The organism is Variovorax terrae, from assembly GCF_022809125.1.
Classification (GTDB): Bacteria; Pseudomonadota; Gammaproteobacteria; order Burkholderiales; family Burkholderiaceae_C; genus Variovorax_A; species Variovorax_A terrae.
In genome coordinates, this window is the sequence record NZ_JALGBI010000002.1 from 690119 (window position 1) to 800695 (window position 110577).

The 110577-nt window shown below is 64.8% G+C and carries 111 protein-coding genes, 3 tRNA genes and 4 pseudogenes (1 of these 118 running past the window's edge); 67 read left to right on the forward strand and 51 right to left on the reverse strand.

The window, feature by feature from the left end:
* Window positions 1-2133 carry the 5' portion of an isoleucine--tRNA ligase gene (gene ileS, locus MMF98_RS18725; RefSeq protein WP_243308421.1) on the reverse strand. The gene continues 702 nt to the left of window position 1, outside the view, so 2133 of the gene's 2835 nt are visible here — the first part of the coding sequence; it begins with the start codon at window positions 2131-2133; the stop codon falls past the left edge of the window.
* A gap of 120 nt (window positions 2134-2253) precedes the next feature.
* Window positions 2254-3363: a bifunctional riboflavin kinase/FAD synthetase gene (locus MMF98_RS18730; protein WP_243308423.1), complete on the reverse strand. Its 1110-nt coding sequence runs from the start codon at window positions 3361-3363 to the stop codon at window positions 2254-2256.
* Window positions 3364-3526: 163 nt separating this feature from the next.
* Between MMF98_RS18730 and MMF98_RS18735 the strand changes: the two genes are divergently transcribed.
* Window positions 3527-4084, forward strand: a complete 558-nt coding sequence (locus MMF98_RS18735; RefSeq protein ID WP_243308424.1) for an HNH endonuclease — start codon at window positions 3527-3529, stop codon at window positions 4082-4084.
* Window positions 4085-4135: 51 nt separating this feature from the next.
* Here MMF98_RS18735 and MMF98_RS18740 read toward each other — a convergent pair whose 3' ends face one another.
* From MMF98_RS18740 to MMF98_RS18755, 4 genes are all read right to left on the reverse strand, one after another.
* Window positions 4136-5515: an alpha/beta fold hydrolase gene (locus MMF98_RS18740; RefSeq protein WP_243308425.1), complete on the reverse strand. Its 1380-nt coding sequence runs from the start codon at window positions 5513-5515 to the stop codon at window positions 4136-4138.
* A gap of 75 nt (window positions 5516-5590) precedes the next feature.
* Window positions 5591-6706: an acyl-CoA dehydrogenase family protein gene (locus tag MMF98_RS18745; protein WP_243308428.1), complete on the reverse strand. Its 1116-nt coding sequence runs from the start codon at window positions 6704-6706 to the stop codon at window positions 5591-5593.
* An 11-nt stretch (window positions 6707-6717) separates the two neighbouring features.
* Window positions 6718-7899, reverse strand: a complete 1182-nt coding sequence (locus tag MMF98_RS18750; protein ID WP_243308431.1) for an acyl-CoA dehydrogenase family protein — start codon at window positions 7897-7899, stop codon at window positions 6718-6720.
* A gap of 43 nt (window positions 7900-7942) precedes the next feature.
* Complete coding sequence (locus tag MMF98_RS18755) at window positions 7943-8662, reverse strand: YceH family protein (protein WP_279343719.1); 720 nt, start codon at window positions 8660-8662, stop codon at window positions 7943-7945.
* Here MMF98_RS18755 and purN point away from each other — a divergent pair.
* Window positions 8652-9233 (forward strand): phosphoribosylglycinamide formyltransferase, encoded by a 582-nt coding sequence (gene purN / locus MMF98_RS18760; RefSeq protein WP_243308433.1) that lies wholly within the window; start codon window positions 8652-8654, stop codon window positions 9231-9233. The two genes, MMF98_RS18755 and purN, sit on opposite strands and share 11 nt — an antisense overlap.
* A 24-nt stretch (window positions 9234-9257) precedes the next feature.
* Here the strand turns inward: purN and MMF98_RS18765 are convergent, their stop codons facing one another.
* A complete protein-coding gene (locus MMF98_RS18765; protein ID WP_243308436.1) occupies window positions 9258-9515 on the reverse strand; it encodes a DUF1653 domain-containing protein in 258 nt (85 codons plus the stop codon).
* Window positions 9516-9564: 49 nt separating this feature from the next.
* Here MMF98_RS18765 and MMF98_RS18770 point away from each other — a divergent pair, with 49 nt between their 5' ends.
* The gene (locus MMF98_RS18770; RefSeq protein ID WP_243308437.1) at window positions 9565-10836 is read left to right on the forward strand and encodes an RsmB/NOP family class I SAM-dependent RNA methyltransferase; all 1272 of its coding nucleotides are present in this window, start codon (window positions 9565-9567) and stop codon (window positions 10834-10836) included.
* 155 nt (window positions 10837-10991) lie between these two features.
* Complete coding sequence (locus MMF98_RS18775) at window positions 10992-12206, forward strand: DesA family fatty acid desaturase (protein ID WP_243308440.1); 1215 nt, start codon at window positions 10992-10994, stop codon at window positions 12204-12206.
* A gap of 27 nt (window positions 12207-12233) precedes the next feature.
* Here the strand turns inward: MMF98_RS18775 and MMF98_RS18780 are convergent, their stop codons facing one another.
* Both MMF98_RS18780 and MMF98_RS18785 read right to left on the reverse strand, forming a co-directional pair.
* Window positions 12234-12557, reverse strand: a complete 324-nt coding sequence (locus MMF98_RS18780; protein WP_243308449.1) for a hypothetical protein — start codon at window positions 12555-12557, stop codon at window positions 12234-12236.
* Window positions 12547-13044 carry a RidA family protein gene (locus MMF98_RS18785; protein WP_243308453.1) on the reverse strand — a complete coding sequence of 166 codons (498 nt, stop codon included), beginning with the start codon at window positions 13042-13044 and terminating at the stop codon, window positions 12547-12549. Before MMF98_RS18785 ends, MMF98_RS18780 begins: the two co-directional genes overlap by 11 nt.
* Before the next feature lie 173 nt (window positions 13045-13217).
* Here MMF98_RS18785 and MMF98_RS18790 point away from each other — a divergent pair, with 173 nt between their 5' ends.
* Window positions 13218-14723: an aminotransferase-like domain-containing protein gene (locus tag MMF98_RS18790; protein ID WP_243308455.1), complete on the forward strand. Its 1506-nt coding sequence runs from the start codon at window positions 13218-13220 to the stop codon at window positions 14721-14723.
* A gap of 46 nt (window positions 14724-14769) precedes the next feature.
* On the opposite strand, the gene rpmG is transcribed toward MMF98_RS18790, so the two are convergent.
* From rpmG to trxB, 3 genes are all read right to left on the reverse strand, one after another.
* Entirely contained in the window at window positions 14770-14937 is a 168-nt protein-coding gene (rpmG, locus tag MMF98_RS18795) for a 50S ribosomal protein L33 (protein WP_243308456.1), read from the reverse strand.
* A gap of 11 nt (window positions 14938-14948) precedes the next feature.
* On the reverse strand, window positions 14949-15182 hold the full coding sequence (rpmB, locus tag MMF98_RS18800; RefSeq protein ID WP_066704677.1) for a 50S ribosomal protein L28: 234 nt from the start codon (window positions 15180-15182) through the stop codon (window positions 14949-14951).
* Window positions 15183-15390: 208 nt separating this feature from the next.
* The gene (trxB, locus tag MMF98_RS18805; RefSeq protein WP_243308457.1) at window positions 15391-16344 is read right to left on the reverse strand and encodes a thioredoxin-disulfide reductase; all 954 of its coding nucleotides are present in this window, start codon (window positions 16342-16344) and stop codon (window positions 15391-15393) included.
* Window positions 16345-16496: 152 nt separating this feature from the next.
* Here trxB and MMF98_RS18810 point away from each other — a divergent pair, with 152 nt between their 5' ends.
* Genes MMF98_RS18810 through lolA form a run of 3 tightly spaced genes read left to right on the forward strand, consistent with a single transcriptional unit; the run spans window position 16497 to window position 20199 of the window.
* Window positions 16497-17171 carry a Crp/Fnr family transcriptional regulator gene (locus MMF98_RS18810; protein WP_243308458.1) on the forward strand — a complete coding sequence of 225 codons (675 nt, stop codon included), beginning with the start codon at window positions 16497-16499 and terminating at the stop codon, window positions 17169-17171.
* 36 nt (window positions 17172-17207) lie between these two features.
* Complete coding sequence (locus tag MMF98_RS18815) at window positions 17208-19541, forward strand: DNA translocase FtsK (protein WP_243308459.1); 2334 nt, start codon at window positions 17208-17210, stop codon at window positions 19539-19541.
* Between the two features lie 25 nt (window positions 19542-19566).
* Window positions 19567-20199, forward strand: coding sequence for an outer membrane lipoprotein periplasmic chaperone LolA (lolA, locus tag MMF98_RS18820; RefSeq protein ID WP_243308703.1), 633 nt, complete (start codon window positions 19567-19569; stop codon window positions 20197-20199).
* A gap of 3 nt (window positions 20200-20202) precedes the next feature.
* On the opposite strand, the gene MMF98_RS18825 is transcribed toward lolA, so the two are convergent.
* Complete coding sequence (locus tag MMF98_RS18825; RefSeq protein ID WP_243308460.1) at window positions 20203-20574, reverse strand: hypothetical protein; 372 nt, start codon at window positions 20572-20574, stop codon at window positions 20203-20205.
* A 49-nt stretch (window positions 20575-20623) separates the two neighbouring features.
* Here MMF98_RS18825 and MMF98_RS18830 point away from each other — a divergent pair, with 49 nt between their 5' ends.
* The 12 genes and pseudogenes from MMF98_RS18830 to MMF98_RS18880 all read left to right on the forward strand — a co-directional run bounded on the left by MMF98_RS18830 (window position 20624) and on the right by MMF98_RS18880 (window position 28679).
* Window positions 20624-21070, forward strand: coding sequence for an AAA family ATPase (locus tag MMF98_RS18830; RefSeq protein WP_341481318.1), 447 nt, complete (start codon window positions 20624-20626; stop codon window positions 21068-21070).
* A complete protein-coding gene (locus MMF98_RS18835) occupies window positions 21063-22376 on the forward strand; it encodes a replication-associated recombination protein A (protein ID WP_243308461.1) in 1314 nt (437 codons plus the stop codon). The genes MMF98_RS18830 and MMF98_RS18835 overlap by 8 nt, the downstream gene beginning before the upstream one ends.
* Window positions 22373-22993 (forward strand): hypothetical protein, encoded by a 621-nt coding sequence (locus MMF98_RS18840; protein WP_243308463.1) that lies wholly within the window; start codon window positions 22373-22375, stop codon window positions 22991-22993. Before MMF98_RS18835 ends, MMF98_RS18840 begins: the two co-directional genes overlap by 4 nt.
* 46 nt (window positions 22994-23039) lie before the next feature.
* Complete coding sequence (locus MMF98_RS18845) at window positions 23040-23822, forward strand: hypothetical protein (protein ID WP_243308465.1); 783 nt, start codon at window positions 23040-23042, stop codon at window positions 23820-23822.
* A 10-nt stretch (window positions 23823-23832) separates the two neighbouring features.
* Window positions 23833-24066: a hypothetical protein gene (locus MMF98_RS18850; RefSeq protein WP_243308467.1), complete on the forward strand. Its 234-nt coding sequence runs from the start codon at window positions 23833-23835 to the stop codon at window positions 24064-24066.
* Between the two features lie 59 nt (window positions 24067-24125).
* Window positions 24126-24374, forward strand: a complete 249-nt coding sequence (locus MMF98_RS18855; RefSeq protein WP_243308469.1) for a hypothetical protein — start codon at window positions 24126-24128, stop codon at window positions 24372-24374.
* A 112-nt stretch (window positions 24375-24486) separates the two neighbouring features.
* Window positions 24487-24767 (forward strand): annotated as a pseudogene (locus tag MMF98_RS18860) (transposase); the annotation flags it as partial.
* A pseudogene (locus tag MMF98_RS23745) lies at window positions 24760-24912 on the forward strand (recombination factor protein RarA); the annotation flags it as partial. The pseudogenes MMF98_RS18860 and MMF98_RS23745, both read left to right, overlap by 8 nt.
* 229 nt (window positions 24913-25141) lie before the next feature.
* Window positions 25142-26071, forward strand: coding sequence for a branched-chain amino acid ABC transporter permease (locus MMF98_RS18865; protein WP_243308704.1), 930 nt, complete (start codon window positions 25142-25144; stop codon window positions 26069-26071).
* 16 nt (window positions 26072-26087) lie between these two features.
* Window positions 26088-27167, forward strand: coding sequence for a branched-chain amino acid ABC transporter permease (locus MMF98_RS18870; protein ID WP_243308471.1), 1080 nt, complete (start codon window positions 26088-26090; stop codon window positions 27165-27167).
* A gap of 10 nt (window positions 27168-27177) precedes the next feature.
* Complete coding sequence (locus tag MMF98_RS18875) at window positions 27178-27948, forward strand: ABC transporter ATP-binding protein (RefSeq protein WP_243308474.1); 771 nt, start codon at window positions 27178-27180, stop codon at window positions 27946-27948.
* A gap of 14 nt (window positions 27949-27962) precedes the next feature.
* On the forward strand, window positions 27963-28679 hold the full coding sequence (locus tag MMF98_RS18880; protein ID WP_243308476.1) for an ABC transporter ATP-binding protein: 717 nt from the start codon (window positions 27963-27965) through the stop codon (window positions 28677-28679).
* A gap of 201 nt (window positions 28680-28880) precedes the next feature.
* Here MMF98_RS18880 and recJ read toward each other — a convergent pair whose 3' ends face one another.
* Window positions 28881-30590 carry a single-stranded-DNA-specific exonuclease RecJ gene (recJ, locus tag MMF98_RS18885; protein WP_243308477.1) on the reverse strand — a complete coding sequence of 570 codons (1710 nt, stop codon included), beginning with the start codon at window positions 30588-30590 and terminating at the stop codon, window positions 28881-28883.
* Entirely contained in the window at window positions 30587-31513 is a 927-nt protein-coding gene (locus tag MMF98_RS18890; protein WP_243308479.1) for a phosphoglycerate mutase, read from the reverse strand. The genes recJ and MMF98_RS18890 overlap by 4 nt, the downstream gene beginning before the upstream one ends.
* A 77-nt stretch (window positions 31514-31590) precedes the next feature.
* Here MMF98_RS18890 and MMF98_RS18895 point away from each other — a divergent pair, with 77 nt between their 5' ends.
* Complete coding sequence (locus MMF98_RS18895; protein WP_243308481.1) at window positions 31591-32847, forward strand: lipoprotein-releasing ABC transporter permease subunit; 1257 nt, start codon at window positions 31591-31593, stop codon at window positions 32845-32847.
* Entirely contained in the window at window positions 32840-33523 is a 684-nt protein-coding gene (gene lolD / locus MMF98_RS18900; protein ID WP_243308482.1) for a lipoprotein-releasing ABC transporter ATP-binding protein LolD, read from the forward strand. Before MMF98_RS18895 ends, lolD begins: the two co-directional genes overlap by 8 nt.
* Window positions 33524-33553: 30 nt before the next feature.
* Here lolD and MMF98_RS18905 read toward each other — a convergent pair whose 3' ends face one another.
* From MMF98_RS18905 to MMF98_RS18915, 3 genes are all read right to left on the reverse strand, one after another.
* Window positions 33554-34621: a ubiquitin family protein gene (locus tag MMF98_RS18905; RefSeq protein WP_243308485.1), complete on the reverse strand. Its 1068-nt coding sequence runs from the start codon at window positions 34619-34621 to the stop codon at window positions 33554-33556.
* Between the two features lie 42 nt (window positions 34622-34663).
* Window positions 34664-35278, reverse strand: a complete 615-nt coding sequence (locus MMF98_RS18910) for an acyl-homoserine-lactone synthase (protein ID WP_243308487.1) — start codon at window positions 35276-35278, stop codon at window positions 34664-34666.
* 85 nt (window positions 35279-35363) lie between these two features.
* The gene (locus MMF98_RS18915) at window positions 35364-35807 is read right to left on the reverse strand and encodes a DUF4902 domain-containing protein (RefSeq protein ID WP_243308489.1); all 444 of its coding nucleotides are present in this window, start codon (window positions 35805-35807) and stop codon (window positions 35364-35366) included.
* 38 nt (window positions 35808-35845) lie between these two features.
* Here MMF98_RS18915 and MMF98_RS18920 point away from each other — a divergent pair, with 38 nt between their 5' ends.
* The gene (locus MMF98_RS18920) at window positions 35846-36571 is read left to right on the forward strand and encodes a LuxR family transcriptional regulator (RefSeq protein ID WP_243308491.1); all 726 of its coding nucleotides are present in this window, start codon (window positions 35846-35848) and stop codon (window positions 36569-36571) included.
* A 157-nt stretch (window positions 36572-36728) separates the two neighbouring features.
* On the opposite strand, the gene MMF98_RS18925 is transcribed toward MMF98_RS18920, so the two are convergent.
* The 5 genes from MMF98_RS18925 to MMF98_RS18945 form a co-directional block, all read right to left on the reverse strand.
* Window positions 36729-37775, reverse strand: coding sequence for a VWA domain-containing protein (locus MMF98_RS18925; RefSeq protein WP_243308493.1), 1047 nt, complete (start codon window positions 37773-37775; stop codon window positions 36729-36731).
* 14 nt (window positions 37776-37789) lie between these two features.
* The gene (locus tag MMF98_RS18930; RefSeq protein WP_243308494.1) at window positions 37790-38809 is read right to left on the reverse strand and encodes a DUF58 domain-containing protein; all 1020 of its coding nucleotides are present in this window, start codon (window positions 38807-38809) and stop codon (window positions 37790-37792) included.
* Between the two features lies 1 nt (window position 38810).
* On the reverse strand, window positions 38811-39815 hold the full coding sequence (locus MMF98_RS18935; protein WP_243308495.1) for an AAA family ATPase: 1005 nt from the start codon (window positions 39813-39815) through the stop codon (window positions 38811-38813).
* Window positions 39816-39840: 25 nt separating this feature from the next.
* On the reverse strand, window positions 39841-40740 hold the full coding sequence (locus MMF98_RS18940) for a S1C family serine protease (protein WP_243308497.1): 900 nt from the start codon (window positions 40738-40740) through the stop codon (window positions 39841-39843).
* A gap of 226 nt (window positions 40741-40966) precedes the next feature.
* Complete coding sequence (locus tag MMF98_RS18945; RefSeq protein ID WP_243308498.1) at window positions 40967-41647, reverse strand: lipo-like protein; 681 nt, start codon at window positions 41645-41647, stop codon at window positions 40967-40969.
* A gap of 251 nt (window positions 41648-41898) precedes the next feature.
* Here MMF98_RS18945 and MMF98_RS18950 point away from each other — a divergent pair, with 251 nt between their 5' ends.
* The 9 genes from MMF98_RS18950 (at window position 41899) to MMF98_RS18990 (ending at window position 51388) form a co-directional block, all read left to right on the forward strand.
* On the forward strand, window positions 41899-42747 hold the full coding sequence (locus tag MMF98_RS18950; protein ID WP_243308706.1) for a TatD family hydrolase: 849 nt from the start codon (window positions 41899-41901) through the stop codon (window positions 42745-42747).
* 184 nt (window positions 42748-42931) lie between these two features.
* The gene (locus tag MMF98_RS18955; RefSeq protein WP_341481320.1) at window positions 42932-43465 is read left to right on the forward strand and encodes a DNA-deoxyinosine glycosylase; all 534 of its coding nucleotides are present in this window, start codon (window positions 42932-42934) and stop codon (window positions 43463-43465) included.
* The gene (locus MMF98_RS18960; protein WP_243308499.1) at window positions 43465-44229 is read left to right on the forward strand and encodes a class I SAM-dependent methyltransferase; all 765 of its coding nucleotides are present in this window, start codon (window positions 43465-43467) and stop codon (window positions 44227-44229) included. Before MMF98_RS18955 ends, MMF98_RS18960 begins: the two co-directional genes overlap by 1 nt.
* On the forward strand, window positions 44226-46016 hold the full coding sequence (gene tfpB / locus MMF98_RS18965; protein WP_243308500.1) for a type IV pilus assembly ATPase TfpB: 1791 nt from the start codon (window positions 44226-44228) through the stop codon (window positions 46014-46016). Before MMF98_RS18960 ends, tfpB begins: the two co-directional genes overlap by 4 nt.
* A gap of 149 nt (window positions 46017-46165) precedes the next feature.
* The gene (locus MMF98_RS18970; RefSeq protein ID WP_243308501.1) at window positions 46166-46654 is read left to right on the forward strand and encodes a tripartite tricarboxylate transporter TctB family protein; all 489 of its coding nucleotides are present in this window, start codon (window positions 46166-46168) and stop codon (window positions 46652-46654) included.
* 13 nt (window positions 46655-46667) lie between these two features.
* The gene (locus MMF98_RS18975) at window positions 46668-48179 is read left to right on the forward strand and encodes a tripartite tricarboxylate transporter permease (RefSeq protein ID WP_243308502.1); all 1512 of its coding nucleotides are present in this window, start codon (window positions 46668-46670) and stop codon (window positions 48177-48179) included.
* Window positions 48180-48345: 166 nt separating this feature from the next.
* A complete protein-coding gene (locus MMF98_RS18980; RefSeq protein WP_243308711.1) occupies window positions 48346-49650 on the forward strand; it encodes a DUF3422 family protein in 1305 nt (434 codons plus the stop codon).
* 12 nt (window positions 49651-49662) lie between these two features.
* Window positions 49663-50619 carry a Bug family tripartite tricarboxylate transporter substrate binding protein gene (locus tag MMF98_RS18985; RefSeq protein WP_243308504.1) on the forward strand — a complete coding sequence of 319 codons (957 nt, stop codon included), beginning with the start codon at window positions 49663-49665 and terminating at the stop codon, window positions 50617-50619.
* A 94-nt stretch (window positions 50620-50713) separates the two neighbouring features.
* The gene (locus MMF98_RS18990; protein WP_243308506.1) at window positions 50714-51388 is read left to right on the forward strand and encodes a histidine phosphatase family protein; all 675 of its coding nucleotides are present in this window, start codon (window positions 50714-50716) and stop codon (window positions 51386-51388) included.
* Here the strand turns inward: MMF98_RS18990 and MMF98_RS18995 are convergent.
* The 6 genes from MMF98_RS18995 to MMF98_RS19020 all read right to left on the reverse strand — a co-directional run bounded on the left by MMF98_RS18995 (window position 51343) and on the right by MMF98_RS19020 (window position 58149).
* Window positions 51343-52689 (reverse strand): tetratricopeptide repeat protein, encoded by a 1347-nt coding sequence (locus tag MMF98_RS18995; protein WP_243308509.1) that lies wholly within the window; start codon window positions 52687-52689, stop codon window positions 51343-51345. The two genes, MMF98_RS18990 and MMF98_RS18995, sit on opposite strands and share 46 nt — an antisense overlap.
* Before the next feature lie 10 nt (window positions 52690-52699).
* A complete protein-coding gene (locus MMF98_RS19000; RefSeq protein ID WP_243308511.1) occupies window positions 52700-54202 on the reverse strand; it encodes an ABC transporter substrate-binding protein in 1503 nt (500 codons plus the stop codon).
* A 112-nt stretch (window positions 54203-54314) separates the two neighbouring features.
* The gene (locus MMF98_RS19005) at window positions 54315-55328 is read right to left on the reverse strand and encodes an ABC transporter ATP-binding protein (RefSeq protein ID WP_243308512.1); all 1014 of its coding nucleotides are present in this window, start codon (window positions 55326-55328) and stop codon (window positions 54315-54317) included.
* A complete protein-coding gene (locus MMF98_RS19010; RefSeq protein WP_243308513.1) occupies window positions 55325-56305 on the reverse strand; it encodes an ABC transporter ATP-binding protein in 981 nt (326 codons plus the stop codon). The genes MMF98_RS19005 and MMF98_RS19010 overlap by 4 nt, the downstream gene beginning before the upstream one ends.
* 2 nt (window positions 56306-56307) lie before the next feature.
* The gene (locus MMF98_RS19015; RefSeq protein ID WP_243308514.1) at window positions 56308-57180 is read right to left on the reverse strand and encodes an ABC transporter permease; all 873 of its coding nucleotides are present in this window, start codon (window positions 57178-57180) and stop codon (window positions 56308-56310) included.
* 18 nt (window positions 57181-57198) lie between these two features.
* The gene (locus tag MMF98_RS19020) at window positions 57199-58149 is read right to left on the reverse strand and encodes an ABC transporter permease (RefSeq protein WP_243308515.1); all 951 of its coding nucleotides are present in this window, start codon (window positions 58147-58149) and stop codon (window positions 57199-57201) included.
* Between the two features lie 212 nt (window positions 58150-58361).
* On the opposite strand from MMF98_RS19020, the gene MMF98_RS19025 reads away from it, so the two are divergent.
* Window positions 58362-58622: a YfhL family 4Fe-4S dicluster ferredoxin gene (locus MMF98_RS19025; RefSeq protein ID WP_243308516.1), complete on the forward strand. Its 261-nt coding sequence runs from the start codon at window positions 58362-58364 to the stop codon at window positions 58620-58622.
* A 17-nt stretch (window positions 58623-58639) separates the two neighbouring features.
* Here the strand turns inward: MMF98_RS19025 and MMF98_RS19030 are convergent, their stop codons facing one another.
* From MMF98_RS19030 to MMF98_RS19065, 8 genes are all read right to left on the reverse strand, one after another.
* Complete coding sequence (locus tag MMF98_RS19030) at window positions 58640-58999, reverse strand: hypothetical protein (protein ID WP_243308517.1); 360 nt, start codon at window positions 58997-58999, stop codon at window positions 58640-58642.
* A 23-nt stretch (window positions 59000-59022) separates the two neighbouring features.
* Window positions 59023-59649: an aminoacyl-tRNA hydrolase gene (gene pth / locus MMF98_RS19035; RefSeq protein WP_243308518.1), complete on the reverse strand. Its 627-nt coding sequence runs from the start codon at window positions 59647-59649 to the stop codon at window positions 59023-59025.
* 76 nt (window positions 59650-59725) lie between these two features.
* Window positions 59726-60367 carry a 50S ribosomal protein L25/general stress protein Ctc gene (locus MMF98_RS19040; RefSeq protein ID WP_243308520.1) on the reverse strand — a complete coding sequence of 214 codons (642 nt, stop codon included), beginning with the start codon at window positions 60365-60367 and terminating at the stop codon, window positions 59726-59728.
* A gap of 91 nt (window positions 60368-60458) precedes the next feature.
* The gene (locus tag MMF98_RS19045) at window positions 60459-61433 is read right to left on the reverse strand and encodes a ribose-phosphate pyrophosphokinase (RefSeq protein ID WP_243308522.1); all 975 of its coding nucleotides are present in this window, start codon (window positions 61431-61433) and stop codon (window positions 60459-60461) included.
* Window positions 61434-61482: 49 nt separating this feature from the next.
* Window positions 61483-61559, reverse strand: a tRNA-Gln gene (locus tag MMF98_RS19050).
* Window positions 61560-61573: 14 nt separating this feature from the next.
* Window positions 61574-62461: a 4-(cytidine 5'-diphospho)-2-C-methyl-D-erythritol kinase gene (gene ispE, locus MMF98_RS19055; RefSeq protein ID WP_243308523.1), complete on the reverse strand. Its 888-nt coding sequence runs from the start codon at window positions 62459-62461 to the stop codon at window positions 61574-61576.
* Window positions 62462-62488: 27 nt separating this feature from the next.
* Window positions 62489-62980 carry an outer membrane lipoprotein LolB gene (locus MMF98_RS19060; protein WP_243308526.1) on the reverse strand — a complete coding sequence of 164 codons (492 nt, stop codon included), beginning with the start codon at window positions 62978-62980 and terminating at the stop codon, window positions 62489-62491.
* Window positions 62977-64734 carry a tetratricopeptide repeat protein gene (locus MMF98_RS19065; protein ID WP_243308528.1) on the reverse strand — a complete coding sequence of 586 codons (1758 nt, stop codon included), beginning with the start codon at window positions 64732-64734 and terminating at the stop codon, window positions 62977-62979. Before MMF98_RS19065 ends, MMF98_RS19060 begins: the two co-directional genes overlap by 4 nt.
* 42 nt (window positions 64735-64776) lie before the next feature.
* Here MMF98_RS19065 and mutM point away from each other — a divergent pair, with 42 nt between their 5' ends.
* The 3 genes from mutM to mutY are packed head-to-tail and all read left to right on the forward strand — an operon-like array spanning window position 64777 to window position 68646.
* Window positions 64777-65592 (forward strand): bifunctional DNA-formamidopyrimidine glycosylase/DNA-(apurinic or apyrimidinic site) lyase, encoded by an 816-nt coding sequence (gene mutM, locus MMF98_RS19070; RefSeq protein ID WP_243308531.1) that lies wholly within the window; start codon window positions 64777-64779, stop codon window positions 65590-65592.
* Between the two features lie 46 nt (window positions 65593-65638).
* The gene (locus tag MMF98_RS19075) at window positions 65639-67609 is read left to right on the forward strand and encodes a dynamin family protein (protein WP_243308533.1); all 1971 of its coding nucleotides are present in this window, start codon (window positions 65639-65641) and stop codon (window positions 67607-67609) included.
* Complete coding sequence (gene mutY, locus MMF98_RS19080) at window positions 67606-68646, forward strand: A/G-specific adenine glycosylase (RefSeq protein WP_243308534.1); 1041 nt, start codon at window positions 67606-67608, stop codon at window positions 68644-68646. The genes MMF98_RS19075 and mutY overlap by 4 nt, the downstream gene beginning before the upstream one ends.
* A gap of 8 nt (window positions 68647-68654) precedes the next feature.
* Here the strand turns inward: mutY and rapZ are convergent, their stop codons facing one another.
* The 4 genes from rapZ to MMF98_RS19100 are packed head-to-tail and all read right to left on the reverse strand — an operon-like array spanning window position 68655 to window position 72338.
* Window positions 68655-69527: an RNase adapter RapZ gene (gene rapZ, locus MMF98_RS19085; RefSeq protein WP_243308536.1), complete on the reverse strand. Its 873-nt coding sequence runs from the start codon at window positions 69525-69527 to the stop codon at window positions 68655-68657.
* The gene (recN, locus tag MMF98_RS19090) at window positions 69514-71163 is read right to left on the reverse strand and encodes a DNA repair protein RecN (protein WP_243308537.1); all 1650 of its coding nucleotides are present in this window, start codon (window positions 71161-71163) and stop codon (window positions 69514-69516) included. Before recN ends, rapZ begins: the two co-directional genes overlap by 14 nt.
* Window positions 71164-71165: 2 nt before the next feature.
* A complete protein-coding gene (locus tag MMF98_RS19095; RefSeq protein ID WP_243308539.1) occupies window positions 71166-72059 on the reverse strand; it encodes an NAD kinase in 894 nt (297 codons plus the stop codon).
* Between the two features lie 15 nt (window positions 72060-72074).
* Complete coding sequence (locus MMF98_RS19100; RefSeq protein ID WP_243308540.1) at window positions 72075-72338, reverse strand: hypothetical protein; 264 nt, start codon at window positions 72336-72338, stop codon at window positions 72075-72077.
* 390 nt (window positions 72339-72728) lie between these two features.
* Between MMF98_RS19100 and MMF98_RS19105 the strand changes: the two genes are divergently transcribed.
* From MMF98_RS19105 to MMF98_RS19145, 9 genes are all read left to right on the forward strand, one after another.
* Window positions 72729-73847 (forward strand): replication initiation factor domain-containing protein, encoded by a 1119-nt coding sequence (locus MMF98_RS19105; protein WP_243308542.1) that lies wholly within the window; start codon window positions 72729-72731, stop codon window positions 73845-73847.
* 21 nt (window positions 73848-73868) lie between these two features.
* Window positions 73869-74183, forward strand: coding sequence for a hypothetical protein (locus MMF98_RS19110; protein WP_243308544.1), 315 nt, complete (start codon window positions 73869-73871; stop codon window positions 74181-74183).
* Between the two features lie 13 nt (window positions 74184-74196).
* A complete protein-coding gene (locus MMF98_RS19115) occupies window positions 74197-74388 on the forward strand; it encodes a hypothetical protein (protein WP_243308545.1) in 192 nt (63 codons plus the stop codon).
* Window positions 74389-74579: 191 nt separating this feature from the next.
* Window positions 74580-74936 (forward strand): eukaryotic translation initiation factor eIF-2-beta/eIF-5 family protein, encoded by a 357-nt coding sequence (locus MMF98_RS19120; protein WP_243308547.1) that lies wholly within the window; start codon window positions 74580-74582, stop codon window positions 74934-74936.
* Window positions 74937-75054: 118 nt separating this feature from the next.
* Window positions 75055-75264, forward strand: a complete 210-nt coding sequence (locus MMF98_RS19125; RefSeq protein WP_243308549.1) for a major capsid protein — start codon at window positions 75055-75057, stop codon at window positions 75262-75264.
* 15 nt (window positions 75265-75279) lie between these two features.
* The gene (locus MMF98_RS19130) at window positions 75280-75468 is read left to right on the forward strand and encodes a hypothetical protein (RefSeq protein WP_243308551.1); all 189 of its coding nucleotides are present in this window, start codon (window positions 75280-75282) and stop codon (window positions 75466-75468) included.
* The gene (locus tag MMF98_RS19135) at window positions 75458-76855 is read left to right on the forward strand and encodes a hypothetical protein (RefSeq protein ID WP_243308552.1); all 1398 of its coding nucleotides are present in this window, start codon (window positions 75458-75460) and stop codon (window positions 76853-76855) included. The genes MMF98_RS19130 and MMF98_RS19135 overlap by 11 nt, the downstream gene beginning before the upstream one ends.
* Complete coding sequence (locus tag MMF98_RS19140; protein ID WP_243308555.1) at window positions 76852-77139, forward strand: DUF2523 domain-containing protein; 288 nt, start codon at window positions 76852-76854, stop codon at window positions 77137-77139. Before MMF98_RS19135 ends, MMF98_RS19140 begins: the two co-directional genes overlap by 4 nt.
* Window positions 77136-78176 carry a zonular occludens toxin domain-containing protein gene (locus tag MMF98_RS19145; RefSeq protein WP_243308557.1) on the forward strand — a complete coding sequence of 347 codons (1041 nt, stop codon included), beginning with the start codon at window positions 77136-77138 and terminating at the stop codon, window positions 78174-78176. The genes MMF98_RS19140 and MMF98_RS19145 overlap by 4 nt, the downstream gene beginning before the upstream one ends.
* A gap of 358 nt (window positions 78177-78534) precedes the next feature.
* Here the strand turns inward: MMF98_RS19145 and MMF98_RS19150 are convergent, their stop codons facing one another.
* A complete protein-coding gene (locus MMF98_RS19150) occupies window positions 78535-78768 on the reverse strand; it encodes a hypothetical protein (protein WP_243308559.1) in 234 nt (77 codons plus the stop codon).
* A 37-nt stretch (window positions 78769-78805) separates the two neighbouring features.
* Window positions 78806-79645 carry a ParB/RepB/Spo0J family partition protein gene (locus MMF98_RS19155; protein WP_243308561.1) on the reverse strand — a complete coding sequence of 280 codons (840 nt, stop codon included), beginning with the start codon at window positions 79643-79645 and terminating at the stop codon, window positions 78806-78808.
* A gap of 553 nt (window positions 79646-80198) precedes the next feature.
* Here MMF98_RS19155 and MMF98_RS19160 point away from each other — a divergent pair.
* From MMF98_RS19160 to greB, 5 genes and pseudogenes are all read left to right on the forward strand, one after another.
* Window positions 80199-80741, forward strand: coding sequence for a recombinase family protein (locus MMF98_RS19160; RefSeq protein WP_423837648.1), 543 nt, complete (start codon window positions 80199-80201; stop codon window positions 80739-80741).
* Window positions 80742-80750: 9 nt separating this feature from the next.
* Complete coding sequence (gene hrcA, locus MMF98_RS19165; RefSeq protein WP_243308564.1) at window positions 80751-81755, forward strand: heat-inducible transcriptional repressor HrcA; 1005 nt, start codon at window positions 80751-80753, stop codon at window positions 81753-81755.
* 623 nt (window positions 81756-82378) lie between these two features.
* Window positions 82379-83182, forward strand: a complete 804-nt coding sequence (locus MMF98_RS19170) for a cyclic nucleotide-binding domain-containing protein (RefSeq protein WP_243308565.1) — start codon at window positions 82379-82381, stop codon at window positions 83180-83182.
* Between the two features lie 44 nt (window positions 83183-83226).
* Window positions 83227-83303: transfer RNA gene (locus MMF98_RS19175), tRNA-Arg, on the forward strand.
* A 235-nt stretch (window positions 83304-83538) separates the two neighbouring features.
* A pseudogene (greB, locus tag MMF98_RS19180) lies at window positions 83539-84098 on the forward strand (transcription elongation factor GreB).
* Between the two features lie 10 nt (window positions 84099-84108).
* On the opposite strand, the gene MMF98_RS19185 reads toward greB, so the two are convergent.
* From MMF98_RS19185 to MMF98_RS19200, 4 genes are all read right to left on the reverse strand, one after another.
* On the reverse strand, window positions 84109-86391 hold the full coding sequence (locus tag MMF98_RS19185) for a RelA/SpoT family protein (RefSeq protein WP_243308566.1): 2283 nt from the start codon (window positions 86389-86391) through the stop codon (window positions 84109-84111).
* Between the two features lie 94 nt (window positions 86392-86485).
* On the reverse strand, window positions 86486-86689 hold the full coding sequence (rpoZ, locus tag MMF98_RS19190) for a DNA-directed RNA polymerase subunit omega (RefSeq protein WP_243308568.1): 204 nt from the start codon (window positions 86687-86689) through the stop codon (window positions 86486-86488).
* Window positions 86690-86703: 14 nt separating this feature from the next.
* Window positions 86704-87324, reverse strand: a complete 621-nt coding sequence (gene gmk / locus MMF98_RS19195) for a guanylate kinase (RefSeq protein WP_243308570.1) — start codon at window positions 87322-87324, stop codon at window positions 86704-86706.
* Window positions 87325-87360: 36 nt separating this feature from the next.
* Window positions 87361-88278, reverse strand: coding sequence for a YicC/YloC family endoribonuclease (locus MMF98_RS19200; RefSeq protein ID WP_243308573.1), 918 nt, complete (start codon window positions 88276-88278; stop codon window positions 87361-87363).
* An 86-nt stretch (window positions 88279-88364) separates the two neighbouring features.
* Between MMF98_RS19200 and MMF98_RS19205 the strand changes: the two genes are divergently transcribed.
* The 6 genes from MMF98_RS19205 (at window position 88365) to MMF98_RS19230 (ending at window position 93083) form a co-directional block, all read left to right on the forward strand.
* Window positions 88365-89372: a serine/threonine protein kinase gene (locus tag MMF98_RS19205; RefSeq protein WP_243308578.1), complete on the forward strand. Its 1008-nt coding sequence runs from the start codon at window positions 88365-88367 to the stop codon at window positions 89370-89372.
* Window positions 89369-90271 (forward strand): PP2C family protein-serine/threonine phosphatase, encoded by a 903-nt coding sequence (locus MMF98_RS19210; protein WP_243308579.1) that lies wholly within the window; start codon window positions 89369-89371, stop codon window positions 90269-90271. Before MMF98_RS19205 ends, MMF98_RS19210 begins: the two co-directional genes overlap by 4 nt.
* Before the next feature lie 48 nt (window positions 90272-90319).
* A complete protein-coding gene (rph, locus tag MMF98_RS19215) occupies window positions 90320-91051 on the forward strand; it encodes a ribonuclease PH (protein ID WP_243308581.1) in 732 nt (243 codons plus the stop codon).
* A 39-nt stretch (window positions 91052-91090) separates the two neighbouring features.
* Window positions 91091-91693 (forward strand): RdgB/HAM1 family non-canonical purine NTP pyrophosphatase, encoded by a 603-nt coding sequence (gene rdgB / locus MMF98_RS19220; protein ID WP_243308583.1) that lies wholly within the window; start codon window positions 91091-91093, stop codon window positions 91691-91693.
* Window positions 91690-92976, forward strand: a complete 1287-nt coding sequence (gene hemW / locus MMF98_RS19225; protein WP_243308585.1) for a radical SAM family heme chaperone HemW — start codon at window positions 91690-91692, stop codon at window positions 92974-92976. Before rdgB ends, hemW begins: the two co-directional genes overlap by 4 nt.
* Before the next feature lie 20 nt (window positions 92977-92996).
* A tRNA-Ser gene (locus MMF98_RS19230) sits at window positions 92997-93083 on the forward strand.
* A 133-nt stretch (window positions 93084-93216) separates the two neighbouring features.
* Here the strand turns inward: MMF98_RS19230 and MMF98_RS19235 are convergent.
* Both MMF98_RS19235 and MMF98_RS19240 read right to left on the reverse strand, forming a co-directional pair.
* Complete coding sequence (locus MMF98_RS19235) at window positions 93217-93621, reverse strand: carboxymuconolactone decarboxylase family protein (protein ID WP_341481321.1); 405 nt, start codon at window positions 93619-93621, stop codon at window positions 93217-93219.
* A gap of 41 nt (window positions 93622-93662) precedes the next feature.
* On the reverse strand, window positions 93663-94415 hold the full coding sequence (locus MMF98_RS19240) for a DNA/RNA non-specific endonuclease (protein ID WP_243308588.1): 753 nt from the start codon (window positions 94413-94415) through the stop codon (window positions 93663-93665).
* 231 nt (window positions 94416-94646) lie between these two features.
* Between MMF98_RS19240 and MMF98_RS19245 the strand changes: the two genes are divergently transcribed.
* From MMF98_RS19245 to MMF98_RS19290, 11 genes and pseudogenes are all read left to right on the forward strand, one after another.
* Entirely contained in the window at window positions 94647-95024 is a 378-nt protein-coding gene (locus MMF98_RS19245; RefSeq protein WP_243308590.1) for a hypothetical protein, read from the forward strand.
* Window positions 95025-95370: 346 nt separating this feature from the next.
* On the forward strand, window positions 95371-96687 hold the full coding sequence (locus MMF98_RS19250; RefSeq protein ID WP_243308592.1) for a GTPase-associated system all-helical protein GASH: 1317 nt from the start codon (window positions 95371-95373) through the stop codon (window positions 96685-96687).
* A 6-nt stretch (window positions 96688-96693) separates the two neighbouring features.
* Window positions 96694-97647: an ATP-binding protein gene (locus MMF98_RS19255; protein WP_243308600.1), complete on the forward strand. Its 954-nt coding sequence runs from the start codon at window positions 96694-96696 to the stop codon at window positions 97645-97647.
* A gap of 3 nt (window positions 97648-97650) precedes the next feature.
* The gene (locus tag MMF98_RS19260; protein ID WP_243308601.1) at window positions 97651-98484 is read left to right on the forward strand and encodes a TRAFAC clade GTPase domain-containing protein; all 834 of its coding nucleotides are present in this window, start codon (window positions 97651-97653) and stop codon (window positions 98482-98484) included.
* A 6-nt stretch (window positions 98485-98490) separates the two neighbouring features.
* A complete protein-coding gene (locus MMF98_RS19265) occupies window positions 98491-100977 on the forward strand; it encodes a GAP1-N1 domain-containing protein (RefSeq protein WP_243308604.1) in 2487 nt (828 codons plus the stop codon).
* A 26-nt stretch (window positions 100978-101003) separates the two neighbouring features.
* Complete coding sequence (locus tag MMF98_RS19270) at window positions 101004-102095, forward strand: caspase family protein (RefSeq protein ID WP_243308606.1); 1092 nt, start codon at window positions 101004-101006, stop codon at window positions 102093-102095.
* A gap of 438 nt (window positions 102096-102533) precedes the next feature.
* Window positions 102534-104006, forward strand: a complete 1473-nt coding sequence (locus tag MMF98_RS19275) for a PIN domain-containing protein (protein WP_243308607.1) — start codon at window positions 102534-102536, stop codon at window positions 104004-104006.
* Window positions 103966-104163: pseudogene (locus tag MMF98_RS23820) on the forward strand (ASCH domain-containing protein); the annotation flags it as partial. The gene MMF98_RS19275 and the pseudogene MMF98_RS23820, both read left to right, overlap by 41 nt.
* A gap of 81 nt (window positions 104164-104244) precedes the next feature.
* The gene (locus MMF98_RS19280) at window positions 104245-104436 is read left to right on the forward strand and encodes a hypothetical protein (RefSeq protein ID WP_243308609.1); all 192 of its coding nucleotides are present in this window, start codon (window positions 104245-104247) and stop codon (window positions 104434-104436) included.
* Window positions 104433-104975 carry an ATP-binding protein gene (locus MMF98_RS19285; RefSeq protein ID WP_243308610.1) on the forward strand — a complete coding sequence of 181 codons (543 nt, stop codon included), beginning with the start codon at window positions 104433-104435 and terminating at the stop codon, window positions 104973-104975. The genes MMF98_RS19280 and MMF98_RS19285 overlap by 4 nt, the downstream gene beginning before the upstream one ends.
* Before the next feature lie 83 nt (window positions 104976-105058).
* Entirely contained in the window at window positions 105059-105340 is a 282-nt protein-coding gene (locus tag MMF98_RS19290) for a hypothetical protein (protein WP_243308611.1), read from the forward strand.
* 577 nt (window positions 105341-105917) lie between these two features.
* Here MMF98_RS19290 and MMF98_RS19295 read toward each other — a convergent pair.
* Both MMF98_RS19295 and MMF98_RS19300 read right to left on the reverse strand, forming a co-directional pair.
* Window positions 105918-108617: an ATP-dependent DNA helicase gene (locus MMF98_RS19295; protein WP_243308613.1), complete on the reverse strand. Its 2700-nt coding sequence runs from the start codon at window positions 108615-108617 to the stop codon at window positions 105918-105920.
* Window positions 108618-109049: 432 nt separating this feature from the next.
* A complete protein-coding gene (locus MMF98_RS19300) occupies window positions 109050-109967 on the reverse strand; it encodes a hypothetical protein (RefSeq protein ID WP_243308615.1) in 918 nt (305 codons plus the stop codon).
* Between the last annotated feature and the right edge of the window lie 610 nt (window positions 109968-110577).

Genomic DNA, 110577 nt, shown 5'->3' on the forward strand with positions numbered 1-110577 from the left:
GCGGTCGATCTCCAGCAATTGGTCGGGCGGCACGGCGTCCGTCGCGATGTCGAAGTCGCTGGTGTTGGCCAGCAGGAAGCGCAGCGTGTTGCGGATGCGGCGGTAGGCATCGACCACGCGCGCGAGGATCTTGTCGTCGCCGGCGATGTCGCCCGAGTAGTCGCTGGCGGCCACCCACAGGCGGATGATCTCGGCGCCCAGCTTCTTGCTGGTTTCCTGCGGGTCCACGCCGTTGCCCAGCGACTTGCTCATCTTGCGGCCCTGGCTGTCCACCGTGAAGCCGTGCGTCAGCAGCGCCTTGTAGGGCGCGCGGCCGTACATCGCGCAGGCGGTCAGCAGCGAGGAGTGGAACCAGCCGCGGTGCTGGTCGTGGCCTTCGAGGTAGAGGTCGGCCTCGGGGCCGCTCTCGTGCCCCGCGCCGCGGTGCGAGCCCTTGAGCACCGTGGTGTGGGTGGTGCCGGAGTCGAACCAGACTTCGAGGATGTCGGTGCTCTTGGTGTAGCGCTGCGCATCCTCGGCGCCGATGACGGCCTCGGGCGCGGTCTTGCTCCAGGCCTCGATGCCGCCCTTCTCGACGATGGCGGCCGCCATGTCGAGGATTTCCGGCGTGCGCGGGTGCAGCTCGCCCGTCTCCTGGTGCAGGAACAGCGGCAGCGGCACGCCCCAGCTGCGCTGGCGGCTGATGCACCAATCGGGCCGGCCGGCGATCATGTCGCGCAGGCGGGCCTTGCCGTTCTCGGGGAAGAAGCCGGTCTGCTCGATCGCGTCCAGCGCGAGCTGGCGCAACGTCTTGGGCGCCTTGTCCTTGGTGAACACGCCCTCGCCCTCGTCCATGCGGATGAACCACTGGGCCGCGGCGCGGTAGATCACCGGCGTCTTGTGGCGCCAGCAGTGCGGGTAGCTGTGGCTGATGGTGGCGGTGGCGAGCAGGCGGTGGGCACCTTTCAGGGTCTCGATGATCTGCGGCACGGCCTTCCAGATGTGGAGGCCGCCGAACAGCGGGAAGTCGGCCGCGTAGGCGCCGTTGGCCTGCACCGGGTTCAGGATGTCGTCGTAGCCGAGGCCATGCGCCACGCAGGAGTTGAAGTCGTCCAGGCCGTAGGCGGGCGAGGAGTGAACGATGCCGGTGCCGTCGTCGGCGGTGGCGTAGTCGGCCAGGTACACCGGCGACAGGCGGCGGTAGCCCGCGTCCACGTCGTACAGCGGGTGCTGGAAGTTCAGGCCGCCGAGCTTCTCGCCCTTCACCGTGGCCAGCACGGTGCCACCCTGCAGGTGGTAGCGCTGCAGGCACGACTCGACCAGCGAGGCCGCCAGGATCAGCAGGCCGCGCTCCGTGTCCACCAGCGCGTAGTCGAGCGTGGGGTTGAGGTTCAGTGCCTGGTTGGCCGGCAGGGTCCAGGCGGTGGTGGTCCAGATGACGGCGAAGGCGTCCTTGGCGAGCGCGGGCAGGCCGAACGCGGCCGCTACCCGGGCGGGTTCGTCGGCCTTGAAGGCCACGTCCACGGTCTGGCTCTTCTTGTCGGCGTACTCGATCTCGAACTCGGCCAGCGAGGAGCCGCAGTCGAAGCACCAGTACACGGGCTTCAGGCCGCGGTAGACGAAGCCGCGCTCCATCACGCGCTTGAAGGCGCGGATCTCGTCGGCCTCGTTGCTGAAGTCCATGGTGCGGTAGGGATGGTCCCAGTCGCCCAGCACGCCCAGGCGCTTGAAGTCGGCCATCTGGATCGCGATCTGCTCGGTGGCGAAGGCGCGGCTCTTGGCCTGCATCTCGTCGCGCGGCAGGTTGCGGCCGTACTTCTTCTCGATCGCGTTCTCGATCGGCAGGCCGTGGCAGTCCCAGCCGGGGATGTAGCCGGCGTCCAGGCCCTTGAGCTGGCGCGCCTTGACGATCATGTCCTTGAGGATCTTGTTGACCGCGTGGCCCATGTGGATCTGGCCGTTGGCATAGGGCGGGCCGTCGTGCAGCACGAACTTGGGCGCGTTGCAGCGCGCGTCGCGCAGCTTCTTGTACAGGCCCTGGTCCTCCCAGTCCTTGACCCAGCCCGGCTCGCGCTTGGGCAGGTCGCCGCGCATCGGGAACGGCGTGTCGGGCAGGTTGAGGGTGGCGCGGTAGTCGGGTTTGGTTTCGGACATGACGGAATCTTCGCTAGGGCTTCGACAGGCTCAGCCCGAACGGGGGAGGTGATCGGTGCGTGAGGTAAGCCGTTCGCCCTGAGCCTGTCCAAGGGCGCGCAGCTGCGGGGCAGGCGGGCTTTAAATTCGGTCGCGCGTGGTCTGGCGACGCGTGGCGGCAAAGTACGCGCGAGCCTCGTCGCAGTCCTGGCGGATGCCCCGGGTCAGGGCATCGAGACTGTCGTACCTCAGTTCGTCGTGCAGTTTGTGCAGCAGTTCCACGCGGATGATTTTACCGTACGCTCCCTCGGCGCCCAGGCTGTCGGGCCATTCGAGGCAGTGCGTCTCCAGCAGCACCCGGCCGCCGTTCACGTCGTCGGGGTCGATCGAGGGGCGGATGCCCAGGTTGGCCACGCCGGGCAGCGGGCGACCCAAGGCCCCCACGCTCCCGGCTTCGCCTGGTTCGCTGCCCCCCAAGGGGGCGCAAGCCGCCTTGGGGCGGCCCGGCGGCGGCTCGGTCAAGCCGTGCACCCGCACCGCGAAGATGCCGCTGGCCGCCGGCTTCCAGTGCGCGAAGCGCAGGTTGAGGGTGCGAAAGCCGTCGCCGCGTCCCGGCCCGGAAGCGCCCAGATCACGCCCGAGCTTGCGCCCGTGCACCACGTGGCCGCTGATGCTGTAGGGCCGCCCGAGCAGCCGCGCGGCATCGTCCATCCGGCCCTGGCCCAGGGCCTCGCGCACGGCTGAGCTGGACACGCGCAGGCCATGCACCTCATAACTGTTCATGCGTGCCACGTCGAAGCCCCTGGCGTTGCCGGCCGCGTCCAGCATGGCGTAGTCGCCCGCGCGCCGGGCGCCGAAGCGGAAGTCGTCGCCCACCAGCACGTACTTCACGCCCAGGCCGCGCACCAGCACGTCGTCGATGAAGGCCTGGGGCGACAGCGACGACAGCTTCGCGTCGAACGGCAGCACCACGCACTGCTCGACGCCGCAGCGCTCGAGCTCGGTGAGCTTGTCGCGCAGCGTGGCGATGCGGGCGGGCGCCAGCTCGGATTTGCGCGCCACCGCGGCGAAATAGTCGCGCGGATGCGGCTCGAAGGTCATCACGGAGCTGGGCACGCCGCGATGCCGCGCCTCGTTGTTCAGCAGCGCCAGCATGGCCTGGTGGCCGCGGTGCACGCCGTCGAAGTTGCCGATGGTCAGGGCACAGGCGGGGGCGATGCCGGGATGGTGGAAGCCTCTGAAAATGCGCATGGCAGGGATCGGTGTTGGTATCTTTTTGATAGCAGAGGAGCGCCCGCAATCAAGCGCTTCAAGACCCTGTGGAACGAAACTGTCATCGAAACAGGGTATATTGTGCTTGAGAGACGTTTGCGTATCCGGTCAGTGGTTTTCCGATTGTTGATGGAGGCGTGTTGTGAAGGTCTTGAAGCTGTCGGCCCAAGGGTTGCCGCAGTCGTGGATTTCGCTTGAACAGGCGGTGCTCCACTACGCGGCGGAAGAGGTGCGCTGGGAAGTCGGCGCCGAGGTGGCCGTGTTCCACGGCGGCCACAACGCCGTCACGGGCGAGCAGTCCGTCATCGCCATCAGCAGCATCATCGGCACCAAGGGCGTGCCCAACATCAATCCGTTCGACCTCAAGCCGGGCCTCACCAACAGCAAGCTGTTCGCGCGCGACCGCAACGTCTGCGCCTACTGCGGCGACCATTTCCTCGAGGACGATCTCACGCGCGAGCACATCATCCCGTTCGCGCAGAACGGCATCGACACCTGGATGAACGTGGTCACGGCCTGCCGCGCCTGCAACCACCGCAAGGGCAACCGCACACCCGAACAGGCGCACATGCCGCTGCTGTACGCACCCTATGTGCCCAGCCTGTGGGAAGACTTCATCCTGCGCAACCGCCGCATCCTGGCGGACCAGATGGAGTTCCTGATGGCGCATCTGCCCAGGACTTCGCGGCTGTTCGCCTGAAGCGGCCGGCCCGGCTCCCCCGGGTTTTCTTGCACCCCTCGGGGGGAGCGCTCAGTAGGTCAGCTCCAGCATCACCAGATGGTTGCCCGCCGCCGGCCAGGTCCGGCCCGTGAGGCGCTCGCCATTGAACTCGGCGGTGATCGCGCGATCCTCGCCTGGCCCGGTCTTGATCTTCGAGCTGGACACGCCGGCGCCCGCGGGCGGCACGCCCGGCGGCGGGGTCTGCCCGTCGAAACTCATGCGGTCGCGGGCCGCGTCGAAATAGCCGCGCGGGCGCGTCAGCGTGACCACCGCCCCGGCACCCTTGTCGGCCTCGGCCAGGCGCTCGGCGCGCAGGTGGATGAGCTTGCTCGAACGCGGGAACGGGCTGCGGTAGATGTGGGTGATGGCGTAGCCCGGCGCGCTGATGACGAACTCGTAGGGCATGCCGGCCTGCGCCGTGAACGGGCCCCAGCGGCCGTCGGCGCCGACCGTCTGGCGGTGCGCCGCGTCGCCGCGGCGCTGGCCGGTGGCGGCATCGGTGGCGTAGACCTCGAGCCGGGCTCCGGCCAGCGGCAGGTTGTTGGCGAAATTGCCCGAGGCCGGGTCGTCGGGCCGCAGGCCCAGCCCGATGATCTTGCCGCCGAGCACGATCGGCGACTCGGGCTGGATGGCGGTGGACGCCGGCTCGCGCCCGGTGAGGAAGCGCCAGGTGGCCTCGAACGCCACCGGTGAGAACGAGGTCTCGCGGTGGTCGATGCGCGGGATCACCACGTTGGTGGCGCCCTTGAGCTCCGGCCCGGCAAAGGTGATGTGGGTGGGCTTGCCCCTGGCGCCGATCCACAGGCCGTCGGGCTGGGCGAACTTGTCGTTGTTGTCGGAGCGGACGGTGAGCCATTTCACACCCGGCGTGACCTCGTCCCCGTTCGGCCCTTTCGGTGCGTTCAGCGCGGTGAGGAAGGGGCCCGTGCCCGAGAACTCGCTGCCCTCGTTGAAGCCCGGGATGGCCCAGACGCCATGGCTGGGCGTGCCGCCGAGGACGGCGTGGCTGACGGTCTTGTCGCCGCCGCCGTTCTGGATGTAGTTGCGGATGGCGTTGCCGCCGCGCGAGTTGCCGATCAGCACGACCTTCTGCGCGCCGCTGGCCTGCAGCACCCGATCCACCTCGGCCTTGAGCAGGGCCATGTGCTCGGCCGTCGAGCTGCGGCCCGGCTGGGGCTTGGCGTCGTCGTCGCGCGAGAGCGGGTAGGGCGGGTCGATGACGTGGAGGCGGTCGCGTGGCCAGCCATTGGACTCGAAGCGCCAGACGGTGGTCTGCCACAAGGCGGCCGTGTCGCCGTTGCCGGGGACGAAGACGATGGGCGGCGCCTCCTGCAGCGTGGGGGCGCCGGCGCAGCCGGCCAGCAACAGGCCGCCGGTGGCGCCCTCCAGAAACAGTCGGCGTGAGATCATCCGGCCTCTCCTTTCAAGTAAAAAAGCCCGCAGGTCCAGGTGCTGCGGGCTTTGGGCGCTACCGAAACGATAGCGTCACGCGAACACGCCCGCCGTGTCCTGCATCCGCTGCGAGACTTCCCCGAGGTGGTGCAGCGTATCACCGAACGTCATTTCCAACTGCGTGAGCTTCTTGAAGTAGTGGCTCACGATGTACTCGTCGGTCACGCCGATGCCGCCATGCAATTGCACCGCCTGCTGGCCGACGAAGCGCATCGAGTTGCCGAGCTGGTACTTGGCGCGGGCCAGCGCGCGGCGGCGCTCGTCGGCCGGGGCGTTGAGCTTGAGGCTGGCGTAGTAGCTCATCGAGCGGGCCAGCTCCAGCTGCATCTTCATGTCGGCCACGCGGTGGCGCAGCGCCTGGAAGCTGGCGATGGTGACACCGAACTGCTTGCGCTGGTTCATGTACTCCACCGTGATGGCCAGCGTCTTGTCGAGCACGCCCACGGCTTCGGCGCAGGCGGCGGCGATGCCGATGTCCACCGCATGCTCCAGCGCCGCGAGGCCGTCGAGCGTGACGAGGCTGGCGGGTGCGTCTTTCAGGCTCAGCTCGGCGGCGCGGCTGCCGTCCTGCGTGCCGTAGCCGCGGGTGGCCACGCCGGCGGCGCCGCGCTCCACCAGGAACAGGGCGATCTTGCCGCCGACGGTGGCCGGCACCAGGAAGGCATCGGCCTGGTCGCCCGCGGGCACTATGCTTTTGATAGCGTTCAATGTCCAGCCCGCCTGGACCTGCGTGGCCTGGGCCTCGCAAACGTCGAGCCGGTAGCGGGCCTTGCGCTCCTGCCAGGCCAGCACCACCAACTTCTCGCCGCCGGCGATGCCGGGCAGCCAGGCCGCCTTCAGCGCCTGCGGCGCATAGCCCGAGAGCACGCCGCCCGCGATCAGCGCCTGGGCCAGCGGCTCGAGCACGATGCCGCGGCCGAGCTCCTCCATCACCACCATGCCCTCGACCGGGCCCATGCCGAGGCCGCCATCGTCCTCGCCGATGTAGAGGCCGGTCAGGCCCAGCTCGGCCAGCTCGCCATAGGCTGCGCGCGAGAAGCCGCCTTCCTTCACGATGCCGCGGCGGCGCTCGAAGCCGTAGCCCTTGTCGACCCATTTGCGCACGGCGTCGCGCAGTTGTTCCTGGTCGTCGGTGAAATCGAAATCCATGTCTTGTCTCCTCAGCCGAGTACGGTTTGAGCCACGATGTTGCGCTGCACTTCGTTGCTGCCGCCGTAGATCGTGGTCTTGCGCATGTTGAAGTAGGTCGAGGCCAGCGGCGCGTTGGCCGTGACGCCGCCGGGGAAGTTGCCCTGCCAGCCGGCTTCCATGGCCTCCTCGATGAAGGGCAGGCTGAACGGGCCGGCGGCCAGCATCATGAGCTCGCTGTAGCGCTGCTGGATCTCGCTGCCGCGGATCTTGAGCAGGCCGGCGATGTCCAGTGAGTTCTTGCCCGATTTCTCGGCCGAGAGCACGCGCAGCACCAGCATCTCGAGCGCCACCACGTCGACCTCGAGCTTGGCGATCTCGTCGCGAAAGCGCGGGTCGTCGTACATCCCTTCGGCCTTGGCGATGCGCTTGAGGCGCTCGAGCTCGCGCTTGGCGCGGTTCACGTCGGCGATGTTGGTGCGCTCATGGCTGAGCAGGTGCTTGGCGTAGGTCCAGCCCTTGTTCTCTTCGCCGATCAGGTTCTCGGCCGGTACCTCGACGTTGTCGAAGAACACCTCGTTGACCTCGCACTCGCCATCCAGCAGTTTGATCGGCCGCACGGTGACGCCGGGCGACTTCATGTCCAGCAGCAGGAAGCTGATGCCGGTCTGCGGCTTGCCCTCGGTGGAGGTGCGCACGAGGTTGAACATCCAGTCGCCGTACTGGCCCAGCGTGGTCCAGGTCTTCTGGCCGTTCACGATGTATTTGTCGCCCTGGCGCTCGGCGCGGGTCTTGACCGAGGCCAGGTCCGAGCCCGAGCCCGGCTCGCTGTAGCCCTGGCTCCACCAGACTTCGCCGCTGGCGATGCCGGGCAAGAAGCGCTTTTGCTGCTCGGCGTTGCCGAAGGCCATGATCACGGGCGCCACCATCACCGGGCCGAAGGGCACCACGCGCGGGGCGCCGGCCAGCGCGCACTCTTCCTCGAACAGGTGCTTTTGCACCGCGTTCCAGCCCGGGCCGCCGAAGGCCGTGGGCCAGGCATGGCCGAGCCAGCCCTTCTTGCCCAGGATCTTGGCCCAGCGCTGCAGGTCGTCGCGCGTCAGGCGCAGGGCGTTGTGCACCTTGTGCGAAATGTCCTGCGGCAGGTTCTCGCGCACCCAGGCGCGGATGTCCTCGCGGAACTTCTGTTCTTCGGGGGTAAAAGCCAAGTCCATGGGATAAGTCTCCAGAGAAGCCCTGTGTTTTAGCACGACCGTACTATTCGGTCTGTCCGGGTTGCGACAGGCCCAGTTCGGCGCACAGTCTTTGCACCGTACCACGCAACTGCGACACCTCGGCCTCGAGCGCGCCCAGGCGCGTCTGCAGGTGCGCCAGCTCGCCGGTGGAGAGCGCCGCCCCATCGCCCGGTGCGCTGCCGCCGGCCGCCGGCGCCGACGCGGCGGCCTCGACGGGCCCGCCCAGCAGATGCGCCCAGCGCTGTTCGCGCGCCCCCGGGGCGCGCGGCAGCTTCACCACCAGCGGGCCGCCCTTGTCTTCCGGGCGGTCCTGCATCTCTTCCAGGAAGCCCTCGACCGAGGAGATGTCGGCAAAGCGGTGCCAGCGTTCGGTGTTGATGCGCAGTTCGCCCGAGGTCTGCGGCCCGCGCAGCATCAGCAGGCCCAGCAGCGCGGCCGACTGCTCCGGCACGCCGGCGACGCGCTGGAAGTTGTGCTCGTAGCGCGTGGCGCGCCCGCCGCTGGATTCGAATACGAGCGCGATGGACTTGAGGGCATCCAGCGCCAACTGGGCCTGCGCCTCGTCGATGCTCATCAGCGGGTCGCGGCTGGTCTTCTGGTTGCAACCGGCGACCACCATGTTGAGCGTCAGCGGGTAGCTGTCGGGCACGGTGCGGGCTTTTTCCATCAGCGTGCCGAGCACGCGCATTTCAACGGGGGAGAGGATTCGCAAGGTGATAATTCCGTGAGGTATGAAGAACATCGTGATTTTGATCTCTGGCGGCGGCTCCAACATGGCGGCCATCGTGCGCGCCGCGCAGCGCGAGGGCTGGCAGGACCGGTTCGGTGCGCGCGTGGCGGCCGTGGTGAGCAACAAGGCCGCCGCCGGCGGGCTGGCCTTCGCGCGCGAGCAGGGCATTGCCGCCGAGGTGGTGGACCACAAGGCTTTCGGCTCGCGCGAGGCATTTGACGAGGCGCTGGCCGCGGTGATCGACCGGCATCAGCCCGCGCTGGTGGTGCTGGCGGGCTTCATGCGCATCCTCACGCCGGGCTTCGTGGCGCGCTACGAGGGCCGGCTGGTCAACATCCATCCCTCGCTGCTGCCGGCCTTCCCGGGCCTGCACACGCACCAGCGCGCCATCGACGCGGGCTGCCGCGTCGCGGGCGTCACGGTGCACCAGGTGACGGCCGAACTCGACCACGGGCCGATCCTGGCGCAGGCCGTGGTGCCCGTGCTGCCCGACGACACGGCCGACACGCTGGCCGCGCGCGTGCTGACCCAGGAGCACGTGATCTATCCGCAGGCGGTGGCCAGTCTGCTTCAAAAACGATAGCAGCCAAGGACCGCCCGACGCGGACTATCGGGTGATTTGATTGGAAATCAGGGTGAAACGCGGCTGCCGCAGGCCATCGACCTCCACGGTTTCAAGAAACATCGCCGCCGGCCGCACCCACAGGCCGCGTTCGCCGTAGAGCGCGCGGTACAGCGTCATCGGCTCCAGCGTCTCGCTGTGGCGCACGGTGCCGATCACTTCGTACATCAGGCCCTTGTAGTGGCGGTACAGGCCTGGCGGGGTGAGCACGAGGGCGGGCAGGGGTTCTTCGGGCAGGGCCATCGGGTGAAGCAGAAGGGTGGAAAGAGAGTGGGGTGGGACAATACGGACCATGCATCCTAAAGCCCTGCTCGACGCCTGTGCCGAACTCGTCAAGCTCACCCTTCCTTTCGAGCACCCGGCCGATGCCGTGGTGTCGCGCTACTTCCGTGAACACCGGGCCCTGGGCCCGCGCGAACGCGCCACGCTGGCCGAAACCGTCTACACCGTGCTGCGCAAGAAGCTGCTGTTCGAGCATTTCGCGCCCTCGGGCAGCGGCCCCCGCGAGCGCCGCCTGGCCATCCTCGGCTTTCACGGCCCGCGCGATTTTCTCAAGAGCGCCCTGAGCGACCAGGAAAGAAACTGGCTCGACCAGTGCGATGCCGTCGTGACGGCCGACCTGCTGGAGCGGCACCGCCACAACCTGCCCGAATGGCTGGTCCAGCCGCTGAAGGAGCAGCTGGGCGCCGAGTTCTGGCCCCTGGTGGACAGCCTGAACCAGGGCGCCGCGCTCGACCTGCGCGTCAATGCCCTGACGGAGAAACGAGCGGACGTCCAGAAGGAGCTGGTCCGTGCCGCCATCAAATCGGTGGCAACCCCGTACTCGCCCTGGGGCCTGCGGCTGGAAGGCAAACCGGCGCTGACCAAGCTCGACGCCTTCGTGCGCGGCGCCATCGAGGTGCAGGACGAGGGCTCGCAGCTGCTGGCCCTGCTGCTGGAGGCCAAGCGCGGCGAGATGGTGGTGGATTTCTGTGCCGGCGCCGGCGGCAAGACGCTGGCCATCGGCGCGGCCATGCGCAACACCGGGCGCCTCTATGCCTTCGACACCTCGGCCCACCGGCTCGACGCGCTCAAGCCGCGGCTGGCGCGCAGCGGGTTGTCCAACGTCCATCCGGCGGCGATCGCGCATGAGCGCGACGAGCGCATCAAGCGGCTGGCCGGCAAGATCGACCGCGTGCTGGTCGATGCGCCCTGTTCGGGCCTCGGCACGCTGCGTCGCAACCCGGACCTGAAATGGCGCCAGTCGCCCCAGTCGGTGCAGGAACTCACGCTCAAGCAGGCCGCCATCCTGCAAAGCGCGGCACGCCTGCTCAAGCCCGGCGGACGTCTCGTGTACGCCACCTGCAGCGTGCTGCCGCAGGAGAACGAAGCCATCGCCCAGGCCTTCACCGAAGCGCATAGAGAGTTCAGCCCACTTCCGGTGGGCGAAATCCTGTCCAATCTGAAAGTGGAGGGCGCCGCCGGCCTGTGCGCTGGCCCGCAAACGGGCGCCGAGTACCTCCGGCTCTGGCCGCACCGCCACGGCACCGACGGTTTTTTCGCCGCAGCCTGGGTGAAAACGTAGAAAAAAGAACTACCAATCCAGCAGGAATTGTGGGAGAAGCCCCCATTCGAGGGCCCCGCAACCTAAAATGCTTGCAAACCATTCGGGCCGGTCCCATCTACGACGGGCGGAATGCCGAATGGCGCTATGACCGATAACGAGAGACTGATTGACCTATGTTGTTACCTGACTGGGCCGTGCTGAACGCGGCCATCGATTGGCTCGGACACGGGCTGTGGAACATCGCCTGGTGGCAGATCGTTCTGTACACGCTCGTCACCACGCACGTCACCATTGCCGCCGTGACGATCTTCCTGCACCGCACGCAGGCCCACCGTGCCATGGACCTAGGGCCCATCCCCTCGCATTTCTTCCGCTTCTGGCTGTGGCTCGGCACCGGCATGGTGACCAAGGAATGGGTGGCCATCCACCGCAAGCACCACGCCAAGTGCGAAACCGAGGAAGACCCGCACAGCCCGCAGACCCGCGGCATCGACACCGTGCTGTGGCGCGGCTCCGAGCTGTACCGCGCCGAGGCCAAGAACCAGGACACCCTGGCCAAGTTCGGCCACGGCACGCCCGACGACTGGATGGAGCGCAACGTCTACACGCGCTACGGCTGGCAGGGCGTGGGCCTGACGCTGATCCTGGACCTGGCGCTGTTCGGCGCCGTCGGCGCGGCCGTGTGGGCCGTGCAGATGCTCTGGATCCCGATCACCGCCGCCGGCATCATCAACGGCATCGGCCACTACTGGGGCTATCGCAACTTCGAGGCACCCGACGCCAGCACCAACATCTCGCCCTGGGGCGTGATCATCGGTGGCGAGGAACTGCACAACAACCACCACACCTACCCGACCTCGGCCAAGTTCTCGGTCAAGAAGTACGAGTTCGACATCGGCTGGGTCTACATCAGCCTGATGCAGAAGATCGGCTGGGCCAAGGTCAAGAAGGTACCGCCCAAGATGCGGCTCGGCGCCATCAAGCCGGTGGCCGACGAGAAGACGCTCGAGGCGCTGATCGCCAATCGCTACGAAGTCATGGCCGGCTACGCGCGCGGCGTGCGCCAGACCTGCAAGCAGGAGCTCGAACTGCTCAAGGCCAAGCAGGGCGACCTGTCGGCGCTCCAGTCCGCCAAGCGCTGGATGCACCGCGACGACGACAAGGTGCCGGCCATGGCGCGCCCGCAACTGGCGCAGGCCCGTGCTGCCCATCCGGTGCTCGACAAGATGGTGACCATGCGCGAAGAGCTGCGCCAGATGTGGCTCAACACCTCGCACTCGCGCGAGCAACTCGCTGCCGACCTGCAGGCCTGGTGCCACCGCGCCGAGGAAAGCGGCATCGCCCAGCTCCAGCAGTTTTCACGGAAGCTGCGCGCCGCCCACTCGTAACAGTCCGGCGGCGGCGTCCAGCGACGCCTAGTACGCGCCCAACAGCCTGCGTCCCCAAAGGAGCAGGCTGTTTTTACGTGCGGCGGGCTGTGCGCTTGGCGCAGAGGCCTGCGGCGTGCCAGTCACCCGGCAGCGCGAGGGCTGCGCGGCTTCGAGCGTCAGCAGGACGGCCTGCTCGGTGCGCCAGCCCTGGCCTGGCAAGAGGTGGTGCGGTCCCGCCCAGGGGCTGTCGCCCGGCAGGCTGGGCGTAGTGGTCAGCCGCAAGGCGCCCGCGGCACAAAAGACTTCGGCGCCTGCCGGCAGGGCCAGCGCGATGTCCTGGCCCGTGTGCAGCCGGTATTCATGCGCCATCGCCGGCTCCCGCGGTGGCGCTGGCCACCAGGTCGATTTCCACCGCGGCGTTTTTCGGCAGCTGGTAGACGCCGACCGAGGTTCGCGTGTGGCTGCCCGCCGGCCCCAGCACCGCGTACAGGACGTCCGACGCGGCATCGGCCACCTCGCTTTGAGCGACAAAGTCTGGCGCAGACTGGACGTACACACCCACACGCAGGATGCGCTCGATCCGGTCCAGGCTGCCGAGCGACTGGCGCAGCAGCGCCAGGGCCCGCAGCACGCTGACCTGGGCGCCCCGTTGTGCCTGCTCCAGCGTGGTTTCGGCGCCCACGCGGCCGGTGGCGATGACGGTGTCGCCCACCCGCGGCAACTGGCCGCTGACGTAGACCGTGCGCTCATGCGCCACCACCGAGACGTAGCGGCCGCCGATCCGGATCTCGCCCTCGAAGCTGTAGCCCAGTTCTGCGGCAATGCGGTTGAACTGTTCCTGACGTGAAGATTGCATGGCAGTGCGCTCCTGAAAAGGTTGATTCCCAGCCTCCAAGATACGCGCAGGTCGCCTGGGCGGACAGGCACAACACAGGGCCATTCCTCGCGCAGCAGGCAGGAAAAATGGCGTCTGTTATGGTTGTTTTTTGACCGTCGTGTATCTGTTTCGATACAGAAAAGGCGTTCATCATGGCCACGCGAATACAGATGCGCTCTCCATTGCCCATGCCGCACACGCCCGAAGCCCCGATCTACCAGCAGTTGGCCGCCCACTACCGCGAGGCCATTGAAAAGAATGCGCTCCGCCTGGGCATGCGCATGCCCTCGGTGCGCGAGCTGATGCGCCGGCATGCCGTGAGCCTGTCCACGGCGCTGCAGACCTTGCGCGTGCTGGAGGAACGCGGCTGGCTTGAAGCCCGCCCGCGCGTCGGCTACTTCGTGCGCAACGCAGGGACTCCGGCGCTCGAGGAGATGTCCGATCCCGACCTGCGGGAGCCATTTCAGGCCGGCGACGGCCACGCCGGCGCGCGCTTCACCGGGATCAATGAACGGATCTCGCTGCTGGTGGAAAGCGGCCGGCGCGCCGACATCCGGGTGGACCTGGGCGGCGCCACCCCCGGCGAGGAACTGTTCGACACCCGGTGGATGAACCGGAGCGCCGCGGCGCTGCTGCGGGAGCAGCCCGGCATCCTGGCCGTGGGCCGCTCCACCGCGGGCACCCACCCCGAGTTCCAGGCGGCCATGGCGCACCGCGCCCTGAAGGCGGGGATGCGGCTGGCACCGCAGGATGTGATGGCCACCTCGGGCAACACCGAGGCGGTGCACCTCGCCCTGGCGGCCGTGGCGCAGCCGGGCGACGTGGTGGCGGTCGAGTCGCCCACCTACTATGGCCTGCTGCAGGGGATCGAGTCGCTGGGCCTGAAGACGCTGGAGATTCCCTGCAGCCAGCACACCGGGATTTCGCTGGAGGCGCTGGACCTGGCCGTGCGCACCGAGCCCCGCCTGCGGGCCGTGGTCGTGGTGCCGGACCTGCAGATGCCCCTGGGCACCCTGATGCCCGACGGCCACAAGGCGGCGCTGGTCAAGTTCTGCGCCCAGCACGGCCTGGCGCTGGTGGAGGACGACTCCTACCGCCTGTTGGTCGAGGCGGCCGAACCGCCGCGGCCGATCAAGGCCTGGGATGTTTCAGGGCATGTGATCTACTGCGAATCGCTCAACAAAACCCTGGCTCCAGGCCTGCGCCAGGGCTGGATGACAGGCGGGCGATGGCATGAGCGGGTGCAGATGCTCAAGTTCGCGCAAAGCCGCAACACGAACACCCTGGGCCAGCTGCTGGCCGCGCGCTGGACCGCGGCGCCGGCCTTCGAGCGGCATCTGCTGCGGCTGCGGCCCCGCCTGCGCAGCCAGCGCGAACGCATGGCCCAGGCGATCGCGCGCTACTTTCCCGCCGGCACGCGGCTGCGCCTGCCGCCGGGCGGGCTGAGCCTGTGGATCCAGTTGCCCGACGGCGTGTCATCGTCGTCGCTGTTCGAGCAGGCGCTGCGCCAGGGCATCCGCATCGCCCCCGGCGCGATGTTCTCCAACACGGCGCGCTATGACGGCTTCCTGCGCCTGAGCTGCGCGCTGGCCTTCACGGACGGCGTCGACGGGGCCCTGCGCACGCTCGGCCAGCTCGCGGGAGCCGGGCGCGCATGAAAAAAGCCGCTCGGTGAGCGGCTTTTTTCGAAGGAATGGCGCCGAATCACTTCAGCTTGATTTCCTTGTATTCCACATGCTTGCGAGCCTTGGGATCGAACTTCATGATCGCCATCTTCTCGGGCATGGTTTTCTTGTTCTTGTCGGTCGTGTAGAAGTGACCGGTGCCGGCCGTGGATTCCAGCTTGATTTTTTCGCGTCCGCCTTTTGCCATGATCGTTCTCCTTAGGCTTGGCCACGTGCACGCAGGTCTGCGAGCACGGAATCGATGCCGTTCTTGTCGATCAGGCGCAGGGCGGCGCTGGAGACGCGCAGGCGCACCCAGCGGTTCTCGCTCTCGACCCAGAAGCGGCGATATTGCAGGTTCGGCAGGAACCGGCGCTTGGTTTTGTTGTTGGCGTGGGACACATTGTTGCCCACCATCGGGCCCTTGCCCGTGACTTCACATACGCGTGCCATGAGGACACTCCGATATTTTCAACAGCCGTCACTCACGTGAGGGCCTCACCTCGCCAGAAGAAAGGGTGGCGGTAACCCTGTATTTGCTGCCGGAAAGCCGGCACAACGGCACCAGCTGGATTCAGCAAAGCCCTACATTATAGCGCGGTCCGGATTTCCGCCCGGTATCCGCCAAAATGCGCGCGCTCAGGCCTGGGGCCGAGTTTTCTCAATCCTGCTGTTCGAGGAAGCGCTGGGCATCGAGCGCGGCCATGCAGCCCGTGCCGGCGCTGGTGATGGCCTGGCGGTAGACATGGTCCTGCACGTCGCCGGCGGCGAACACGCCGGGCACGCTGGTCATGGTCGCGAAACCCTGCAGCCCCGAGCGGGTGACAATGTAGCCATCCTTCATGTCGAGCTGGCCCTGGAAGATCTCGGTGTTGGGCGCATGGCCGATGGCAATGAAGCAGCCCTTGAGTTCGAGGTCCTCGGTGGCGCCGGTCTGGGTGTTCTTCAGGCGCACGCCGGTCACGCCGCTGGCATCGCCCAGCACCTGGTCGAGCGTGTTGAACAGCTTGAGTTCGATCTTGCCGGCCTTGACCTTTTCCATGACCTTGTCGACCAGGATGGGCTCGGCCTTGAACTTGTCGCGCCGGTGCACGAGGTAGACCTTGCGCGCGATGTTGGACAGGTACAGCGCTTCCTCGACCGCGGTGTTGCCGCCGCCGATCACGCAGCAGACCTGGTCGCGGTAGAAGAAGCCGTCGCAGGTGGCGCAGCCCGAGACGCCTTTGCCCATGAAGGCAGTCTCTGATTCGAGTCCGAGGTACTTGGCCGAGGCGCCGGTGGCGATGATCAGTGAATCGCAGGTGTACTCGCCGCTGTCGCCCTTGAGGGTGAAGGGGCGCTTGCTGAGATCGACCGAGCTGATGTGGTCGAACACAATGTCGGTCTTGAACCGCTCGGCGTGCTCCAGAAAGCGCTGCATCAGGTCCGGGCCCTGAACGCCCTGCACGTCGGCGGGCCAGTTGTCCACATCGGTCGTGGTCATCAGCTGGCCTCCCTGCGCGATGCCGGTGATCAGCATCGGGTTGAGGTTGGCGCGGGCGGCATAGACGGCGGCGGTGTAGCCCGCCGGACCGGAGCCCAGGATGAGAACTTTCGCGTGTTTTATGTTAGTCATGGTAAAACATGTATGGATGACAAGGCGGCGCGGTGTACAGTTTGGGACTATGAGCCGAGTATCAACCTGTGGAAGGCGCTGTCAGGTTTGGATTTTCAATCCGTGCGATTGTAAGAACCCATCATGCAGCGTGGTATGAGGAGGAGATAAAGATGTCGATGTTGTCCAATCTGGAACTGATCCGTCGAGTGCCTCTGTTCGCGATGCTGACGGCGGTCCAGGCCGAGGCCGTGGCCGACGCCGTCGTCAAGCGGCGCCTCAAGCGCGGCGAACTGATCGTCGAGCAGGGCAAGAAATCCAATGCGCTGTTCATCCTCCTGACGGGCCGTGCGCGCGTGGTGACGGCAGACAACCGCGGCCGCGAAGTGATCCTGGCCACCATGCAGCCGGGCGACTACATCGGCGAAATGAGCCTGATCGACAACGAGCCGCACTCGGCCACCGTGCGTGCCGAAATCCAGACCGACGTGCTGGTGCTCGGGCGGACCGAGTTTGCGCGCTGCCTGCCTGAAAACAGCTCGATGGCCTACGCCATCATGAAGGGGCTGGTGCAGCGCCTGCGCCATGCCGACCGGAAGATCGAATCCCTGGCGCTGATGGACGTGTACGGCCGGGTGGCCCATGTGCTGCTGGAGTTCGCCCAGCCCGACCGCGAAGGCCAGATGCTGATCCGGGACAAGATTTCGCGCCAGGACATTGCCAAGATGGTGGGCGCTTCCCGCGAAATGGTTAGCCGCGTCATGAAGGACCTCGAGGAGCGGGGCTTCGTCGAAACCCAGGACAACGGCTCGATGCTGGTCAAGGAACGGCTTTCCACACTGGCCTGACCGCCTCGGCGCCTGGGGTAAGCTCATGCCTTGCCCATGACTTACTCTCTCAATACCCTGAATTCATCCTCTGGCGCAGCCAGCCCTTCCCGATCGGGCGTGGGGCGCTTTGCCCATGAAATCGGCCTGATCGCGGGGGGCGTGGCGCTGGTGTTCTGGCTGATGGCGCTGCTCAGCCATTCCCTTCAGGACGCCGCCTGGTCCACGTCGGGCATCGGCGGGCCGGTCCGCAACTGGGGCGGCCGCCTGGGGGCCTGGCTATCGGACGTGAGCTATTTCCTGCTGGGTTTTTCCGTGTGGTGGTGCTTTGCGGCCGGCGTGCGCGCCTGGCTGGCCACCCTGGCGCGCTGGATGCGCGGCGGCCAGGCAGTGCAGGAGCCCGATGCGGGCCGTTTTTCCGCGAGCCGCACTGCTTTCTGGCTTGGCCTGGCCGTGCTGCTTTGCGCCAGCACCGCGCTCGAATGGTCGCGCATGTACCGCTTCGAGACGCGCCTGCCCGACCACGCGGGCGGCGTGCTGGGGTATCTCACCGGGCCGGCCAGCGTCAAATGGCTGGGCTTCACGGGCGCCGGGCTGGTGTGTATTGCGCTGGGCGTGATCGGTGCCGCGCTGGTGTTCCGTTTTTCCTGGAGCCACGTGGCCGAGCGCGTGGGAGCGTGGGTTGATTCGTTCGTCGAGTCGCGGCGCGAGAAGCGAGAGATCGCCGAAGACCTGGCCGTGGGCAAGCGCGCCGCGCGCGAGCGCGAGGAAGTGGTGCATGAAGAACGCATCGAGATCGAGGAGCACCATCCCACCCCGGTGCTGATCGAGCCGGTGCTGGTGGACCTGCCCAAGAGCGAGCGCGTGGCCAAGGAGCGCCAGAAGCCGCTGTTCACCGAACTGCCCGACAGCAAGCTGCCGCAGGTCGACCTGCTGGACGGTGCGCAGACGCGCCAGGAAACCGTGTCGCCCGAGACGCTGGAGATGACCTCGCGGCTGATCGAGAAGAAGCTCAAGGACTTCGGCGTCGAGGTGCGCGTGGTGCTGGCCTCGCCGGGGCCGGTGATCACGCGCTACGAGATCGAGCCGGCCACGGGGGTCAAGGGCTCGCAGGTCGTCAACCTCGCCAAGGATCTGGCGCGCAGCCTGAGCCTGGTGTCGATCCGCGTGATCGAGACCATTCCCGGCAAGAACTACATGGCGCTGGAGCTGCCCAACGCCAAGCGGCAGTCGATCCGCCTCTCCGAAATTCTCGGTTCGCAGGCCTACAACGAAGCCAAGTCGATGCTCACCATGGGGCTGGGCAAGGACATCGTGGGCAATGCCGTGGTGGCCGACCTCGCCAAGATGCCCCACGTGCTGGTGGCCGGCACCACGGGGTCGGGCAAATCGGTGGGGATCAACGCGATGATCCTGTCGCTGCTCTACAAGGCCGAGGCGCGCGACGTGCGCCTGCTGATGATCGACCCGAAGATGCTCGAAATGTCGGTCTACGAGGGCATCCCGCACCTGCTGGCGCCGGTGGTGACCGACATGCGCCAGGCCGCCCACGGCCTCAACTGGTGCGTGGCCGAGATGGAGCGCCGCTACAAGCTGATGAGCAAGCTGGGCGTGCGCAACCTGGCTGGCTACAACCACAAGATCGACGAAGCCAAGGCCAAGGAACAGTTCATCTACAACCCGTTCTCGCTCACGCCGGACTCGCCCGAGCCGCTGGAGCGCCTGCCGCACATCGTGGTGGTGATCGATGAACTGGCCGACCTGATGATGGTGGTCGGCAAGAAGATCGAGGAACTGATCGCCCGCCTGGCGCAGAAGGCGCGTGCCGCCGGCATCCACCTGATCCTGGCCACGCAGCGTCCCAGCGTGGACGTGATCACGGGCTTGATCAAGGCCAACATCCCGACCCGCATCGCGTTCCAGGTGTCGAGCAAGATCGACAGCCGCACCATCCTCGACCAGATGGGGGCCGAGGCGCTGCTGGGCATGGGCGACATGCTCTACATGCCCAGCGGCACCGGCCTGCCGATCCGCGTGCACGGCGCCTTCGTGAGCGACGAGGAAGTCCATCGCGTGGTGCACTACCTCAAGGAGCAGGGCGGCGAACCCAACTACATCGAGGGCGTGCTCGAAGGCGGCACGGTCGATGGCGAGGGCGACCTGCTCGGGGACGGCGGCGGTGAAGGCGGCGAGAAGGACCCGATGTACGACCAGGCGGTGGAAGTGGTGCTGAAGAACCGCAAGGCCAGCATCTCGCTGGTGCAGCGGCACCTGAAGATCGGTTACAACCGCGCCGCGCGCCTGGTGGAGGATATGGAGAAGGCCGGGCTGGTCAGCGCCATGAGCGGCAGCGGCCAGCGCGAGATCCTGACCCCTGCGCGGGCAGAATGATGCGCCGCATGGAAGCCCCCTGATGATGAACAAACGATTCGCTCTGTTGTTGATAGCGCTTGGCGCCGGCAGTGCCTGGGCTGGCGGGCTGGAAAGCCTGGAGGCCTTCATGCGGACGGCCAAGTCCGGCCGCGCCGAATTCACCCAGGTGGTGACGTCGCCGCCCAAGGACGGGCAAGCCACCAAGGCCCGGACGTCCAGCGGCAGTTTCGAGTTCCTGCGGCCCAACCGTTTCAAGTTCGTCTACAGGAAGCCGTTCGAGCAGACCATCGTGGCCGATGGCCAGACGCTGTGGCTCTACGATGCCGACCTGAACCAGGTGACGCAGCGCCAGCAGTCGATGGCGCTGGGCTCCACGCCGGCGGCCCTGATCGCCGCGGCCCCCGATCTGCGCGGCCTGCAGGCCGACTTCAACCTCCAGTCCGAGCCCGACAGGGACGGCCTGCAATGGGTGCTGGCCACGCCCAAGGCCAAGGATGGGCAGTTGCAAAGCGTGCGGGTGGGCTTCAAGGTGGACGAACTGGCCGCGCTTGAAATCATGGACAGCTTCGGCCAGCGCTCGCTGATCAGCTTCAGCAAGGTGGAGGTCAATCCCGCGCTGGGTGCGGGCGCCTTCCAGTTCAAGCCGCCGGCGGGCGCCGACGTGCTGAAGCAGTAGGCTTCAGATCTCGCGGGCGATCCGCTCGAGCTCCTTGCGCTCGATGAACTCGTCCATGCGCGAGAGCAGGCGCCACCACTCGCTGCCGTCCTCGCGGTAGACCCGGATGGCGCCGGCGCGCACCAGGATCCTGCGCAACTCGTCGTCCTCGAACCCGCCCAGGTTTTTCCGCAGCGTCTCGAACGAGCGGTCGGTGAAGCTCTTGTGGCTCAGAAAGTGGCGCGCCGTTTCCTCGGCCATGAATTCGGCCTTGTTCTGTTCGTGCAGCACCTTGATCTGGTGGTTGAACTGCTGGCGGTTCAGCAGGTAGCTGATGCCGCCGCCCACGGCGGCGCCGAGCAGGGCGGACAGGACGGGCACGAGAGAGGCATCCATATGCCGCAGGACTATAAACTGTGTCCCCTGCAACCTCGAAGACCGACCCGTGAGCACCGCTGCGAACCACACCCCCCTGGCTGAACGCCTGCGTCCCAAAACCCTGGGGGAGGTCATCGGCCAGCAGCACCTGCTGGGCGAGGGCATGCCGCTGCGCATCGCCTTCGAGTCGGGCCAGCCCCACAGCTGCATCCTGTGGGGGCCGCCGGGCGTGGGCAAGACCACCATCGCCCGGTTGATGGCCGATGCGTTCGACGCGCAGTTCATCACCATCAGCGCCGTCCTGGGCGGCGTGAAGGACATCCGCGAGGCCGTAGAGCAGGCCCAGGTGGCGCAGGGCATCATGGGCAGCGGCGGGCGCCGCACCATCGTGTTCGTGGATGAGGTGCACCGCTTCAACAAAGCTGTCAACCACCATATAAATCAGATACTTAGGAAGGTCGTTGTGCAAATTTTTGGGCTTCCCCATTGTTCTGAGGTGGGAAACCATGCCTGATTTGTTCGCACAAGAGCCTGCTGCACCACTGGCTGAAGCCCTTCGCCCCAAGACCTTGGACGAGGTCATTGGGCAGTCTCACTTGCTGGGTGAAGGCAAGCCTCTGAGACTGGCTTTCCAGTCTGGAAAACCACACTCCATGATTTTTTGGGGGCCGCCCGGTGTTGGTAAAACCACCTTGGCACGGCTCACAGCTACAGCCTTCAAGTGTGAGTTCATAGCCCTGTCTGCCGTGTTGTCTGGTGTCAAAGACATCAGAGAAGCAATGGATCAAGCGAGGCAATATCTTGCGCAGGGCAAGAACACCATCTTGTTCGTAGACGAAATTCACAGATTCAATAAGTCTCAACAAGATGCCCTGTTGCCTCATGTGGAATCAGGGCTGTTCACCTTTATTGGTGCTACCACTGAGAACCCTTCTTTTGAGGTGAACTCGGCTCTGCTGTCACGTGCTCAGGTCTATGTGCTGAAGTCACTGACAGAAGAGGAATTGAAGCTGCTCTTGAAGCGGGTGCAAGAAGAAGGTGCCCTTGGTGAGCTTCAGTTTGAAGATAAAGCAGTAGATACCATCATTGGCTATGCAGACGGTGATGCCAGAAGGTTCTTGAACCTGCTTGAACAGTGCAAAACGGCTGCTGGTGCTGCTGGTGTTCAGAAGGTTGATAGTGACTTCATCCAGAATGCTTTGACCTTGAATTCAAGGCGTTTTGATAAAGGTGGAGACAACTTCTATGACCAGATTTCTGCTTTGCACAAGTCTGTTCGTGGTTCCAATCCAGATGCAGCACTCTATTGGCTGACAAGAATGTTGGACGGTGGTGCTGACCCAAGGTATCTGTCCAGAAGAATTGTTCGTATGGCTTGGGAAGACATTGGGCTTGCTGATCCAAGAGCCATGCAGATAGCCAATGATGCAGCACTGACCTTTGAGCGGCTTGGAAGTCCAGAAGGTGAACTAGCCCTTGGTCAAGCAGTTATCTATCTGGCTGTAGCTGCTAAGAGCAATGCTGGATACAACGCCTACAACCAAGCAAGAGCCTTTGTGAAGCAAGACAAGAGCCGTGAGGTTCCTGTTCACCTTAGAAATGCACCTACCAAGCTGATGAAGGAACTGGGCTATGGGCATGAATACCGATATGCTCATGATGAGCCCAATGCCTATGCTGCTGGTGAAACCTATCTTCCTGACGGCATAGAAGAACCTGGTTGGTATCAGCCAGTGCCTAGAGGGTTAGAGATCAAGATTGGTGAAAAGCTGGCTCTGCTGAAGAAATGGGATGAAGAAGCTGGCAAGGGGGATAAATGATTGTTGAGCATGAAGGTGAATTTTCCATTCACGGGCCTTACCAAGCCTTCTATATTCAATCCATGCTCTTCAACACCTCGTCGGCACTTCAAGCATGTGAAAGAGCTTCCAAATACATTGAAGTCATCTCGGCTGGGAAGATTGGGCCTCAAGACAGCAAAGATGAGCTACTGGATTGCTTGCAAAACTTCATCAACCATAGTGGTGCAGTTGCAAGATACTTCTTTCCCTCGTTTGGTGGAATGAAGAAAGAAAAGAAGGACATTCACCAAAAACGTGCTGCTCACTTGTGCAGGGTTTTTCAAGTGGATGAGAAAAGCCCTCTTTTTGATAAGCAGCTTCGGAATGCCATAGAGCATTTTGATGAACGGCTGGATCGCTACCTTGAAGATGGCATTGTTGGGCAAATTTTCCCAAGCCTTATTCTTGATAAGCCAGAAGATACAGAAGTCCCTCACCATATTTTCAGAGCCTACTACCTTAATGATGGTATCTATCAGGTTCTAGGTGAGCGGCACCATGTTCAGCCAATCTTGGATGAAATGATAAGAGTCCATGACATGCTGGTGAAGTTTGACCAGAATGGCGGAATGCTTCGTATCCAGTCAAAAACTTGAGTGAGCAAGCATGGGACTCTTCAGTAGAATAAAAAAGACAATAGGCATGGGAAGCCATGAAGCTTTTAGGCGGTGGTCTGCTTCTGAGCTTGAAGAAAAGAAGGTCTATCTTGAGAATAAGCCTCCTGAAGAGTTCACTGCTGAAGATCACTATCTAGCTGCTGAATGGGTCATTCAAAGATACCTGCCTGAAGGTGAAGACCCAACACCTGAGCAGTGGTCAAAGACCATAGGTGATATCCGCAAGAAGATTGACATCAATCTTCAGAAGGCTGCTGCTGGTGAGCTTGTTAAGACTGAGTATGTTCAACCAGAGCCATATGCTCTAACCAAAGAAGACTTCTTGAGGGATGTGGTTCCCACCTTCTCAAGCTTTGGACTGCTGCCTGATCCCTATCTGAAAGATGGGCAAGGTAGAGAGCTATGGACAGTGCTGTTTGAATTCACCCAGCCATATTCATACAAGCATGGTGAAGCAAAAGATGCCTTGATTCTCTTCTGTGATACCTACCTGGCTGAGAAGCTTGTTCAGGACCTGGGGCGCACCTACACAGCAATGCGAAAAGCACAGCAAGAAGGTTCAGCCAAGATGAAGGTGGTTTGCTCTGGCAAGCAATGCCCAGCTTGCATGGCCTTGGATGACAAGAAGCTGAGTGTTGAAGAACTCCTGGCCTCCTTCAAGAATGGGGCTCCAAAATTTCCTCATCCACTGCATAATGAAGAGGAAGTGAGTTGGTGTCCTGCACCATATCTTTCACCAGAACTTGCATTGAGGGAAGGTGATGACCCTGAGTTTCATGAAGTGCTTTTGAAGATTCTTGAGAAGTAGAAGGCAGACAATGAAGAAGCAAATTGAAATCTATGTTCGCAATAGTGGCGATAGAAACCTGCTGATGCTGCATGTTCCAGAGGGCATGAAGGAACGACTCATTGAGGGTATCAGGAATGGTAGCTTTGAAGCACAAGATGCCAGCATTCATTTGGAGCTATCTATTCTCAATGAATGGAAGGATGTAGATAATCCTGAGCATGTGAGGCTGGAAGTGAACGAAATCACCGCCAGCTACGAATAATGAATCTAAATACTGACAAGTCAATCAAGCGATTCGTTTTTGGACTGCATGAGAATGAAATGGGTCTTGAAGTCATTGCTGTGGTCTTCAATGATGAAAGCAATGAAAAGGTTCCTCTGACAGTTGAAAGTCTCACATGGGTTTCTGAACTGGTGAAGACTCAAGGTGTGAGGGTCAATAGCCAGAATTGTATGAACTTGGCATGTCAGAAGCTTTGGGATGAGCTGCTTCACTCCAAGGAAAGCAAACAGTTTCTTGATAGGTTGATTGAACGGGCCAAACAAGAAATGAAGCAAAAGAACCAATAAGCACCTTCGGGTGCTTTTTTCATACCTGCTTTATTTTTGTGAATGCGACGTCCCCCCGGATTTGAGTAGCAGGTGAGTTGGGAGTCCAATCCCATGCAACAGGAGATTGGACATGAAGAAGAGATTTACGGAAGAACAGATCATTGGCTTCCTGCGGGAAGCCGAATCGGGCTTGCCGGTGGCCGAGCTGTGCCGGCGGTACGGTTTCTCCGAGGCCAGCGATTACCCCTGGCGCAGCAAGTTTGGTGGCATGAGCGTGTCCGATGCCAAACGCCTGGAGGAGTTGGAAACCGAAAACAGACGGCTCAAGCGGCTGCTGGCCGAAGCCCTGCTTGAAAACGAGGTGACGAAAGAAGCCTTAGGAAAAAAGTGGTGAGCGCGCCCGCACGACGAGGAAGGCGGCTTTGCGGCCGGGGAGCGCTACTGGCCCGAGGGCATGGCCGCACCCCAGTTCTACCGCCCGGTGGAGCGCGGCCTGGAGATCCGGATTGCCGATAAGCTCCGCGAACTGAAGAAACTGAATGATCAGAAAAACTGATTCCGATCAAATGCCGCTGATCGGCTTTCATTTCAAGGGTAAACCCCGTTAAATCAGCGTTTTTGGCCTCGTAACCCTTGGCTACAATCCCGACCACAAACCCGCCACTGCAGGATCCTGGCGGGTTTTTTGCTAGATGGCAGATCGTGCTCACAAGGCGGGTCTGTCGATCAAAAAGCCTGGTTCAGACAACTTGGCTCGTGGGCCGGTTACAAAACGGAGAATGTTTATGGAAATCCTGCTGCAGCAGATCATCAACGGTCTGGTCCTGGGCAGCATGTATGCCTTGGTAGCGTTGGGCTACACCATGGTGTACGGCATCATCAACCTCATCAATTTTGCGCATGGCGAAGTGCTGATGGTCGGGGCACTGACCAGTTGGTCGATCATCGGCCTCATGCGGGACGCCATGCCCGGCGCACCCGGATGGGTCATCCTGATGATCGCCATGGTGATCGCCTGCGTGGTGGCCGCCACGCTGAATTTCGTGATCGAGAAGGTGGCCTACCGGCCGCTGCGCAACAGCCCCAAGCTGGCGCCGCTGATCACGGCCATCGGCATGTCGATCCTGCTGCAGACGCTGGCCATGATCATCTGGAAGCCGAACTACAAGCCCTATCCCACCTTGCTGCCGAGCGCGCCGTTCAACATCGCCGGGGCCGTGATCACACCCACCCAGATCATGATCCTGGGCGTGACGGCGATATCGCTGGCGGTGCTGATGTACCTCGTGAACTACACCAAGCTCGGCCGCGCGATGCGCGCCACGGCCGAGAACCCGCGGGTGGCGGCCCTGATGGGCGTGAAGCCCGACATGGTGATCTCGGCCACCTTCATCATCGGCGCCGTGCTGGCCACGATCGCCGGCATGATGTACGCCTCCAACTACGGCACGGTACAGCACACCATGGGCTTCCTGCCCGGCCTCAAGGCCTTCACGGCGGCCGTGTTCGGCGGCATCGGCAACCTGGCGGGCGCGGTGGTCGGCGGCATCCTGCTGGGGCTGATCGAATCGATCGGCTCGGGCTACATCGGCACGATCACGGGCGGCGTGCTGGGCAGCAACTACTCCGACATCTTCGCCTTCATCGTGCTGATCATCATGCTCACGCTGCGGCCCTCGGGCCTGCTCGGCGAGCGTGTGGCGGACCGTGCCTGACCCCGGGAGAATGACGATGAAACAACAAAACAAGCTGGTGGTCATCCTGGTCTCGGCCGTGGCGCTGCTGATCCTGCCGCTGATCCTGCAGAGCGCGGGCAACGCCTGGGTGCGCATCGCCGACGTGGCGCTGCTGTACGTGCTGCTGGCGCTGGGGCTGAACATCGTGGTGGGCTACGCCGGCCTGCTCGACCTGGGCTATGTGGCCTTCTTCGCCGTGGGCGCCTACATGTTCGGCCTGATGGCCTCGCCGCACCTGACGGAAACCTTCCCCTGGTTCGCGGCGATGTTCCCCAACGGGCTGCACACGCCGCTGTGGCTCGTGATTCCGGCGGGGGCCGCGCTGGCCGGCGTGCTCGGCGTGCTGCTGGGGGCGCCCACGCTCAAGCTGCGCGGCGACTACCTGGCCATCGTGACGCTGGGCTTCGGCGAGATCATCCGCGTGTTCCTGAACAACCTGGACCACCCGGTCAACATCACCAACGGCCCCAAGGGGCTGGGCCAGATCGACTCGATCAAGTTCTTCGGGCTCGACCTGGGCAAGCGGCTGTCGATCGGCAGCTTCGAGATTTCCTCGGTCACGCTGTACTACTACCTGTTCCTGGCGCTGGTGGTGGTGAGCGTCATCATCTGCCACCGGCTCGAGCTGTCGCGCATCGGCCGCGCCTGGATGGCGATCCGCGAGGACGAGATCGCGGCCAAGGCCATGGGCATCAACACCCGCAACATGAAGCTGCTGGCCTTCGGCATGGGCGCCACCTTCGGCGGCGTGTCGGGCTCGATGTTCGCCGCCTTCCAGGGCTTCGTGTCGCCCGAGTCGTTCAGCCTGATGGAGTCGGTGATGATCGTCGCCATGGTGGTGCTCGGCGGCATCGGCCACCTGCCCGGCGTGATCCTGGGCGCGGTGCTGCTGGCCGCGCTGCCCGAGGTGCTGCGCTATGTGGCCGGCCCGCTGCAGGCCATGACCGACGGCCGGCTCGACTCCGCCATCCTGCGCCAGTTGCTGATCGCCCTGGCCATGATTGTGGTGATGCTGCTGCGGCCGCGCGGCTTGTGGCCTTCGCCCGAGCATGGCAAATCCCTGAAGGCGAAGTGAGGAGCGCGACATGGCAGAAACCGTACTCAAAGTCGCCGGCATCTCCAAACGCTTCGGCGGCCTGCAGGCCCTCAGCGATGTGGGCATCACCATCGAACGCGGCCAGGTCTACGGGCTGATCGGCCCCAACGGCGCGGGCAAGACCACCTTCTTCAATGTCATCACGGGCCTCTACACGCCCGACAGCGGCAGCTTCGAGCTGGCAGGCAAGCCCTACCAGCCCTCCGCGGTGCACGAGGTGGCCAAGGCCGGCATCGCGCGCACCTTCCAGAACATCCGCCTGTTCGCCGAGATGACGGCGCTCGAGAACGTGATGGTGGGCCGCCACATCCGCACCGGATCGGGGCTGCTCGGCGCGATCTTCCGCACCCCGGGCTTCAAGGCCGAGGAGGCCGCGATCGCCAAGCGCGCGCAGGAGCTGCTGGACTACGTGGGCATCGGCAAGTACACCGACTACAAGGCCCGCACCCTCAGCTACGGGGACCAGCGCCGCCTGGAGATCGCGCGCGCGCTGGCCACCGACCCGCAGCTCATCGCGCTGGACGAACCCGCGGCCGGCATGAACGCCACCGAGAAGGTCATGCTGCGCGAGCTGATCGACCGCATCCGCCACGACAACCGCACCATCCTGCTGATCGAGCACGACGTGAAGCTCGTCATGGGCCTGTGCGACCGCGTCACCGTGCTCGACTATGGCAAGCAGATCGCCGAAGGCACGCCCTACGACGTGCAGAAGAACGAGAAGGTGATCGAGGCCTACCTCGGCACCGGCGGCCACTGAGCGGGAGAACACGGATGAGCAATACTCTTTTGAAAGTCAGTGGCCTGAAGGTGGCCTACGGCGGCATCCAGGCCGTCAAGGGCGTGGACTTCGAGGTGCGCGAGGGCGAGCTGGTGTCGCTGATCGGCTCCAACGGCGCGGGCAAGACCACCACCATGAAGGCCATCACCGGCACGCTGGCGCTGAGCGACGGCGACATCGAATACCTGGGCAAGAGCATCCACGGCCAGGGGCCGTGGGACCTGGTGCGCCAGGGCCTGGCCATGGTGCCGGAAGGCCGTGGCGTGTTCACCCGCATGAGCATCACCGAGAACCTGATGATGGGCGCCTATGTGCGCAGCGACAAGCCCGCCATCGCGCAGGACGTCGAGCGGGTGTTCACCATCTTCCCGCGCCTCAAGGAGCGCAAGGACCAGCTGGCCGGCACCATGTCCGGCGGCGAGCAGCAGATGCTGGCCATGGGCCGGGCGCTCATGAGCCGCCCCAAGGTGCTGCTGCTGGACGAGCCCTCGATGGGCCTGTCGCCCATCATGGTGGACAAGATCTTCGAGGTAGTGCGCGACGTCTCGGCCCAGGGCGTGACCATCCTGCTGGTCGAGCAGAACGCCAGCCGCGCGCTGCAGATCGCCGACCGCAGCTACGTGATGGAGTCGGGCATCATCACCATGTCGGGCGATGCCAAGGAAATGCTGAGCGACCCGAAAGTCCGCGCGGCCTACCTCGGGGAGTAGCCTCCAGGCTCGGCATGCTGCGGGGCGGCGCCTGCGGCCTTCATCTGGCAGAAGGGGGCAGCCAGCGGCCCGGTTCAGCCGGCTTCGCGGCAGCCCCGAACGTCCCTACACGGCCTGCGAGCCGGTTTTTCAAACAAAATCAGGCCAAGGTCCAGGTGGGGCGGTCATTGTTTGCTATCAATTTTGAAGCAACCGTGGCCGTCAAAGCTCCGCGCCTTCGACCAGGAAGCGCACGCGCCGCACGCCCTGCCATTCGTCCGCATCGAGGCGGAAGGCGAGCTTCACGCGCGCCGGCAGCGGGTCGGTGTGGCCGAACCAGATGCCGTCCACCGGCTGGCCCTGGTGGCGCAGCTTGAGCGCCAGGTGCTTCTCGCCCACCAGGCGCTGCGACAGCACCTCCACCTCTTCGCTGAACGTCGGCGGCGCGAAGCCCTGGCCCCAGACCTCGCGGTGCAGCGTGTCCACCATGTCGGCGCGGCGGTATTCGGGCGCCAGCGGGCCGTCGGTGTCGAGCCGGCGCGTCAGCGTGGCGGCATCGAGCCATTCCTGGGCCACCTGGCTCAGCGCTTGCTCGAACCGCTCGAGCTGCGCCTGCTCCACCGTGCAGCCCGCCGCCATGGCGTGGCCGCCGAAGCGCAGCAGCACCCCGGGGTGGCGCTTGGCCACGAGGTCGAGCGCGTCGCGCAGGTGAAAGCCCGGGATCGAGCGGCCCGAGCCCTTGAGCTCGTGCTCCTTGCCCGGCGCCTGGCTGGTGGCGAAGACGAAGGTCGGGCGGTGCAGCCGGTCCTTGAGCCGCGAGGCCACGATGCCGACCACGCCTTCATGGAAATCGGGGTCGAACACGCACAGCGCGGGCGGCGGCGCATCCGCTTCGCCGAACAGCGATTCGGCGATCAGGAACGCCTGGTCGCGCATGCCGCCCTCGATCTCGCGCCGCTCGCGGTTGATGCCGTCCAGCGTGCGCGCGAGCTCGTCGGCGCGCGCCGCGTCGTCGGTCAGCAGGCACTCGATGCCCAGCGTCATGTCGGCCAGGCGGCCGGCGGCATTGATGCGCGGGCCCAGCGCGAAGCCGAAGTCGAAGGTGGTGGCGGCCCGGGCCTGGCGGCCCGCGGCCGTGAACAGGCCGGCCAGGCCGGCCGGCAGCGCGCCGGCCCGGATGCGCCTGAGGCCCTGTGCCACCAGGCGGCGGTTGTTGGCGTCGAGCCTCACCACGTCGGCCACCGTGCCCAGGGCCACCAGCGGCAGCAGGGGGTCGAGCCGGGGCTGGCTGGCCGCATCGAACACGCCGCGCGCGCGCAGCTCCGAGCGCAGCGCCAGCAGCACGTAGAACATCACGCCGACGCCGGCGATGTGCTTGCTCTCGAAGCCGCAGCCCGGCTGGTTGGGGTTGACGATCACGTCGGCCGCGGGCAGCTCGGCGGCGGGCAGGTGGTGGTCGGTCACCAGCACCTGCAGCCCGAGCGCCTGCGCGGCGGCCACGCCGGCCACGCTGGCGATGCCGTTGTCCACCGTGATCAGCACGTCGGCGCCGCTGTCCTTCACGCGCTGCGCGATCGGCGGGGTGAGGCCGTAGCCGTCGATCACGCGGTCGGGCACGATGTAGCCCAGCCGCTGCGCGCCCAGCAGGCGCAGGCCGCGCAGGCCGACGGCGCAGGCCGTGGCGCCGTCGCAGTCGTAGTCGGCCACGATGCACAGGCGCTTGCCGGCCGCCATCGCATCGGCCAGCAGCACGGCGGCCTCGGCCGCGCCCTTGAGGCCCTCGGGCGGCAGCAGGCGCGCCAGGCCGTCGTCCAGCTCTTCCTTGGCACAGACGCCGCGCGCGGCATACAGGCGCGCCAGCAGGGGATGGACGCCGGCCTGCTCCAGCGCCCAGGCGGCGCGAGGGGGAACTTCTCTTGCTATTATTTTCATAGCGCCTCAAGAACCGTGCGTGCGGACGTGCGGCCGAAATGGCTTGAAATCCGCTGCCAAAGGCCGCGCGCCACGGTTTCAAAGGCCTGGGCGCTGCGTTCGCCGCACAGGGTCAGCGTCACGGCCTCGCCGCGGTCCAGCGCCGCCAGCAGCGCGGCGCCCTGCGTGGCGTCGAGCTGCTGCCAGGCCTGCGTCCAGGCGGCCCAGTCCTCCCGCAGGGCGGCCTGCGCCAGGCTCTGCGGCACGGTCGGCCCCGGCCCGGGCCGGGGCGGCTGCTGCAGGGCGCCGGTGCCGCTGACCCAGAACGAATTGACGGGCAGCAGGCCGCGCTGTTCACGCGCGTCGTTCACGGCGTGGGTGTAGAGCAGCATCTGCATCTCGTTCTGCAGGCGGCGCAGGGCCCGGGCCTGCGGCAGCTTGGGCATCCAGAGGTCGATGGGGCGGCCCATCACGCGGTCCAGCGAGGCCGTGGGCAGGCCGCGGAACACCTCGCCGCGCGCCAGCCAGCGCGTGGGTTGCCGGTAGGCCAGGGCCACGCCGTCTTCCTCGAAGAACGGCTGCATGGCCGCCAGCAGGGCCTGCGACTCGGCCTCCTGCAGCTGCAGCGCCTCGGGGTCGCCCATGCTGATCTGCTCGGTGCCGACGCGCCAGTGGCAGGGCGTGATCCAGGCCCAGGCCTGGTCGCCGGCATCGGCCCCGGCCTGCCAGGCGGCCCAGGGGATCTGCCCGTCGCCGGCCACCAGGCCCAGGGCGCGGGCCAGCGCCCGCTCGTGGGGCGGCGACAGCGTGTAGTCGTCGCCGGCGTCGGCCGCGGCGGGGGTCAGGCGCGCCAGCAGCCGGTCGAGGTGCGGCAGGGCCAGCGAGCGCAGGGCCTGCTGGCAGGCTGGGGCGCTGCCGGAGGCGAACGGAATCAGGAGGTGCATGGGGTGATTGTCCGGGATGCCACAATCCAGCCAGGCATGACCTTCTTTTGGCCGACGACCTCCTTTCCTGGCAGCCGATGCAACTTCCCTTTGAACTGACCCTGGGCTGGCGCTACACCCGCGCGGGCCGCGCCACCCGGCGCGACGGCTTCATCTCCTTCATCTCGGGCGTGTCCATGCTGGGCATTGCGCTGGGCGTGGCGGCGCTGATCATCGTGCTGAGCGTGATGAACGGCTTCCAGAAGGAGGTGCGCGACCGCATGCTGAGCGTGGTGTCGCACATCGAGATCTTCGCGCCCGGCGGCGCGGCCCTGCCCGACGTGGACAAGACCCTGGCCGAGGCGCGCCGCAATCCGCAGGTGGTGGGCGCCGCCCCCTTCATCGCCGCCCAGGCCCTGCTGGCGCGCGGCGAGGACATGAAGGGCGCGATCATCCGCGGTATTGATCCGGCCCGCGAGCCCGAGGTGACGGACCTGGCGGCCGACCTCCGCAACAAGGCGCTTTCGCGCCTGACGCCGGGAGGGTTCGGCATCGTGCTGGGCGGCGAACTCGCGCGCTCGCTCGGCGTGGCCGACGGCGATGCCGTGACGCTGATCGCGCCCAGCGGGCAAGTGACGCCGGCCGGCGTGGTGCCGCGCCTCAAGCAGATGACGGTGGTCGGCACCTTCGACTCCGGCCACTACGAATACGACTCGTCGCTGGCCATGATCCACCAGGACGACGCGGCGCGCATCTTCCGGCTCGAAGGGCCGACCGGCATCCGCCTGAAGCTCAAGGACCTGCACCAGGCGCGCGAGGTGGCCGTGGAGCTGAGCCACAGCCTGAGCGGCAACCTGCTGATCCGCGACTGGACGCGCCAGAACAAGACCTGGTTCGCGGCCGTGCAGTTGGAGAAACGCATGATGTTCATCATCCTCACGCTGATCGTGGCGGTGGCCGCGTTCAACCTGGTCAGCACGCTGGTGATGACGGTGACCGACAAGCGCGCCGACATCGCGATCCTGCGCACGCTGGGCGCCAGTCCGAAAAGCATCATGGGCATCTTCATGGTGCAGGGCGCGATGGTCGGCGTGATCGGCACGCTGGCCGGGCTGCTGCTGGGCCTGGGCATTGCGCTCAACATCGATGTGATCGTGCCGGCGCTCGAGCAGCTGCTGCACGCGAGCTTCCTGCCCAAGGACATCTACCTGATCAGCCGCATGCCCAGCGACCCGCAGAGCGCCGACATCGTGCCGGTCGCGGTGATCTCGCTGGTGCTGTCCTTTGTGGCGACTCTCTATCCGAGCTGGCGCGCCAGCCGTGTCAATCCGGCGGAGGCCCTGCGCTATGAATGAGGTGGTGTTGCAGGCCGAGGGCCTGACCAAGCGTTTCGTCGAAGGCCGGCTCGACGTGACCGTGCTGCAGGGCGTGGACCTGCAGGTGCGTGCCGGCGAGACGCTGGCCATCGTGGGGGCCTCGGGCTCGGGCAAGAGCACGTTGCTGCACCTGCTGGGCGGGCTCGACGCGCCGAGCGGCGGCAGCGTGCGCCTGCAAGGCCAGAACCTGGCCAGCCTGGATGCCGCCGCCCAGGGCGTGCTGCGCAACCGCCATCTGGGCTTCGTCTACCAGTTCCACCACCTGCTGCCCGAATTCAGCGCGCTGGACAACGTCGCCATGCCGCTGTCGATCCGGCGCCAGCCGCAGGCAGAGTGCGAGCAGGCGGCCGCCGCCGTGCTGGCGGCCGTGGGCCTGCAGGAGCGCCTGCAGCACCGGCCGGCGGAGCTGTCGGGCGGCGAGCGCCAGCGCGTGGCCATCGCGCGCGCGCTGGTCACGCGGCCGGCCTGCGTGCTGGCCGACGAGCCCACCGGCAACCTCGACCGCAACACCGCCGACGGCGTGTTCCAGCTGATGCTGCAGCTGGCGCGGGAGCAGGGCACGGCCTTCGTGATGGTCACGCACGACGAGTCGCTGGCGGCGCGCTGCCAGCGCCAGTTGCGGCTGGTGCGCGGCCGCCTGTCCGAGCAGGCGTGATGTCGCCGGCGATGCTCGGGCCCCGATAGGTCAGAGCATCGGGTGCGGCGGGACCCCGGTGTTCGCGCCGGCGAGCTGGAACCCGTATTCGGACGAATCGATGAGGTGCACGGCGGCCAGCAGGCTGCCGTCGTCGCCGATCGGGATCGCCGGTTCGAGCAGCGGGCGGATGCGGCCGGACAGGGCGCTGTGCAGATCGATGTCGACCAAAGACTGGCCGCTGCGCACCTCGGCCGCTTCGGCCGGAGGCAGGCCGTTGGCGCGCCCCACGTCCGACAGGATTTCCAGCCCGCCTGAGAACTCCAACTGGAGCCAGGACAGGTTTCCGGCGCCGTCGATCCCGAGAATCCCGAAAGGCGAGCCCATCACCACGTACTCCACCCAGTGGCGTCGCGCCAGGTCGAGCAGGTCCCGGGCCACCGCCGGGTGCTGCAGCGCCAGCCGCTGCCGGCGGTTCAGTGTGCGGGCCCAGATGGCCTCGAAGGCCGGATGGGGGGACCAGAGCAACTGCTCGATGATGCCGCTGAGAGGGGTGGCGTCGTGGGGCAGGTACAGGACGCCGTCCAGGGCCGGGGCCAGGGCGGTTGCGAGGTCGCTGGGCGCATCCGTCAGCATGAGCTTGTGGCCCGGCCAGCCGAGCAGGTCGCTCATGACCTGCCGTTCGGGCATGCCGGACATCGGGGAGACCGCGGCCAGCAAGCGCGTGAGGGCGTAACGCTCGGGCGCGCGCGCCCAGTAGCGGAGCACCAGGCGGATCAGGGACCGGCCTTCGAGGTGGGAATCGACCATGCGCCGGTGCGCCCAGAAGTCGGCTTCCCAGCGGGGAGGCTCCTGCTGCATGTAGTTCAGGCAGGTCTCGGAACTGCCGAAGGACAGGATGTTCCAGCTGGCCGGAAGTGTCTTGCGCAGCCGCCCCAGCTGGTCGGGGCATTCGCCCAGCAGCACGATCTGGCCCGGGCGGCGGTACAGGGGAAAGCCCTCGGGGGCTCCGGCCATCGCCGGGATGTCGAGGAACCCGCTGGCGTTCGAGGCCGGCTCCATGGCCAGCCTGTCCAGGCGCGGCGAGGCGGGATTCAGGTGGCGGGCGATCCTGCCCATCAGATGAAAGCCTCGTGAACCCACAGTGCGCGCTCCCGCCGGTCAGGCCAACCCATTCAGGCTGGGTTCCGGCTCTTCGGTCTGGACGGCCCGCAGGGTGATCTCGTCGACTTCGATGATGCAGGCGACGGTCAGGACCACGCCGATCTTGATCGGGGGGCCGATGCGGTGGATGTGCAGCCCCTGGCGCTTGAGCAGCCGCTCGATGGCCACTGTGGTGACGGTGACGTAGCGCACGATGTTGTTGGCCAGCGCGAAGCGGGCGGCTTCGGCCATCAGGGCCACGGAAAGGGGGCCGAACCCGCTGTCGGCCGTTGCCACGCGGTCCGACGCGATGGCGAAGCGGCTGAGCTCCCAGATGTCGGCCGCTGCCGGTGCGGGTTGGCCGTGCAGCAGCTCGGGAAAGGTATGGCTCAGCATGTAGGGCCCGACGGTCGGCAGCAGGCGCCAGCAGGCGTCGACCTCGGTGCCGGGGGATTTCGCGATGATGTAGGCGGCGCGCTCGATGTCGTCGAAGGCATCGCGTTCCAGGCCGTCGTGGGTCTGAACGGCCCAGCCCAGCCGTCCGGCGAAAACCTCATAGCGTAGCTGGAACATGCCGGTGCGCTCGGCCTCCGACATCTCGGGAAGCTGCAGGGTGCTCACAACGTGGTTCATGGCTCGGTCCTCAAATGGCGGTGATCCATTTGACCGAGACGTGTGTGAAAAAGTAACTAGCTGTTTGGTGAGGGGTTACCGCTGATTAATGACTAAAAGTGGTAATCGATTCTTCGTTTATGCAATCCTGCACTGCTTTGCGCCAGGCAAGCCGGTCGATCAGGGCCCGCAAGTGCTGCTCGCAGGCCGGGACATCGAGGTCATAGCCCTGCGCATCGATCACCATGATGTTGGAGCGGGGGCCGTCGAACGGGCTGGTGCAGATCGCCTTGCCGTCCCAGGACAGCCAGTCCCAGCCGAGGCTGAGGATGGTCTGCCCGACGGTGCCGGACCATTCCGTGAAACCCGAGAAGGCCGGCCGCTGGCCGGGCCGGCCCGCATTGTCGATCCAGGCGGCCCGGTCGCAGCCGGTGTGCAGATGCGCGAAGTTCGACGCCTCCAGCGCCTGCCGTCCGATGCGCACGCGGTAGTCGCCGGAGTGCAGCTGCGGGGGGGTGGCCCCGAACGCGGCACCTGTTGTACTATTCATTTCTTCTCCCTGTCAGTGGAAATCTCGGCGCAGCATCCATGACGATTGAATCGCCCTTGACCCTGATCTCGTCGGTCCTCGAGGCCAGCACCGAAGCCGAGGTGCTGGATCGCGTGCAGCGGGCCGCCACGGCCCTGGGGTTCGAGCGGGTGATGCTGGGCATCGAGGTCAAGCGCCCCCTGGTCGCACCGGTGCAGAACGTCACGAGCGGCTATCCGCTGGCGTGGCAGCGCGTCTACGTGGAAAACCAGTACGTCGCGATCGATCCCACGGTGGCGCACTGCCAGGAGCACACCAAGCCCCTGATCTGGTCCGAAGGACTCTACACCAAGGACTCCATCCGCCTGTGGGAGGAAGCCCGGGCCTATGGCATTGGCCATGGCATCAGCGTTCCGATCCATGAGCGGTTCTTTGGCGTGAAGAGCATGGTGAGCCTGGCGCGCGACAAGCCGCTGGACCACAGCCCCGCGGCCTTGCAGGAGATGATGGCGGCGGCGACCCAGTTGACCACCAGCGCGCACTATGCGGCGGCCAACGTGATCCTGCCCTCGCTGTTCGCGGCGCGCGATCCCAAGCTGTCGCCGCGGGAGCGCGAATGCCTGAAGTGGGCCGCCGAAGGCAAGTCCAGCTGGGAGACGGCGGGCATCCTGAATATCTCGGACGGCACGGCCCGGCTGCACATGAACAACGCCATGCGCAAGCTGAAGGTCCATACCCGCACGCAGGCCGTGGCGCTGGCCGTGGCCCTGGGGGTGGTGAAGTAGGCGTTCGTGCACTCGCATGGCTCCAGTCTAGGGGGCCGGGTGCCCGGCGGGCAATCCGCACCTCCCCAAACCGACAGCTAGCCGAATGGTGAGGGTGGCCTGGCGCAGGCGCTGCCGCAGTGGCCCCGTGTCAGGCCGGATGTGCTAGGCACCGGCCTCACAGGATGCGGTTGAACCAGAGCAGCGACAAGCCGGCCGACAGCAGTGCCAGCAGGGCGGCGGCCAGCGCCAGCAGGGCCGAGACCTCGGTTTCCTTCTTCTCCACCGTCAGCCGCGAACGCAGCGTCTCATAGACTTTCTTGAGGTCGGCCGCGGTGCCGGCATAGAAGTACTCGGCCTGGGTGCGGCTGGCGATGCCTTTGAGGGTTTCCTCGTCGAGCCGCACGCGCATGGACCAGCCCTCGAAGCCGATGGTCTCGCCGTCCACCGTGCCGATGCCCACGGTGTAGACGCGCACGCCGCGGTCGGCCGCCATCTTGGCGGCTTCGAGCGAATCGACGCCCGTGGTGCGCTGGCCGTCGGTCAGCAGGATGATGGCGGCCGAGGCGTAGGAGCCGGGCGCCACCGGCACGAACTCCTTCTTCGGCGGCTCCTTGCCGGCCTGGTCGAGCGCCAGGCCGCGCGGGCGGTCGCGCCCGGAGCCGAGGGTGGCGAGGTCGATGCCGGCGTCGGGGAACAGCGTGGCCAGCGACAGCACGATGCCATTGCCGATGGCCGTGCCGCGCTGCAGCTGGAAGCGGTCGATCGCTGCCACCAGGTCTTCGCGGTTGATGGTGGGGCCTTGCGCCACCTGGGCCGAGCCCGCGAAGGCGACGATGCCCACTTTCACCGGGCGCGGCAGTTCGGCCAGGAAGGCCTTGGCCGCGTTCTGCGCGGCCACGATGCGGCTGGGCTGCACGTCGGTGGCGCGCATGCTGCCCGACACGTCCATGGCAAGGATGATGGTCTCCTGCTGCGAGGGCAGGGTCATCACCGCCAGCGGGCGCGAGGCGGCCAGCAGCATGGCGGCCAGCGCCAGCAGGAACAGGAAGGGGGGAATGTGGCGGCGGATGCTCTGGGCCGGCCCCATGGCCTCGCGCACGATGGACAGGCTGGCGTAGCGCAGCGCGAGCTTCTTCTTGCGGCGCATCAGCCAGAGGTACAGCAGCACCAGCAGCGGCAGGGCCAGCAGCAGCCAGAGGAATTGGGGCCAGAGGAAATTCATCGCGTTCGCACCTTTCAAGCCGCCCGCCGCAGATGGGCAGGCAGTCCGCCGCCGGCGGCCAGGCGGCTGCGCCGCTTGCGCATCTCGGTGAAGCGCACGATGGCGTCCGCCAGGTCGCCGTCGGTGGAGAGTTCCAGCGTGTCGACACCGGCCCGCCCCAGCGCCTGGCGCAGATCCGCTTCGCGCTGGGCGGCGATGCGCGCGAAGCGGCGGCGAAAGCCCGCGTCGTGCGTGTCCACCAGCAACTGCTCGCCGGTCTCGGCATCGCGCAGGGTGATGAGGCCGAGGTCGGGCAGTTCCAGCTCCAGCGGATCGAGCAGGCGCACCGCCACCACCTCGTGGCGCTGCGCCAGCAGCGCCAGCGGACGCTCCCAGCCCGGCTCGCTGATGAAGTCGGACACCACGAACAGCGTGCTGCGCCGGCGCACCGCGTTGGCGGCCGATTGCAGCAGCTCGTGCAGGCGTGTGGTGCCGGTGGCGCGGGCCTCGGGCTGTGCCTGCAGGGCGTGCAGCAGGCGCAGCACATGGCGGCGGCCGCCGCGCACGGGAATCATCGCGTCCCGGTGGCCGCCGTAGAGCAGGGCGCCGACCCGGTTGCCGTGGCGCGTGAGCAGGCGGGCCAGCACCGCCACGAACTCGGCCGACACCTGGCGCTTGCGCTGCTGGCCCGAGCCGAAATCCACCGAGGGGCTCAGGTCGAGCAGGAACCAGGCCGCCATTTCGCGGTCTTCGGTGAACACGCGCACATGCGGCACCTGCAGCCGCGCGGTCACGTTCCAGTCGATGTGGCGCACGTCGTCATGGTGCTGGTATTCGCGCAGGTCGGCCAGGTCCAGGCCGGCGCCGCGCAGCAGCGTGCGGTAGTCGCCCTGCAGCAAGCCGTCGAGCCGGCGCAGGACGGTCCACTCCAGCCGGCGCAGAACGTCCTCGGCGGACGATCCGCCAGGCGGGGCCACCGCGGAACCGGCTTCGCCGATCTGCGGGTGGCGCCCCCCCGGGGGGGGAGCGCCGAAGGCGCTTCGGGGGGGAGCCATGCTACGCGGCGAGCTTTTCATGTTCCAGCGGCTTGGCCGGCGCGGGAACCTTGGCCATGATCCGGGCGACCAGCGCATCGGGGCTCAGCCCTTCGGACAGCGCCTCGTAGGACAGCACCAGCCGGTGCCGCAGCACGTCGGGCACCAGGTCGCTCATGTCCTCGGGCAGCGCATAGCCGCGCCCGCGCAGCATGGCCAGCGCGCGGGCGCCCTCGGTCAGGCTGATGGTGGCGCGCGGGCTGGCGCCGAAGGTGATGAAGCGCGCGAGGTCCTTCAGGCCATGCTTGTCGGGTGTGCGGGTGGCCGACACCAGGCGCACGGCGTACTGCACCAGCGACGGGTCCACATAGACCCTGCGGCACTCGGCCTGCAGCGCGGCGAGCTGCTCGGTGCTGGCGACCGGCGTGACGCTGACCGGCGGGCCGATGACGCGCTCGACGATCACGAACTCCTCCTCGTCGCTCGGGTAGTCCACCAGCACCTTCATCATGAAGCGGTCCACCTGTGCCTCGGGCAGCGGGTAGGTGCCCTCGGTCTCGATCGGGTTCTGCGTGGCCATCACCAGGAAGGGGCTGGGCACCTTGTGGGTTTCGCCCGCGATGGTGACCTGGCGCTCCTGCATCACTTCCAGCAGCGCGCTCTGCACCTTGGCCGGCGCGCGGTTGATTTCGTCGGCCAGCAGCAGGTTGGTGAACACCGGCCCGAGCGCGGTGCTGAACTCGCCGGTCTTCTGGTTGTAGATGCGCGTGCCCACCAGGTCGGCCGGCACCAGGTCGGGCGTGAACTGGATGCGCTTGAACTGGCCGCGCACGGCGTTGGCCAGGGTCTTGACCGTCAGGGTCTTGGCCAGGCCTGGCACCCCTTCGACCAGCAGGTGGCCCTGCGCCAGGATGGCGACCATCACGCGCTCGAGAAAGCGGTCCTGGCCGACGACGACGCGCTTGACCTCGTAGAGGATCTGCTCCATCAGCGTGGCGGTGTCCTGGGTGCCGGAAGAGGTGTCCATGGTGCTCCTGGGGGTGGGGTTCGCGTCAGAACGGCGGCATGCCGACGGCCGAGGCCGCGTTCTCGATCGGCACGGCGAAGCCGATGCCGATGAAGGTGCGCGACTGGGTGGGGTTGAGGATGGCGGTGACGATGCCCACCACCTCGCCTTCCATCGTCACCAGCGGGCCGCCCGAGTTGCCGGGGTTGGCGGCGGCGTCGAACTGGATCAGGTTGTTCATCTCCTGCTTGCCTTCGGGCGAGCGGAACACGCGCTGCAGGCCCGACACCACGCCCGCCGACGCGGAGGGCCCGATGCCGAAGGGGTAGCCCACCGCCATGACCTGGTCGCCGGGCGCGAGGTCGGCGGTGGAGCGCAGCGTGGCGGCCTGCAGGTCGTCGGGGATCTTGTGGGCCTGCAGCACCGCGAGATCGTTCTCGGCCTGCACGCCGGTGATGGAGGCGGTCGATTCGAGGCCGTCGAAGAACGTGACCTTGATCGTCTGCGCGCCGGCCACCACGTGCAGGTTGGTGAGGATGACGCCCTTGTCCACGATCACCACGCCGGTGCCGACGCCGCGCTCGGCCTCCTTGCGGGTCTTGGGGTCGATGGCATAGCTCACCACGCGCACGACCGAGGGGCGGATGGCCTCGTAGGCCTTGGCGGCGGGCGAGGGCAGGGTGGCGGTGGCCAGCGTGTGCAGCACGGCGGCGTCGATGTCCTTCTGGGTCAGCCGCGGCGGCGCCGGGCGCCCGACGAGGGCGGTGCTCGCCAGCAGCAGGAGCAGCAGCATGCCGATGGCGATCCAGAGCAAACGGGGGCTGGGCGCCCACCGGGCGGGCGCAGGCGTGGCGGCGGGCGGCGAGTCGGCCGGCCCGGGCGGGCCCGGGTCGGGCGCTGCCTGCGCGGGGCGGCTGGAACTGCTGTAAAGGGCGGGCCTGCGCATTCGTTCACCTGCGGTCAATGCGTGGGGACATGGGTGGAGCTGCGCTGCCACGGTATCACGGTTCGGGCCGTTTTGCACCGGGTTCGGCCCGCCCGGCGCCGGGGCTGCGCCGCGGCCGGCTGCACGGCCCCGCACGCCGGAAAATTCAGTGATTTCCGGCCGAGGTCCAGGTGCTGCGGTCGTTGTTTGCTATCAAAATAATAGTAAACGGAACCGCGCTTGGCGGCTACTCCCAGTGGATGTGCCGATAGTCGAGCCGCGCTGCCAGTGTGGGCTTGATGATCTCGAAGTAGGGCGATACATCGAAGTCCCGCGGCGCGAACAGGCTGCGGTCGCGGATGTGGAAGATCTCCTCGGTCACCGCCCGGTGCAGCCGGGGGTCCTGATGGCGGTCGAAGGTGATGGTGGGCAGCACCGGGTAGCCCACGCCCTGGAACGCCTCGGCGATCAGCGACGAGCAGATCGCCCGGGTCGGGTCGCCGCTGCCCAGCGCGAGCATCTGGCGCCGCCAGCGCCCCGGCACCGGCGGCCTGGGCAGCAGGTAGCGCGCCAGGTCGACGACGTTCTTCAGGTCGTACCGCTCGCCGAGCTTGCCCACGACCGAACTCAGCAGCAGCTCCCGGTCGGCGTCTCCCAGGTGGAAGGGCCGGCAGATGCGGGTGTGGAACGACTGGTAGTGCGACAGAGGGCGCTTGCACACGCCCTGCACCATGTCGGCCTCGATGAACAGGTAGGGCTCGCCCTGCTCGTCCAGGCCGCCCAGCTGCGGGCCGACGTACAGCGTGGCGTGCGACCAGGTGGACTGGGTCAGGTACTTGATGGCCGCCGCGATCCGGCTGCTGCCCTCGACCAGCAGCACGTCGCCAGGCCGCAGGCTTTGCAGCAGCTGGTCGCGCCGCGACGGCATGCCGATCTGGGCGCCCGGGCGGGGGCGGGACAGGTACTGTACTGGGCCAGCAGCAGCCCGATGGTGTGGGGAAGGGAGGCCATCAGCGTCTGCACCCGGGGGGCGAGGGCCGAGGCGCCGCGCGGCGGCGGCACCGGCAGGAGGGGGCTGGCTTGCGCATCAATTCACCCGTGGCGATCTGGGCCGGAGCCGGTGCCATGAAGGTAGCACGATTCGCCGGCGCCTGCATCGGGTTCGGGCATGATCGCCTCATGCCGGCCTGGATCGATACCCACTGCCATCTGGATGCGCCCGAATTCGCAGCGGACGTGCACGCCGTGCGTGCCCGGGCCGCGGCGCGGCAGGTGGTGCACTGCATCGTGCCGGCGGTGGAGGTGGGCAACTTCGAGGCCGTGCGCGCGCTGGCCCACCAGCATGGCGACAGCTACACGCTGGGCATCCACCCGCTGTATGTGCCGCAGGCCGGCGAGGACGACCTGGCGCGGCTGGACGCGGCGCTGGCGCAGTACCGCGACGACCGGCACCTGGTGGCGGTTGGTGAGATCGGACTCGACTATTTCGTGCCCGCCCTGCGCGAGGGGCCGCTGCGCGACAAGCAGGAGGCGTTCTATGCCGCGCAGCTGCGGCTGGCGCAAAAGCACGGCTTGCCCGTGATCCTGCACGTGCGGCGCTCGGCCGACCGGCTGCTCCGGGGCCTGCGCGAGACGGCCGTCAGCGGCGGCATCGCCCATGCCTTCAATGGCAGCGCGCAGCAGGCCGAGATGTTTCTCAAGCTCGGCTTCAAGCTGGGTTTCGGCGGCGCCGTCACGTTCGACCGGGCGCTGCAGCTGCGCCGCCTCGCGGCCGCCTTGCCGCTGGACGCCCTGGTGCTGGAGACCGACGCGCCCGACATTCCCCCGCACTGGCTCTACCGCACGGCGCAGCAGCGCTCGGCGGGCCAGACGCAGGGGCGCAACGAGCCGGCGGAGCTGCCGCAGATCGGGGCGGTGGTGGCGGGCCTGCGCGGCATGGCCAGCGAGGACCTGGCGGCCGCCACCACGCGCAACGTGCTGGCGGCCTTGCCGCGGCTGGCGGGCCGGCTGGCCTTGCCGGTGAACTAGGGTCTGCCGCCCCGGGCTGCGGCCTCGAAGGTCCGGTTGGCGGCGCGGGGATGGCCGTGCATCGTCCGGCCGGGAGGCCCGGGGCACTTTCGGGCCAAAATCAACGGCTTTGCCTGATCGAGAAATTCAAGATGATGATCCCGGTATCGATGAATCCGCCGCGGGCTGCCCGGGGCGCATGGTGATGGCCGAGCGCCGCAAAGTGCAGGCGCAGGCCGTCCGCCTGCATGGCCTGCCGCCGCTGATCGCCAGCGGCACCAGGCTGTTGATCCTGGGCAGCTTTCCCGGTGCCGCCTCGCTGGCGGCGCAGCAGTACTACGCCCATCCGCAAAACCATTTCTGGAAGATTTTGAGAGCCGTTTGGCCCGAAGGTCCGCACGGGGCGGACGCAGACAGCTATCAAATTCGTAGCGAATGGCTGCTCGGCAAGGGCCTGGGCCTGTGGGACGTCTATGCGGCCTGCGAGCGCGAGGGCAGCCTGGACGCCCACATCCGCCACGCCGAGGCCAATGATTTCGCGAGCCTCGCGCGCCTTTGCCCGCAGCTGCGGGCCATCGCCCACAACGGCGGCGAGAGCTACAGGCACGCGCGCCACACCGCCGCGCTGGGCGTGCCGGTCCATCGGCTGCCCTCCACCAGCCCGGCCAACGCGTCCTGGAGCTTCGAGCGCAAGCTCGCGGCCTGGCGCGAGGTGTTCGAGCAAAGCGGGCTGCTGTGATGGCGCGCCGGAGAACCCCCGCAGCGGCCCTGCCCGAAGTCAATTTTTCGGACTACGGCGACATCCGCTACCTGCACCTGGGCACCGAGTGGGTGCAGGGCTCGATGCTGATCGACGCGCCGTTCGAGATCGAGCTCGAGTACGTGCAGCGCATGATGGCCTGGCTGCTGTTCGTGGAGCCGTCCAGCGTGGCGCGCCGCCACGCCATGCAGCTCGGCCTGGGCGCGGCCTCGCTCACCAAGTTCTGCCACAAGAAGCTGCGCATGAAGACCACCGCGGTGGAGCTCAACCCGCAGGTGCTGGCGGCCTGCCGCGGCTGGTTCAAGCTGCCGCCCGACGACGCGCGGCTGTCGGTGGTGCTGGGCGATGCGGGGCTTGAAATCCGCCGGCCCGATTGGCAGGGCACGGTGGATGCCCTGCAGGTCGACCTGTACGACCACGAGGCCGCCGCCCCGGTGCTCGACAGCGAGGACTTCTACGCCGACTGCCGCCTCCTGCTGACGGAGGACGGCTGCATGACGGTGAACCTGTTCGGCCGCTCGTCGAGCTACCCGCGCAGCCTGGAGAAGATCGCCTCGGCCTTCGGGGCCGACGCGGTCTGGGCTTTCAAACCGACGCGCGAGGGCAACACCGTGGTGCTGGCCCAGCGCAGTCCCGGCCGGCCGAAGCGGGCGGCGCTTGCCGAACACGCCGAAAACATCCAAACTCGCTGGGGCCTGCCCGCCGCCAAATGGCTGCGGGTGTTCAAACCCCACACTCCATGAGCGCTGTCCTGCAATCCAAGCCCCCCGCCAAGACCTCCCACGTGGGGCCGGTGGACTGGCGCCGCATGGTCGAATGGCTCAGCGCCGACGGCGTGATCTCGGCCGAGGAGGCGCAGCGCACCATCGCGCGCTGCTCGCAGGCCGAAAGCGCCCAGCACTCGCTGGTGCGGCTGGCCAGCGTGGCCATGACCCGGCTGGCCGACGGCAAGCCGCTGGACATCGAATCGCTGGCGCAGTACCTGGCCGGCCGCGCCGGCCTCGACTACCTGCGCATCGACCCGCTGAAGGTGGACGTGGGCAAGGTGTCCGACACCATGAGCGCGGCCTATGCCGAGCGGCACCGCGTGCTGCCGGTGCAGGTCACCTCGTCCGAGGTGGTGGTGGCCACGGCCGAGCCCTTCATCACCGACTGGGTGGCCGAGGTCGAGCGCCAGTCGCGCCGCACGGTGCGCCGCGTGGTGGCGAATCCGCAGGACATCCACCGCTACACCGCCGAGTTCTTCGCGCTGGCCAAGTCGGTGCGCGCCGCGCAGAAGGCTGGCGGCAACGCCGGCGCCGCGAGCTTCGAGCAGCTGGTGGAACTGGGCAAGACCAACAAGCAGCTCGACGCCAATGACCAGGGCGTGGTGCAGGTGGTCGACTGGCTCTGGCAGTACGCCTTCGACCAGCGCGCCAGCGACATCCACCTGGAGCCGCGGCGCGAGCAGGGCGTGATCCGTTTCCGCATCGACGGCATGCTGCACCCGGTCTACCAGATGCCGATGGGCGTGCTCAACGCCATGACGGCACGCATCAAGCTGCTCGGCCGCATGGACGTGGTGGAGAAGCGCCGCCCGCAGGACGGCCGCATCAAGACCCGCAACCCGCGCGGCGACGAGATCGAGATGCGCCTATCCACGCTGCCCACCGCCTTCGGCGAGAAGATGGTGATGCGCATCTTCGATCCCGACACCGCGGTCAAGGACCTCGATGCCCTGGGTTTTTCCAATCACGACGCCGAACGCTGGGAGGCGCTGGTCCAGCGGCCCTACGGCATCATCCTGGTGACCGGGCCCACGGGCTCGGGCAAGACCACCACGCTGTACTCCACGCTCAAGCGCGTGGCCACCGAGGAGGTGAACGTCAGCACGGTGGAAGACCCGATCGAGATGATCGAGCCCTCGTTCAACCAGACCCAGGTGCAGACGCAGCTCGACTTCGGCTTCGCGGAAGGGCTGCGTGCGCTGATGCGCCAGGACCCGGACATCATCATGGTCGGCGAAATCCGCGACCTGCAGACCGCCGACATGGCGGTGCAGGCGGCGCTCACCGGCCACCTGGTGTTCAGCACGCTGCACACCAACGATGCGCCCACGGCCATCACGCGCCTGATGGAGCTCGGCGTGCCGCCTTACCTGCTCAACGCCACCGTGCTCGGCGTGCTGGCGCAGCGGCTGGTGCGCACGCTGTGCAAGCAGTGCCGCGTGAAGGACGAGCAGGGCTCGCGCGAAGCCCTGAGCGAGGTGGTCAAGCCATGGAAGATCAATGGCGGCTACCGGCCCTACAAGCCCGTGGGCTGCGTCGATTGCCGCATGACCGGCTTCATGGGGCGCATGGGCCTGTACGAGCTGCTCACGGTCAGCGAGGCCTTCAAGGACAAGGTCACCAAGGAGCCCAGCATCGATGCCCTGCGGCGCCAGGCGGTGGCCGACGGCATGCGCCCGTTGCGGCTGGCCGGCGCCCTGCGCGTGGCCGAAGGGCTGACCACGATCGAGGAAGTGCTGACGGCCACGCCGCCGCTGGAATAAAAACCGGACGCCACCTGTCTGCGGGCTGACCATCCAGGGGCGCTGGACAGAGGGTTGTCCCTACGGGCCCATAGGTGGAATCCACATCCGCCGTCTCCCGGAATCCCACCACAATCCGCCAGTCGAAATCTATTTCGAGGAGATAACTTGTGAAAATCAAAAGTCAGAAGGACTTCTTTTCCGGCCTCATGTTCATGGGCGTCGGAATTGCGTTCGCTTGGGGCGCCACGACCTACAACGTTGGCGAAGGGGCCCGCATGGGTCCTGGTTACTTTCCGCTGATGCTCGGGATCGTGATGGCGATTCTGGGCGGCGCCATCACCTTCAAGGCCCTCGTGGTCGAGACCGTGGGTGGCGACAAGGTCGGCAAATGGGCCTGGAAGCCGCTGTGCTACATCATCGGCGCCAACCTGGCGTTCGGCGTGCTGCTTGGCGGCCTGCCCAGCATCAACGTGCCGGCCATGGGCATGATCATCGCGATCTACGCGCTGACCATCCTGTCGAGCCTGGCCGGCGAGCGCTTCAATCTCAAGGACGTGCTGATCCTGGCCACCATCCTGTCGGCTGGCAGCTACCTGGCCTTCATCGTGCTGCTCAAGCTGCAGATCCAGGTCTGGCCCAGCTTCATTACCGGCTGAGAGGAATAACAACATGGATCTGCTTACCAATCTCTCGATCGGTTTCGGTGTCGCGTTCACCCCGATCAACCTGCTCTACGCCTTCATCGGCTGCGTGCTCGGCACGCTGATCGGCGTGCTGCCCGGCATCGGCCCGGTGGCCACCATCGCGATGCTGCTGCCCGCCACCTACGCGCTGCCCCCGGTGTCGGCGCTGATCATGCTGGCTGGCATCTACTACGGCGCCCAGTACGGCGGCTCCACCACGGCCATCCTGGTGAACCTGCCGGGCGAATCGTCCTCGGTGGTGACCTGTATCGACGGCTACCAGATGGCGCGAAAGGGCCGGGCCGGGCCCGCGCTCGCGGCGGCCGGCCTGGGCTCGTTCTTCGCCGGCTCCGTGGGCACGCTGATCCTGGCGGCCTTCGCACCGCCGCTGACCGAGCTGGCCTTCAAGTTCGGCCCGGCTGAATACTTCTCGCTGATGATCCTGGGCCTGATCGGCGCCGTGGTGCTGGCTTCCGGCTCGCTGCTCAAGGCCATCGCCATGATCGTGCTGGGCCTGCTGCTCGGCCTGGTCGGCACCGACGTGAACTCCGGCGTGGCGCGCTTCAGCTTCGACATCCCCGAGCTGACCGACGGCATCGGCTTCGTGGTGATCGCCATGGGCGTGTTCGGCTACGGTGAAATCATCAGCAACCTGGCGCAGCCCGAGGACGAGCGCGAGGTGTTCACCGCCAAGGTGCAGGGCCTGTTCCCGACCAAGGATGACTTCAAGCGCATGACGCCTGCCGTGCTGCGCGGCACCGCGCTGGGCTCCCTGCTGGGCATCCTGCCCGGCGGCGGCGCGCTGCTGGCGGCCTTCGCCGCCTACACGCTGGAGAAGAAGACCAAGCTGAAGCCGGGCGAAGTGCCGTTCGGCCAGGGCAACATCCGCGGCGTGGCCGCTCCCGAGTCGGCCAACAACGCCGGCGCGCAGACCTCCTTCATCCCGCTGCTGACGCTGGGCATTCCGCCCAACGCCGTGATGGCGCTGATGGTGGGTGCCATGACCATCCACAACATCCAGCCGGGCCCGCAGGTGATGACCAGCAACCCGCAGCTGTTCTGGGGCCTGATCGCCTCGATGTGGATCGGCAACCTGATGCTGGTGATCCTGAACCTGCCGCTGATCGGCATGTGGATCAAGCTGCTGACCGTGCCCTACCGTTTCCTGTTCCCCGCCATCGTGCTGTTCTGTGCGGTCGGTGTGTACACCACCAACAACAACACCTTCGACGTGTGGATGGTGGCAGCCTTCGGCGTCATCGGCTACCTGTTCGCCAAGCTCGGCTGCGAGCCCGCACCGCTGCTGCTGGGCTTCATCCTGGGCCCGATGATGGAAGAGAACCTGCGGCGCGCGCTGCTGCTGTCGCGGGGCGACTGGAGCGTGTTCGTCACGCGTCCGCTGTCGGCCGGCCTGCTGGCGGCTGCGCTGCTGCTGCTCATCATCGTGCTGCTGCCGGCGGTGAAGAACAAGCGCGAGGAAGCCTTCGTCGAGGATTGACCCCGCGGCTCTTGAAACAGCCCACAACGGCGCCTTCGGGCGCCGTTTTTCATTTTGTCGGGCCACCCGATGATGAAAGGCGGCCCCTCGGGGGGGCAGCGGCAGATCATGGCGGCGGCGCAAGGCGCGGGTTGGCGCTGAGTCACAATGGCGACCCATGGACCGCATGCAACCGAGCCTTCAACCGAGGCAGCACCCCCAGCGCGCCGCGCTGCACAACGAAATCCACGCCCGGCCGCCCGAGTCGATGAATGCGCCGCTGGCGATCTCGCACATCGTCATGGCCTGCGACGCCGCCCAGCGCGATGCCAGCCGCGAGCATGTGGCCACCCTGCTGCGCGACCACCACCTGCCCCAGCCCGATGCGCAGTCCACCCACCTGCGGATGGACCTGGGGCCGTTCCGGCTGCGCTGGGAGCTGCACACCGAATTCGTCACCTGGACCTTCATGCGGCCGCTCGAGGCCGATGCAGGCAGCCATCTGGCCGGCGAGCGCGAGCCCGCCACCGCGGCCGGCGTGGTGCCGCAGGGCTGGCTGCCCCAGCTGCCGGGCCAGTGCCTGGTGAGCCTGCACCTGTGGGTGCTGCCCACGCGCACCTTCGGCACCGACTCGCTGGTCAAACACCTGCTGCACGAGGACACGCTGGTGGCCTCCACGGTGGCCGACGGGCATGGCGAGGTCTACACCGACTTCGCCATCCATGCCGACGGTTTTTCCCGCATGGTGCTGCTGGCCGGCAGCGTCACGCCGCGCCGCCTGGGCCGCCTGGTGCAGCGGCTGCTGGAGATCGAGACCTACCGCATGGCCGCGCTGCTGGGCCTGCCGGCCGCCCGCGAAGCCTCCGCCGTGCTGGCCCACGCCGAGCGCGAACTGGCCGAGCTGGCGGAGTCGATCCGCAGCGCCGACCACGCCGACGAGCCGCAGCTGCTCGACCGGCTGACGCGGCTGGCCGGCAAGGTGGAGAGCCAGTACGCGGCCACGCACTCGCGGTTCTCGGCCAGCGCGGCGTATTTCGAGCTGGTGGACAAGCGCATCGGCGACATCACCGAGTCGCGGCTGGCGGGGCTGCAGACCATCCGCGAGTTCATGGACCGGCGCCTCACGCCCGCGCGCAGCACCTGCGAGTGGGCCACGCGGCGCCAGGATGCGCTGTCGCAGCGCGTCTCGCGCATGAGCAACCTGCTGCGCACCCGCGTCGAGATCGAGCAGCAGCAAAGCAGCCAGGCACTGCTGGGCGCGATGAACCGCCGCCAGGGCCTGCAGCTCAAGCTCCAGTCCACCGTCGAGGGGCTGTCGGTCGCCGCCATCACCTACTACATCGTGGGCCTGGTGAGCTACCTCGCCAAGGGGGCTGAGAAGATCGGCTGGCCCTGGAGCCCCGAGAGCACGGCGGCCTGCGCCATTCCGGTGGTGGCGCTGGCGGTCTGGTGGTCGCTGCGGCGCCTGCATCACAAGGTGTTCAAAGCCTGACAGAATGGCGGCATGAAACGCCGCCATCTCGTTCTTTCCGCGGGCCTGGCGCCTGCGCTCGCCTGGGCCCAGACCTACCCGGCCAAACCCGTCCGCCTCGTCGTGCCATTTCCGGCCGGCGGCGCGACCGACATCTTCGCCCGTGCGCTGTCGCAGAAGCTCGGCGACAAGCTGGGCCAGCCGCTGGTGGTGGAGAACCGGCCCGGCGCCGGCGGCACCATCGGCTCGGAAGTGGTGGCCAAGGCCGCGCCAGACGGCTACACGCTGCTGCTGGCCACCTCCAGCACGCATTCGATCGGCCCCAATCTGAATCCGCGCATGCCCTACGACGCGGTGAAGGACTTCACGCCGATCTCGCATGTCGGCAACGCGCCCAGCATCATGCTGGTGCCCAACAGCACGCCGGCCAGGACGCTCAAGGAGTGGCTGGACTATGCCCGCGGCAATCCGGGGCGCCTGAACTATGCCTCCAGCGGCAACGGCACCATCGTGCAGCTCACGGCCGAGCTGTTCAAGGCCCAGGCCGGGCTGTTCATCGTGCACATTCCCTACAAGGGCACGGCGCTGGCGATTCCCGATCTCGTGAGCGGCAAGGTCGGCGTGCTGTTCGATTCGCTGCCCACCGGCCTGCCGCACGTGCGCGACGGCCGCCTGCGTGCGCTGGCCGTGACCTCCGCGAAGCGCACCGCGATGGCGCCCGAGCTGCCGGCCGTGGCCGAGCTGCTGCCGGGCTTCGAGTCCAACACCTGGTTCGGCCTGTACGCGCCCCGCGCGCTGCCGCCCGACATCCTGGCCCGGGTCAACGCCGCGGCCAACCAGGCCCTGGCCGAGCCCGACGTGAAGGACAAGCTGGCGCGGCTGGGCATCGAGCCGGTGGGCGGGACGCCCCAGCAGTTCGCACAGATGGCGGCTGCGGATGCCCTCAAGTGGAAAAAGATCATCGCGGAACGGAAAATCACCTCCGATTGAAGTGTTTTTCGCCCGATGTCCGCATTGGGCGGTCCTCTCTAGCTATTGAATTGATAGCAATAGCCGATACCGCGCATGCCGGATAATCGGATCAATGACCGAACTGATACTGATCCGCCACGGCGAAACCGACTGGAACCGTGAGCTGCGTTTCCAGGGCCAGGTGGATGTGCCGCTCAACCCGTTGGGGCACGAGCAGGCGCGCCGCGTGGGCCAGCGCCTGGCGGCGGAGACCGTGCACCACCTGTACTGCAGCGACCTTCTGCGCACGCAGCAGACGGCCGGGCCGGCCGCGAAGCAGCTCGCGCTGTGCAGCGTCACCGATGCCGCCCTGCGCGAGCAGAACTTCGGCGTGGTGGACGGCATGCGCGTGGACGACATCAAGCGGCAGCACCCCGAGGCCTGGGCCCGGTGGCTGCAGTTCCGCGAGGACTATGCGATGCCCGAAGGCGAAAGTCCCCTCGAGTTCCATGCCCGCGTGATGCAGGCGGTGTACCGGCTGGCGGCGGCGCATCCGCAGCAGACGCTGGCGGTGGTGACGCATGGTGGCGTGCTCGACATGATCTACCGCACGGCCCGCCGGCTCGGGCTCAACGGGCCGCGCCAGAGCCAGATTCCCAACGCGGGCCTGAGCCGGGTGCGGGTGCAGGGCGAGGCGATCGAGATCCTCTCGTGGGCCGACACGCAGCACCTGGCCGACCTGCCGGCGCAGCCGGTCTACGATCAGGCCAGGCTGGCCAGCGCCGAGTCGAGCCCCAGCGCCGCATAGACGGCTTCGGCCTGGCGGCGCAGCCGCAGCGATTCCGGCTGGCCGCGCAGCTGCTGCTGCAACAGGTTCTGGGCGCCGGACAGGCCGCCGCTGCGGATCAGCGCATCCAGGTGGATCTGGGCGAACAGGTCGCGCTGGGCATGGCTGCCGCCGATCTCCAGCAACCGGGGCAGCGCCGCGCCGAGTTCGTCCACGGCGGTGGCGTGGTCGCCCGCGGCGTGCGCCAGCAGGCCGCGGCAGGCGGGCAGGCAGACGCGCTGCCAGGCGGCGCGCGACGGGCCGGCGGCCTGGGCCGCATGGGCTTCGATGTGGCGCATCAGCAGCGCGGCTTCGGGGCGCTGCGCGCGGGCCAGGCCGTACAGGTACTGCATGTCGAGGAACGGCAGCACATGGTCGTCCAGGCGAGTGGCCAGGTAGCGGCCGACATCCTGCCAGCGCTCGCCCACGTCCACGCCGGCCAGCTCCAGCCGCGCCAGCAGCGAGACGGCGTTGACCTGGTCCTGCGAATATTCCTTGACCACGCCCCAGACCTGCTCGTCATACAGGCGCAGCACCTCGTCGTGCTGTCCGAGGTCCAGCGCGAACAGGGCCAGGTGCCACCAGTTGTGCGTGACCATGAACGAGTTGAGGCCGGTCCAGGTGGGGCTGACGTCCCGCAGGAACGCCATGCCCTCGGTGAGCCGCCCTTCGGTCAGCATCACATGGGCCAGCGCATGGTGGGCCCAGGGTTCCTTGCGGCACAGATGGATGGCCTGGCGAGCGGCGCGTTCGGCCTGCGCCAGCAGATGGCACTGCTCCCAGGCGAAGGCGGCCATGCCGTGCAGGTAGGGCACGTCGGCGGCGGCGGGCAGGGCGGCCAGGGCCAGGCGCAGCATGCCGGGCGAGTCGCCCTGGTTGAACAGGTGGTATTGCCCCAGCTTGAGCGAGGCCAGGTCGCGCGGGTGCTCGCGCGCCTGCTCCTCGTGGAGCCGGATCGCGAGGTTGATGTCGCCGTCGATCCAGGCCTGCACGGCGCGCACGAAGCGCTGCTCGCGCTCGCTGGCCGCCAGCGGCGAGGCCAGGGCCCGCTCGATGAACGGCCGCGCGTTGCCCGGGCCCTCGCGCGATTCGGCGAACATGTGCAGCGCCGCCGCATAGGCCTGCACGATCGGGCCGTCATCGTGCTGCGCGGCCGGCAGCACGTTCACGGCCCGCGCTTCGCAGGCAATGAACCCCTCGACGAAATCATTGACAGCCGCAACGCTGGCCGGGTCGGACACCGCCAGGGGGTTGCCCAGGGCGTCGCGGAGTTCTGCAGCCATGGGCTCCGGTTTATTTCCAGGCCAGGGCCGACAGGTCGTTCACGAAGATGGGCTGGTCCTTCCACACGCCGCTGAGCTTGGCGCTGGTGACGGTGGCCCATTGCGGCGCGAACAGGAAGCCGTTGACGGCGTCGGTGGCCAGCAGGCGCTGGGCTTCGCCGTAGTACTTGGCGCGGTCGTCGTTCTTGGTGGCGGTGTTGATCTTGTCGATCAGCTCGCGGAACTTGGCCGAGTCGTACTGGAAGTAGTAGTCGGGTTTGGCGTAGTTCGAGAAGTCGAAGGCCTCGACGTGCGAGACGATGCTCAGGTCGTAGTTCTTGTTCTTGTAGACGCCGTCGAGCCACTGCGCCCATTCGACGTTCTCGATCTTGGCCACGATGCCGACCTTGGCGAGCTGGGCCGCGATGATCTCGCCACCCTGGCGCGCATAGGGCGGCGGCGGCAGCTTGAGGCTCAGTTCGAGCGGCGTCTTCACGCCGGCCTCGGCCAGCAGGGCCTTGGCCTTCTCCACGTTGTAGGGATTGACGCCGGTGGTGTCGACATAGCCGAAGGCGCCCGGCACGTAGTGGCTGCCGATGGGCGTGCCCAGCCCGTCCACGGCGCCGTCGATCACGGCCTTGCGGTCGATCGCGGCCGCGATGGCGCGGCGCACGCGCACGTCGTCCAGCGGCTTCTTCTTGTTGTTGATGCTCAGGATGGTCTTGGCGCGCGAGTTGCCGATCAGCACCTGGAAGCGCGGGTCGTTCTTGAACGGATCGAGGCTCTTGGCCTGGATGCCGCGCGGGTAGGCGTCCACGTCGCCGGCCAGCAGGGCGGCCACCGAGGCGGCCTGGTCGCTGATGAAGCGGAAGGTGGCCTTGCCGATCTTGATGGCGGCCGGGTTGCGGTAGCCGTCCCACTTGGACAGCGTCACGGCCGAGCCCTTGGCCCAGTTGTCGAACTTGTAGGGGCCGGTGCCGACCGGCTGGGTGCCGTTGGTGGCGGCGCTCTTGGGTTCGACGATGATGGCCGTGCCCTGGCCCAGCATGAGCAGCAGGTCGGGGTTGGGGTTCTTGAGCGTGAGCACCACCGTGGCCGGGTCGGGGGTGTCGATCTTGGCGATGTTGGTGAACACCGCCTTGTCCTTGTTGGTCGAGCCTTCGGCGGCGGCGCGCTCGAACGAGTACTTCACGCTGGCGGCGCTGAAGGGCTCGCCGTTGTGGAACTTGACGCCGGTGCGCAGCTTGAAGGTGTAGGTCTTCTGGTCCGGCGAGATGGTCCAGCTCTCGGCCAGCAGGGGCGTAGCCGTGCCGTTCTCGTTGAACTTGGTGAGGGTTTCGTAGATGTTGTAGAGCGTGACTTCGGAGATGGACGAAGCGGCGCCTGCGGACGGGTCGAGGCCGTTGGGTTCGAGCGTGACGCCGATGGTCACGGCATTCTTGTTGGCCTGGGCGATGCTGCTCATGGGAACGGCGGCCAACAGGCTGGCCGACACGGTGGCTGCAAGCAGCACGGAACGCCGTTGAATCTTCATGACCTCAAACTCCTTCAGGACTCAATGATTGGGATGCAAACGTACATTGTGACGCCAAGCCCCAGTGGCGACAAGGCGTAAGTTCATGCGCGCAGCGCCTATGCGGCCGGGGCTAGGCGGCCAGCGACAATGGCGAAGGCTGGGCCATCACGTCTTCGGCGAAATGGCAGGCCGCGAGATGCACGCCCGCCGCATCGGCGACGGCGCGCAGCTCGGGCGCCTGTGCCAAGCAGCGCTCCTGCGCATGCGGGCAGCGGCCGGCGAAGGCGCAGCCCTGGCCCAGGCTGCTGTGGCTGGCGATCGGCATCGGCGCGCGCCGCTGGCGCCGGCGGCCCGGCACCGTCTGCGGCACGGCGTCGAGCAGGGCGCGGGTGTAGGGATGGGCCGGCCGGCCGAACAGCACGTCGGGGCTGCCCTGTTCCACGATGCGCCCGCGGTAGATCACGGCCACTTCGTCGCAGATGCGGTCGACCACGGCCAGGTCGTGGCTGATGAACATGTAGGTCACGCCGAAGCCGGCCTGCAGGTCCTGCAGCAGGTTGAGCACTTGGGCCTGCACCGAGACATCGAGTGCCGAGACGGGTTCGTCGGCCACGATGAGCTTGGGCCGCGTGATGAGCGCGCGCGCGATGGCGATGCGCTGGCGCTGGCCGCCCGAGAACTCGTGCGGGTATTTGTCGAGGTCGGCCGGGCGCAGGCCGACCGAGGCCAGCGTCTCGCCGGCGCGCTCGCGCATCTCCTGCGCCGAGGCGTCGCCCTGCGCGGCCAGCGGCTCGGCCACGATGCGGGCCACGGTCTGGCGCGGGTCGAGCGAGCCGTAGGGGTCCTGGAACACCATCTGGAAGTCGCGCCGCGCGCGCTGCAGCCCGGCGGGCGGCAGCGTGTGCAGGTCCTGCCCCAGCAGCTTGACGGAGCCGCTGGTGGGCGTCTCCAGCGCCATCACGGTGCGCGCAAGGGTGGATTTGCCCGAGCCGGATTCGCCCACGATGCCCAGGCTCCTGCCCGGCAGGATGCGGAAGTCCACGCCATTGAGCGCATAGACCAGCGGCGCCGGACGGAACAGGCTCTCGCGCGGCAGCCGGTAGTGCTGCACGAGACGGGATGCTTCAAGCAGGGGGGCGGTCATGCCGGCTCCGGGGTCATGGGCTGGGCCAGCACGCAGCGGGCCTCGTGGTGGGCGCCGACGAGCACCGGCGCGGGACGCAGGTGGGCACAGCTGTCCAGGGCCACGCTGCAGCGCGCGGTGAAGGGGCAGCCGGACGGCAGGTCCACCAGCTCGGGCACCGTGCCCGCGATGGTGGTCAGGCGCGCATGGCGGGCGCCGCCGATGCGCGGGCGGGCGGCGAACAGGCCCTGGCTGTAGGGATGGGCGAGATGGGCGAACACCGATTCGGTGGGGCCGCTTTCGACCACGCTGCCGCCATACATCACGAGCATGCGGCGCACGTTCTCGGCGATCACGCCGAGATCGTGCGAGATCAGGATCATGGCCATGCCGCGCTCCTGGACGAGGTCGGCGATCAGGTCGAGGATCTGGCCCTGGATGGTCACGTCAAGCGCGGTAGTGGGCTCATCGGCGATCAGCAGCTCGGGGCCGCAGGCCAGCGCCATGGCGATGGTCACGCGCTGGCGCTGGCCGCCCGAGAACTGGTGCGGGTAGGCGTCCACGCGGCGCGCGGCGTCGGGCAGGCCGACGCGGTCGAGCAGGGCGATCACCTCCTTGCGGGCCGCTGCCCCGGACAGGCCGCGGTGGCGCATCAGCGGCTCGGCCACCTGGCGGCCGATGGTGTGCAGCGGGTTGAGCGCCGTCATCGGCTCCTGGAAGATCATGCCGATGCGGTTGCCGCGGACCTTGCACAGCTCGGCGTCGGGCAGGCCCACCAGTTCACGGCCATTGAGGCGGATGCTGCCGGTGACCTGGGCGCTGGCGGGCAGCAGGCCCATCAGCGCCATGGCGGTGAGCGACTTGCCGCAACCCGATTCGCCGATCAGGCCGAGCGTGTCGCCGCTGTCCAGGCTGAAGCTCACGCCGCGCACCGCATCGGCCGGGCCGCGCGAAGTTTTCAGTCGGACGACGAGGTTGTCGACTTCCAGCAGGGCCATGCTCAGCGCTCCCGTGACAGACGCGGGTCGAGCAGGTCGCGCAGACCGTCGCCCAGCAGGTTGAGGCCGAGCACGGCCATCGCGATGGCCAGCCCCGGAAAGACCGCCAGGCGCGGGGCCTGGAACAGCAGCGTCTGCGCTTCGCTGAGCATGCGGCCCCAGGACGGCTGGGGCGGCTGGGTGCCCAGGCCCAGGTAGGACAGTGCGGCTTCCGCAAGAATGGCGATGGCGAAGCGGATGGTGGCCTGCACGATGATGATCGAGAGGATGTTGGGCAGCACATGCTCGATCGAGATGCGCCAGGCGCCCTTGCCGCAGGCGCGCGCGGCCAGCACGTACTCGCGTCCCCACACGCTGGTGGCCGAGGCCCGCGTGATGCGCGCGAACGTGGGGATGTTGGCAATGCCGATGGCGATGATGGAGTTGACGATGCCGGGGCCGAACACCGCGGTCATCATGATGGCCAGCAGGATGGCGGGGAAGGCGAAGGTGAAGTCCGATGCGCGCATGATGAACTCCTCCACCCAGCCGCGGCGCGCGGCCGCCAGCATGCCCAGCAGCGTGCCGCCGACGAGGCCGATGCCGACCGCGATCACGCCCACCAGGATGGAGTTGCGCGCGCCGGCCATGATGAGCGAGAGCACGTCGCGCCCCAGCGAGTCGGTGCCCAGCCAGTGCGCGGCGCCCGGCTTCTGCAGCTTGCCCGGGATGTCGATGTCGTAGGGCGACCAGGGCGTCCAGAACAGCGACACGGCGGCCGTGAGGATCAGCAGCAGGGTGAGCAGGGCGCCGAGCATGAAGCTGCGGTGGCGCAGTGCGCGGCGCCAGAAGCCGGGCGGTGCCGTCGGGGCGGGAGTCAGGGTCAGGGTATTCATCGGAAAGCGGGGCCGGGCTCAGATGTCCGAGGCCTTGATGCGGGGGTCGATCGCGGCATACAGCAGGTCGACCACGAAATTCACCAGCACCACCATGCCGGCCAGCAGCATCATGCAGTCGCGCACGACGATCAGGTCGCGGTTGGAGATGGACTGGAAGATCAGACGCCCGAGGCCGGGCAGGTAGAACACGTTCTCCACCACGATGGTGCCGGCCAGCAGCTCGGCGAACTGCAGGCCCATGACGGTGATCACCGGAATCAGCGCGTTGCGCAGCACATGGCCCCACAGCGTGGCGCGCTGCGACAGGCCCTTGGCGCGCGCGGTGCGCACGAAGTCCTCGCGCAGCACCTCCAGCACGGCCGAGCGCGTGATGCGCGCCAGGATGGCCGCCTGCACCACGGCCAGCGACACAGCCGGCAGCACCAGTGACTTGAGCGCGGGCCAGACGCCGTTGCCCCAGCCCGGAAAGCCGCCGGCGGAGAACCATCGCAGGTTCACCGAGAACAGCAGGATCAGCAGGATGGCAAACCAGAAATTCGGGATCGCGATGCCGAACTGGCTCAGGCCCATCATGCCGACATCGCCGAGCCGGTTGTGGCGCGAGGCGGCGTAGATGCCGGCGGTGAGCGCCAGCACGGTGGTGAGCAGCATGGCCAGGATGGCCAGCGGGATGGTCAGCGCCAGGCGCTCGAGGATCAGCTCGGTCACCGGCGTGCCATAGGCATAGCTGTTGCCGAGGTCGCCCCGGCTCATGCCCTCGATCCAGTCCCAGTAGCGCTCGGCCGCGGGCTTGTCCAGCCCCAGCTTGTGCGACAGCGCCTGCACGGCTTCCTGCGGGGCGTCGGGCCCCATCATCATCTGGGCCGCGTTGCCGGGCAGGACTTCGAGGGCCAGGAAGATGACGACGGACGCGGCGAGCAGGGTGGCGATCAGCGTGATGAACCGCTTGGCAAGAAAAAGACTCATGGAGGCGCTGTGTCACCGGGCTGCGTGGGTTGTCGATCCGTCGGCATGCATAGGAATACCGGGGCGTGCCCGACGAGCATACACGCAAATTTCCTGCCATTGTTCTTGCTGCCCGCCGGCTCGACCCTGAGGGGGACAGGGCCGTGCGCAGGACGCGATAATCGGGCCATGAATGCAGAGCAGCCGCTTGTTACCTGCCGCGGGAGCGCACCATGGCGCTGATGATCACCGACGAGTGCATCAACTGCGATGTCTGCGAGCCCGAGTGCCCGAACCAGGCGATCTACCTGGGCGCCGAGATCTACGAGATCGACCCGCGCAAATGCACGGAATGCGTCGGCCATTTCGATGAGCCGCAATGCGTGCAGGTCTGCCCGGTGGCCTGCATTCCGCTGAACCCCGAGGTGGTGGAGTCGCGCGAAACGCTGTGGCAGAAGTTTCAGCGCCTGCAGTCCGAGGCCAAGACGGCCTGAGCCCGTGCGGGGGCCGCTCACTTGCCGCGGCTGGCTTGGCCGGACGGCTGTCTCACGATGTGCCGGGAAGGCGGTTCGTCGGAGGCCGACGAGGCCGCGGTGCGCGGCACGGCGGCGGCCTGGGCGCGGGTCCTGGCATTGCGCTGGAGGCGTTCCTGTTCCATCTGGCCGGCGGTCTGCGACGCGCGCCGGGTCGCCGCGTCGGCCTCGGCCTTTTGCGCGGCCGTGCGCGCGTCGTCCGCGGGCACGGCGATGCCGCCCGGGCAGGGCGACTGGCCATAACTGTTCCCGCAGCGCCAGACTTCCTCGGCATGGGTGCCCGCGGCCAGCAGACCGGCCAGGGCAAGCAGGAGGCCGTGCGCTGCGTGGTGCTTCATGAAGGCCGCCAGGAAGAGGGGGCTCAGGGCAGGCTGTCGGGCCTGGCCGCCTCGGGCCGGGGTGGCTTGGGGCGCGGCGGCTTGCTGGTGTGGATCAGCAGCGTGGCCTTCTCCATCTCGCCTGCCAGCAGCGCGGGCACGGCCTTGAGGGTACGGTCCACGCATTCTTCGATGGCGCTGCGCTGTTCGGGCGAGGGTTTTTTCAGCACCCAATGGATCACTTCCGATTTCACGCCCGGGTGGCCGATGCCCAGGCGCAGGCGCCAGTAGTCGGAGGTGCCGAGCTGGGCATGGATGTCGCGCAGGCCGTTGTGGCCGGCGTGGCTTCCCCCGAGCTTGAGCTTGGCCTGGCCCGGCACGATGTCGAGTTCATCGTGCACCACGAGGATCTCGTCGGGCTGGATCTTGAAGAAGCGGGCGAGTGCCGCCACCGACTTGCCCGAGAGATTCATGAAGGTCTGCGGCTCGAGCAGCCAGAGCGTCTGTCCATGGATGGCCGTGCGCGCCACCAGGCCGTGGTAGCTCTTGTCAGGCACCAGCGTGACCTTGAGCTCGCGCGCGAGCGCATCGATCCACCAGAAACCCGCGTTGTGGCGCGTGGCGTCGTATTCGGGGCCGGGATTGCCGAGGCCGACAAACAGTTTGATCATGATGAGGGTCGATTATCGGGGCGCCCAAGCAAACGGCCCACCGAGGTGGGCCGTTGTGCACGAAGCCGGGGAGGGCTTACTTCTTGGGGGCGGCGGGAGCCTTGGCAGCGGCAGGCGCGGCGGCCGGGGCTGCAGCAGCCGGTGCGGGGGCTTCTTCGGCAACCGTGGCCACCACGGACACCAGCACCGGGTTTTCCTTGCCGCGGGTGACGGCGGCCACGCCCTTGGGCAGGGTGATGTCGTTCAGGTGCAGCGAGGTGCCCTTCTTCAGGCCGCTCAGGTCCACCGTGATGAACTCGGGCAGATCGGCCGGCAGGCAGGAAACTTCGAGCTCGGCGACCACGTGGTTGACCACGCAGTGTTCGAACTTGACCGCCTGTGACTCTTCCGCGTTGACGTAGTGCAGCGGCACCTTCATGTGCAGCTTGGTCTTGGCGTCCACGCGCTGGAAGTCGATGTGCAGCACGAGTTGCTTGAACGGGTGGAACTGCACGTCGCGCAGCAGCACCTTGGCGGCCTTGCCGTCCAGCTCCATGTCCAGGATGGACGAGTGGAAGGCTTCCTTCTTCAGGGCGTGCCAGAGGGCGTTGTGATCGAGTTCGATCAGTTGCGGCTGGCCTTCGCCACCGTAGACGATGCCGGGCGTCTTGCCCGTGTTGCGCAGACGGCGGCTCGCACCCGTACCCTGCTTTGCGCGCTCAAAAGCGACGAATTTCATGGTTCACTCCAATGAGAGCCCACCGCGACCAGTGTGGCTCCGGTTTCAACAAGGGCCCCGGACGAGGCCCGCTTTTTTGACTCGGCACCCCTCAGAAGAGGTTTTCCTGGTCCGAGAACAAACTCATCACCGACTCGCCCTTGGCAATGCGCTGGATCGTCTCGGCGATCAGCGGCGCCACGGAGAGCTGGCGGATTTTCTGGCATCCCCGCGCGGCATCGCTGAGCGGGATGGTGTTGGTCACCACGACTTCATCGAGCGCCGTGCCCTTGGCGATGCGCTCGATGGCGGGGCCCGAGAAGATCGGGTGCGTGCAGTAGGCATAGACCTTCTTGGCGCCGCGTTCCTTGAGCACCTCGGCCGCCTTCACAAGGGTGCCGGCGGTGTCGATCATGTCGTCCATGATCACGCAGTTGCGCCCGTCGATCTCGCCGATCACGTGCATGACTTCGCTCACGTTGGCCTTGGGGCGGCGCTTGTCGATGATGGCCAGGTCGCAGCCGAGCTGCTTGGCCAGCGCACGGGCGCGTACCACGCCGCCGACGTCGGGCGAGACCACGATCAGGTCGTCGTAGCTCTTCTGGCGCAGGTCGCCCAGCAGCACCGGCGAGGCGTAGATGTTGTCCACCGGGATGTCGAAGAAGCCCTGGATCTGGTCGGCGTGCAGGTCCATGGTCAGCACGCGGGACACGCCCACGGTCTGCAGCAGGTTGGCAACCACCTTGGCCGAGATCGGCACGCGCGACGAGCGCGGGCGGCGGTCCTGGCGGGCGTAGCCGAAATAGGGGATCACCGCGGAAATGCGCTCGGCCGAGGCGCGCTTGAGCGCATCGACCATGATCAGCAGTTCCATCAGGTTTTCGTTGGTCGGGGCGCAGGTGGACTGCACCACGAAGACGTCGCGCGCACGCACGTTCTGGTTGATCTCGACGGTGACTTCGCCGTCGGAAAAGCGCCCCACATGGGCCGCACCCAGCGAGATGCCCAGATGCTGCGCAATCTCGGCGGCCATGCCAGGGTTGGCATTGCCCGTGAAAACCATGAAATCAGGATGTTGAGCCTGCATGAGCGTCCCAGCGATTGTGTAGCGTTTGTGCCTGTACGTCTGACGTATTTGGCAGGGGAGAAAGGATTCGAACCTTTGCATGCCGGAATCAAAATCCGGTGCCTTAACCAGCTTGGCGACTCCCCTACACGGGTTGACGGCTAAAAACCGCCCACCGATGAATTGTCGCTGGGTGCCCACCCCAGCAGGGGATGGACATCCAAATTGTTGCATGAGCGGACCTGCCAGGCTTGAGGCCGAAGGCCCTGGGCGTCATCCAGATCCACGTCGCGCAACATCTGCGCAAATACCGCACTTCCCGAGCCTGTCATCCGGCCCTGCAATCCCTGGGAACCCAGCCATTTCAGGGCCTGGGTCACCTCGGGGCAGAGCCTTTGGGCGACTGGCTGCAGGTCGTTGCGACCGAAGCTGAACTTGTCTGATTCAGCATTTGCAGCAAAGCCTTGGATTGTAGCAGTTTTACTGTCGCGTTTCAGCTCCGGGTCCGTGAAAATCGTTTGGGTCTCGAGTCCGCTGCCCGGTTTGACCACCAGAAAGCGGGCTGGCGGCAGGTCGAGAGGGGTGATTTTCTCGCCAATACCCTCGACCCAGGCATGGCGGCCGTACAGGAAGAACGGCACGTCGGCACCCAGCTGCAGGCCGATCCGGGCCAGTTTTTCGAGCGGCAGGTGCAGTTGCCACAGGCGGTTGAGGGCCAGCAGGCAGGAAGCCGCGTCGGAGGACCCTCCGCCCATGCCAGCCTGGGCGGGAATCTGCTTGGCCACGCCGATGTGCGCGCCCAGCGGCGTGGCGGCGGCGGCCTGAAGCGCCCGCGCCGCCCGGACCACGAGGTCGTCCGCGGGTAGCGCGGCCGTCAGGTCTTCGCGGCTGATGATCCCGTCGGGGCGCAGCTCCACATGCAGCGTGTCGCACCAGTCGATCAGCATGAAGACCGATTGCAGCAGGTGGTAGCCATCCTCCCGGCGCCCGGTGATGTGCAGGAACAGGTTCAGCTTGGCCGGAGCCGGGACGTCGTACAGCGCCTTCATGGCGGCATTATCGGCGGCGGCTCTCGCCTACCGGTCCAGCGCCAGCCGCAGCTGGGCGGTGGGCGCCGGCTCGGTGCGCCGGGCCGCTAGGCGCCCGTCGGCGCGCCGGGACAGGTCGGCCTGCCAGCCCGGCACGGGGGTGTCGCGGCCCTGCAGCCAGTCGAACAGGGCGGCGATGGGAAGGGGCGTGCCGGTGGCCTGGGCGACCAGCGCATCCAGCGAGTCGAAGCTGCGGGTGCCCTTGTCGTCGCGCAAAGTGGCGCTGCCCGGCGCCCAGGCCAGCACGGCCAGGGTGCTGCCCAGCGGGGAGAACAGCGCCAACTCGCCCGCGCCGGCGTTGCCTCTGAGTTCGAAGCCGGCCGAGAACGACTGCGGCGGCTCGGAGTCGACCTGCAGCGCCAGACGGCCGCTCCAGACCGGGTTTTCTGCATCATTCAGGCCAGAGGTCCTTGTCGGGTGGGCACATCCTGCTATGAAAAGAATAGCAATCAGCAGCAGCCAGCGACGCGGCGGGTTCACAGCTTCACGCGCAGGCGCTTGAGGGTTTCCTGCAGGGCCTCGTTGTTGGCGTTGAGCAGCAGGCCTTCCTTCCAGATGGCGACGGCGCGCTCGCGCTGGCCCAGGGCCCAGAGCACCTCGCCCAGATGGGCTGCGATCTCGGGGTCGGGCTTGGACTGGTAGGCGCTGTCCAGAATGCGCAGCGCCTCCGCCTGGTTGCCCATGCGGAATTCGACCCAGCCCAGGCTGTCCGAGATGAACGGGTCGCCCGGCGCGTACTCCAGGGCCTTGCGGATCAGGTCGCGCGCCTCGGGCAGGCGCACGCCACGCTCGGCCAGCGAATAGCCCAGTGCGTTGTAGGCATGGTGGTAGTCGGGCTTGATGGCGATCAACTGCCGCAGCAGGCGCTCCATCTCGGCAAAGTTGCCCAGCTTCTCGGCCAGCATGGCCTGGTCGTACAACAGGTCGCTGTCGGTGGGCGAGCGCTCCTGTGCACTGCGCAGCAGCTCGTAGGCGCTCTGGTACTGCTTGTTGTCGCGCAGCAACTGCACCTCGGCCATCAGCTTGGAGCGGGCCTCGGCCGGGTTGCGTTCGGGCAGGCCGCGGATCAGGCGGCGCGCTTCGTCGAGCTTGCCCTGGCGCGCCAGGATCGAGGCGCGGCGCGTCTGGGCGCTGGCCAGGGCCTGCGGGTTGTCGATGCGGTTCAGCCAGGCTTCGGCTCCCGCGTAGTCCTTGCGCTGCTCGGCAATCTGCGCCAGCGACAGATAGGCCTGGGCAAGGGCGCGGCTGCGCTCCTCCACCGGGCCGCCCGCCTTGGCCAGCTCGATGAAGCGCTTGAACGAGGTTTCGGCCGCGGCGGGCTGGTTGTCCTGCATCTGCAGCGTGCCCTGGACCAGCCAGGCCTCGGCGAAATCGGGCTTTTCCGCAGTAATGACCTGCAGCTGCCCCGAGGCCTCCGCGTAGCGCTGGGCATCGAGCAGGACGCGGGCGTAGGCCATGCGCAGCTCGGGCAGCGGCTTGCCTTCGAGGTATTTCTTCACCACGGGCTCGGCTTGCGGCACCTTGAGGTCCATCAGCTCCAGGGCGAGCAGCACCGGGCCTTCGGCGCGCGGGTCCATCGCCTGGCCGCTGCGCACGGCGTCGAGTGCGCCACTGGTGTCGGCGGCGGCCAGGCGCATGCGGCCGACCGTGGTCCAGGCCGAGGAGCCGGTGGCCGGGTTGCCCAGGTAATCCGTCAGGGCCTGTTCCACCACGCTGGCCGCCAGCTTCTTGTCCACAGCCCGCGCGTAGTGGCGCGGGATGGCGCCGATGGCCAGGGCCCGATCCTTGGGCGGAGCCAGGCCGACTTCGTTCTTGAGGGGCTCCAGGGAGTCGTTGAGCCGGTTGAGCGCGATCAGGATCTGCAGCACATAGCGGTTGGCTTCGCGCGATTCCGGCAGGGTCTGCTGCCAGGCGCGGGAGGCCTGCAGCGCGGCATCGCCGGAGCGTGATTGCAGGGCGATTTCCACGGCGCGCTGGAACAGCTGGCTGTCGCGCGTCCGGCGCGCGGCATCAAGAACCAGTGAGTAGCCCGCACCGGGCTCGCCGCTGCGCACGTTGAGCTCGCCCAGCAGCAGTTCGTAGAACAGCTCGGCATCGAGATTGGAGTTGACCGGCGGCGGGCTGGCCGAATCGCTGCCGTTGCCGGCCGCGGGGGTGTCGGCCGAAACCTGGGCCTGCGCGGCCAGGGCTGCAGCAGCCAGGGCGACGGCTGCAAGGCGGTGAAATCGCTTCATCAACCCATAATAATCCAAGCGTATGAACTCCAGCCTGACCCCATGCCTGAATTACCCGAAGTCGAAGTCACGCGCCTGAGCTTTGCCGACCGCATCGCCGGCGCGCGGGTCGAGTCCGCCCGCCTGGGGCAGCCGCTGCGCTGGCCTCTGGGCTGCGATCCGGCGCAGCTCGCGGGCCGTACCGTGCGCCGGGTGCGCCGCCGCGGCAAATACCTGCTGCTCGACCTGGACGAAGGGCTGTTGCTGCTGCACCTGGGCATGTCGGGCAGCCTGCACTTCGCTGCGAGCCAGCCGCCGCCCGGCGTGCATGACCATTTCGATCTGGTCACCAGCCGCGGGGTGCTGCGCCTGAACGACCCGCGCCGCTTTGGCGCCGTGGTCTATGCCGGGAGCGAGGCCTCGCCCGTGGCCGTCAAGTTGCTGGGCCGGCTCGGCGTGGAGCCGCTGAGCGAGGCGTTCGACCTGAAAGGCTTTCACGCCGGGCTGCGGCGCCGCCATGCGGCGATCAAGCAGGTGCTGCTGGCCGGCGACGTCGTGGTGGGCGTGGGCAATATCTATGCATCGGAGGCCCTGTTCCTGGCCGGCATCCGGCCCACGCTGCGCGCGTCGCGCCTCAGCGCGCCGCGGGCCGCCCGGCTGCAGGCGGCGATCCGCGACGTGCTGGCGCGCGCGGTGGAGAAGGGGGGCAGCACGCTGCGCGATTTTTCCAACGCGCAGGGCGAGAGCGGCTACTTTCAGCTGGAGGCCATGGTCTACGACCGGGCCGGCCAGCCTTGCAAGGTGTGCGGCACCGGCATCAAACTGTTGCGCCAGGGCCAGCGATCGACCTATTTCTGTCCTCATTGCCAAAAATCCTGAGTGCTGGCTGACCGCTCGGTGCTATATTGAAAAGTTATTCGGGGACATGGTGAGCACTTCTTTCAACGAACAATTCGATCAGCATGGGGCGTGGCGGCGCGAGTTCGCCTTGCGTTTGAAACTGCTGTCGGAGTGGATGAAGGACCATGACCTGCTCGACACCGCCGTGGCCGAGCGCCTGCGCCGCCTCGAAGGCCAGATGCGTTCGGACAAGGTCATGGTGGCCTTTGTCGCCGAGTTCTCGCGTGGCAAGTCCGAGCTGATCAACGCGATCTTCTTCGCCGGCTACAAGCGCCGCATCATGCCGGCCAGCGCAGGCCGCACCACCATGTGCCCGACCGAGCTGGGTTACGACGCCGAGGTGCCGCCCTGCCTTCGCCTGCTGCCGATCGAGACGCGCCTGCAGCCGCAGGCGCTGATGGAATGGCGCATGGTGCCGGAGAAGTGGACCCGCGTCGACCTCGATGTCAACAACCCGTCGCAACTGGCCCAGGCGCTGGAGAAGGTGGCCGAGGTGCGCCACGTAACCCGGGACGAGGCCCGCGCGCTCGGCTTCTGGCACGACGAGGCACCTGACGACAATCCGCTGGTGGACACCAACGGCATGGTGGAGGTGCCGAAATGGCGCCATGCGCTGATCAACATCGCCCACCCGCTGCTCAAGCAGGGGCTGGTGATCCTGGACACCCCGGGCCTGAACGCCATTGGCGCCGAGCCCGAACTCACGGTCAACCTGATTCCGCAGGCCCATGCCGTGGTGTTCATCCTCGCGGCCGACACCGGCGTCACCAAGACCGATCTCTCGATCTGGCGCGAGCACCTGATCACCGAGGCGGCCGACACGGATTCGCGGCTGGTGGTGCTCAACAAGATCGACACGCTGTGGGATTCGCTGAGCACGCCCGCGCAGGTGCAGGCACAGATCGCCCGCCAGCGCGCCACGTCGGCCGACATCCTGGGCCTGCCCCAGGAGCAGGTGATCCCGGTGTCCGCGCAGAAGGGCTTGGTGGCCAAGGTCAACAACGACGCCGCGCTGCTCGAGGCCAGCTGCCTGCCCGTGCTCGAAGAGGCGCTGGGCCGGGGCATGATGGGTCAGCGCCAGAAGATCCTGCGCTCGGCCATGGCCAGCGGCATTTCCGAGTTGCGGGCCGAGGCCGGCCGCGTGATCAACATCCGACGGCGCGACCTGGCCGAGCAGATGCTCGAACTCAAGGGCTTGCGCGGCAAGAACACCTCGGTGATCAAGCACATGCGCTCGCGCATCGAGCAGGAACAGTCGGAATTCGACCTGAGCGGCGCGAAGATCCACGCCGTACGCTCGGTGCACCTGAAGCTGCTGCGCGAAGTGTTCCATCTGCTGGGCAACAGCACGCTCAAGGCCGAGATGAAGCAGCTCAACGATGCGTTGCGCCAGCCCGGCATCAAGCTTGGTGTGAAGAAGGCCTATGCCCACACCTTCGAGCGCCTGCGCGAAGGCCTGCATCGCGCGCAGGCCCTCAACACGGAAACCCAGACCATGCTGGCGGGCAGCTTCCGCCAGCTCAACGCCGAATTCGGCTTCTCGCTGCAGGCGCCGAAAGAACCCGACATGAGCCGCCACCTGCGCGACCTCGAACTGGTCGAGCGCAGCCACAGCCAGTACATGGGCGTGAGCAATGCGCTCAAGCTGGCCCAGCCGGAATTTGCCGACCGCCTGGTGCGGGCGTTGGCCACCCGCCTGCGCGTGATCTACGAATCGGCGCTGGGCGAGGTGGAGCTGTGGAACAAATCGGCGGCCGCACAGCTCGATGCGCAGCTGCGCGAACGCCGCCGCAATTTCGGCCGCCGCCTCGAGGCCATCGAGCGCATCCAGCAGGCGGCGAGCGGGCTGGATGACCGCATCGGCGAGATCGAGACCAACGAAACCGCGCTCGACCAGCTCGATGCCAAGCTGCTGGAGCTGACCTCGCACCTGGTCAATACCCCCGACCTCGAGACCGGCGACGCGCAGGCCGAACCCGCTTTCAAGACGGCATGACCGCGGCGCCGGCGGAGTTCGCCACCCAGGTGGTGCGGTGGCAAAAGAGTCATGGGCGCCACGGCCTGCCATGGCAGAACACGCGGGACCCCTACCGCGTGTGGCTGTCGGAAATCATGCTGCAGCAAACGCAGGTGTCGACGGTGCTCGGCTATTTCTCGCAGTTTCTCGCGCGCTTCCCGGATGTGCGTTCGCTGGCGGCCGCCAGCCTCGACGAGGTGCTGGCCTTGTGGAGCGGGCTGGGCTACTACAGCCGGGCGCGCAACCTGCACCGCTGCGCCCGGCAGGTGGTGGAACTGCACGGCGGTGAGTTTCCGCGCACGGCCGAACTGCTGCAGACGCTGCCCGGCATCGGCCGCTCGACGGCTGCGGCGATCGCCTCGTTCTGCTTCGGCGAGCGCGTGGCCATCCTGGACGGCAATGTGAAGCGCGTGCTCACGCGCGTGCTGGGGTTCGGGGACGATCTGGCCGTGGCCGCCCATGAACGCCGCTTGTGGGACGAGGCCACGCGCCTGCTGCCGCAGCGCGCGCTGGCCGATGCCATGCCGCGCTACACGCAGGGCCTGATGGACCTGGGCGCGACGGTGTGCCTGGCGCGCAACCCTTCCTGCCTGCTCTGTCCGGTCAGCGGGCTGTGTGTTGCGCAGCGTGAGGGCGTGCCTGAAAACTACCCGGTCAAGTCGCGCAAGCTCAAGCGCAGTTCGCAGTCGCTGTGGCTGCTGTGGGCGCAAACCCGCAGCGGGGCAGTCTGGCTGGCCAGGCGGCCCACGCCGGGGGTCTGGGCGGGGCTGTACTGCCTGCCCGTGTTCGATAGCCGCGAAGCGCTCGAGGCGTCCCTTCCGGCCGGGCCGCATGCGCCTTTGCGCGACGGCGCTGCGTTCACCCATGTGTTGACGCACAAGGACCTGCACCTGCATCCCGTGCGCGTCCAGCTCCCGCGCGCGGTGCTGGGCGAAGACGGCGACTGGTTCGCGGCCGACGCGTGGCCGCAACTGGGCCTGCCCGCGCCGGTTCGCAAGCTGCTGGGCGAAGGCTGAGGCACCGCTCAGGCGTCGCCCAGCTCGCGGTGCCGTTTGAGGGTGGTCCAGTGGGTGGCAAAGGCCCTGGCCAGTTGCTCCACCAGGAATACCGAACGGTGCTGGCCGCCAGTGCAGCCGATGGCCACTGTCACGTAGCTGCGGTGATCGCGCGCCAGCACGTCGAGCCAGGCTTCCAGAAAGGACTGGATGTGGGTGAACATCTGGCCGACCTCGGCATGCTGCCCCAGGAAGGTCTGGACGGGCTCGTCGCGCCCGGTCAGCGCGCGCAGTCCGGGCTCGTAGTAGGGGTTGGGCAGCATGCGGACGTCGAACACGTAGTCGGCATGGACCGGCAGGCCGCGCTTGAAGGCAAATGACTCGAAGACCAGCGTCAGCGGGCTGGCCGGTGCCGAGATGAGCGACTTGACGTAGCTTTGCAGCTGGGACGAACGGATGAGGCTGGTGTCGATCACATGCGCCTGTTCACGCAGCTCGCCCAGCAGCTCGCGTTCCAGTTCGATGGCATCGACCAGCGCGCGCTGCTGGTCGCGCACGTCGCCTTGCGAGAGTGGGTGCCTGCGCCGTGTTTCGGAGTAGCGGCGCACCAGCGTGTCGGTGGTGGCATCCAGGAACAGCGGGCGCAGGATGACGCCCTGCTTGCGCAGCTCGTCGAGCTGGTGCGGCACCTGGGGCAGCGATGTGGCGCTGCGCACGTCCACCGCGATGGCCACGCGGCTGGCGCCGTGGCGCTGCTCCAGCGCCACGAGGGAGGACAGCAGTTCCGGCGGCAGGTTGTCCACGCAGTAGTAGCCGGCGTCTTCCAGCGCGTGCAGCGCCACGGACTTGCCCGAGCCCGACATGCCGGTGATCAGGACGATTTCGAGGTCAGCCCCGGGCATCGAGCATCTCCTTGGCATGGGCCAGCGTGGTTCCCGACAGGCGCTCGCCACCGAGCATGCGCGCCACCTCGGCGACGCGCTGCTCGCCCTGCACCGGCGTGACCGTACTGGCCGTGCCCGCGCTGTCGCTGCGCTTGGACACCACGAGGTGGTGATCGGCGCAGGCGGCCACCTGCGGCAGGTGCGTCACGGCCAGCACCTGGCGGTCGCGGCCAAGCTGCTTCATGAGGCGGCCCACGGTTTCGGCGACGGCCCCTCCCACACCCGAATCGACCTCGTCGAAAATCAGGGTCTGCGCGGTGCCGAGCTGACTGGTGGTGACGGCAATGGCCAACGCGATGCGCGACAACTCGCCGCCCGAGGCGACCTTGCCGACCGGGCGGGGCGTGCTGCCGGCATGGCCCGCCACGAGAAAGCCGATGTCCTCGAGCCCGCCGGGTGCGGGCTGCTCCAGGGTCTGCAGCGACACGTCGAACCGGCCACCCTGCATGCCCAGGCCCTGCATGGCCTGGGTGATGGCGTGGGCCAGTTGGGGCGCCGCCTTGCGGCGCGCCTTGGACAGGCTGCGCGCTTCCTCCATATAGGCCGCATGCGCCTGGCGCTCAAGGGCTTCCAGCGAGGCCAGGTCGGCTGCCGCGTCCAGCCGGCCCAACTCCTCCCGCCACGACGCCAGCAGGCCAGGCAATTCGGCCGGTGTGCGCTTGTAGCGGCGCGACAGCGACAGCCACAGCGACATGCGCTCATCCAGCTCGGCCAGGCGCTGCGGATCGAGCTCGGTCTTGCGCAGCCAGCCATGCAACGAATGGGCTGCGTCCTCGGCCTGTGCCAGGCTGGAAGCCAGAATCTCGGAAAGTCCGCGGAATTCGGGCTCGAGATGCTCCTGATTCTGTAGCGCGGTCTGTGAACGGGCGAGGCCGGCGAGGGCGCCGTTGTCCTCGCCTTCCAGCGCCTCCAGCGCTGCCTGGGCGGCATCGAGCAGCGCCTGGGCATTGGACAGCCGCGTGTGGCTGGCATTGAGCTCATCCCATTCATCGGCGCCGGGGGCCAATTTGTCGACCTCGCCAATCTGCCAGGCGAGCCGCTCGCGCTCGCGCTGCAACGAATCCTGTGCGGCTCGGGCCTCGGCCAGTGTCTTTTGCGCGCCGCGCCAGTCCTGCCAGTGCCTGGCGAGCAGAGCGGTGCCCAGGCCTGCATAGCCGTCGAGCAGGGCGCGCACGGAGTCGGGCCGCGTCAGGCTTTGCCAGGCATGCTGGCCATGGATGTCGACCAGCTGTTCGCCGGCTTCCCGGAGTTGCGACACCGTGGCGGGGCTGCCGTTGATCCAGGCGCGGCTCTTGCCTTGCGTGTCCACGCTGCGACGCAGCAGCAGGGCATCGCCAGCCTCGAAGCCGGCTTCTTCCAGCCAGAACGCCAGCGTTTCGGAAGCATCGAATTCGGCGCTGATGTCGGCCCGGCTCGCGCCTTCGCGTACCACGGCGGCATCGGCGCGCGCGCCCAGCGCCAGTTGCAGCGCGTCGATCAGGATGGATTTGCCCGCCCCCGTTTCGCCGGTGAGCACGCCGAAGCCCGAGGCCAGGTCAAGATCCAGTTCGCGCACGATCACGAAATCGCGCAGGGTGATGCGTTTGAGCGCCATGTTCAGGCAACCCCTTCATTCCAGTGCAATTTCTTGCGAAGCGTGTCGAAATAGGTCCAACCCTTGGGGTGCAGGAAGCGCACGGTGTATTGCGAGCGCCGCACGATGATGCGGTCGCCGTGCAGCAGCGAGGCGAGGGACTGCATGTCGAAATTGGCGCTGGCGTCCCGGCCGGCGACAAGTTCGATGGCAATCTCCGCCGAATCCGCCAGAACGATGGGGCGGTTGGACAGGGTGTGCGGGGCGATCGGCACCAGCACCCAGCCGGGCAGGGACGGGTGCAGCAGCGGGCCGCCTGCCGACAGTGCGTAGGCCGTGGAGCCGGTCGGCGAGGCAATGATCAGGCCGTCGGCCCGTTGGTTGGCCACGAAATGGCCATCCACCTCCACGCGCAACTCCACCATGCCCGAGGTGGCGCCGCGATTGACCACCACATCGTTCATGGCCAGCGCATCGAATACGCAGTGGCCGTCGCGCATCACCCTGGCGTGCATCAGGGTCCGCCGGTCTTCCTCGTACTCGCCGCGCAGCATGGGCGTCAGCGTGGCCTGGTAGTTTTCGAGAGGGATGTCGGTGATGAAGCCCAGCCGTCCCTGGTTGATGCCGATCAGCGGCACGCCGTGGCCGGCGAGCCTGCGGCCGATGCCCAGCATGGTGCCGTCACCGCCCACCACCAGCCCCAGATCGCACTGGGCGCCAATGGCCGCCACATCCAGCGCGGCATGGCCGCTGAGGCCGGTGCTGGCAGCCGTTTCCTGTTCCAGCGCTACTTCGCACCCTTGTGCGTGCAGGAAATGGGCAATGTCTTCGAGCACGGCCCGCGACGATCCCGTGGGACCGGCAGGGGAGGCGTGGTACTTGCCAATCAGCGCAACATGGCGGAAACGGGACTTCATGCGCAAATTACATCATTAAAGTGATGTCAGCTTTTTGATTCGCTTGAGCATGCGTTCTTTGCATGCGCTTGCCTTTTCTGATTCAAGCGCCGCAATCACGATCCATTTATCTACGTCTTCGCCTAGCTTCTCAGCTAGTGCGCCTGCGATTGCCGGACTGATGTGGCCACGTATCTTGGCGTTGTGCAGCGCGTTCCGGCTGAGATGCAATTGAGCGTGCCAGTACGGCGCAGGGTGCTCGTTCAGCGCTTTAGCGAGTAGGTCCATCGTTTGCAGCATTTTCAACTCCTTGTCAATCGGGGATTGTTTGGGTGTTGCAATAATGCACACATTGTGAGTGCATGATTGCAATCAGTTTGTGGGCAGTGTATCGTTTCGCATGCACACATTATGTGTGCAATCAGGAGCCGCCATGTCTAGTTCACCCTCTTGCATTCCCCCGGCCGTCAAAGCGGCCGACGCTGCCAGCTTGGCGGCTCCGGCGTCGGCCGGGCTGGGGGAGTGCGCCTCTCCCCGCGCTAGGCGCTTCCGTGGTGCGTTTGCACCAAGCGGCAAGCCGCGCTGCGTCCATTGTGAATGGTGGGTCTGCATTTGTGACGCGATGCGCGCCGCCGGGCAAGCGCAGCGCCGCACGAGCGGCGCGCCTTCGGCGCAGCAGGGGGAGTCCGCATGACTGCCCCCCTGAGTAACACGGGGGTAAACAACGTCAGGGGCCTGACGCGGGATGAGCGTTTGGTGCTCGAGGGCGGCAAGGTCAAGGTCCTTTGTGCTGAGCGTCAACAAGATGGGGCAAGCGGCGTCATCGTTGACTATCTGCGCGTCACGGTACGCAGGGATGCCGTCCTCTCGCTGGCGCGTCTGTCGGATAGCGACGATGAAGCTTTGACCAGATACCTCGCTTTTGGCTTGGCTGGTGTGCTCGGCTTCACCCTGGGCGAATCCCGCAACGGCCGGGATTTCTATGACTACACCTGGACCGTCAACAATGAGTTTGACAAGGAAGTTGCCAGCGTCAGCGGCGGCGGTGTCACCCAGCGCGAAACCTTCTGCCTGACCCTCAAAGGCGAAGCCTGCACTTTCGCTGCGAAAGGATGGGAGAAGTCCCTTCATGCGTGGTTGTCATCGCTCGATCCGCGTGTTACTCGTATCGATCTTGCCCGCGACTACCTGGGCGGCGAATTGACTATCGAGGAAGTCGAGGGCTGCTACCGCACTGGCGCATTCGACTATCGCAATCGTCGCCCGAGCTATACCCGCCACGGATCGGGGGATGGCCATGACCGCGCACGCGAGCATTCGAGGACCTTTCAGGTGGGGCAGCGCGAAAGCGGAAAGCTCATGCGGGCCTATGAAAAGGGGCACGCCTTCAAGATGCTCTCTGATCCTTGGGTTCGAGTTGAGGTCGAGTTGCGCAACGTGAATCGCATCGTGCCTTTTGATGCCCTGATTCGGCCCGCCGACTTCTTCGCCGGAGCGTATGACTTCTGCCAGTGGGTTCTGGACAAGAAGCCGGAGGCCGAGCGCATCCCGACGGGCAAAGCCGTAGGCGAGCGCACTGTCTCGCGCTTCACCCGTTGGCTTGAGAACGTGGTTGCTCCTTCGATCCGTGCTGTTCAGGCGTGCGCGGATTCTGCGGAGTGGGCCGATCTGCTCACGATCAAGCATATGGACCGTCGCATCCCTCGCGGCTTGTCCGGGCTTTCGCACGCGAAAGTTCGGGACGGCCTCAGGGAGTGGATACATAACCTTAGCGCAGCCGCACCGGCCGGCTATGCGCCTTCCATGTAAGCCGGATCAAGGAAATTAGTCATGAAGCTGCAAGCTCGCCTTCTCGTTACGGGCATGAAGAAATCAAAGGGCGTTCTCGAAAACGGCCAGCCCTACGACAGCACCAAGGTCTACGCCATGACCGAACTGGATGATAGCAAGGGTAATGGCATGGGTTCTGCCACGGTTGAATATGCCTTGGGCACGTCCGAGGAATTCGACAAGATGAAGCACTTGGCGGCGTCCTTCCCGATCGAATGCGACGCGGAAATCGAAATCGTCACGAACGGCAAGGTGCAGAAAACCGTGATTGCGGCCTTGCGCCCCGTTGCTCGCGCCCAGCAGACCAAGGGCTGACGTCATGCATTGCGTGCGCGGCTACATCGTTCAGGACGCGGAAAGCGGCGGCTTTCTCGCGCCTGATGGAGAGGGCGGGGTTGTTCTCGTTCGAATGCTCGTGCGCGCCGTGCCTTTCGCATGCGAAGAATCGGCTAGCGATGCATCGGCCGATCACCTGGACGGCTGCGGCGTTGTCATTCCGGTGTGGGTTCCAGAGTCCTGACATGGATGACCTGATTCTGTTTATGCGGTGTTTGGAGATTAGCGCTTACTGGTGCGCCGGGTGGTGGCTCTGGCAGTCTGTTTCTCGTCTTCCCAAGTGATTCCAGCCTGCACAGCACCAGCGTTGTGAAACGTCGTGTTGTGTGGGGTGCAATCCCGAATTTCTCGGAACGCCGAGTTGCCTGGTTTCGCATGCGAAACCTGCTGTTTAGTTATTGGGAGGTGAGTTCTATGTCCGAGACTATTCATTGCAATGCTTGTGGTTTCAATGGTGTCAATGAAGACAACGGCCTTGAGCACGGCGATTTGATGGAGCAGCTTGAGGCTGGCGATATCAGCTATGACGAGTATGAGGAGCTTCTGGGCGGGACTCGGTTTTCCTGTCCTGGCTGCGGTTCGCTTGACACGGAAGTGTCTGATGAAGACCTTTTTCAGTGTCCGGCATGTGGGGCGCAGTTGCCGATGAGTGAGCTTTGCAGCGATGGTGATACGGGGTTGATTGAGTGTCATGTCTGCGGTGAGGCGTCTCCCTCTGCTGATTGGTTTTGATCTGGTTTCTCATGCGAAATCCAAAGTGATTCCAGCCTGCACAGCACCAGCGTTGCGAAACGTCGTGTTGTGTGGGGTGCAATCCCGAATTTCCGGGAACACCGAACTAGGAGTTCTCATGCGCAAGCAAATCGCAATCCGTTTGGCCGCTATCCCGGCCTTCGTCCTCGCCACCAGCGGCGCTGCCTTCGCCGAGGTGCCCGCCGCCGTGACCACGGCTATCACCGGCACCGGCACCGATCTGGTGACCGTCATCACGGCGGTGATTGTGGCCTTCGTGGCCTTCTGGGGCCTGAAGAAGCTGGCCTCCAAAATGGGCTGGATGTAAGCAGGCCCGGCTCCGATGACCACCAACACCTTTACTGCTGAAGCAGGCCAAACGGTGACGGTGGTCATCGAGCCCGCTGAATTCACTCCAGCGCGTGCCGCCGATCTGGTCGACATGTTCTGGAGCTTCGTTCTCGCGCTCGTGATCGTGTGGGGCGCAAAGCAAATCCTCAACATCTTCACGAGTAGCCCAAATGGAGACTAACCATGCCTTCACCCTCAGAAGCCTTCTTTGCTGCGGGCTTGTTCTTGCTGCTCTTTGTGGCCTTCAAGTAGCCCACGCGCAGGCCGTCCCCAAGCCCGTTTTCCCGCCCACCTACACCGGCAACATCACCAAGTACGGCCCGACCACGGCAGACGCTGCCAACGCGGCCCGTTTCTCGTTCGGCGCAGCCTCCAACGGCGCGATGTACGCCACGGCCCAGGACTACCACGCCACGCCCGGCGGCAAGTCCATTCCGATCACGGCCACCGCTGCGGTGAACAAAGCTTCAATGGGCAAGGCCGTGGCTCGTTTCGCACGCGGCATGGCCGGAAGCTTGGTGGCCCCGGTGGGCATCGCGCTCAACGTGGCTCAACTGCTGCGTGATCTTGGCGTGACGTCCAGGTGGACTGGTGACCATAATGAGTTCGAACAACCGGACCCCACCTCCGGGCTGCGCTGTGGTGGCAATACGGTCTATCCGCCTGGGGAGAGTAGCGTCTATGTCTATCCCCCGGGAACAGAAGGTGCCGCGTGCGACATTGGGCATTATTCGGGCGGTACGTTCGTCGGTTACCGGCGCATGTCCATGGTTCGGGTTGAGGGTATGACAACTAAGCCCATGACCGAGCAGGAATTGGCCGATAAGATTGCAGCGCAGTCCGGCTGGCCCACGAGCGCAACCAGCACCATCGCCAAGACCCTCAGAGATGTGGTCACGGCTGGCGTCCCGGTCGAGCTTGAGCAGCCCACGATCACCGGCCCCGCGCAGGCTGACCCCGTTGAAGAAACGGAAACCAGCACTAAGCGTGAGCCCATGAAGCTGCCCAACGGGCAACCCATGCTCGACGGCAACGGCAAGCCCGTGGAACGCGCTGTCACCACCGAAACCAAGACCACCACGCAGGACAAATTCAAGTACGACAAGGACACGGTGACGCGTGAGCAGGTCAAGACCGAGAAGGTGACTGAAACCGTGGTGGAGCCGGTGCTCAACCCGGACGGCACGCCCAAGCTCAAGCCCAACGGTGACCCTGAGACGAAGACTGGCGCGCAGACCACGACACAAGACAAGACCGACACCAAGCCCAAGGACGATGTAGACCAATGCGCCAAGTATCCGAACTCGGTGGCCTGCGCCGAGCTCGATGTTCCTGGCGGTGACATCCCGCGCACGTCCAAGGAATTGACCTACGCGGCGGAGGACCTCGGCTTCGGCGGCGGCTCCTGCCCTGCCGATATCGTGAAAACGATTCACGGCCAATCGATCACCGTGTTCAGCTACGCCAAGGGCTGCGAGATTGCCAGCGGCCCGCTACGCGCCCTGGTGCTCTCTCTGAGCGCCTTTGCGGCCTTCTTGATCCTGATGCCCGGGGAGACTCGCGTATGAAGCTCGGAACATGGCTGCTGGCGATGCTCCAGCCAATGATCGCCAAGATTCTGATCAGCCTCGGTTTCTCGGTCGTGACGATTACCGGCCTCACGGCCATCGTGAACAACATGAAGCAGCAGGCCGTGACGGCCTTCGGGCTGCTGCAGCCTGAAATGCTGCAACTGTTCCTGCTCTCGGGCGGTGCGGTGGGCCTGGGCATCATCCTGGGCGCGTGCGCGACCAAGCTCATGCTCTGGCAGATTCAGAACGCGGTGAAGATTCTTGGAGTGAACCCCTCATGATCACCTTCCTGACCGGTGCCCCGGGCGGCGGCAAAACGCTCTACACCGTGTGGCACCTGTTGCGCCAGTTGGTGGGCACCACCGTGCAAGAGGAAATGGACGATGGCACGCACGTCACGCACAAGCGCACGATCTACACCAACATCCGGGGCCTGCTGCTCGACCACGAACTGATTGATGCGAACAACCTGCACAACTGGTGGGAGTGGGCGCAGCCTGGATCAGTGATCGTGTTCGATGAGGTTCAAAAGGCATGGCCCCCGCGCCCCAACGGTTCCAAGCGGCCTCAGGACGTGAGCGAGTTGGAAGAGCATCGCGGTAAGTGGTCGGTGGACTTCATCATCATCAGCCAGCATCCCATGTTGGTGGACCGCGATGTGCAGAACCTTGTGGGGCGCCATATCCATCTGCGCCGCGTTGCGAACTGGCCACTGTCCATCGCCTACGAATGGGACATGATCAGTCGCACGCTCGCGTTCAAGACCTCGGTGAGCAAGAGCTTTGTGTGGTTCAGCAGGCAGGCCTACAAGCTCTACAAGTCGGCCCGCGTGCACACCAAACAGCCCAAGAAGGTGCCCACGCTGGTCTACGTCATCCTGGGCGCGCTGGCGCTGGCCGCCTGGAAGATTCCCGAGTCCTACAGCCGCATCACGGGCAAGCAAGTGGCCGCGTTCAACCCCGACACCTACCGGCCTGCCAAGGAGGCCTCTAGCGCCCCCGCAAGCGCGTCAAGTACCCATGCCCCTGCCGTGCCAGTTGCGGCCGCTTCCGCGCCCGCTGCGCCGGTCCTCGCGGGCTGCTCGGTGTTCCGAGGGGCCTGTAGCTGCCATGATCAGTACGGGATGCGGATCGAGGTCGAGACCAAGGTGTGTACCGGGTGGACCGACTTCGGGCCGATCAAGGCGACAACGCCGGGCCAGCCTCGGGCCGTCCAGGTTGAGATGGTGCCGTCTCTCGCCGAGGTCCTGCGCTCTCGCGTGAGCCATGACCACGCGGCGGACTATGAGGCTCTGGCCTTCATGGCCCAGCGGCGATAGCGGGTCATGGCGCCGTTTAGTCGCGGCTATCCTTTAGAGGCTAGCGTACCTATGACTGACATTGTTGCAAATAGGAATAGTTCGATTGCGCTAGCCGCACCTTTTCGTGCCGCGTGAACGATCAGCCAAATGACCGAAGCAATGCTGACTAGAGTGGTAATCGTGGATGGCGACATGAGTGCTTCCTCTGAGTTGACACGATGTTATATCGCTCTTTCGCATGAGAAACCGCCATGCGCGAAGCGCTGAGCCGCAGGCGTGCCGAAGGTGGCCGCACGCAGTGCGGCCCGCGTGCAAATTTCCGTCCCCGGAAACGAAGAAACCGCCAGAAGGCGGTTTCTTTTTCAGGGCAGTTGGGCTAGTGCCAGATTTTGACGATGCTTGCAAATAGCGCGACGGCCGCGAAGATCGACCCCACGCACCATTTGATGAGTTCCGCCTTAAGTTCTCCGGCGTCCCCCTTGGTGAATAGCTGCGCGGAGTGCAGGCTGTACCGCTTGTCGATTTCCTTGTTGATCGACTCGGCCACGGCCTGGGCGTCTTCCGGGGAGACATTGGCTTTCACGAGGGCGCGATAGATTTCAAGTTCCATGATGCGAGTTTACTCCGTTGGAATTACTCTTGCGCAGTCAGTGCTGATTGCTGTCGATCAGGTTGAGAAGCCATTCCATCCCGCCCATGGCCTCGATTTTCTCCAGGTACGAAATCGGCAGCTCAAGCGTGAAAGTGGTGGCGGGCTGCTTGTCCTCCAGCATGTCAAGCTGCTTGGTCGTCGTGGTTGTTGCACCGGTTGTCGTGGTGGTCGTTGCGATCGGCGTGGGGGCACGCAGCTTGGCAAGTGCGTCTTGCGCAATCTGTCGGTTCATGTTGCCTTCCTGGGCAATCCGCATCATGCGCGCCATGGCGTTCATGGCTCCGGGATGGGAGGCGGGCATAGAAGCGATGGCCTTCAGCAGCATCAGCGTTTCGAGGTCTTTCACAATGCCCTGGTCGAGCATTTCCTGAACCACGCGGGGGCAGTTGGATGCGGTGACCGAAAGGTGCTTGGACACCCAGGCCGCCGACTTGTTCAGGACCTCGCATACCTTCTTCTGGTTGTTGTAGATGGTCATCAAGGTCCGCACGGCCCGCGCCGTGTCGGCCAGCGTCATTTGTTCCCGCTGGATGTTCTCGGCAATCTCCATTTCGTAGGAGCGGGCCTCATCGGTTTCCGCCACGATGGCGGGCAGTTCGGTCATTCCGGCCATCTTGCACGCTGCAAGGCGGCGGCGCCCGGCGATAACGGTCCATTGCGCGGGAGCCTCGTCCTCGGTCGCCGGGCGAACCACGATCGGTTGCAGTAGGCCATGTTGTTTGATCGATGCTGCCAATTGGGACAGACCTTCTTTGTCGTGGCCGTTCTGCTGGCGGACAAAGGAGGGGGCTGCGATGGCGGAGGGGTGAATCATCTTGATGGTGAGTGCGGACATTGCTGTTTCTCCTGCGAAATGCGCGATTGGTTGATGGAGTTGAAGGCGGATACCTTCAGCAATGCTTCCTCGCTCCCTTCCCCTTGGGGAAGGGCGGGGGGTAGGGGGTGTAGGTTCACAAGGAAAAATCCGGCTGATGCCGGAACCGCGAAAAAAAGACACCCCCGTTACGCCCCTCGCTTCAGCTTGGGGTTAACGGGGGTGTCTTCGCGGTTTTGGCATCAGCCGGATTTTTCAGCACGCAAGGCCCTGCGGCCGCACTTGAGCGTAGCGGGCGTGCCACAAAGGGAGCGAAGCGCACGACTGGCGCGACAAGTGCAGCAGGGCCGGGGACAACGCCAGCCAATCCACCGAGAGATGCGAAAAGGATCGTTAGTCGAGTCTGCTCGATTGAGACAACTTGTTGGCTCAACCCGTAGGGCCAGAGCCTGGCTTTTCGCTTGCGAAAAGTTCGCCCTCGTCTGCTACGATTTATGTGGCGGGGAGTCTATGCAGTATGCGTAAGGTGGGATATGCGCGTGTGTCGACTGTTGATCAGGACACATCGTTGCAAATGGACGCGCTTAAGCGTGCCGGTGTTCGGACGGTGTTTCGTGAAGCGGGTTCGGGAGTGGGGCCTAGGCCAGAACTACAGAGAGCAATCGCTTCGCTCTCCAGTGGGGATTTGCTTGTCGTCTGGAAAATCGACAGGGTAGCCAGAGGCCTCGGCGACTTAATCGGTATTCTCGGCCGTCTCAAGTCTGTAGGCGCTGCAATCACGTCATTGACAGAGCCTCTAGATACTTCGTCGCCTATAGGCGAATTCACGTTTCAGATACTCGGCGCGGTCGCCCAACTTGAACGGTCGATGATCAGGGAGCGGGTGATGGCCGGTCAGGCTGCTGCCAGGGCCAGGGGGAAGACCTGGGGGACGCCTAGGGCGTTGGCTGATTGGGAAGTTGCTGCCGCTGCGGAGGCTTGGCGGTCTGGCTGGTATATGCAGTCAACGCTTGCCGAAATGCTTGGGGTATCTGTCGCGTGTCTGCGCGATCATATCCACCGGTACGAGGGTAGGGGGCGCTGGGCGGAGGCTAGGCGTTTGAGATTACCCCAGTAAAATGGACCCATGCTCGATGATCGTGCCAAGTTGTTGCTCAAAGCGCTGGTCGAGCGCTACATTGCCGATGGGCAGCCCGTGGGATCGCGCACGCTGTCCCGGGCCTCGGGGCTGGATCTGTCGCCGGCCACCATCCGCAATGTCATGGCCGATCTGGAGGAACTCGGGCTGATCGCCAGCCCGCACACCTCGGCGGGGCGCATTCCCACCGCCCGCGGCTACCGCCTGTTCGTGGACACCATGCTGACTGCGCAGCGCGAGCGGCTGGCCACGCCCAGCCTGGCTCCGGACCAACCGCAGAAGGTAATCACCAATGCCGCGCAGCTGCTGTCCAACCTCTCGCAGTTCGTCGGCGTGGTGATGGCCCCGCGCCGCACCTCGGTGTTTCGCCATATCGAGTTCCTGCGGTTGTCGGACCGGCGTTTGCTGGTCATCATCGTGTCGCCTGATGGCGATGTGCAGAACCGAGTGATCTTCACCGAGGCCGACTACTCGCAGTCGCAGCTGGTGGAGGCGTCCAACTACCTCAACGCCAACTACGCGGGCCTGGCCATCGAGCAGGTGCGCGAGCGCCTGCAGCACGAGATGGAAAAATTGCGCGGCGAGATCGCCGCGTTGATGCAGGCGGCCGTGCAGGTCAGTTCCGAGGCGTTGAGCCAGGAACAGGACGACGTGGTGATTTCCGGCGAACGCAACCTGCTGGCCGTGAGCGATTTTTCGAGCGACATGGGGCACCTGCGTCGCGCGTTCGAGCTGTTCGAGCAGAAGGCACAGCTCATGCGCTTGCTCGACATATCGAGCCGGGCCGAAGGCGTGCGCATCTTCATCGGCGGTGAAAGCCAGGTCGTGCCGTTCGAGGAACTGTCCATCGTGAGTGCCCCCTATGAGGTGGATGGCCAGGTGGTAGGGACGCTTGGCGTGATCGGCCCGACCCGCATGCCCTACGACCGCATGATCCAGATCGTGGATATCACCTCCAGGCTGGTCAGCAATGCGCTGAGCCACAACAAGTAGGCCTGGGCGGCGGTGGCGCGATCTGCCGCGTCCGGAGAAAGCACCCATATGGATGCCTTATCATCCTAGGGTGGGCCGTTAGCTCAGTTGGTTAGAGCAGAGGACTCATCAAAATGGTGACCGCCCGGGGAGACCCGGGCTGGAAAAACCGGGTGAACTCAGGGAAACCTAAAGCGTATGCCAAGGCAATCCTGAGCCAAGCCTGCCGAAGGCAGTTGTAGGCAGGAAGGTGCAGAGACTAGGACGTGAGGAGCCAAGCCGATAACCGTCCATCAGCGCCCGGCACCCTAGCGATGTGATTCGTGGGTGATGAGATAGTCCTGGGAGCGGGGAAACTCGCGCAAACCTGAATCCTTTGGTCGTTGGTTCAAGTCCAACACGGCCCACCAATGGCGTTGCAGCGCCTTGACCTCGGCTGCCCTTTCCCCGGCTCGCGTCGGGAAACCTCCATCACTTGCCCCGCTGGTTTGGCCGCGAAATGTGCGGAATAGCTCGTTTGCGTGGCCCCATGACCGACGAAATTCAGGGAATTCGTTGAGTTATCCCCAATTTGCAGGATTTGTCGCTTGGCAGCATCGAATCCGTGGATAAAACTAAGGTCTGCAATCCAAACGGCAGCCATCATGTATCTCGACAGCGACGACGAAGACAGCGGGTCGTTCCTTTCCGAACGACGAAGCTTCACGCGCAATGATGTGGCCGAATTGCTGGTGTCGGCCACATCCCTGCCAGAGCTCAGCCTCGAAGATGCCCTGAAAGTTGTGAATTTCATGAAGGCGCAGCGGTTGAAGGTCGGCACGGTGCTGTTCAAGGAGGGGGCCAAGAGCCACAACACCATCGTCCTGATTCTGCAAGGCGACATTGTGGTGTCGCAACAGCCGCCCGGCCAGGCCAGTTCGGTGGTGATGACGGTGCTGGGGGCGGGCCATCTGGTCGGCGAACTGGGCGTGCTCGACGGCAAGCCGCGCTCTGCAACCTGCACGGCCGCCACGGAGGTCGATGTCGCTGTGCTCGATCAAGTGGATCTGGAGCAGCGGATCTTTCGCGAAGATCCCCCCGTCGGCGTTGCGCTGCTCCGCGCCATCCTGATGCAGGTCGCAGAACGGCTGCGGGCCACCAATCACCGGGTGTTCATGCTGAGCCAGATCGTCGACAGCATGCAGATGGAAATCAAGGACCAGCAGGAGCAGGGCGAATCCGCAATACGGACATTGCCTCCCGCCTCGTCGCCTCTCTCTTCCGCCAGGCCCCGGTTGCCGGTCGGACCCCGGCCGGCGAATGCCCACCGCCGGACTCGACCAATGGATGACGCGCCGAACGTGAATGCAGACTCCACACGCAAGCCCGAGTTGAAGCCTGACATCCGCCGCCGTCGGCAAGGGAAAGACTTCAGATCCACTTATCCGATGAGTGGCCCGTCTCAGTGAAGCTTGAGGCAGGCGAAAAATACCGTGCTATAATCTCTGTCTTCGCGGCTGTAGCTCAGCTGGATAGAGTACTTGGCTACGAACCAAGGGGTCGTGGGTTCGATTCCTGCCAGCCGCACCAAATGGATAGCCCTAGAACTGAAAGGTTCTAGGGCTTTTTCCATTTCTGAGCCCGCTTCTGTCGGGGAAATCGGGAGATATGGGCTCGCTTCCCATGGCCTCCCTGTGGGCTCGAGTTCTGGTGTCGACCCTGGCCGGTTCTGTCACGGAGGGCCGTCGATGCGTGCTGCGTCAAAGCGCTTTCTCCAATGGCCACGCCGGGCAATTCCAATGCGTGAATCGGGTATGGTTGTGCCATGAGCAAAGCCTTCACACGGGAGACCGAGTCGGACGATGACGACGAAGTCTCCCTGCCGCCCTTGCCTGCAGGCGGCAAGAACTACATCACGCCGCAGGGCTACGCGCGGCTGCGTGCGGAGTTCTCGATCTGATCGACAACGAGCGTCCCAAAGTGGTGGAGATCGTGCACTGGGCCGCGAGCAATGGCGATCGCTCCGAGAATGGCGACTATCTTTATGGCAAGAAGCGTTTGCGCGAAATCGATCGGCGCATCCGCTTTCTGACCAAGCGACTGGAGATCGCGGAAGTGACGGACCCAGCGGTGCATCACGGCAGTGACCAGGTGTTTTTTGGTGCAACCGTGACCTATGCCGATGCGTCAGGCGAAGAACGCACGGTGACCATTCTGGGCATCGACGAGGCCGATAGCGCGCAAGGCCAGGTGAGCTGGATTTCGCCGATCGCCCGGGCGCTGCTCAAGACACGCGAGGGCGACGAGGTCAAGCTCATGACGCCCGCCGGCGTGCAGCAGATCGAGGTGCTGCAGGTGCGCTACCCGGCGCCACTGCCTCGCTGACGCCGCTGGTTCAGTGCGAGGGCTGCGCGCCCGCTGTACGCTGCACTCGCAGGACCGACGGCGTGCGCTTGAGCTGCCGCAGGACGGCATCCAGATGCGCGCGGTCGCGCACGGCGATCACGAAGCGCAGGTCGGTGGCGTCCTGTGCCGCTTCGTCTCCCATGTCCACGTGCGTGATGTCCGCCTCCGCTGCTGCCAGCGCGGCGGCGATGCGGGCCAGCACCCCCTTGCCGTTGCTGACGGTGATCACCACGCCGGTTTCGAAGGTGCGGGTGGGCTCGTCCGACCACTCAACGGCGATGAAGCGTTCGCTGTCCTTGTGCTGCAGGCGCTTGGCCACGGGGCAATGGTCGGTGTGAACCACGAGGCCTTCGCCGCGCCCGAGGTAGCCGACGATGCCGTCGCCCGGAATGGGACGACAGCATGGGGCGTACTGCACCGAGGCGTTCTCGCTGCCGTCCAGTATGACGGCGCCCTGCGACACGGTTTCATGGGCGGTGTAGCGCTCGCGGCTCATCAGCAGGGCATTGGGGCGTTCGCCCTTTTCGGTCATCAGGGTCATGAGCCGTTTGGCCACGATGCTGGCGATGCGCTTGCCCAGGCCGAGGTCGGTCAGCAGTTCGGCCCGGGTGCGGTTGCCGGTGAAACGCAGCAGCTTGTCCCAGATCGGCTGGTGGCTGGCGTCGTCATCGGGCAGCTTTTCCATCCCTTCGGCCCGCAGGGCCTGGGTCAGCAGCTTTTCTCCCAGGCCCTGCGATTCGGTCTGGGCCAGGGTTTTGAGGTGGTGGCGGATCTTGGAGCGTGCGCGGCCGGTACGCACGAAGCCGAGCCAGGCCGGATTGGGCGTGGAGACCGGCGCGGTGATGACCTCGATCACGTCGCCGTTCTTGAGTTCGCTGCGCAGCGGTACCTGCTCGCCATTGATCTTGGCCGCGACCGTGCGGTCGCCGATGTTGCTGTGGATGGCATAGGCGAAGTCCACCACCGTGGCGCCGCGCGGCAGCGCCATGATCTGGCTCTTGGGGGTGAACACGTAGACCGCGTCCGGAAACAGGTCGACCTTGACGTGGTCCCAGAACTCGGCGGCATCGCGTGTCTCGTACTGGATGTCCAGCAGCGACTGGAGCCATTTGGTGCCCAGCCGCTCGCTGGTGGCGCCGCCCGGTTCGCTGGCTTTGTACAGCCAGTGGGCGGCCACCCCCGATTCGGCCACCACATGCATGGCTTCGGTGCGCATCTGGAATTCCACGTTCACGCCCGAAGGGCCCACCAGCGTGGTGTGCAGCGACTGGTAGCCGTTGAGCTTGGCAATCGCGATGTGGTCCTTGAACTTGCCCGGCACAGGCTTGTACATCTGGTGCAGGATGCCGAGGGCGGTGTAGCACTCTGTCACGGTGGGCACGATCACGCGGAAGCCGTAGATGTCCGTGACCTGGGCAAAGCTCAGGCGCTTCTCGTCCATTTTGCGGTAGATCGAGTACAGGGTTTTCTCCCGGCCCGAAATGCGCACCCTGACGCCGGCGGCGGTGAACGCCGCTTCCACCTCGCGCTGCACCTTCTGGAGCAGGTCCCGCCGACGGCTGCGGGCCTTGGACACGGCCTTGGACAGGATGGCGTAGCGCCAGGGGCGCAGGTGGCGGAACGACAGATCCTGCAGTTCCCGGTAGGTCTGGTTCAGGCCCAGCCGGTGCGCGATGGGGGCGTAGATGTCGAGTGTTTCGGACGAGATGCGCGCCCATTTCTCGCGCGGCACGTCCGACAGCGTGCGCATGTTGTGGGTGCGGTCGGCCAGCTTGATCAGGATGACCCGCACGTCACGGGCCATGGCCAGCAGCATTTTGCGGAACGACTCGGCCTGGCTTTCCTCGCGCGTGGTGAACTGCAGCTTGTCGAGCTTGGTGAGTCCATCCACCAGCTCCGCCACCGGAGCGCCGAAGCGCTCGATCAGGTCCGGCTTGGTGACGCCGCAGTCCTCGATGGCATCGTGCAGCAGAGCGGCCATCAGAGCCTGCGCGTCGAGCTTCCATTCGGCGCACTGGGCGGCCACGGCAATCGGATGGGTGATGTAGGGCTCGCCGCTGTTGCGCAGCTGGCCGAGGTGGGCCTCGTCGGCGAAGCGGTAGGCGAGGCGAACCTGCTCGATGTCAGAGGCATCCAGGTAGTCGAGCCTGGCGGTGAGCGCGGCAAAGCTGGCCGCGGCCGCGTTGGCGGCGGCCGGGCTGTTGGCTGTGGTTGGCTGCGGCAAGGGAGACGGCTTGCCCGCGCCGGAAGGGGGATTCAGCACCGCGCTCATCCCCTAAATGTAGCGTGGGGATGACAAAACGGTGCAATGCAACAAAAAAGCACCGCATGGCGGTGCTTTTTTTGTCGAAAGCGGCAAACAGCGGTCAGTTTGGCACTTTCTTGAGCATTTCCAGGCCGATCTTGCCTTCGGCGATCTCACGCAGCGCGGTAACGCCGGGCTTGTTCTTGCTCTCGATCTTGGGCGCGTGACCCTGGCTCAGCATGCGCGCGCGGTAGGTCGCGGCCAGCACCAGTTGGAAACGGTTCGGGATCTGTTGCAGGCAATCTTCAACGGTGATGCGGGCCATGAAGTTCTCCGGGGTCAGGTGATGTTGAGTGCTTGGAAGGTGTCGGCTCGGGCGCGGCGCTGGGCCGCAAACTTGAGCCGCTGGGCGTGAACAATCGCTTTCAGGTCGAAAAGCGCTCGCTCAAATAACTCGTTGATTATAACGAAATCGAATTCCCGGGCTTGCGCCATCTCCAGCGCGGCATTTCTGAGGCGCAGCTCGATGACTTCGGCCGAGTCCTCGCCGCGGCGCTCGAGCCGTGAGCGCAGCTCTTCCCAACTGGGCGGCAGGATGAAGATCAGCACCGCGTTGGCGAAGACCTTCTTGATCTGGAGGGCGCCCTGGAAGTCGATTTCCAGGATCACGTCCGCTCCCTGGACGATGCGGTCTTCGATGGCTTTCTTGGAGGTGCCGTAGCGCTGGCCGTGCACATGGGCCCATTCGACGAAGGCTTCGGCGAGCACCATGCCGTCGAACTCCTGTTGCGACACGAAGAAGTACTCGCGCCCGTGCTTTTCCTGGCCGCGCGGTGCGCGCGTGGTGTGGGAGACCGAGGGCTGCACACGCGAGTCGAGCTCCATCAGCGCCTTGACCAGGCTGGACTTGCCGGCCCCGCTCGGGGCCGCAACGACAAAGAGATTTCCGGGATAGTCCATGTGAAATGGGCGTTGGATGCTATGAATATAGGAGCGTCACTCGATGTTCTGCACCTGCTCGCGCATCTGCTCGATCAGCACTTTCATGTCGACCGAGATGCGCGTGAGCTCCAGCGCCGCGGATTTGGAGCCCATGGTGTTGGCCTCGCGGTGCAGCTCCTGGATCAGGAAGTCGAGCCGCTTGCCGACCTCGCCGCCCTTGGCCAGGAGGCGCTCGATTTCATCAAGATGGGAGGCCAGCCGGGTCAGTTCCTCGGCCACGTCGATGCGGATGGCGAAGGCCGTGGCCTCGGTCAGTGCGCGGTCCTGGGCGGCTTCGGGGAGGGCCGTGCCTTCGGCCAGGGCCATGGCCTCTTTCCAGCGTTCCACGAAGCGGTTGCGCTGCTGCTCGACGAGCTGCGGCACCAGCGGCCCGGCTTGCTGGGCCAGGGCGCGCAGCTGCATCAGGCGGTCGCGCAGCATGACGGCGAGCCGCTCGCCCTCGCGTTCGCGTGCGGCCAGCAGGTCTTTGAGTGCCTGGTCGGCCAGCTGGGCCACCGCGCCGCTCCAATCCGTGTCCGTGGTGCTGTCGGTGGCGGACAGGCGGATGACATCGGCCACGCTGAGGGCCGCGGCGTCCGGCAGCCAGGCGCGCACGCCGTCCTGCAAGGCATTGAGCCGCTGCAGCAAACGCGGCGAGGGGTCGGGCAGGAGGTTGGACGACGAGCTTTCGATCGCGGCGCGGACTTCCACCTTGCCGCGCTTGAGCCGGGCCGTCAGCAGTTCGCGCAAGGCCGGCTCATGCTGGCGCAGTTCCTCGGGCAGGCGAAACGTCAAGTCCAGGAAGCGGCTGTTGACCGAGCGGATTTCAAGCCCCAGGCGGCTGGACGTATGGCTCCTGGCGTCGGCATCGGACCCCGCGGCAGCCGCGCTGCGCTGGGTACTGGCGTAGCCGGTCATGCTGTAAACTGGCATGGAGATTTGCTGAAGCGTTGCTAGATTGTCGAGAATAACCGGGAAAACCCGGTATCGATCCGTCCGAGGCTCACCCACCCCAAATTATGTCAAAGGTCAAACCAGCGCCGTTGCCACCCGATACCGTGATTGGCGGCTATCGCGTGGTGCGCAAGCTGTCGGCCGGGGGCTTCGGGGTGGTCTACTTGGCGGTGGACAACGAAGGCCAGCAGGTCGCCATCAAGGAATACCTGCCCTCGTCCCTGGCCACGCGGGCACCGGGCGAGTTGCTGCCCCAGGTGCAGCCCGAAAAGCTGTCCCTGTACCGCCTGGGCCTCAAGAGCTTCTTCGAGGAAGGCCGTTCGCTCGCGCAGATCTCGCACGCTTCCGTGGTGAGCGTGCTCAATTTCTTCCGTGAGAACGAAACCGTCTACATGGTGATGAACTACCTGGAAGGGGCGACCCTGCAGGATTTCATCATCACTGCGCGCGAGCTGAAGAAGCAGAAGGTGTTCCGCGAATCCACCATCCGCTCGCTGTTCGACGAGATCCTGCGAGGCCTGCGCATCGTGCACCAGCACAAGATGCTGCACCTGGACATCAAGCCGGCCAACATCTTCATCACCGACGACAACAAGGCCGTGATGATCGACTTCGGCGCCGCGCGCGAAGTGCTGAGCAAGGAAGGCAACTTCATCCGCCCGATGTACACGCCCGGCTTCGCCGCACCCGAGATGTACCGTCGCGACTCGTCCATGGGCCCGTGGACCGACATCTACGCCATCGGCGCCTGCATCTACGCCTGCATGCAGGGCTACCCGCCCAACGACGCGCCCCAGCGGCTCGAGAAGGACCGTCTGGCGCTGGCCCTCTCGCGCCTGCGCGGCGTGTACTCCGACAACCTGATCGAGGTGGTGGAGTGGTGCATGTCGCTCGACCCGCTGTCGCGCCCGCAGTCGGTGTTCGCGCTGCAGAAGGAGCTCAGCCGCGAAGGCGAGCGCCGCTACACCAAGCTCACGGTGGGCGAGAAGATGCGCCTGCAGTTCGACAACATGGTGTCGGACGGCAAGAAGAACCTGCGCAAAGCCACCGGTTTCGGAGCCAAGCTCAAATGAAGTTTTCCGTCTTCCAGGTCAGCCGCCGGGGCGGCCGCGAGAAAAACGAAGACCGCATGGGCTATTGCTACACGCGCGAGTCGGGGCTGTTCGTGCTGGCCGACGGCATGGGCGGCCATCCCGAGGGCGAAGTGGCCGCGCAATTGGCCCTGCAGACCGTTTCGGCGCTGTACCAGAAGGAGGCGCGGCCCACGGTCAAGGATGCGACCGAGTTCCTGGCCTCTGCGCTGATGGCGGCGCATCACCAGATCATCCGCTACGCGAGCGAAAAGGGCATGCTCGACACGCCGCGCACCACGCTGGTGGCCGCCGTCGTGCAGGGCAACAGCGCCATCTGGGTGCACTGCGGCGATTCGCGCCTGTACGTCGTGCGCGAAGGCGAGTTGCTCACGCGCACGCGCGACCACTCCTACATCGAGCAGCAGAACGCGGGCGTGATCCGGCTCGACCGCATCAACCGCAACATCCTGTTCACCTGCCTGGGCTCGCCCACCAAGCCCGTGTTCGACGTGACCGGGCCGGTGGTGCTGCAGCAGGGCGACAAGATCCTGCTGTGCTCCGACGGCTTGTGGGGCAGCCTGAACGACAACGAGATCGTGCGCCTGCTGAGCGCGCAGTCCGTTTCCGACGCCGTGCCCGAACTCGTGGAGCAGGCGCTGCGCAAGGGCGGCGAGCACAGCGACAACGTGACCGTGGTGGCGCTGGAGTGGGAAACCCCCGATTCCTTCGAGTCCACGCGCGGCATCTCTACCGACAGCATCAGCGATGGCGTGTTCGCCTCCACCATCCAGGCCGGCGTGCTCGACACCATGGTCGAGGATCTCGATGACGCCGCCATCGAGCGCTCCATCGCCGAGATCAACGAGGCCATCCGGCGCTCCGCCGCACGCAAGGCCTGAGCCCGCGCGGCGGCGCTTTCTTTTCACCTATCCGACAGAACTGACGTCATGAGCGAATTCAAGAGAAGCGGCGAGCGCGCCGCAGACCAGCTGCGCCCGGTGCGCATCACCCGCGGCTACACCATCCACGCCGAAGGCTCGGTGCTGATCGAGTTCGGCGCCACCAAGGTGCTGTGCACCGCCTCGGTCGAGGACAAGGTGCCGCCGCACAAGCGCGGCAGCGGTGAAGGCTGGGTCACGGCCGAGTACGGCATGCTGCCCCGGGCCACCCACACGCGCGGCGACCGCGAGGCCGCGCGCGGCAAGCAGAGCGGCCGCACCCAGGAAATCCAGCGCCTGATCGGCCGTTCGATGCGCGCCGTGTTCGATCTGCAAAAGCTCGGCGAGCGCACCATCCACCTCGACTGCGATGTGTTGCAGGCCGACGGCGGCACGCGCACGGCCGCGATCACGGGCGCATTCGTGGCCGCCCAGGACGCGGTGAACAAGCTGCTGGCCGAAGGCAAGCTGCCGGCATCGCCCATCCTCGGGCCGGTGGCGGCCGTCTCGGTCGGCATTGTCGACGGCACGCCGCTGCTCGACCTCGAATACACCGAAGACTCGGCCTGCGGCACCGACATGAACGTGGTGATGACCGGCGCCGGCAACTTCGTGGAGGTGCAGGGCACGGCCGAAGGCGCGGCGTTCACGCGCCGAGAGCTTGACGCGCTGCTTGCGCTGGCCGAAAAGGGGATCGGCGAACTCGTGGCGCTGCAACAGAAATCGCTATCAAATAAATAGCAAATTATGACCAGTGCACCTGGACCTCGGCCGTTTTTCATGAAAATTGTCCTGGCATCCAACAATCCCGGCAAGCTGGCAGAGCTGCAGGCCATGTTTGCGCCGCTCGGCGTCGAGCTGGTGCGCCAGGCCGAGCTGGGCATTCCCGAGGCCGAGGAGCCCTATCGCACCTTCGTCGAGAACGCCTTGACCAAGGCCCGCCACGCCGCTCGTGCCAGCGGCCTGCCGGCCGTGGCCGACGATGCCGGGCTGTGCGTCGATGCCTTCGGCGGCCTGCCCGGGGTGGACACGGCCTACTACGCCACGCAGTTCGGCTATGAGAAGGGCGACGCCAACAATGTGCGCGCGCTGCTGGAGCAGATGCAGGGCGTGGACAACCGGCGCGCGGCGCTGGTCAGCACGCTGGTGGCGGTGCGCTCGCCCGAAGATCCCGAACCGCTGATCGCCGTGGGGCGGGTGGTGGGCGAGATCGCGCGCGAGCCCGCCGGCCACCATGGCTTCGGCTTCGACCCCGTGATGTTCATCCCCGAATTCGGCCAGACCTTCGCGCAACTGCCGGTCGAGGTGAAGAACGCCCACAGCCACCGCGGTCGCTCGGCCCGGCAGATGATCGAACTGATGCGCGAACGCTGGATCGTATGAAAGCCCTTCCCGAGGCGCCTTCGGCGCTTCCCCCCAAGGGGGGCGCCGCCGGAGGCCCGGCAAAGCTGGTTCCACAGCGGCTCGCAACTGGGGCTGCCCAAGACGTTCAGCATTACCTGCGGCCCGGCCTGCTGCAGCTCAACAGTTTGCCGCCGCTGTCGCTCTATGTGCACCTTCCCTGGTGCCTGAGGAAATGCCCGTACTGCGATTTCAATTCGCACGAGATGCAGGGCGGCGAACTGCCCGAGCAGCGCTACCTCGATGCGCTGGTGGCCGACCTCGATGCCGCGCTGCCGCTGGTCTGGGGCCGGCCGGTGCACAGCATCTTCATCGGTGGCGGCACGCCCAGCCTGTTCTCGCCGCAGGGCATCGACCGCTTGCTGGGTGACATCCGCGCGCGTTTGAAGCTCGAGCCCGATTGCGAGATCACGCTGGAGGCCAACCCGGGCACCTTCGAGAAGGACCGCTTCCGCGCATTTCGCGGTGCGGGCGTGACGCGCCTGTCGGTAGGCGTGCAGAGCTTCAACGATGCTCATCTCCAGGCCCTGGGCCGGGTGCACAACCGGGCCCAGGCGATCGCCGCAGTGGAGGAGGCCGCCGCCGCGTTCGACACCTTCAACCTCGACATCATGTACGCGCTGCCCGGCCAGACGCTCCAGGATCTGGAGCAGGACATGGCCGTGGCGCTGGGACTTGAGCCTCCCCACATCTCGATCTACCACCTGACCATCGAGCCCAACACTTACTTCGCCAAATTCCCGCCGAAGGTGCCGGAAGACGACACGGCCTACGCGATGCTCGACCGTATCACCGAGCTCACCGGTGCGCAGGGGCTGGAGCGCTACGAAGTGTCGGCCTATGCCAAGCCGGGCCATCGCTGCTGGCACAACCTCAACTACTGGCAGTTCGGTGACTACCTCGGCATCGGCGCCGGCGCGCACAGCAAGCTCAGCTTCGCGCATCGCGTCGTGCGCCAGGTGCGGTTTCGCGAACCCAGGCTCTACATGGACCATGCACTCGCCGGGCAGGCGCTGGCGCAGGACGACGAGGTGGCGCGCGCCGACCTGCCGTTCGAGTTCATGCTCAATGCGCTGCGCTTGAAAGAGGGGTTTGAACTCCTGCAGTTCTGCGAACGGACCGGCCTGGCGCTGACGGCAATCCAGGCTGGCCTGGCGGAGGCCGAACGCAAGGGCCTGCTCGAGCGCGACCATGTGCGCGTGAGGCCGACCCAGCGCGGCCTGGATTTCCTGAGCGACCTGCAATCGCTCTTCCTGCCCGGGTAGAATTCAGCCCTCCCTCTTTCGGAAGCGTGGCAGAGCGGTTGAATGCACCGGTCTTGAAAACCGGCGATGTTTTACGACATCCGTGAGTTCGAATCTCACCGCTTCCGCCGGTAATTTATAAAAATCAATAACTTACGATTGTTTTTGGTTTTTGTCCCACATAAAATCCCACAAAAAGCCGCCTCAGTGAAGGCGGCTTTTTTTGTTTCACACCGTCAGAGCGAAGCTCTAATTCATACCTTACTCCAGTCGCATCTCGAAAGCGTTCAGTGTGTAGGCCACCAGCGCGTAGTAGCCGAGGATGCCGACGACCTCGATGAGCGTCCGCTCCCCTAGTTCACGAACAGCTCGTTCGTAGAGGGCAGCACTTAATTTCTTGGTTGTGAGCAACTCGTTTGCCACTTCCGCCAGCAGCCGCTGGCGTGCTGTGCCAAGAGGCGGCGGGGCGTTTGCACGGATAGCGGCCAGCACCTCATCGGAGAGGCCGGTCTGTTGCGCGATGGGCTCATGAATCTGCTGCTCTCCGACACATCGATAGTGCGCTGCCACATGCAGGATCAAGAGCTCGGACTCGGCGAGCGTCAGCGAGCTGTGATATCGGCGTCTTCTTTGAGAACCTCCGGGTTCGACCAGTTCGACGAAAATCCCAAGAAAAGATGAAGGGCAACCTCAGCCAACTCAGCCCGCTACAGGGCCATGTTCCCCAGGAACGCCACCCCGGTGCGCCGCACCAGCTCCTCATAGCTGATCGGCCGCTGTACCCGCACCCCGTCCACATTGGCCATCCAGTGAGTCCAGCTCTTCCCGGTTGCCGGGTCATAGACCAGCTTGAACAGATGGCTTGGAATCCAGACCCGGCCTGGTCCCAGGGTACGCACCGGGGAGTCAAACACCGGCCCGGTGAACACATAGACATCGCCAGAGGCCCGCTTCACATACTTGCGCGTGGCCTGCTCGATCTGGTTCCAGGCCTTCTGGTTGAACTCGCTGGCCTGGGGCACGACATTGGCCAGGCTGAAACTCTGGGCCATGCCCTCCGGGGTACTCATGTCACCGGCTGGCGCCATGTGGCCACGGTCAAAGGACTCCTCCCGGGTGGCTGACTCCTGCTTGTAGTCGATCAGCCGGGCTCGCTCGGCCGCCGGCAGCCGGGCCTCCTCGTAGAAACGGTTGCGCCGGGGGATCTTCTCGCCGTAGTCCCGGTGGTTCAGCCGCTCGACCACGTACAGCGGCGTCTTGGACTGGCCTGAATGCAGGATGGCGAACTGGCTGAAGCACAGTTGCCGCTGCAAGCCTGGGGCGGTACTGGGGAGCTGGGGGATGTGACCTTGGGGGAAGAAGGTGCGGCAGGCGGAGAAGTCGGCCCAAGAGGGCAGGGAAAAGGCCGCCAGCAGTGTGGCAGTAGCAAGGACTTGGCGTACAGAAAAATGCGCGATCATACCCAGCGCCAGTCACCAACTGCAAACGCTCAAAGAGAGAGCGGCTCGCCAAAGGCGGGTGGACAGGGTGCGATGTACGAAGAAAGCAATCAAAACCGTGTCCAAGGTGTCGAATGCTCTCATCTACCTAGGGAAGACCCAGCCTCTCCCCCAATTGAAGGACGACACCTGCTCCTGCATGAGTTACAAAATGTAGAAATGAAGTAACCGGCAAAAAGGGAGGGCGTTCAAGTGGACCAGAATGCGTTGCTAAGAAATGGGCGCCTTCAGCCGATCAAGGTGGTGTCTGAAGAGGAGGCCGGCCCCGTTATCTTGCGGGCGCAGGCGTCTCCACTTGGGAAATTCCTGACGAATCAGCACCTCGTCCTAACGAAGCGATATCTGGTTTTTGGGAAGCAACACCTCTTTGCTGCTACGCACTATGAAGAGATGACCTGGATTCCACTCGGATGGATACGCCCGGGCAGTGTTGGTACAAAAGGGCTGTTTGGGACAAGGCTTGTTTTGACTCTCGCTGATGGAACGAGCTTGGACTTCAAGATAAACAGCAATGTCGGGCCATCAGCCAAGACAGTGGCCGGAGCCATAGTGGCCGCGCTGTGCATTTAAGGAGATATGACTTGCGTGTATCGAATCATGAGAATGCCTGGTTGCCGTTAGCGGGGAAATAGCGGCTTTCGACCCAACGCAATCCTTCGAATCATCGATCCGATGGACTACTAAGCAGCGATTGCCGTCTGTCGTGGCATGAGGCCCGGCTCACGCTCTGTAGACCAAATCGGTCAACGGCTCACTGGTTGACCTACGTTCACCAATGGCTGCTGTCGATGGTGGAGTAGCCGTCCAAGCATTCAGCCCGCCGCCGGCGCAGCCCGGCCGGCGAGCCGCGAATCTGCGCAGTTTGGGGCGTTAAGCTACGATTTGTTGCAAATCAAGAATGGCAGGAGGGCCACGAATGAGTAGCGAATATCTGATGAGATTCCTCGAGATTGGTGCTATCGATCTGAAAGGCGATGACACCAAACTCGAAAAGCTGCGCGCTACAGCGAAAGGCCTTTCCACGGTCTTAAAGAAGGCCCCTGCCAAGACGGTCTGCTTCACTATGGCAGCCGCAGACCCTGGCATCGCATCGGACGATCCGACCATCCAAGCGGCGATGACGGTGCTGCGCATGCAGTGGGAGACCGTGTCCAACGCTTACGCTCGTCCTCCCGTAGCCATCTTGCGAGCAATCCTCCTTGATGCCATCGTCCTTGCCGCCCGGTCGGACGACGCAATTTCGGTTGCCTTCGTCAACACTGCGCGCAACGCGCTGGCTCAGGCAGAGACCTCTGACGAGGAGGCGGTCTGGCGCGAGGCGGTTGGCGAGATTGAAGCCAAAGTCGATGCACGCGCGGAGGAAGAGTGGGCGACGCCGGAAATGATTGAGGTCGAGGCGCTGCAGTACAGCCCTCCAGCCGCTGTCACCGCTTCTTTCAAGCCCACTAAGGTCGAGCGCAGCAGTCTGAATACCCAGATGCATGCAGCAGCCGGTCCTTGGGGCGGTACGAATCCGAACCAGTATCAGCCGAACCACAATCCTCAGCAGTGGTCGGCAGAGTTCGCCAGCAAGATGAGCGTCGCCGTTGCCCAAGCTATCGACTCTGCAGTTGAGGGATTGGCGCCCACTCCCATCGACCTCTCGAAGCCGTTGACGGCGTTGGCGAATGCAGTTGCGCTTCACGTGGACAACGTCCTGGCTAGCTTCAGCACTGCCACGGCCGGTCTGCAGCGCCGCACCAACCTCCTGTGGTGGAAGGAAGCCCTGTACTCGACCAGTGCCCAAGAGAGTTATCTCGACCTGCCTCTTTATGAGGCGGCCTCTCTGATGGCGCTGGACCTCCATGAGCAGGTCCCGACGTACTCGCCAGCCAGCGTGTCGTCGTTTTTGAAGGAAGCCATCCGCTGCCTGCCCGTAGACCCGGCTGATGCCAACAGCGACAAGCGGGAAGTCGCCGTGCTGGTTCAAGAATCCCGTACGACCGCATTCATGCAGCCGTTTCGCAACCTCGCGGCGCAATACGTGCAAGCAGCGGAAGGGCGTGGCCCGCTGCTGTCGGTGATTGGTCACCCGCAGAACCCTGGAACCATCGACGCCGGGCAGTTCCGCGCGCTTGTCGGCATCGATGCAACTGCAAGGATGACGCCCGCCGAGTGGGGTACCTACCTTTTCCGAGAACTCCAGAGCGCGCGAGCGACCAACGCCGGTGTAAAGCGTTCGAAGCGGAAGTAGGTCGCCATGGACCGCTGTCCGCACCCCAAATGCTCCGCTGACGACAACATCACATGCTGGCAGGGCCACATCAAGCTCGCATATTGCCCTGAGTGGAGGAAGGTCGTCCAAACTTCCACGACCGCGCAACCTAATCCAGACGAGCTGGCCGTGCCGTGGAGCGGCTCCGCCCTGGGCGAGTCCGACCTCAACTTCATCAGTGGCAAGGGCAAGCCCGTCACTGTTGGAATCGTGGGCCCGGAAAGCTCAGGAAAAACCACGGTGCTGGCTGCGTTCTACCTGTTGCTCGGTCGTGGCAACCTGACATCCGAAGACAGCCTCTTCAGCAACTCGTACACGCTGGCTGGTTGGGAGGCTGTCGCCAATAACCTTCGCTGGAAACCTGGTCAACAAGCCCCTCACTTTCCACCGCATACCACCAGCCGGGCCGCGCGCGCACCGGGCATGCTCCACTTGGCCTTTCGCCGTCAGGATGGAGGGCTGCGCGATCTGCTTTTCGCTGATGCCCCTGGAGAGTGGTTCCAGAAGTGGTCCATCAATCAGCAGTCTTCGGAAGCCGAAGGCGCCCGCTGGATTGCCAAGCATGCTGACGTCACCTTGCTGATTGCAGACCGTCAAGCGCTCGCTGGGCCCGCGAAGGGAACCGCCAGAAACGAGTTCCAGCTTCTTGCTCAGCGTGCGGTCGCTGGGTCACAAGGCCGGCGTTTGGCTCTTGTTTGGACCAAAGGCGATGTGGAAGTGGCGCCAGCGATGGAGGCGCAAATCAGGAAGGCAGTGGGTTCCGCCGCACCCGATGTCCCCGAGTTCACGGTCAGCGTCTTCAAACGCGGCCAGGTCGAAGCCGCGGAAGGCTTTCAGAAGTTGTTCAGCTGGATCCTTGAGACCAGGCGCCCAGGCGTGCAGCTGCCCACATCGGAAGTGGCCGGCCACGACCTGCTGTTCCGCTACGGTAGGAGATAACTAGTGCCCGCCCAACACAGCATCCTTTTGGTCGGCGAATCGAATGTCGGCAAGACCCACTACGGCGCGCAGTTCTTGAAGCGGCTGATGGTCGAGTCATGCGCGCTCAAGCGCAATGGCGCCGCGACGAACCTGGAGGCCTTCACCACTGCGCTCAGTAGCCTGGCCGACGGCAAAGCGACCGACCACACCCCCGCCAGCACCTACGTCGAGAGCGTCTGGCCCATCAAGGACGAGGCCGGCCGCACCGCGGAACTCGTATGGCCAGACTACGGTGGCGAGCAGGTGCGCAACCTTGTGAAGCAGAGGCGCATTCCTGCTGCGTGGCGTGAGCGCGTCCTGGCCGCAACGGATTGGGTCGTGCTGCTTCGTTTGCACTCGCTGCGTGCAGAGGACGACCTGTTTTCCCGGCCGCTGCAGGTCTTTACTGGCCCTGAGATCAAAGAAGTCACCGAGTACGAGCCGTCAGACCAGGCTAGGACGATCGAGCTTCTGCAGATGCTCCTCTACCTCGCTCAGCTGAACCTCGACCGCAAACTGCGCAAGCCTCGCCTGACGGTGTTGCTGAGCTGTTGGGACGAGCTTGAGACCAGCGAGCTGCCGGAGAAGCTGCTTGCAGCGACGTTGCCGATGTTCTGGTCGTTCGTCCGGAGCAACTGGGAATCCCCCACGGTCATGGGGCTGTCGGCCCTGGAGAAGGCGCTCAGCAGGACCGAGTCGAATGAGGAGTACGCGATTCGCGGCCCAGAGGAGTTCGGCTACGTCATCTTGCCTGATGGCAAGAAAGATAAGGACATCACGCTGCCTATCCAGCGGCTGATGGCCCAACCGGCCTGAGCGCAAATGCGAGTTGAACAGGCCGTCTACGGTCAAGTTGGCGAGCGTGGTCATGGCTTGCGGGAATCGAGCGACAAATCTCGGCTTGCGGCGGAAATCTACGGCCGGCTGGACCTTCCCGACGGCGTTCCCGGCGGGGTGCAGGGGTGGTCGCCGTTCGTCCGTGGCTTCCCCGTTGGCGACCACTATGTGATTGCCAAGACGTTCCTGGACTCCAGTGCGTCCCGCGGAGGTATGGTCCTATCTCACGCGCTCATAGTGAGCTTGGACGACCTATGTGGCCTCGGCAGCCTGGCCCCGCTGTTCGGGCTTCTGGCAACGGCCGTAGACCAGTTCCCGATTTGGATCACGACTCTCGACCTTCAACTTGCTGGCAGTCATGAGCTGTATGCACCTGATCTGGTCGGAGCGGCCAATGCGCTGGCGACGCAGCAGCAACTGCCGGTCGTGAGCGTAGGCGTGCCAGGATTTGAGGGTCTAGTCGATGCGCTTTGGCAGAACCTCAGCCCCGAGATGCGTCGCTCTTTTGCGTTTCGACTGAGCTTTGGGCCAACCGACTTGGTGGAGCAGCTGCTGCCCACAATTGTCTGCACGCCTGAGCAGCTTCGCGCTCGCTGGCTGAAGCATGCGGTGGTCAATCCGGATGACGCCGTGCCGGCGTCGGCAGTGGCTGCGGTGCTTTGTGGTCAACGGCCGCTCGCCCCCTTGGTGGCGCTCGCGGCCGACCTCGGGGTTACGCTTTCGACGGTCAAGGATTTAAGCCGTCTTGAGAGACTACACACCTTACTCGAAGGCAGGGGCGATTTCGATGACCTCCTTTCGGCGGTTCGCATGGTCGACGGTATCTCCTCGGACCCGAAGGTTGGCGTTGCCACCAAAAGCGCGCTCCTGAGCAGGCTTGTGGGACTCGTCCCTGCTGCCAGCGCGAGCCAGCTGCTCGTCTTGAGGAATCTGCTCCTGGCCGGGTTCTCGCAGGCCGAGCAGTTCTGGTCGGCGGTCAAGCTTGCTGTGGCCAAGCTGAAGTTCGAGCCGGCGCAGGACGCTGAGCTCGGCGAACTCGCGCAAGCCGCTGGAGACGAGGAGCTTGCGTTCGAACCGTGGCGGGCCGCTGCCACCACGGGGCTGCTGGTCGCGTCACGCAAGGACAGTGCGCCAATCTACAAAGCGGTCTGGCGGTGGGCCGAGAGCAACTCGCCCGCGTTTTCTGCGGTCGTGGATGCCCTGTCGACTGAGCGCGCCTTTGAGCAGCGTCTCGCTGCTGCTGTGCCCAAGAGACTCCAGGTCGCCAAGCCGGAGCAGTTGCTCGCGCCTGTGTTGAAGAAGCGCTGGCTGGTGGCCTATGGCACCGTTCTCGCTGCGACGCTGGCACCGCTTGACGCAGCGCGCCAGCAGCTTAAGGTCGACAAGGCCGCTGGCCATTCCGAAGGCTTGAAGGCTGCGCTTGGCCACGCGAACGCTGCGCAGGTGCTGGAGTGCGCGGTCAGAGAGAAAGACTCACGCCTGGTGGACATGGCTGCGGACATTGCGGTTTCTGATCCCAAGGTGCTCTCCGGCATCCGTGGCCAGGACATCTCCGCGCAACAGGTCTGGGCCGCTGCAATCAAGAAGAAGTCTTCGCTGTGGAATGCGCCTAAGAAGCCCGCTGATGTTCGAGACACCGTCTTGGAGCAGCTTGTCGACGGGCATGCAGTCGAGCCGAGCCTGCTCGAAGCTTTGGCGCACACACCGCTTGCGGATGTCTGTTCGTTCCCGCGACGAGCTGAACTTTGGCATCGGCTGCCCCAACGCGATGCCTACCTGCAGGCAACAGCAGCCGGGTGGCTGGAGCAGGCTGGGACCAGCGGCAAAGCAACAGCGCCCGAAGACACGCTCGAGCAAGCCATCATTGCAAGCCCCCACCTGCGAGCTCTCCTTGGTAGGCCGTCTGTGCCAGTCGACGCAAGCCTTTCGATCGTCGCCGCGCTTGCGTCGTTCTCGGAGTCGATGTTCATCACATGGCTCGAAACGATGCTGCGGGGCATGAGTGTGCTTTCCACCGCTTCCTCGGGGAGGCTGGGGACGCTCGTTGCATCCCGGCGCTGGGACCGTGCTGCGAATACTCTTGCCGACTTTTATTCGACGCGTCGGCGCGCTGACCTTTTGCCGGCGCTCCGTGCGTGTTCGGGGTTGCTGGGCGTGTTTACCCGCTGGCGGCTGGGCGTGTTTGCTCCGACGGTCACTGAGAAATGGGCCGCTCTGGAAGATGCAGCATGCGATCTTTACCCCGCCGGCCCTGATGACGAGCAGCTTTGGTCACGGGCAGGAGGAAAGAAGTCCGATCTTCCCGGAGGATTCCAGAGCGGCGCCGCCCGTTGGCATGCGGCGCTCAGTTCAGTTCGATTCGGCGGCCGACCTAAAGCCCGAGAGCTTCTTTTCCACATGCTGAAGGACTTCCCCGACAACGAGCAGTTGCGGCTCTACGCCAGCGACACCGACATCGTGGGCTATCGCTGACCCGCGCATCACAACCCATTTCAGTCATGAGTTCGCCTAGCTACCACCAAGGACATGCGCTGCTGGTCGGCGTTTCTACGTACCAACACATCTCATCCCTGCCGACCGCGATCCTCAACGACGTGAAGGACATCGCCGCGACGCTGTCGTCGGCTGACTACTGCGGCTACGCGCAGGACAACGTCGTGTCGCTGCTCAATGCCGATGCCACGCGACAAACGGTGCTGGCTGGTCTGGGCGCTCTGGCCGCCCGCGCCGGGGAAGATGACACCGTCTGCGTGTACTTCTCTGGCCACGGTGCAGTTCTGCCGAGCGCCGGTGGCGATGACAGTGCGCTGCTCACCGTGGACAGCGACCTTGCCGACCTCGCAGGCACCGCCATCAGTTCCGCCGATCTGGCTGCCGCACTCGGCCAAATCCAGGCAAAGCGCGTCCTTGTTTTCATCGACTCCTGCCACGCTGGCGGCGCCGTCCTTTCCAAGGGCCTGACGGACGGCCAAGGCCACGAATTCAAGTCTGGTTACAGCCCAAGCGCTTTCGCCAAGCTCGCGGTCGGCACAGGGCGAGCCTTGATGGCATCGTGCCGCGCCGATGAGGAGTCCGGCGTCTTCACGGGAGCGAGGAACAGCATATTCACCACGGCGTTGCTTGCAGGGCTAAAGGGCGCCGCGGAAAAAGACAACAGCGGGGTCATCAAGGTCTTCGACCTGTTCGAATACGTGGCCGAAGAGGTTCCTAAGGCTGTCTCGGACGACCAGCATCCCGTCTTCAAGGCTGACAACCTTGAGCAGAACTTCCCGATCGCGTTGAGTCGTGGCGGAAGGAAATCACTCACCAGCACTTCCACGCCGTCAATGCCGGTCGATGCTGACCGTTGGCGCCAGCTGGAGCAGTGCCTCGTCGAACTCTTCCCGACTGGGCCGCGTGAACAGGAGTTGTGGACGCGGGCCGGTGGCGACCTTTCGAAGCTTCAACTCTATGGCTCGGGTCAAGCCATGTGGCATTCCGCGATGCGGACCCTCAAGCAAGGCGGAGGCGGCAAGAACATCAACTTTGGCTCTCTGATAGCGGTGGCGAAGGAAGACTTCCCGAATCACCAGTTGCTGACATCGCTGTAGGACCGTCGTTGAGCACAGCCGACGAGGGGCTGATCATTGACGTTGAACGTCATCTTTGCGCGGCTCATTCGCAGAACTCTACTTCCGCCTATGGTGACATGAGTCTGCCGCGACACGAAGAAGCTGCCATTCGGACGTGTACGCGGCCGGCCACACGGCCGAGTGACCGATTCCGAGGGTGACGCGGCCATTCGCAGCCGGCGACGCTCAATGGCTGGTGTTGGCGGATGCTGCCGTCCAAGTACGGATGCGCGAACGACTCACATCAGCCTAAAGCTGAAGCCGGAACCATATCGCGCCTTCTTGGTTGCGGAGTAAAACCATCAGCTTGGCCCACCTGTAAGATCGCATGGAGCATCCATACGTAAAACACGCCATGCGGGAAGGCAGGGCCAAAGTTGATGGCCTTATGTCCACAGGACTCCAGGGAGGAAACCAGTGCCAAAGCAACTCACGCTTTTACTCGACACGAACGTCCTAATTCCGCTGCAGGACTCATATGCCGTCCTGGATGACAATCTAGCCAACTTCCATCGGTTAGTCCTTGTCGGAGGCCACAAGCTTGTTTACCACCCAGCAAGCATCGACGACTTCGAGAGGGATTCGGACCAAGGTCGGCGGGCTAGGAACCTGGAGCACATTCGCCGGTATCCCGCGCTCGAGCAACCTGCCAAGTGCCCATGGAACACGCTGACCACGAGCCCGAACGACGCCTGCGACAACGAAATCCTGTACGCCCTAGAGTGCGATGCTGCACACGCACTCGTAACTGAAGACAAAGGGCTCCTCAACAAAGCCCGAGCACGCGGCCTTGGCCACCGCACTTACAACATTCAGACGGCGGAAGACTGGCTGCGGCGGTTGCATCAGCCGTCAGATATCTCGCTGCCAAACATCGACGATGTGCCGCTGCACAGCCTTACACCAGAGCTAGCAGCCTCCTTCTTCAACAGCCTGCGCGATGGCTACGACGGATTCGACGACTGGTTTCGGAAGAAGGCCAGGGAGAACAGGAAGGCATGGGTGTACAGGGACGAGGCCGGCGTGCTGGGCGCGATCTGCGTATATGACGTTCAGATGGACGAGGTAGTCACCGATGAGGGAAAGCGCCTTGAAGGGAAGGCGTTGAAACTCTGCACTTTCAAGGTCGGCCAGAGTGTCAGAGGGCGCAAGATTGGCGAGCTCTTCCTAAAGGCGGCGTTCCGTTACGGCACCGAGAACGTCTGTGAACACATCTTCATCCACGCAGACGTGGAAAAGCATGCCTACTTGGCGAACCTCCTTGTTGACTTCGGCTTCCACGATGTCGGCCTCTATGGACCGGACCGGGTCTTCGTAAAGCGGCACCCAGTCAACGCGCCAGACGCTGCAGGCCTGTCTCCACTGGAGTACGTTCAGCGGTTCTACCCCCATTACCAAGCCGGCCCTCAAGTTCAGAAGTTCCTGGTTCCCATCCAGCAAGGATTTCATCGAATCCTCTTTCCTGACTATCACGCGCTCCAACCCCTTCTTTTCGCGGCGTGTGGGAGCGTGGGCAATGCGATTAAGCTGGCCTACCTCTGCCATGCGGCGTCGAAACAGATTCGACCGGGCGATGTGCTGCTGTTCTACAGGTCAGAAGACGAGCAGGCGGTCACCTCGCTGGGCGTCGTAGACCAATTCGCCGTGCTTAGCGACGCGGCGAGCATTGCCGCCTTGGTTAGCAGACGTACCGTCTACAGTATCAAAGAGATTGAGGATATGGCTGCCCGGCCAACGAAGGTCATCCTCTTCAGACTCGTTAAGCATTTTTCAGCACCGGTTTCGATCAAGCGCCTTCTAACCGACGGAGTGGTCGCTGGCAACATTCAATCCATTACCAAGATTTCCGATGACGCGTTTTCAAGAGTGCTTACGACCGCAGGGGCCTAGAGCCGTTCTGCTTTCCGTCAAGCCAAGGTTTGCTGACCAGATCCTCGCCGGGACCAAGACTGTGGAGTTCCGTCGGTCATGGGCTGCCGAGCCTGTTGGCCTGGCCGTTGTCTATTCCAGCTCTCCGGTCCAGCGCCTCGTCGGCATCGTAGAAATCGAGGGAGCGGTTGTCGCGTCACCTGCGTCGGTCTGGACGAAATGCCGCGCGCGCGGTCCGGGTATAGAACGAAAGGAGCTGATGGAATACTTCGCAGGTAAGGATAAGGCCTATGGCGTGCTGCTGGGAGGACTGACCTTTCCGGCGAAGCCTATTCTGCCGAAGTCATTGTTCAGGGGGTTTCGCCCGCCGCAGTCCTATCGCTACTTAAGTGCAGCCGAGCTGCGCCGCATCGGCAAGCAGTTCGGCTTCGTCGAGGAGCCGCCAGAATGACCGTCTTCGTTGCAGGTGTCCATGGTGCGGGGAAAACCTTTGTTACCAAGCCGGCTTGTCAGAGGCTGGGGCTCGTGCACGCCACCGCCAGCCAACTCATCAAAGAGGAGCGCGGCCAGGCTACGTGGGACGGCGCAAAGGTGGTCTCCGACGTGGAGCAGAACCAGGCAGCGCTCATCTCGGCCGCCAAACGCATCCTTGAGAGCGGCGCAACGCTCGTCATAGACGGCCACTTCGTGCTCCGACGGGCGCCTAGGAACCATGAGAGGCTGTCTGTCGACGTTTTCCGAGCACTGGATTGCTCGTCCGTCTTGTTGATTCATAGCCCGGTGCTGGTACTGCTGGAGCGTCTACAGGCAAGGCAGGACATGAGCTGGAGTGAGGCAGAACTCACCGAGTTCAGCAAGGCCGAGGATGCTCATGGCGCCGAGGTAGCCAAGGCGTTGGGCATTCCCTTGAAGATTCTCGATTCGCCGAGTGCCCAGGAGGTGGAGGCCTGGTTGGAGCGGTTCTCGAAAAGTGCGAGAGCCCCTCGCTAATAGCCTAGCGTCAAAGGGGAGAAAAACTGCGCTGCCTCTTCTGCAAAGCTGGCTCGTCGGGCTCCCGGTCCAGAGAGCACATCGTGCCTGAATCACTCAGAAGTATCGAGCATCTTCTGGAGCCGGGTGTCGTCTGCGATGGGTGCAATAACTACTTGGCACGCGAGGTCGAGAAGCCGATCCTTGATTCCGTTTACTTTAAGGAACGCCGGTTCAGCGTCATCGTCCCAAGCAAACGAGGACGCGTCATCCCGCTAGATGGTTTCCATCTGCAGTCAGGTACGCGCGTCCAGACTGGCGCGGACACCGGCGAGGATATCGGCATACGCGTGCACCCGGATGATCCAGGCTGGTATGTCGCATGAGGAACTGGTTGACAAGGCAGACTTGGACGATCTCAGGAGCTTTGTCCGCCGTGGCTACGGACCACACCAATGGTCCGTAGCCCGAAGGCAGCCGTACCCACCAGACAAGGTCTTCTCAGATGGGGGCGAGCACTATAACCTTCTTCACGAATATGAGCTGCTTTTGAGGCCAATCGACGAGACCAACGACCCCTATGCCTGCTACATCTCTTTAGTGCTTTTTGGAGAAGAATTTGTCCTCAACATGAGCGACCCCGGATTCAATGACTTCGAGACTTGGCGGGCAGGCGCTGAAGACTGGCTGGCAACTCCTCAGTGCTAGGCGTCTCGCCCCCGGCCGCCAGCGCAGTTGCCCTTGCCGGCCTCGTATCCCTACCGTAGACAACATGTGCAAGTAGGATCGTTTCTGTCAGGCGCCAATAAGCCAGTCGATAGGCACGAGCTTGACCCCGTTGCGCCACTCCAGCAGACCAACGGCACCATCGACATCGCCCCACACACACCGAGATGTATGATCGAGCACGATGAGTTGCAGCCTCCCTTTGGAACCAGAGTTGACCATAAATGATCCTATAGCTCATCCGCCGACAGGCGTAAGGCTACGACGGCTAGCGAGAAGAGTGACGTCCTTAGAGTCGGAGCCGCGAGTGAGTTTTTTTAGAACACGCTGCTGCGTCTCTGGTGTCCAGAAAATCTGCAGACGCTCACGTGCCCGCGTTATGGCTGTGTAGAAGATGCTGTGTGTGATGTCGTCTTCATTGGCATCGGTAACTACGATCTTGACGGAGTCATACTCCAGGCCCTGTGCCTTGTGGATCGACACGGCGTAGGCCACCTGAAATGGAACGGTGATGTTCAGTGAATCGTCATCCTCGTCGCTAGCATCGGATTCGTAGACGGAGAAGCGCACAGTTGAGCCACCCATCCATTCGAGCTCATCGCTATCGACGTCGAACTCGCTGAGCGGTCGATCGAGCTCGATGTCGAACTGGATGCGACCACGGGCGTGGTCGATGCCGACTATCCGACCCTTGAGGTTGTTGTAGATTACCGGTCGAAACCGCTCAGTCTCGTTGAACAATACGGGATCACCGATTTTGTACGTGGAAACGCGCCAAATGGTCGCTGCACCGGGATTGCCGCTCTGTAGGAATCGATTGACATTGTTAATGCCGTAGAGGCCATCGTAATTCAAGCACAGGATGATCTCGTCCTGTCCTTGGGCTTCGAATAGCGTCTTGTCGAGCACAGTTGAGTACCCGTTGTGGGCCATGACCTCGGCGATATCGTCCTCGATGGCTCGAACCTTGTCCCAGAACCTTAAAAGTGAGTTGTTCTTGGTTCTGAAGGGCGTTGTCAATTCAAACACCGACGCACTCGGAATAAATGAGCGAATGATCCCGAACCAGTTCCCGAACTGGATCGACTCGATCTGGTAGACGTCGCCTACAAGTACGAGCAGCTTGAACGAGGTCTTTTCCAGCACCTTGATCAGGTCTGCGTTGCTGACGGTACTGCACTCGTCGATAACTAGTAGGTCAAACTCCAAACTAGAGGTTTTCCTACTAATTTGACTGCTGATCGTACGGAAGTCCGAGTTCTGCGCAGTTACCTTGCGCTTGAGATTGTCGATCGCCGGGTTGGTGTGCGCCAGGAAGAGCTTCTGCTTGTCGTTGAAGTAGTGCGCGATGTGGTCCACCATCGTAGACTTTCCAGTCCCAGCCGCCCCGTAGATCAGGGCGACGCGCGACTGGCTGAACAACTGCTTGAGCGCATTCTCCTTCGCCGGATCGTCGATGCCACGACGTGCTTCACTGAGCCAACGCTCTACGGCTTGGGTATAGCCGTCGATCCGAGACAATGCGTAGGTCTGAAGTTTTTCAACTATGGAGACGGTTTCGTTCTCGTACCCGCAAATAAAGACATGCTTCTTGTCGAGCATGAGTCGACGCTCTGTGTGTTTGTAGTAAAGCCTATTGTTGTAAGTGAAGATTAAGCCGCTGACCTCGCCAAACTCCTCGAGGTCGGCCACAGGCGCGTAGAGAATTCCGTGACGTTCTACGTTGTTCTTCACACGTCGCGCGAGCAGTTCGTGATTCCGTCCTGTCACCTCGAGACTCTCGACGAGGTCCCAATACCGGGGGTTGTGCCCTGGTAACGAGGTGCAAAATGGCATGGTTTCGAAGGGGATGCACCCGAATTGGAGCTTCATCCCGGAAAGTCGGTCACAACCATTCCAGTTGTACTGCGCTTTGATGGTTTGATTGTGCATCCGCAGCATGAGATAGCGAAGGATGTTCTGCCCCGATGAGGCTGACTTCACAATGCGTCGTACTTCGTCAAGCACGGGGAATATCTGTAATTTGGTAACAAAATCTGTGCCGGCCGTCCTCCACACAGCGTACTGACTGTCGCTCATGTCAAGCAGGTCGACCAAACTACCAGCACCCTCCGTAAGCCACCCCATTAAGTGTTGGTACTCTACCGAGTTAGTCCGTGTTGAAATTGATTTACCGAGCAAGCGCGCGAAATTGTCGAACTCGCACGGACGGATCGACACCTCCCACTCACGGATGATCGCGACTGGCATTGTATGACCAAGCACTTCAATGGAGTCTCTCTGGAGCATCAACATGGCCGCGTACTTGTCTGTCATATCGACACGCGTGAAGGCGATAAGACGGTCGAATTTGCTCACCTTATTGACGGCGCGGTAGAAGGTAACTTCGTAGTAGATACGCCCGCGAACAAAGAAGGGGCGCGTTTTATGGATGTAGTACCTTTCCCGAGTCCCGCCGTCCGATCGAGATGAGCGAGGCGCATCAATTCTTTCGGCGATCTTCTCGTGGTACTCCCGTAAGGATGGATCGAGATCGATCGGAAAGGCTTCGAGATTCGCTAGCACCGCAATCCCACAGCTATCTTGAAGCAAACTGCGAGTGCGATGAAGGTACTCGTAGTACTTGAGCATCAAACGCTCGGAAGCATCTCCGTCCAGCGTGTAGTGGGATGCACTTTTCTGAATCAGTTTATGAAACCTTCCCAGGAAGTTGAATTTCGCCTTACTTTTGATGAAGGCGAGCCCTGGCTCTATCGCGTCGTAGTTGAACTCGGCGTCGGCGGTTCCCGTGTGAAGGCGGACCGTAATCCCCTCGATTAGGTTCCGAATCAGTGAAAGAACGTTCTGCGAGAGCAATGCTCGCTGGTTGGCGAGCGCTTCGATATTCTGACAAATGGCCTTATCAGCGCTCTGGATCTGTTTGCCGACCGTAGTCATGAACTGCTAAGTTCCGCCTTATTAAAGTAATCATGGACGGTCAGACACATCGAAATCTGACAAACCCGGTGGTACCGATAGAACCCTATGGACCTATTTTTATCACATAAAACCACGGCGTAGAAATTCCCCCGCAGCCAATGACCGGAATTGGGGTACTTGGTGAATTACCGGCTCTCATATCCACTGCCATTGGGGCGGCGAGCCTAAATGGCAGCAGCCAGCCTATGGCTAACGGTGTTTAACTTCGCGGGATCTGCGCCGCAGCCCGCATGTAGCGACGCGGACTATCACCTGATGCGAAGGCTGTCACCTAGGTCTAGGAGAACGCAGGCGATTGAGAAGGTCTGCGAGGTGCGGCGGTGACTTGCCTTGGTTAAAGTACTCGTAAATCAAAGGGTTTGCGGCATAGAAATGGCTCGCCAGTTCGATTCAGGTGTGGACATCGAGCGAACCGTTAAGCTTGAAAAGCTTCCTTGACTTGGGTTTGACGTGCAGCTGGCTCTTGTAGATCAGATTGAAGTCGCTGTCCTTGCGCAGGCTGTGCTCGTCGTCGCTTAGGTACTGAATGGCGCCATCGAAATGGCGGAAGGAGCGTGCGCGAACGTCATACTCGGCATGAAGGTAGCGTGCCGGGTGCCAGTTTTTGCCGCTTTCCTCCAGCAGCACGCTTCCGTGTTTCAGCTCGAGAGCCTGGAACGTGCGGATAGGTCCATCCGTCCATTTAACATCCACGCAGTAGGTATTGGCGTACCAGGACGCGATGCGCTTTGTATCGAGATCTGCCGGCGGACGGAGCTTGGTCGTACCTGAGACAATTCGGACTATGTCCCGGTTGAAGGGCGGACCGTACCAAGTGTCGAGTTCCATGATCAACGGCCCGTCGACATCAATGCGGACTCTGTCCTCATCAAGCGCGATGTACTTGTCCAAACCAGGCTGCTCCAGACGCCAGAAGATGTCAATGAACAATGGCGCCCAATTGTGGAGGGGGTGCATGGCTCGCCTGAAGCAGGGGTGCGCCAAGACGACGAATTCGTCGGCCTGCAAACAACCACCGTCAAACTTGGCAGGCCTCAAGACAGCCTTGAGATCACTCCAGCGGTAGAGTCCGTCGCTGGGATCTGGATTCACGTCCAGCAGCGCGCGCAAAAGCTGCGGATGGCACGCCGTGATGCCCGTGGTGTGGCTGTAGCGAAAGTCCTTGTCTTTCATGCAGATCCCCTTGTTGGCCGCGCGTTGTCGAAAGCGCTCAATGAGTCCCGCCGCTGCTTGAAGTTCGCGTGTCTCCGTTTCGCGTAGCGATTGCCGATATCTAGATTGCATATCAGCTTCTTCCTGCGGCGTCATGGATTTTCTCCAGGGCGATTGGACTCGGAATTCCGGTCATATCTCGGCCAGACAGCACGGTCTGGTGTTAGATTGGTGGCAGGCTGTTCTCGCGCGCCAATCACTACATGGTAACGGCGGTTAGGTGTCCAGGTGCGGTACGTCTGTTCGGTGTTCGCTGCAGATCTGGACGTCGCCTCACCAAGCCAATATCTTTGGCAAGTTCAGCCAAACACTGACCGGGGGGCCACATTCGTCTAACTTGCTCTCCACCGAAAAACTGGTGGTGGCTAAAGAGGGATCTTGCCGCTTGCGAGGAGCGCAATCCGGATCGCTGCGTTTTGTACCTACGTAATTCCCAACCTACCCAGCCCTAACCAGCCCCGAAGTTCTAGCGAGTGACCGCTCTCGCTTCAGCGGTCGTTCAGCAGCAAGAACTGAAGGGCAGCATCCAGCCTGAACTAGACATTTTCGTACGCGCCACCACAACTAACCCTCGGCTTGTCAAGTCAGCATCGTTTGCGCTGTCCTCTTGGCCAACTTGCGTCGCGGACCTGGCTGTGAAGCAAAGCGCTTACAAAAAAAAAGAAAGGCCCGGCCTCCTGAAGAAGCCAGGCCAACTGCCTGAAGC

Coding starts and splice junctions, on each gene's coding strand:
- MMF98_RS19280 (WP_243308609.1), top strand. CDS start 104,245: ATGGAATACTTCGCAGGTAAGGATAAGGCCTATGGCGTGCTGCTGGGA.
- rpmB (WP_066704677.1), bottom strand. CDS start 15,182: ATGGCACGCGTATGTGAAGTCACGGGCAAGGGCCCGATGGTGGGCAAC.
- MMF98_RS19110 (WP_243308544.1), top strand. CDS start 73,869: ATGAAGCTGCAAGCTCGCCTTCTCGTTACGGGCATGAAGAAATCAAAG.
- MMF98_RS19295 (WP_243308613.1), bottom strand. CDS start 108,617: ATGACTACGGTCGGCAAACAGATCCAGAGCGCTGATAAGGCCATTTGT.
- MMF98_RS18750 (WP_243308431.1), bottom strand. CDS start 7,899: ATGGACTTGGCTTTTACCCCCGAAGAACAGAAGTTCCGCGAGGACATC.
- MMF98_RS19300 (WP_243308615.1), bottom strand. CDS start 109,967: ATGACGCCGCAGGAAGAAGCTGATATGCAATCTAGATATCGGCAATCG.
- MMF98_RS18850 (WP_243308467.1), top strand. CDS start 23,833: ATGAAGAAGCAAATTGAAATCTATGTTCGCAATAGTGGCGATAGAAAC.
- MMF98_RS19265 (WP_243308604.1), top strand. CDS start 98,491: ATGCGAGTTGAACAGGCCGTCTACGGTCAAGTTGGCGAGCGTGGTCAT.
- rph (WP_243308581.1), top strand. CDS start 90,320: ATGAGCGAATTCAAGAGAAGCGGCGAGCGCGCCGCAGACCAGCTGCGC.
- MMF98_RS19045 (WP_243308522.1), bottom strand. CDS start 61,433: ATGCAGGCTCAACATCCTGATTTCATGGTTTTCACGGGCAATGCCAAC.
- mutM (WP_243308531.1), top strand. CDS start 64,777: ATGCCTGAATTACCCGAAGTCGAAGTCACGCGCCTGAGCTTTGCCGAC.
- MMF98_RS19030 (WP_243308517.1), bottom strand. CDS start 58,999: ATGAAGCACCACGCAGCGCACGGCCTCCTGCTTGCCCTGGCCGGTCTG.
- MMF98_RS18845 (WP_243308465.1), top strand. CDS start 23,040: ATGGGAAGCCATGAAGCTTTTAGGCGGTGGTCTGCTTCTGAGCTTGAA.
- MMF98_RS19105 (WP_243308542.1), top strand. CDS start 72,729: ATGACTGCCCCCCTGAGTAACACGGGGGTAAACAACGTCAGGGGCCTG.
- MMF98_RS18940 (WP_243308497.1), bottom strand. CDS start 40,740: ATGCGCAGGCCCGCCCTTTACAGCAGTTCCAGCCGCCCCGCGCAGGCA.
- MMF98_RS18880 (WP_243308476.1), top strand. CDS start 27,963: ATGAGCAATACTCTTTTGAAAGTCAGTGGCCTGAAGGTGGCCTACGGC.
- MMF98_RS19010 (WP_243308513.1), bottom strand. CDS start 56,305: ATGGCCCTGCTGGAAGTCGACAACCTCGTCGTCCGACTGAAAACTTCG.
- purN (WP_243308433.1), top strand. CDS start 8,652: ATGAAGAACATCGTGATTTTGATCTCTGGCGGCGGCTCCAACATGGCG.
- ispE (WP_243308523.1), bottom strand. CDS start 62,461: ATGAAGGCGCTGTACGACGTCCCGGCTCCGGCCAAGCTGAACCTGTTC.
- rpmG (WP_243308456.1), bottom strand. CDS start 14,937: ATGGCAAAAGGCGGACGCGAAAAAATCAAGCTGGAATCCACGGCCGGC.
- MMF98_RS19125 (WP_243308549.1), top strand. CDS start 75,055: ATGCGCAAGCAAATCGCAATCCGTTTGGCCGCTATCCCGGCCTTCGTC.
- MMF98_RS18950 (WP_243308706.1), top strand. CDS start 41,899: ATGCCGGCCTGGATCGATACCCACTGCCATCTGGATGCGCCCGAATTC.
- MMF98_RS19065 (WP_243308528.1), bottom strand. CDS start 64,734: ATGAAGCGATTTCACCGCCTTGCAGCCGTCGCCCTGGCTGCTGCAGCC.
- MMF98_RS19100 (WP_243308540.1), bottom strand. CDS start 72,338: ATGCTGCAAACGATGGACCTACTCGCTAAAGCGCTGAACGAGCACCCT.
- recN (WP_243308537.1), bottom strand. CDS start 71,163: ATGGCGCTCAAACGCATCACCCTGCGCGATTTCGTGATCGTGCGCGAA.
- MMF98_RS18775 (WP_243308440.1), top strand. CDS start 10,992: ATGTTGTTACCTGACTGGGCCGTGCTGAACGCGGCCATCGATTGGCTC.
- MMF98_RS18955 (WP_341481320.1), top strand. CDS start 42,932: ATGGCCGAGCGCCGCAAAGTGCAGGCGCAGGCCGTCCGCCTGCATGGC.
- MMF98_RS18925 (WP_243308493.1), bottom strand. CDS start 37,775: ATGAATTTCCTCTGGCCCCAATTCCTCTGGCTGCTGCTGGCCCTGCCG.
- MMF98_RS18785 (WP_243308453.1), bottom strand. CDS start 13,044: ATGCAATCTTCACGTCAGGAACAGTTCAACCGCATTGCCGCAGAACTG.
- MMF98_RS19005 (WP_243308512.1), bottom strand. CDS start 55,328: ATGACCGCCCCCCTGCTTGAAGCATCCCGTCTCGTGCAGCACTACCGG.
- MMF98_RS18895 (WP_243308481.1), top strand. CDS start 31,591: ATGCAACTTCCCTTTGAACTGACCCTGGGCTGGCGCTACACCCGCGCG.
- MMF98_RS18890 (WP_243308479.1), bottom strand. CDS start 31,513: ATGCACCTCCTGATTCCGTTCGCCTCCGGCAGCGCCCCAGCCTGCCAG.
- hrcA (WP_243308564.1), top strand. CDS start 80,751: ATGCTCGATGATCGTGCCAAGTTGTTGCTCAAAGCGCTGGTCGAGCGC.
- MMF98_RS19000 (WP_243308511.1), bottom strand. CDS start 54,202: ATGAAGATTCAACGGCGTTCCGTGCTGCTTGCAGCCACCGTGTCGGCC.
- hemW (WP_243308585.1), top strand. CDS start 91,690: ATGAAAGCCCTTCCCGAGGCGCCTTCGGCGCTTCCCCCCAAGGGGGGC.
- MMF98_RS19240 (WP_243308588.1), bottom strand. CDS start 94,415: ATGATCGCGCATTTTTCTGTACGCCAAGTCCTTGCTACTGCCACACTG.
- MMF98_RS18910 (WP_243308487.1), bottom strand. CDS start 35,278: ATGAACCACGTTGTGAGCACCCTGCAGCTTCCCGAGATGTCGGAGGCC.
- lolD (WP_243308482.1), top strand. CDS start 32,840: ATGAATGAGGTGGTGTTGCAGGCCGAGGGCCTGACCAAGCGTTTCGTC.
- MMF98_RS18915 (WP_243308489.1), bottom strand. CDS start 35,807: ATGAATAGTACAACAGGTGCCGCGTTCGGGGCCACCCCCCCGCAGCTG.
- MMF98_RS18855 (WP_243308469.1), top strand. CDS start 24,126: ATGGGTCTTGAAGTCATTGCTGTGGTCTTCAATGATGAAAGCAATGAA.
- MMF98_RS18810 (WP_243308458.1), top strand. CDS start 16,497: ATGTCGATGTTGTCCAATCTGGAACTGATCCGTCGAGTGCCTCTGTTC.
- MMF98_RS18770 (WP_243308437.1), top strand. CDS start 9,565: ATGCATCCTAAAGCCCTGCTCGACGCCTGTGCCGAACTCGTCAAGCTC.
- mutY (WP_243308534.1), top strand. CDS start 67,606: ATGACCGCGGCGCCGGCGGAGTTCGCCACCCAGGTGGTGCGGTGGCAA.
- MMF98_RS19250 (WP_243308592.1), top strand. CDS start 95,371: ATGAGTAGCGAATATCTGATGAGATTCCTCGAGATTGGTGCTATCGAT.
- MMF98_RS19150 (WP_243308559.1), bottom strand. CDS start 78,768: ATGGAACTTGAAATCTATCGCGCCCTCGTGAAAGCCAATGTCTCCCCG.
- MMF98_RS18920 (WP_243308491.1), top strand. CDS start 35,846: ATGACGATTGAATCGCCCTTGACCCTGATCTCGTCGGTCCTCGAGGCC.
- MMF98_RS19025 (WP_243308516.1), top strand. CDS start 58,362: ATGGCGCTGATGATCACCGACGAGTGCATCAACTGCGATGTCTGCGAG.
- MMF98_RS19140 (WP_243308555.1), top strand. CDS start 76,852: ATGAAGCTCGGAACATGGCTGCTGGCGATGCTCCAGCCAATGATCGCC.
- MMF98_RS18930 (WP_243308494.1), bottom strand. CDS start 38,809: ATGGCTCCCCCCCGAAGCGCCTTCGGCGCTCCCCCCCCGGGGGGGCGC.
- tfpB (WP_243308500.1), top strand. CDS start 44,226: ATGAGCGCTGTCCTGCAATCCAAGCCCCCCGCCAAGACCTCCCACGTG.
- MMF98_RS19145 (WP_243308557.1), top strand. CDS start 77,136: ATGATCACCTTCCTGACCGGTGCCCCGGGCGGCGGCAAAACGCTCTAC.
- MMF98_RS19185 (WP_243308566.1), bottom strand. CDS start 86,391: ATGAGCGCGGTGCTGAATCCCCCTTCCGGCGCGGGCAAGCCGTCTCCC.
- MMF98_RS18905 (WP_243308485.1), bottom strand. CDS start 34,621: ATGGGCAGGATCGCCCGCCACCTGAATCCCGCCTCGCCGCGCCTGGAC.
- MMF98_RS19285 (WP_243308610.1), top strand. CDS start 104,433: ATGACCGTCTTCGTTGCAGGTGTCCATGGTGCGGGGAAAACCTTTGTT.
- MMF98_RS19170 (WP_243308565.1), top strand. CDS start 82,379: ATGTATCTCGACAGCGACGACGAAGACAGCGGGTCGTTCCTTTCCGAA.
- MMF98_RS19155 (WP_243308561.1), bottom strand. CDS start 79,645: ATGTCCGCACTCACCATCAAGATGATTCACCCCTCCGCCATCGCAGCC.
- MMF98_RS18945 (WP_243308498.1), bottom strand. CDS start 41,647: ATGCCGTCGCGGCGCGACCAGCTGCTGCAAAGCCTGCGGCCTGGCGAC.
- MMF98_RS19130 (WP_243308551.1), top strand. CDS start 75,280: ATGACCACCAACACCTTTACTGCTGAAGCAGGCCAAACGGTGACGGTG.
- MMF98_RS19160 (WP_423837648.1), top strand. CDS start 80,199: ATGGACGCGCTTAAGCGTGCCGGTGTTCGGACGGTGTTTCGTGAAGCG.
- MMF98_RS18975 (WP_243308502.1), top strand. CDS start 46,668: ATGGATCTGCTTACCAATCTCTCGATCGGTTTCGGTGTCGCGTTCACC.
- MMF98_RS18980 (WP_243308711.1), top strand. CDS start 48,346: ATGCAACCGAGCCTTCAACCGAGGCAGCACCCCCAGCGCGCCGCGCTG.
- MMF98_RS18765 (WP_243308436.1), bottom strand. CDS start 9,515: ATGGCCCTGCCCGAAGAACCCCTGCCCGCCCTCGTGCTCACCCCGCCA.
- lolA (WP_243308703.1), top strand. CDS start 19,567: ATGAACAAACGATTCGCTCTGTTGTTGATAGCGCTTGGCGCCGGCAGT.
- MMF98_RS18825 (WP_243308460.1), bottom strand. CDS start 20,574: ATGGATGCCTCTCTCGTGCCCGTCCTGTCCGCCCTGCTCGGCGCCGCC.
- MMF98_RS19270 (WP_243308606.1), top strand. CDS start 101,004: ATGAGTTCGCCTAGCTACCACCAAGGACATGCGCTGCTGGTCGGCGTT.
- MMF98_RS18865 (WP_243308704.1), top strand. CDS start 25,142: ATGGAAATCCTGCTGCAGCAGATCATCAACGGTCTGGTCCTGGGCAGC.
- rpoZ (WP_243308568.1), bottom strand. CDS start 86,689: ATGGCCCGCATCACCGTTGAAGATTGCCTGCAACAGATCCCGAACCGT.
- MMF98_RS19015 (WP_243308514.1), bottom strand. CDS start 57,180: ATGAATACCCTGACCCTGACTCCCGCCCCGACGGCACCGCCCGGCTTC.
- MMF98_RS18730 (WP_243308423.1), bottom strand. CDS start 3,363: ATGCGCATTTTCAGAGGCTTCCACCATCCCGGCATCGCCCCCGCCTGT.
- MMF98_RS18875 (WP_243308474.1), top strand. CDS start 27,178: ATGGCAGAAACCGTACTCAAAGTCGCCGGCATCTCCAAACGCTTCGGC.
- MMF98_RS19135 (WP_243308552.1), top strand. CDS start 75,458: ATGGAGACTAACCATGCCTTCACCCTCAGAAGCCTTCTTTGCTGCGGG.
- MMF98_RS18780 (WP_243308449.1), bottom strand. CDS start 12,557: ATGGCGCATGAATACCGGCTGCACACGGGCCAGGACATCGCGCTGGCC.
- recJ (WP_243308477.1), bottom strand. CDS start 30,590: ATGAAAATAATAGCAAGAGAAGTTCCCCCTCGCGCCGCCTGGGCGCTG.
- MMF98_RS19210 (WP_243308579.1), top strand. CDS start 89,369: ATGAAGTTTTCCGTCTTCCAGGTCAGCCGCCGGGGCGGCCGCGAGAAA.
- MMF98_RS18755 (WP_279343719.1), bottom strand. CDS start 8,662: ATGTTCTTCATACCTCACGGAATTATCACCTTGCGAATCCTCTCCCCC.
- gmk (WP_243308570.1), bottom strand. CDS start 87,324: ATGGACTATCCCGGAAATCTCTTTGTCGTTGCGGCCCCGAGCGGGGCC.
- rdgB (WP_243308583.1), top strand. CDS start 91,091: ATGAAAATTGTCCTGGCATCCAACAATCCCGGCAAGCTGGCAGAGCTG.
- MMF98_RS18745 (WP_243308428.1), bottom strand. CDS start 6,706: ATGGATTTCGATTTCACCGACGACCAGGAACAACTGCGCGACGCCGTG.
- MMF98_RS18870 (WP_243308471.1), top strand. CDS start 26,088: ATGAAACAACAAAACAAGCTGGTGGTCATCCTGGTCTCGGCCGTGGCG.
- MMF98_RS18960 (WP_243308499.1), top strand. CDS start 43,465: ATGGCGCGCCGGAGAACCCCCGCAGCGGCCCTGCCCGAAGTCAATTTT.
- MMF98_RS18935 (WP_243308495.1), bottom strand. CDS start 39,815: ATGGACACCTCTTCCGGCACCCAGGACACCGCCACGCTGATGGAGCAG.
- MMF98_RS18985 (WP_243308504.1), top strand. CDS start 49,663: ATGAAACGCCGCCATCTCGTTCTTTCCGCGGGCCTGGCGCCTGCGCTC.
- MMF98_RS19120 (WP_243308547.1), top strand. CDS start 74,580: ATGCGAAACCTGCTGTTTAGTTATTGGGAGGTGAGTTCTATGTCCGAG.
- MMF98_RS19040 (WP_243308520.1), bottom strand. CDS start 60,367: ATGAAATTCGTCGCTTTTGAGCGCGCAAAGCAGGGTACGGGTGCGAGC.
- MMF98_RS19255 (WP_243308600.1), top strand. CDS start 96,694: ATGGACCGCTGTCCGCACCCCAAATGCTCCGCTGACGACAACATCACA.
- MMF98_RS19205 (WP_243308578.1), top strand. CDS start 88,365: ATGTCAAAGGTCAAACCAGCGCCGTTGCCACCCGATACCGTGATTGGC.
- MMF98_RS18995 (WP_243308509.1), bottom strand. CDS start 52,689: ATGGCTGCAGAACTCCGCGACGCCCTGGGCAACCCCCTGGCGGTGTCC.
- MMF98_RS19200 (WP_243308573.1), bottom strand. CDS start 88,278: ATGCCAGTTTACAGCATGACCGGCTACGCCAGTACCCAGCGCAGCGCG.
- pth (WP_243308518.1), bottom strand. CDS start 59,649: ATGATCAAACTGTTTGTCGGCCTCGGCAATCCCGGCCCCGAATACGAC.
- MMF98_RS18790 (WP_243308455.1), top strand. CDS start 13,218: ATGGCCACGCGAATACAGATGCGCTCTCCATTGCCCATGCCGCACACG.
- MMF98_RS19095 (WP_243308539.1), bottom strand. CDS start 72,059: ATGAAGTCCCGTTTCCGCCATGTTGCGCTGATTGGCAAGTACCACGCC.
- trxB (WP_243308457.1), bottom strand. CDS start 16,344: ATGACTAACATAAAACACGCGAAAGTTCTCATCCTGGGCTCCGGTCCG.
- MMF98_RS18815 (WP_243308459.1), top strand. CDS start 17,208: ATGACTTACTCTCTCAATACCCTGAATTCATCCTCTGGCGCAGCCAGC.
- MMF98_RS18840 (WP_243308463.1), top strand. CDS start 22,373: ATGATTGTTGAGCATGAAGGTGAATTTTCCATTCACGGGCCTTACCAA.
- MMF98_RS18990 (WP_243308506.1), top strand. CDS start 50,714: ATGACCGAACTGATACTGATCCGCCACGGCGAAACCGACTGGAACCGT.
- MMF98_RS18740 (WP_243308425.1), bottom strand. CDS start 5,515: ATGATCTCACGCCGACTGTTTCTGGAGGGCGCCACCGGCGGCCTGTTG.
- MMF98_RS19020 (WP_243308515.1), bottom strand. CDS start 58,149: ATGAGTCTTTTTCTTGCCAAGCGGTTCATCACGCTGATCGCCACCCTG.
- MMF98_RS18835 (WP_243308461.1), top strand. CDS start 21,063: ATGCCTGATTTGTTCGCACAAGAGCCTGCTGCACCACTGGCTGAAGCC.
- rapZ (WP_243308536.1), bottom strand. CDS start 69,527: ATGCCCGGGGCTGACCTCGAAATCGTCCTGATCACCGGCATGTCGGGC.
- MMF98_RS19075 (WP_243308533.1), top strand. CDS start 65,639: ATGGTGAGCACTTCTTTCAACGAACAATTCGATCAGCATGGGGCGTGG.